We start from the raw sequence: 108,233 nt of genomic DNA on the forward strand, positions 1-108,233 counted from the left end.
AGGAAGGTACTTATCCTTTACCAGAAGCACAGGTGGATAGGTTTATGATGAAAGTTCACATCGACTATCCAAGTAAAGCAGACGAAATGGAAGTCATGAGGAGAATGGCGAATATGCAGTTCAACTCTGAAGTCAATGCCATACTTTCCAAAGAAGATATTTTTGCGATCCGTTCCATGATCAATGAAGTCAAGATAGCAGAGCCTTTGGAGCAATATATCATTGAATTGGTATTTGCAACCAGATTTCCGGAAAAATATGGACTTGCAGAAGAAGCGAAATACATACAATTCGGGGTTTCTCCAAGGGCAAGTATCAACCTTAATTTGGCGGCGCGTGCATCTGCTTTTATGGAGGGCAGGGACTATGTACTTCCCGAGGACATCAAAGCGGTAGCGGAAGATGTGCTCAACCACAGAATTATACTCAATTATGAAGCTGAAGCAGATAATGTTTCTACTCGTGATCTGATCAGGATATTCTTGGACAAAATTCCTATTAACAAATCGGTAACATTGAAATAGGCCTAACCAGTTTATTTTGACATATTGTCTGTTCATAGACAAAGCGGGGTCATTGCAATATTAATTTATTGTGGTGACCCCTCTTCATTTTTTGGCCTCAAATTAACGAATTGATAATTTTTCCTACTCATTCAATTTACACTGTATGATGACTTTTGTGCTGTTCAAAGCTGTACAAAAATTATTATCATGAAAAAGAAATTTTACCTCAGTTTTCTGGCTCTGATGTTTGTGGGATTAGCTCATAGTCAATCAGGGTCTATTAGAGGCGTCGTCTCAGATGCCATAACCGGAGAGACTATTATTGGAGCCAATGTCAGGGTTGAAGGTACCATGCTTGGAGTGGCCACAGGGCTTGATGGAGATTTTGAAATATCGAGAGTAGAGCCTGGCACTTACAATATTGTCGTTTCCTTTATTTCGTACAAGACCTTAAGATTTGAAGATGTGCAGGTAGTAGCCGAAAAAGCTACCGTCATCAATGTGGAATTGGATGAAGATTTGGGGGACCTTGGAGAAGTAGTCGTATTAGCCTCTAGGGAAACGGGAAATAATATCGCTATAGTATCTGAAATCAGAAAATCACTTCAGGTAGTCAGTGGTATTTCTTCTGAACAAATTAGGCTATCCCAGGACGGTAATGCCGCCCAAGTCATGAAAAGAGTTTCGGGTGTCAGCATTGTTGACAACAAATTTGTTCGAGTAAGGGGTGTGGATGACCGCTACAATGTAGTCATGATCAACAACTCGATTGCTCCTACGACTCAGGTAGATAAGAGAACATTTTCTTTTGATTTGATCCCAAGCGAAAACTTGGACAGAATGCTGATTTACAAATCTGCTTCTCCTGAAGTACCTGGTGACTTTGCCGGCGGAATGATAAAGGTATTTACAAAAAATGCTCCAGATGAGGACTTCATCAGTGTCGGAATGGGTATGGGTTTCAGGCAGAATACCACCTTTCAGCCCTATCTTCAGACAGAAGGGTCCAAGACTGATTGGTTGGGATTTGACAGCAACAGGGGCTTGCCTGCAAACTTTCCTACAACTGACGAATTGAACAGTTCAGGCACAGGAAATCCATTAAGAGCTGAAGCTGGAAGAATGCTATCTGACAATTATCGCATGGATGAAATGAGCACACTTCCAAACGGTAGCTTGGGTCTTGCTTTTGGGAAAAACTGGTCAATTTTCGGTAAAAGACTTTCAACACTTACCAGTGCATCCATTGCCCAGGATTACCAATATTTTTTGGCTGAAAGAAACAGGTATTTCTTCCCAGTACCAGGTCAGCCTACGGAAAAAAGAGATGAGTATTTTGACAATACCTACATGAAATTCAATGAGGTAGGCATCATGTCCAACTGGATGCTCAGATTGAATGCAGATAATAAAATTGAATTCAGAAACCTTTTCAACCAAAGTGGTGAAAACGAAACAGTTTTCAGAGAAGGGAGAGATTTTATCCAGCGTCCAAATGGAGCACGCGATTATTCCTTTAGATACGAATCCAGAAGATTATACACCGGTCAGTTGGAAGGAACTCATCTTTTCAACCAAGAAAACACAAAATTAAACTGGGTTCTTGGCTATAATTCACTGGGACATGAAGAGCCTGATTTCAGGCGTTTAAGAACAGTTCGTGCCGATGTAGCAGGAGAAGGACAGTTTGAAATTATCGCACCCCCAAGTTCTAGCCCTCAGGATTTGGGTAGATATTATGGTTACATGAATGAGCAAGGGCTTGTCAACGGCGTAAATTTTGAAAAGAAATTTCAAGGGGTTGAAAAAGACAGGCCAAAGATCCTTCGAGCCGGTTACTTGGCAGATTACAAGTGGAGAGATTTTCAGGCAAGATACATCACCACTTTTTTCCCAGGATTTCATGATCAGGAACGAGGGCAGGAGCTGATAAGGCTTCCAATATCAGAAGCATTTGCTCCTGAAAATTACAGCCAGGGAAATGGTTGGTTGATCCAAGAAGGAACCCGACCAAATGACCAATACGATGCCTCTACTTTGGTAGGAGCAGGATATGTAGGGGGAGTTTATCCAGTGGGTAAGTTTAACCTTTCTGGCGGGGTAAGATCCGAGTACAGCATTCAGGCCCTGAATTCCGCCAATGATGCAGGCCCTGTCACAGTAGAAAATATTGAGCTAGCTGTTCTTCCGTCATTAAACATTGATTACAATTTTTCAGATAGGTCATTGCTAAGATTGGGCTATGGTAAAACTGTGAACAGGCCAGAGTTTAGAGAAATGGCTCCATTCCTTTACTACAGCTTTGAATTTATCGCAGGCTTCTTTGGCAATCCAGACTTGCAAATGGCCAGGATAGACAACATAGACCTGAGGTACGAATTCTACCCAAATGAGGGAGAAACACTAAGTATTGGGGCGTTCTACAAATTTTTTGACGATCCAATTGAAAGAATCCAAAGAAATATTACCGAAACACTTCAATTTTCTTATGCCAATGCAGAAGATGCAACTGTCTATGGGGTAGAAGTGGAGGCCAGAAAGTCCTTAAATTCTGTAACATCAATCAGGTATCTGAGAAACCTGTCTTTCAATGTAAATGCTTCTTTGATTTGGTCTGAGGTATTTTTGGGTGATGATGTTGCTTTTGAAGCCAATAGAAGAGCGCTTCAGGGACAATCCCCTTACGTGGTCAATGCAGCTATGTATTACATAGACCCAGTGACAGATTTTCAGGCAAGTCTGGCCTACAATGTACAAGGGCCAAGGATCTTTGTCGCAGGCAATGTCAATAACCCTTCCATCTATGAGCTGGAAAGGCATGCAGTGGACTTAACAGTCTCAAAAACCTTTAGAGAAAGGACAACAGTAAAATTTGGTATTCAGGACCTTCTGAACTTTCAATATAGATTTTATCAAGATTCCAACTTTGACAAGAAGATTGATACCAGCATTGATGATCCAATGTACCTATGGAGAAAAGGAACTCTTTTTAGCCTGAGCCTAGGCTATAGAATCAAGTAATCTTACAAACTAAACTTTATAATTATTTCAATCAAAATCATGAAAAAAAACAATTACCTCATTAAGCTAAGCTTTATTATGGCTTTTGCTTTGGTTCTCTTCTCCTGTGGTGAAGATGACCCAACCCCTTCTGTGAACTATACATTGTCCACAGTTGCATTACCTAGTCAAGGTGGTAGTGTGTCTCCAGCAACGGGTTCACACGCAGCTTCCGCCAATGTAGAAGTGACTGCAACCGCCAACGAAGGCTGGACATTTGTAAGGTGGGAAGGAGATCTTTCCGGTAGCAGCAACCCTGCTACAATTTCTATGAACGGGGACAAGGCCATAGTAGCCGTTTTTGAAGAAGCAAGCAATATCGAAGAGCTTGAAGGAAACTTGGCCACAAGAACACTAACCAATGACAAACAATACCTTATCAAAGGTCAGGTATTTGTTCCGGAAGGTGTAACAGTGACTATTCAGGAAGGAACAGTCCTGTATGGAGAAAAAAGATCAAGAGGAACTCTTATCGTAGACAGAGGCGGCAAATTGATTGCTAAGGGTACTAGAGAAAATCCAATTGTAATGACATCAGCTCAAGAGCCGGGCGAAAGAGACAGAGGCGACTGGGGCGGATTAGTAATCCTAGGAAGAGCTAGAACCAATCAGGTTGATCCAGCTATCGAGGGAATTGATCCAGTTAGAATTTTTGGTGGTGATGATGACAATGATAGCTCAGGTGAATATGAGTTCTTGAGAGTAGAATATGCAGGTATAGAATTGACTCCTAACAATGAAACTAACTCCATTACAATGGGTGGAGTAGGAAGAGGTACCAAAATGGAAAACCTTGTGGTTTCTTATGGTGGAGATGACGGATTCGAGTGGTTTGGTGGCAACGTAGATGGCAAAAACCTTGTCTCGATCTCTACTTGGGATGATGATTTGGATGTGGATTACGGATACTCTGGAAACGTACAGTTTGCATTGATTGTAAGAAACCCATTCTTCGCTGACCAATCTCAGTCAAATGCTTTTGAGTGTGATAACGGTCCTAATGACAACGACGTACAGCCTTATACAACAGGTACTTTCTCTAACGTGACCGTATATGGTCCTCGAGACAGAGTAGGCAGATCCATCTCCGGAAACAACGTGCATATGATTGACTTGAGAAGAAGAACTGCCGTTTCTATTTTCAACTCAGTATTTACAGGATTCCCAACTGGTCTGAGATTCAACACCGCTTCTGTGACTGAACAATACAAAGCAGATAGAGGTGTATTGGCCAACAACATTATGATTTACCCGAACAATCCGTTTGGTGCAGGCGGTGGTGCTGATGTAGCTGACGTAGAGCAAATCTGGAGAGCTTCTAACGAAACGGTACAGCTTCCAGCTGCAGACCAGGATTGGGAAGGTTTCTACAGAGGATATGGCCTGAGACCTGAGAACTTCTTTGCAAGATATACCCTTCAGACTTATCCAAACAATCCTGATTTCACCTTGCTTCCTGAGGGATCATTGGCAACAGGTGCTGATTTCTCTCATTCAAAATTGGGCGACTTCTTTGATTCAGTTGAGTTTATCGGAGCTTTCAGCGACGAGGATTGGACAGACGGATGGGTAGAATTCAACCCATTGAACATTGATTACAAAAACCGTTAATCGGTAAATGATTTCAAGCTTGCCGAAGCCGGTTGACTTCGGCAAGCTTTTATTTTCACTCTTAAAAATGCAAGGAAATGAGAGTCTTAATTGCCCTGTTCATGTTGATACTATTGGGAGCTTGTACATCTTCCAATAAAAGTTATAGTCCCGAAGCCCAGCTTTCGGAAAGAGAACAAAAAGAAATTCTATATACCACTGTAAGGTATTTGGGGCATTTGCCCAAAAAAGGAACACACGAAAATAAATTTAACGCTGACTTTGATGAGTATTACAGCAAATTAGCTCTGGACTTTACCTTGGAAGCGTACCACAAAAAGAATGGTTATGAATACTTTTTAGTAAGCCGAATTGCACCTTCTTTTAAAGTAAAAAAAGTAGCTACAGGTGTGAAAATGAAAAGAGACGCCAATGGAGAGGTTACTTACTATGAGGAAGTATTCAGAACCTGGAAATTTGAGGTCCCGGAAATGCTTGAAAAAGGCTTGATGCTTTTTGATAAAATGGTTCAGGAACAAGACTTAAGCCCTTATTACAATGCCAATTCAGGGGAGGAAGAGTTTATAGAGTTTCCTGATGGAAAAATACAATACGATACAGTTCAAAGAAGGTGGATCGTAAAAGAACCCTCTGAAGTCCTAACACAAAAATAATTTTTTAACATTCGCCTGCCATGGTTTCCATTATGGACAAACCTTGCAAATGGCTATAGGTGGATACGATGCCGGGAAAGAAAGACTGGCCGATTTTGAGGTAAATGTACAGCAAACGATACCTCGATCAGTCCTTTAATCCCGCATCGTTCTTTTTTTGTAATTTATGTAAATCTTTTGTGGGCTTCTTGATCACTTCAACTTTTATGTAGATTTTTTGTACTCTATTTTTCAGATCCCAATAGTGTCATAATTTTAATAAAGTAAAAGCCGATTGTCAAGAGGTTCAACCCGATTTGGGAAGGACACTACTATCTCTTTGATTCCTTTATAAATGAGTAAAAGGAAAATTGCCCATATTCAGAAAAAACTTTTAGTAACTCTGGCTGATTTGATAAACCCCTCTCCTTTTTCAGTGATATCAAACCTACAATCCACCACTAATACCTCATCCCCACTTTTACTCCTCCATAAAAATTCCTTCCCGGGGCAGGCTGATAAAATCTGTTGGCAAAAGCATTCAAATCGTTACCAAGGCTGTAAGTTTCATCCAACAAGTTGTCCACGCCTCCATATACTTCCAAATCCCACTTGCTTCCAAATGTGTTTCTCCAACCTAACCTTGATCCAACTAGGTTGTATGCTTCTTGGAAAACAGTATTGGCATCGTTGAGCGGAATTTCATCCACATACTGATGGGTAAAGTTCATATAAAGTCCGGTTCTGCTTCTGATGTCAAGCAAATTGATCAAAGTATTGGGAGATACGCCTGTCAGCTGGTTTCCGGAAAAATCATTGCCTCCACTTTCAAAATTCGCAAAAGTGAAATAATGTCCCGTAAAAGCATGGTTCAGCTTTACCTCTTCGATCAGACTTCCCTGACTTCTGAAAGGGGAATAGTCCAAGCTGACTTCCACGCCTCTTTGGTCAGTGGCCCCTGCATTTCTAAATAGCACCACCCCCTGTTCATTGGTAAAGGTGGTAATGGTTTGGTCCAGCTTGAAATAAAAAGCCGTAAAGTCAAGGTTGAATATTCCCAATTGACTTCTGTAGCCCGCTTCATAATTGATCCCTCTTTCCGCTTCCAGGTCCAAATTGATACTTCCCTCATTGGTGCGGACTTCGGCGATGGTCGGCGGAGAGAATCCTGAGCTGATACTTCCATGGATACCGGAGTGCTCGTTTACCTTGTATACCAGAGCAATTCTTGGGATAATTAAGGGGTCAAATCTTCTCTCATTGGAAGCTGGCGTATTTGGTCCTGCATCTATACTCCTATTGATATCATATCGGGAGAAGTTCTCAGAAAAGCCCAAGGTCATCAACAATTTGGAAGTCCATTCTACCTCAAGTTGTTGGAATAAAAATGCCTGAGTAGTCACCAGATCATCACTGAACCTCACCGTATCTGCTTGCCCATTTCTATTGCCAAAGTTTTGGGCAAGGGTATTGCCATATTGGTATTCTCCTCCCAGCAGCAATCTTACCGGAAAACCTCTCCAATTATCCTCCAAAGTAAATTTGGTTCTACCTCCATAGCTGAACGCTGTCTCTCTTTTATAATCCAGGATAAATGGGTTCTCAAATTCTTTAGAACTTAAATAGAGTGCTGTATTGTTTTCCCATTTATTGCCCAACTCTATATGATGGCTTAAGGTACCAAAAAGGGTTTTCTGAGCGATAGAACTGTTTTGTTCCACAGAGCCAGGCCTGGCTTGTCTTCTGTCTTCCTCAAGCTGTGCTGTAGTAAGAGCGCCAGGAATCTGATAGTCCAAATCCGAATAAAGTATTTGGGTTGTCAATGACTGTTTATCTGAAATATCCGTATTTAAAGCAATCTGAAAGACTTTACGGTCTACAGCACTATGTTCTCTGAATCCCTCCGACTGCTGTCTGACATAAGAAGCGCTGAGACTTCCATTTTCAAGTTTTTGGTCTATGCCTACCCTATATCTCAAAAGTCCAAAATCACCGAAACCTAAATCTGAAGAAAGGTAATTTTCACTGATCTGTTTTTTACTTTCAAAACTGATAACCCCACCATTTCCCGCTCCAAAAATACTTCCTGCCGGACCTTTGATGATTTCTGTATTTTGAATATTGGATAAGTCCAGAATATTCAGGTCCGTGGTCCCATCAGGAAAAGTAAAAGGGATATCGTTCCAATAGACCTTGACATTGCGGACACCGAAAGGAGACCTTAGCGAACTTCCCCGTATTGAAATCCTGTAGCTTGCAGGAGCCCTTTGCTCGATTCTGATGCCGGGTTTGGTATTAAAAGCACTTAAAACAGAATTTTCGTTGAACCGATAAAGCTCATTTTCCAACACCTTGGAAATCGCCCCTGCCTGGTGCACAAGAGGTCTTTCTGATTCAAACCCACTGACAATCACTTCACTCAGAGCATTGGTGGAAGGGTTCATGTAGATTTCAACTTCATCCTCTGGAGCAACTTGCATGGATATAGTTTCAAAGGCTACATGGGAAAACACCAGGATGCTTACCTTGTCCAAAGGGAGTTCAAGACTTCCATTTTCATCTGAAACTTTATTTTCCTGTCCTTGGATTTTTACCAATACACCAGGAATACTTTCTCCTGTGGATCTATCCTTGATCAGAATTGAAGTCTGAGCATTTAGCTGTTGTAGATTGAAAATTAAAAAAAACGAAAGGAGTATTTGCTTCATGGTTTGGAATTTGTCGAAAGGTAATGCTATTGCTCAATTGATAAAACCCTCTTTTTGTGATTTGGTTAATATAAGGTTTGGAGAAATGTTTCACCTTACTGGGCCAAGATTTACCAAACAAAGAAATATTTTATGAATTTTCACTAAATCGTTTTACCTTTTTGATCAATTTAAAGAAACTGACTCTTGTTTTTTTAATTCCCCTAATGCAAATCAATTAACACAATACCCATGAATAGAAGAGACGTACTCCGTAACCTTGCCCTGATTACAGGAGGGCTTGTAATGGTGCCTTCCTGCGATTTTTCTCAGGAGGATATTCTCAGTGCCTATGATAAGTTGAAGGTCAGTACTGATATGAAGCAGCTTCTGGGCAAGATTGCAGACACCATTATTCCTCCCGGAAAAATAAAAGGAGCATTGGATCTTGAAATTCAGGACTTTATTTTGGTCATGGTCAATGACTGTCTGGATGAAGATGCACAGCAATCATTTACTAAGGGATTCAAATCATTTGAGAATTATACCATCAATAAAACCGGAAATAAATTTGGACAACTTGAGACTTCCCAGAAAGAAGAAGTTGTTTTGGCTGGCTTACAGGAAGAAGATGAAGATTATAAAGACCTACAAGGCTTTTTGGGCACGACGAAGAGGTTTACAATTCAGGGATTTTTATTGTCAGAATACATGCAAACCGAAGTGAAACCTTATTCCCTAATCCCTGGAGACTATCAGGGCGAAGTTTTGATCTCATCACTTAAATCAGAAAAAATCAATGGCTAATTTCAATATAGACGCAAAGCAAGACAGAACCTATCAGGCTATCGTAATCGGGTCCGGCATCAGTGGAAGCTGGGCCGCTAAGGAACTGTGTGAACATGGTGTGAAAACGCTTGTTCTGGAAAGAGGGAAAGATGTCAAGCATATCAAGGACTACCCCACCACCAACATGCTACCGTATGAGTTTGAGCACAGAGGACAGATTACAGAAGAAGTGAGGAAAGAAAACCCTGTGGTCAGCAGGTGTTATGCTTTTAGGGAAGATGCCCAACATTTTTTTTGTCAAAGATCAGGAGCATCCTTATGTACAGGAAAAACCATTTGATTGGATCAGAGGCTATCAAGTAGGCGGAAAATCTCTACTTTGGGCCAGGCAGGTACAGCGTTGGTCAGATTTTGATTTTGAAGGACCTGCCCGAGATGGTTTTGCGGTGGACTGGCCTATACGCTATAAAGAACTTGCTCCTTGGTACAGCCATGTAGAAAAATTTGCCGGGGTATCAGGAAATATGGATGGCTTACCGCATCTTCCCGATGGGGAGTTTTTACCTGGCTATCCCTTGAATGTGGTGGAAAAGCACTTTCAGGCTCAAATGAAAAAGCATTATGGAGACAGCAGGCACATGATTCTTGCGCGCTGTGCCCATATCAACGGAAACTTTGATTATTATGCCCAACAAGGCAGAGCCAAATGCCAAAGCCGTAACCTTTGCCAGAGAGGCTGTCCTTTTGGAGGGTACTTCTCTGCTAATTCCTCAACCCTTCCCTGGGCAGAAAAAACCGGAAACATGACCCTGAGGCCTGACTCGGTGGTACATTCCATCATCTATGATGAGGAAAAAGGTAAAGCCACAGGTGTAAGGGTGATAGACAGATTGAGCAAGGAAATGGAAGAATTCTACGCTGATGTGATTTTTGTAAATGCCGCTGCACTCAACACGAACCTGGTATTGCTGAATTCAACTTCAAATAGATTTCCCAATGGCCTGGGCAATGACAACGGGCTCTTGGGCAAATATGTCGCTTTCCACAATTATCGAGCTGGTGTTTCGGCCGACTATGAGGGTCACTTGGAATATACAACCCAAGGTGGAAGACCAACTTCAGGGTATTTCCCAAGGTTCAGAAATGTATTTAAGCAAGAAACAGACTTTTTGAGGGGCTATGCTGCTGGCTTTAGCGCCAACAGAGGTCCTTACGCTGATCAAAGCGGTATTGGTATGGAACTGAAGGAAAATATTCTAAACCCGGATAAATGGGGACCATGGAGAATAGGTTCGCACATGATGGGTGAGACTATTCCAAAAGAGTCCGGTTATGTAGCTTTGGACCCCAACCTGAAAGATGAGTGGGGTATTCCACAGTTGAGGGTGAATGTGGACTATGATGACAATGACGAAAAAATGATCAAAGATTATCTGGAACAAATGACAGAGATGTTTGACAAGGCAGGATTTACCAATATCCGAACCAGAGATGACCATCGTGCGCCAGGATTGGATATTCATGAAATGGGTGGTGTCCGAATGGGTAAGGACCCAAATACTTCTCTTTTAAATGCCAATAATCAATTACATGCAGTTCCCAATGTCTATGTAACTGATGGAGCGAGTATGACCTCTACAGCTACCCAAAATCCGTCATTGACCTACATGGCATTCGCAGCCAGAGCGGCGCATCATGCAATGAAGAATATTTAGGCAATTAGGTTCACGCCAAGATTAAGAAAGTGCGGAGGATCGCAGAGGAAGTTTTGGGGCATGAAAGTAGGGAGTAGGAAGCAAGTGATATTTACGAATGAGGATTTACGAATTACGAGGCTTTTTTTGAGATCGGTCAGCTAATCATTTTAAAAGCAAGAAGTGAAAAGCTAAATGATCTTCGAAAATTCAAAAAAACAATAAAATAAGTGTCTATTAATTTCAGGATGTCACAATGGAGGTTTGGAAGTAGGGAAGTATAACTTAAGCTGTGTACTTAGGGTTAAAATGCCGTAGGCATGGCAGAAATAATAACCCGGTAATTGATTGCAGGGATCAAAGATTAATAGCAAATTTTTAAACAAACCAAGATTGGGTACCTACACAATTAATTGCTATTATTATGAACTAAAGAATTTTTGTTCCGTAGGGATATTGTAACCCAAACAAAATATGAAGAAATCTATATTTCCCCTTTTTTCGTTTGTCATTCTCTTTTTTCCATCGGCTTTTTCCCAAAGCGTTATTTCCAACTTTAAATCCTCTCTAGAGAATTACCCGCAGCAGTTGCCTTATGAAAAGGTCTACCTGCATACGGATAAACCCCATTACCTTCTCAACGACACCATCTGGATCAAGGCTTATGGGACAATGGAAAAGGGTGGGGCAACTCCGGAACCAACAGCTTCTGTACCCCTTTATATCAACCTTTACCAAAATATCCGAACAGCACCTATTGTCGAAGAAGTCTTACGGCTGGAAAATGGCCAGGGAGTAGGTGACATTGTGCTTCCAAGAGAGTTGAGTCCCGGTAATTACCTACTTACCGCGCATACAGCCTACAGTGTTGAAAAAGGGCTGGAGTACTTGTTTGCCAAGGATATTTGGATAGGAGATGTCCGTGATGCATTTGTCCCAAGAGTTGCCCTGGAAGGAAACCTGGAGGTGAAATTCTTTCCTGAAGGCGGTGATCTGGTAGAAGGATTATTGTCCACAGTGGGGATAAAAGCCCTGGGAGATAAAGGACTGGGACTTCCTTTTCACGGTTATCTGGTCAATGATGCCAGGGATACTGTAGACAGGTTTGAATCAGATATGATGGGTATGGGCAGACTGAAGTTCAGGCCGGAGAAAGACCAAAAATACCAGGCCTTTGTCAAAACTGCCGAGACGGAGTGGAAAGCATTTCCCATTCCTCCTGCAAAGGAAAGCGGAGCCGTACTCTCTGTACTGCTGGAAGAGGATAAAGAAGAATTTGAAATCAATATTGAAAAACAAGGCATTGATGCGGAACAGTTTTGGCTTTTTGGAGTGTCTGAAGGGAAGCTCATCTATGAAACTGAAGTCCGAACAGAACAAGGTAAAGCACAGCTTGTGCTGGAAAAAGATGAGTTCCCTACCGGAATCATACAATTTTCCCTTTTTGACAATCAACTTCTTCCTCTTGCCGAAAGGCTCGTTTTTTTGCATCCTTTTGCACAGTCGACCGTTGCCTTCAACACCCAAAAAGAATCCTTCAGTCCGAAGGAAACCGTTGAGCTGGAATTATTGATACAGGATGAGTTTGGAGTACCCATCAAAGGTGACTTTTCCATTTCAGTAAGCGATGCAGGACAGGTGATTAACCCGAAACATGCCGAAAATATTTTTTCACATTACAAGTTGAGTTCCGAAATCAAGGGAGCCATAGAAAACCCGTACTACTACTTTGATCCAGAAAATGAAGATGCTTTCAGGGCCTTGGACAACCTGATGCTTACCCAGGGCTGGAGGAGGTTTTCCTGGAAAGAAGTTTTGGAAAACGGGGCCCGGCCAGAAGCAAGGTTTGAGTCTGGACTGAGCATTTCCGGAAATGTCAAGATAATAGGGGGAAAGGAAGTAAAAGAACCAAGAGAAATCACTATGATGATTAACTCCCTTTACTTTATGCCGGAGGTATTGCAGGGAACCACGGATGATGAAGGCTATTTCAAATTTGAAAATCTTGATTATTATGATTCTGTAGCAGTTTTTATGCAAGCATATACTGAAAAAACCCGTAAGGCTACAGAATCAAAAATAAACAAAGCCAATGAAATCAGTCTGGAAAACAAAGTTCAAAAGCCCAGGCCTGAAAAACTGATTACAGGTATTGATGGGCTTAGAAATGGCGAGCTTGATGATACCTATCTGGTCATGGTCGGTGAAGCGCAAAAAATGATGGAGCAGTTTGTTTTGGGACGGGAGGTTGAGTTGGCGGAAGTGGTAATCCAGACAAGAAAGCTCATGGAAAAGCCGGATCAAAGAGCTATTCTCTACGGCAATGTTGCCGAACAAAGTATTACGGTCACTCCAGAACACTATATGTTCCAAAATGTCTATCAGTTGATTAGGGGGCGCTTTTCAGGGGTGAATGTGGTTGGGGATGTAAATGATTACTCAAGACCTCCTTCTGTACAAATAAGAGGGGGTACAGTTACCGGAAATGCCAGTGGAAGGGAACAGATGGGCGGTGCCCAAATCTGGATAGATGGACATCCTGTTGATAGAGTTACAGCCATGTTGCTGAACATGGTGGATATTGAAAGAGTAGATATAATCAAGTCTTTGGCAAGATCGACTATATTGGGAGGACCTACAGTGAACATTCTGACAAGAACCGGAAATCCCAACCCCAGATTGGATGAAGATCCCAGGCTAGGTATGGGAAATGAGCTTTTATTTACCAAGGGCTATATGTTACACCGGGATTTCTATGTCCCTGATGAAAACATTGAAGGTGAAGCCTATTACACTGATTTCCGGCCGACGGTCTATTGGAACCCTTTACTGGAAAGTGGTTTGGATGGAAAAATCAAAGTCAGCTTCCCCCTTTCCGAGGGCAATAAAAGCTTTGAGGTAATTTTGGAAGGCTTAAGTGAAAATAAAGAGCCTGTATTTGGTAGGTATACCATTCAGGTTGATTGAGATTACCATTGACATAAATCGGGGCGGCACGTCACCCTGAGATTTTAAAATTGACATTTACAGATAATCAAATGAAAAGGTTTCACGCAGCGGGCCCAGCGAGGTCGCAGCGATCGCCGCGAGAAATAGCTATTTGTTAATGGTACCAAGAAAGAATGACGGAGGACCAACTGTCATTTCCTTTCTGTAATTACTCCGAATAAATAACTAGAAATTAATTAATTCTTAACCTTAATTCATGCAAAAATTCAAACCCATATATTTTTTTTTACTGCTCGTGTTTTTGTTGCCTGGTACAAAGGTCTTTTCACAATATGTGATTCAAGGAAAAGTGCTTGATGCCGAAACTTTGGAGCCTGTGGAGTTTGCCACCGTTTTTATCAACAACTCCACATTTGGAGATATCTCTGATGAGGATGGTCAGTTTTCTATCAATATCCCAGCTGGAAACCATGAACTCATCGTCAGCTTTATCGGCTATCAGACTTTTAAATATGATTTCAATACTCAAACTCTAAAGACTAACTATGAATTCAGGATTTTGCCTGAACCCATTGAATTGGAAGAAACAGAAGTTGAAGTCAAAAGAGACCGGGAATGGTACCGAAACCTTGATGTGTTTAAGCAGAATTTTTTGGGAACCAGCATCAATGCAGAGCGCTGCAAAATCCTCAATCCTGAGGTTTTGGTATTGGATGCAGAATCAGAAAAAGGCAAGCTCATGGCAAGGGCCCGGGAAACGGTACTTATTGAAAATCCAAACCTGGGCTACACCATTCAATATGTTCTAGTAGGCTTTGAGCTGGATTTGGAAAGTGGAATATCACGGTTTGCCGGATATCCATATTTTATTGAAGAAGATGTGCCGCGCAGAAGGCAGAGGAGTTTGCAAAAAAACCGGGAAAGGGCATTCAACGGAAGTATAGCCCATTTTGTCAGGTCACTGTACTTGGGAAAAGTGGAAGAAGAAGGTTATGAACTTTATGCCATTGAGCGCATTCCAAATCCGAAGCTGACAAGTGAGGAAATGGCCGACATGGCTCAGCAGGAACTGAGAAAAAGCCTCAATCCTTTGGTCAGGGACAGCCTGAAAAATATTATCCGCAGAAAAGATTTGACCCGGGAAATCGAGCAGGTCACAGAAACGAGGCTGTATGGGAAGGATCTTGTAGAAGTTTCCAGAAACGGCCTGACATTTCTTACTTATGACAAGCCTTTTTACTTGATTTACAAAGAGGAGGTGGAAGAAGTGGCCTTCATAAAAAGCTCAATTGACAAAGATGCTCAAATGTTTACCAGTGGGGTGGCAGTGGAAACCGATGTATCCAACAGTGCCCAAAGGTCCTCTATCAGGATGTTGGGAAATGCTGTTCAGCTATTCGAGAACGGAAGCTACTTCCATCCCTATGACCTTATGATCGAAGGGTACATGGCTTGGGAAAAGGTAGGCGACCTGATGCCTTTTAATTATTGAAATAAAGGAGACTGGAAATGAGATGGACTACAAAAAGCTATTGAGGCTTTCTTCAAATTTGAATATAAATTAGGGAAAAATAGTAAGTAGATACATTTCCACTCCATTTCCTGAAATGATTTGGGGAGGAATGATCAGATAAAAGAACCCCCATCTATTCCAGATAGATAGGGGTTGATAAAATGTCCTACTTCGTTTAATTGGTCATTGTCTAATATAAATTAGTATTCAAGTTTACCAAGCAGCAGTTATTAAACATTCTACTGGTACATTTCTATAAATTCATATTAGGAAATCACCTTCTTCTAGCTCGCTTCATAGGGTTGTCACCCATAGAAGCACCTCTTACGCCACCAGCACTCTTGAACAGTTCAAAACGGCTAGGAGTAAAGGCTCTTGGCCAGTAATTATTAGATTCGTCAATATCAGCAGTTTCTCTATATGGATCCAGCACGATGTTTTTCACTTCTTTTTTCTTGGCAAACACTTTGGTCACTTCCCATTCATTTAATCTCCAGATTTGGGCAGGAATTCTCTCTACCTCCGAAGTTCCATCAGTATAGTTAAACTGAATGATCAAAGGCATTACAAGACCACCGATGTTACGGAAGTTGATTTCATAGAAGTTCAAACCTGAATTCAACAGGTCTTTTTCCTTTTGGGAAAGCCTGTCCATAAAATCCTTGTAGGCTTTCTCGTCTTCAGGAGTTACAGAAAAAGGATTATAAGAATTGTAAAAATCCCTTGTTGCAGGATCTGCTTCTACCTCAGTCTGTGGAATATCTTTGATATTACGCTCTTGACCAATATGAGCGGCCTCTCTTTCAGCTATTTTTTGCTCGTCAGCTTTTTTCTGGGCCGGGGTTCTGTTGTCCAGTTTGTACCAATTGACACTTTCAATGGAAATATCTACCGGGTCAGTTCCAAAGAACCAACCTCTCCAGAACCAATCCAAATCCACACCAGACGCATCCTCCATTGTCCTGAAGAAATCTTCCGGAGTTGGGTGTTTGAACATCCACCTTTCAGAATACTCTTTGAAAGCAAAATCAAACAACTCTCTGCCCATAACAGTCTCCCTAAGAATGTTCAATGCCGTGGCCGGTTTGGCATAGGCATTTGGTCCGAATTGAATGATGTTTTCGGAATTGGTCATAATAGGCTCCAGCAAATATCTTTCACTGGCCATGTAAGGAGCAATTTTGTGCGCAGGTCCTCTTCTGGAAGGATAATCTCTGTCCCACTCCTGCTCTGCAAGGTATTGCAGAAAAGTATTTAACCCCTCATCCATCCAAGACCATTGTCTTTCGTCTGAATTGACTATCATCGGGAAAAAGTTGTGTCCTACTTCATGGATAATCACTGAAATCATCCCATACTTGATGGCATCAGAATAGGTACCGTCAGCATCAGGTCTGCCGTAGTTGAAACAGATCATTGGGTATTCCATTCCGTTGGTAGCCTCAACTGAAATGGCTACAGGATACGGGTAATCAAATGTTCGGGCTGCATATGACTTTAAAGTGTGTGCTACCACCCTTGTAGAATACTGCTCCCAAAGGGGGTTGGCTTCTTTGGCATAATAGGACATGGCCATTACGTCATTTCCTCCCTGCTTCACTGCCATCGCATCCCAGATGAATTTTCTGGAAGAAGTCCATGCAAAATCCCTTACGTTTTCCGCATGGAAAACCCAGGTTTTCTTGTCTCTTGCCTTTTGCTTTTCCAACCTTTCGGCCTCTGCTTGAGTACGGATGATAACTGGATTGTCAAAGCTGGTTTGAGCTCTGTTCCATCTCTCAAGTTCGGTTGAACTCAATACTTCCTCAGCATTCTGCAATACACCAGTGGAACCCACCATATGGTCAGCAGGTACAGTGATTTTAACTTTGTAATCTCCAAAAGTCAGGGCAAATTCCCCTCTACCTACAAATTCCTTGTGCTGCCATCCCTCAAAGTCCGAATACACGGCCATTCTAGGAAACCACTCTGCCATGGTGTACAGGTAATTTCCATCCTTCTCAAAATACTCATACCCTGGACGTCCTCCGATGAAACTCATTCTATCGTGGATGTTAAATGTCCAGTCAACCGTAAATTCAGTTTGCTCTCCTGGCTGTAATACCTGAGGAAGGTCTACACGCATCATGGTTTTTACAATAGTGACGGGAATATCATTTCCTGAAAGGTCTTTGACGGAAAGGATCTTGAAGCCCAGATCCTGATCATGCCAAAGAATGTTTTCAAGCTGCCTGAGGTTCATCCTAGGGTTGATGCTGCTTTCAGCAATTTTTGGGGTATTCGAATCTGCTGCTCTTTCGTTTTGGTCCAACTGAATCCAAAGGTATTTCAGCGGGTCGGGAGAATTGTTGTAGTAAGTGACTTTTTGCCATCCTTTGATAGATTGGTTTTCATCGTTAAGCTCTACTTCAATCTCATGATCGGCTTTTTGCTGCCAGTACATGTGCCCGGGAGCTCCGGACGCTGTCCTGTACACGTTTGGAGATCTGAGCATGGTTCCAAGCTGTTCAAACCGCTCTGCATGATTTTGTTCTGTCCACTGTGCCGTAGCAGGAAAGCTGAAAAGCAATCCCATTACAACCGCTGTGAGGGTAAGTAAGTGTTTCATAGATATGTATTCAAAGTTTATCCAATTCCGGTAATTTAACCGAATTTGGGCTCAGTTGATTTTTTTACCAATACTTGGCATCCAACATCATCATAAAGGCCATTCCCAAAACTATAGCGGAAATAACCAAGGTCCAGTCCTTTCTGTTGATTCCCGCAATACCTATTAGAATGCTGGAGGCTGTCATAAATATAGCTACAATTACCAATTGTCCCACTTCCAAGCCCAGATTGAATGCCAAAAGGGGTTGAAATATGGAAGCTTCTTTGCCCAAAAGCGAACGTAAGTAATTGGAAAATCCCAACCCGTGAATCAAGCCAAAGAAAAGCGCGAAGAAATAGTTGATCTGAATACCTCTTCCTGTGCTTGGTTTGGGTTTGAATATATTGCTCAGTGCAGTGATGACTATGGTCAGGGGAATGAGGAACTCAATCAGATCTGAGTTCACCTTCAAGAGCTGGAGTGTCGCCAAAGCCAAGGTAATGGAATGGCCAATTGTAAATGCAGTAACCAGGATGATGATTTTTTTCCAATCTCTCAACACATAGAGGGCGCACAAAGCCACAACGAAAAGAATGTGATCAAACCCTGCAAGGTCCAAAATGTGTTGAATACCTAATTGAAAATACAGTTGAAACTGTCCCATAAAGTGCTAAACCTATTTCCCTGAAGTATTTCAGGAGTGCTGTTAATTTGTCTAATTTGCAAAGAAAATAAAATATAGTGATCCACATGCAATTGAATTACATTTTGATGCTCTTTTTGGGATGGAAGGTCTTTTTCCACCCATTCTATATCAGCCTTACAGAAATAAGATATAACCAGCAATCCGAAAGCCTGGAAATCGCCCAAAAGATTTTCTGGGATGATCTTGAGGTGGCGCTTGGAGATATTCATGGCATAAAAGTAGATTTTTTGAATCCCACAGATAGGGATGCTTTGGAAGAAATGGCAAAAGCCTACCTATTACAGAAAAATGAAATAACGGTCAATGGAAAAAAAGTAACTCCTCAGTATCTGGGCTTTGAGATTGAAGAGGAGGCCGCCTGGTTCTACCTTGAAATAAAAAATGTAGCAAAGCCCCAGCGGGTAAATATCAGGAATGAAGTCTTACTGGATCATTTTGAGGGTCAGCAAAACATCGTGAATTTTTATGTAGACAAAAGGCCAAAAAGTTTGATTTTGTATAAGGGCAAAGAAAGTGGAGTACTGAATTTTTGAATCACGCAAAGTCCTGTTGGAGCAGATATTCGGCGAAATATTCTCACTTTTAAGATTTTTAATGATTACTGGAGGTATTAGTGGTATACATATTTTGAAAAATTGAAGTTTAAGATAGTGCATAATTTTAATGCAGTGCCCAATTGATCACTATTCACTAGCATACCTTTTTGTCCTTGGGATCAATATATTAAACCCCCCAGCCAACTCGGCCTCAATTCTAAAATCGTAAATCTAAAATCTGAAATCAGTTTACCCTTCCTCCATCACTGTCCCACAGTTGCTGCATTTGGTGTGCTCGGGATTGCTCCAAAAACGCTCCATAATCGGTGGGAGCTGATTCACAATGTCGGAGATTTCGTGGTATTCTTCATACAGCTTGTTTCCACAGTTTTCGCAATGCCAAATAAAGCCGTCTTTTTCACCTTCATTTCGGTAGCGCTCCATCACCAAGCCTATGGTGTTGGCAGGTCTTCTTGGGGAGTGAGGCACTCTGGCTGGAAGGAGGAACATTTCCCCTGGGCCGATTTTAATATCTTTGACCTCTCCATCTTCTACAATCTTCAGGGTGATTTCACCTTCTACCTGATAAAAAAACTCTTCCCCCTCATTGTAGTGAAAATCTTTTCTGGAATTGGGGCCACCTACGACCATGACAATAAAATCATCATTTCCTTTATACATGACCTGATTCCCGATAGGGGGCTTGAGCAGGTGTCGGTTTTCTTCAATCCATTTCTGAAAGTTGATCGGTTTTGCCACTGGCATAAGCACTATTGCGTTTTGGTATGTAAGGTAAACTGATATTAGCTTTAAAAGTATTAAAAAATCTTTCAAATTTGAGGGATTAAACCCCAATTCGATGAAACTCCCTATAATTGATACGCACTGTGATTTGCTTTCATACCTGGCCGTAGTGCCTGGGGCTGCTGCTGACAAGTCAAAAGATATTGCTTGTGCCATCCCTTTGCTGCAAGAAGGAAATGTGAAAATGCAGATTTGCGCAATTTACACGGATGTGAGGCCAGGAAGCAGGGCATTGGCTACCAAACAAGCCTATAAATTCAGGGAAGTTTTGATGCATTTTGGAAAAAGTGTACAGGCGGCTGATAGACTCCAAGTGGAGAATATCAAACATCAGGAAAAAATTGCACTGGTAGCAGCGATTGAAAATGCGGCAGGCTTGGCTGAAGAAAACATCCCATTGAATGAGGCTTTTAAGCAATTGGATAATTTGTTGCAGCTTACAGGGATGATAGCTTACATATCTCTCACCCACCACACCGAAAACCGTTTCGGAGGTGGTAATTATACTGAAGGCATAGGCCTAAAAGACGATGGTAAAAAGCTCCTTGATTATATATCGGACAAACAAATTGCTATTGACCTTTCGCACACTTCAGACCTTTTGGCAGAAGGAATCCTAAATCATATAGACTCTCAAAGTTTAAATATCCCGGTCATCGCCAGCCATAGCAATTTCAGGACTGTCTGGAACCATAAGAGAAATCTTACAGATGAATTTGCAAAAGAGATCATCCTAAGAAAAGGAATCATAGGCATCAATTTTCTCAGGGCCTTTTTGGACAATGACAAGCCAGAAAGGGTTTTTGAGCATATCCTTTATGGCTTTGAAAATGGAGCGGAAACACAGATGTGTTTTGGTGCAGATTTTTTCTATACCCAAAATTTTCCTGATAAATCCCGCTTTCCTTTTTACTTTCCTCTGGTTGAAAATGCCTCAAAATATCCAAGTATCCTAGAAAGCCTGGCAGCAAATCTTTCATCAGATCAATTGGAAAAATTGGCCTACAAAAATGCTCAAAGATTTTTTTCCGATTTATGGAAAAAATAATTTTACTTCAAAAATATTGATATGTCCTCCCATCATTTTGTCAAAGAACAGCAGGAACCGGCGCTTTTAATCCTTCAAACTGAAGGCATTGACTTTGAGCAAATCGCCCCACTTTTGGAGTGGGTACCTACTATTATTGTTGTGCAAGAGGAAGTTTTCAAAGTAATCTCTTGGGGGATAAAGGTAGATCTGATCTTGGCGGATATGGCTTTTCAAAAGTCCAACTATAGCCTTTTGGAAGAGCAGTACCCTGTTAAGTTTTTGGGTGTCAAAGATGGACTTTATTTGGAGGAAGCCATACAATATTTGATCGCAACCAAGCATAGTGCTGTTAATCTTATAGGTTTTGACCACAAAAATGTTTTTACTCTACACGAAAAGCTGCCATTTTTGGACATTACGGTAATCGATGGAAAAATGAGGTTTTACCCCGTAAAATCAGGCCGGCTGAAAAAATGGTTTACCGAAAGCTCCATCATGCTGCACGCACCTGAAGGTACTTTTGTAGAAAAGAAAACTGCCGAAGAATCCTCAATCATTGAAGTCAAATATGCTACCATGCTTGATCTCCATGAAGGAACGCTCGAGTTAAGCAGCAATGAAATTTTTTGGATAGGCGAATTCCTAACTGAAAAATAGGACTGACGGTTGTCGAAGTCAGAAAAAAATACTCAAAAAAAAGCTGCCTCAATCAGGCAGCCTTTTAGTGTCAAATGGATGTTAGATTCCTCCCCCACCCGGTATTCCTCTTGGAGGTGTAGGTCTGTTTAGAGGGTTTAATATGGGCTTCTTTGAAGGAAATTATCAAGGCACTAACATTCGGAAAGCAGCAAATTTTCATTCAAGCATCAATGTCGTTTAGATAAAACTACAAGTTGAATTTAAACTTTTCCAAAGTTGGGTCAAAAGTAAAAACAAACATTGTTTACAAATCTGAACTTTGGAAAAGTTACCCTAAACTAAACGACATTGAATCAAGCATATTAAATGACCACCGATCGGGACACCCGCTTTTGCTTTCACTGATTTTCAAAAACTGCAGAAATGATCCGCTCTTTCCCATTCAGGTCATTAATGATAGCAACAGAAGAAAACCCCTTACCTTCCAAAAGTATTTTGGTTTCTTTTCCAAAAACCTCATTGATTTCAAAATAAAGCTTCCCTCCAGGTTTTAGGACTTTTCTGGCTTTTTCAGCTATTATCCTGTAAAAAAGCAGCGGATCCTCGTCGTAGACAAAAAGTGCCAAATGGGGTTCGTGATCCAGCACATTTTGATGCATCCTCATTTTTTCGGAATTGCGCACATAAGGTGGATTGCTGACTATAATATCAAGGTCAGGAACCTGAATGTCTTCCTTCAAAATATCGCATAATAAAAATTGAACTTCAGCCTTCAGTAATTCAGCATTTTGGGAAGCAATTTCCAAAGCAGTTTCGCTGACATCCAATGCGGATACATTAGCCCCCAAAATCTCCAAAGATAAGGTGATGGGTATACAGCCCGATCCAGTTCCTATGTCGAGTATTTTCAAGCCCTCCTTTTGATTTTCCTGAATGATGAGATGAACCAACTCTTCTGTTTCGTTTCTGGGAATCAATACAGCAGAATTTACCAAAAACTCTCTTCCATAAAAAGGCGCTTTTCCGGTAATGTATTGTATGGGTTTTCCCTGGAGCAATGCTTCAATGGCCAGGGAAAGTTTTTCCGGAACTCTTTCTACACTTGTATTATTCAGAAGATCTTGTCGCTTGGCTTGGAGAAAATCCTCAAAAAGCCAAAAAACTAGGCTTTCAGCCTCTTCCTTTGGATAAATCTGCTGTAACTCATTTTTATAGTGATTGAAAAGATCACGGATTTTCATGACTTGGCTTTTTTTGCGAAGGTACATTGATTAAATAATAAAAAAAGATTGCTCCAATAGCATAAGCTAAGATATCCCAATAATCTGAAGTATATAGATTGGAATATTTAGGCAAGAGCCATTCAAACAGAAAAGAAAAATAAAGCACAGCAATGAGCACTTGGGTCCAGGTAAATGTAAAGCGGGACTTTGCAGGGTGAATCCACCGATAGACCTGAAGTGTTATGCCCAATACAACAGGCATAGCCATCAAATCATCCAAATAAGCATGCACAAAAGGTATAAAAACTACAAAGACCTTTTCCAAAAGCTGATTGATCCAAAAAAGGGTGGCAGCTGTAAGAAACCAAGGGTTTTTGAATACCGTCATCAGCCAGGAAGTATGGCAATCAACCAGGCAAGAAAGGTAAGGATGGCCATGTAAATGGTATAAAATAAATTTCCTGTTTTTTTCAGGCCCCTCATAATGGGTCCATCATCTTCTTTGATGTGAAAAATCCATTGTTCTTTGTTGGCTTGAGTATCTCTTTCTCTTATTTCGTGGTATTCCAAATCCCTGCCTCCCAGAGGTTTTCCACAATGCTCGCAAAGGTCATTCATATTGACGGTCCAGGTAGACCATTCCCCGCAGTGGGGGCATTTTTTTTGTCCCATAGGCTAAAAGTATAAAACGATTGTCACTCTATGAACTTTTGATGGAAAGGAAAAGTTGCCCAAACTATTCCTTATCTTTGAGCCATGAAGCTTTTTCCCAATACAGTAAGAGGCGTTGTGTCCGCCATAGACGATATTTTCAACAACAACAGGTATGCCGATAAAGTCATAGAAAAGACATTCAAAGCCAACCTCAAATGGGGCGCCAGAGACAGGGCTTTCGTAGCAGAATCGATTTATGAAATGGTTCGTTGGTGGAGACTGATCAACGAAATCAGCCCTTCCAAAGATCTTTATCAACTTTTTGGTACATATTGGTTGCTACAAGGAAACAAACTTCCTGAGTGGAGGGAGTTCAAAGGACTTCATGCGGATGAGATCAATAATAAATTTCGAAAAATTCAAGAAAGGGCCATACTGCAGTCAATCCCTGATTGGATGGACGAAATGGGAGAAAGCTTATTGAGAGAAAAATGGGACAAAGAGCTCAACACACTCAATCAGACTGCTGCTGTTGTTCTTCGGGTCAACTCACTTAAGGTAACACGAGAGCAGTTGATGAATAAATTTGCAGAAAACGGGATTGAAACCTATGCCCCCAAAGGCTATAAGGACGCTCTTGTTTTGGCAAAAAGGCAGAACATTTTCAGAACCCAGGAATTCAAGGACGGACTGTTTGAAGTACAGGATGCTTCTTCCCAGCTGGTTGCGACAGCTCTTGATGTAGAGCCAGGAATGCGCGTAATTGATGCCTGTGCAGGTGCCGGAGGCAAATCACTGCACATAGCGACCTTGATGGAAGACAAAGGAAGGGTTTTATCCATGGACATTGAAGACTGGAAGCTCAAAAACACCAAGCTTAGAGCCCGAAGAAATGGAATAAGCATCATTGAAACCCGCACCATTGAAGGAAATAAAACCATCAAAAGGTTGAAAGAATCAGCTGATAGGTTGCTGTTGGATGTGCCTTGTTCTGGACTGGGCGTATTGAAAAGAAACCCAGACACCAAATGGAAACTGAGTCCAGAGTCTATTGCCAAGGTTCAGGTCATTCAGCAGGAAATTTTGCAGAACTACAGCTCCATGGTCAAGAAAGGAGGATTGATGGTCTATGCTACCTGCAGCATTCTTCCTACAGAAAATCAGGATCAGGTTGAAAAATTTCTGGCTTCAGAAGCAGGACAGAGCTTTGAACTCCTGGAGGATCAAAAAGTACTTGCTCAAGAAAGTGGTTTTGATGGATTTTATATAGCCAAATTGAAAAGAAAAGAGGGGTAATTTCCAGTTTAGCCAGAAGCTCAGGTTTAAATTATTCCCTGGAATTTGACTAAATTTCAGCATATAAAAACCCCCAGCATATGAATTTGGAAACAGTTTTCAGTATTGTCAGCGCTCTGGCCCTTTTTTCATGGATCGCTCTATTTATTTTTTATCCTTCCCAAATAGTGTATAAGGTGCTATTCTCAGGTACCCTGCTTTTGCTTTCTCTGACCTATCTTTATTTTATCATCCTAGGGATGGGGGCCGAAAGTGAAGGAGGCTTTGGGACTTTGGCAGAGGTGAAGGCATTGTTGAGCTCCGATGAAGCACTGTTGGCAGGTTGGATACATTATCTGGCATTTGATCTTTTTGTGGGAATGTGGATAGCTCATGACTCTTGGAAGCTGGACATCAACCGCTGGGTATTGTTGCCATGTCTTTTGTTGACATTTATGTTGGGTCCGGTCGGCTTACTGACCTATTTCATTTTGAGGGGAATCAAATCCCATAATATAATCCAATCGCCTCATTAGTCATGTTGGCTTTACACAAAATATTCCGAAGCAATAAGCCTCTGGCTTGGTTTGGATTTTTGAACTTTTCCTGCTTTTTCATTTTTCTTATTCTTTCATTGATGGATCATAGAGAACTGCTGGGCTTGAATGTTTGGGTAAAACCCATGAAGTTTGCAATTTCAATCGGTGTTTTTAGTTGGACTATGGCCTGGCTACTGCGTTATTTGCCACAAGTCAAAAAAGCAAAAATTATTTCTTGGGTAATTGTTGTTATGATGTCCCTGGAGCTGTCTATTATCGCCCTACAATCCGGAAGAGGTGTAACCTCTCATTTCAATGTCTATAACTTTTTAGATCTGATGCTTTTCAATACCATGGGTTATGCCATTGTAATGAATACACTGATGGTGGCCTGGGCACTGCTTTTATTTCGCAACGTAAAAACGCTCAAAGCAGGTTACAAGCTGGGGATTCAGTTAGGAATGTTGATTTTTGTTCTTGCCAGTTTACAGGGTTTTGTAATGGTAGGGCAAATGAGTCATACAGTTGGTGCTCCGGATGGCCAGGAGGGGATATTTTTCCTCAATTGGGCGAAAAAGTACGGAGATTTGAGAATTGCCCATTTTCTGGGACTACATGCTTTACAATTGCTTCCTTTGTTTGCTTGGTATTTTTCGGCAGAGAAAAAACTGAATGTATGGATTTTTGCTTTGGGTTATTTCATACTATCGGTGGGAGCTTTGGCGATGGCGTATCTTATTTGAAAGCTGATACCGAATATAATTTTATTTTAAGATGCGTTTTTGATCAAAACTTCAATTTATTTTCCAAATCAATTGATTAGCATTTGAAATTAGTTGTATCTTTGACGGGCAAATAGGGTCACCTAACCAATATTTGCCATGAATAGAAATTCCGATAAATTCCTCTTTGAAGCACTCACTTACGACGATGTGCTTTTAGTACCGGGTTACTCAGAAGTACTGCCCCGAGATACCGACACCTCATCCCAACTTACCAAAAACATCAGGCTGAATATTCCTTTAGTCTCTGCTGCCATGGATACTGTTACCGAAGCAGAATTGGCGATTGCTATGGCTTTGGAAGGCGGGTTGGGTTTTGTCCACAAGAATATGCCTATAGAAAAACAGGCTGCTCAAGTAAGAAAAGTAAAGCGTTCCCAGTCGGGGATGATTCTGGACCCAATTACATTGAACATTAATTCCAAAGTTCGTGATGCTGAAAAAATCATGAGCGAATACCACATTGGAGGTATTCCGGTAGTGGACGAAGACCGCACCTTAATGGGCATCATCACCAACAGAGATCTCCGGTTTATCAAAGACCTCAATAGGGATATCAAAGAAATCATGACCAAGGACAACCTGATCACTGCCAAAGCAGGGATTACCTTGGAGCAAGCTGAGGAGGTTTTGCAGGAATTCAAAATCGAAAAACTTCCCATAGTGGATGAGGACAATAAACTTACAGGCTTAATCACCTACAAGGATATTCTCAAGCGCCGGGATAAGCCTCATGCCTGCAAAGATGAATACGGCAGACTTCGTGTAGGAGCAGCTGTTGGTGTGACAGCAGACTTGGTAGAGCGTGTGGAAGCCTTAATGAATGCTGGTGTGGATGTAGTCTCTATAGATACAGCCCATGGACATTCCAAAGGCGTGATTGAAGCATGCCGAAAAATCAAAAATGCATTTCCTGATTTGGATGTCATTGTTGGAAATATAGCTACTCCTGAAGCAGCCTTGGCTTTGGCAGAAGCTGGAGCAGATGCAGTGAAAGTCGGTGTAGGACCGGGATCTATCTGTACCACTAGGGTCATTGCCGGAGTAGGAGTTCCGCAGCTTTCAGCTGTATTCGAATGTGCAGAGGCACTAAAAGGCAAAGGCGTTCCTGTAATTGCAGATGGAGGTATCAGATATTCAGGTGATCTTGTCAAGGCTATTGCAGCAGGAGCTGGGTCTATCATGATTGGCTCCTTGCTCGCAGGTACCGAAGAAGCTCCGGGAGAAATGATCATTTACGAAGGACGAAAATTCAAAACATATAGAGGAATGGGTTCTTTGGAGGCTATGGAATCCGGTTCCAAAGACCGTTATTTTCAGGATGCAGAGGATAACATCAAAAAATTGGTGCCGGAAGGTATTGTAGGCAGGGTAGCATACAAAGGCCTGGTCTCTGAAGTCTTGTACCAATTGGTCGGTGGTCTGCAGGCTGGTATGGGTTATTGCGGAACCAACACCATTGAGTCCTTGCAGAAAGATGGGAAATTTGTAAAGATCACTGCTGCAGGGGTAAAAGAATCTCACCCACATGATGTTAGCATTACCCGAGAGGCCCCTAATTACTCAGCCAAAATGTAATTAGGCTTTCTAAAAATCCTTATTTCAAAGCGGTAGGAAAACCTATCGCTTTTTTTATATCCCTACCAAGAGGTTCTCCCCTCTGGGATTTTACTCTTCAGACTAGATAAAGATTGTCAAAAAGGCTTATGGATAAAAAAACAACCCCTTACCGTTTTTAGATAAGGGGTTTCAAGAATTTATTGTCTGCTTTTGACTTAAAGCACTCTTTCAAACTGGCTGAAGTAGAAGTTGCCTTCAATCGCAGCATTTTCATCAGAGTCAGATCCGTGAACAGCATTTGCTTCAATAGACTTAGCAAAGATTTTTCTAATGGTACCATCTTCAGCTTTGGAAGGGTCAGTAGCACCAATCAATTTTCTGAAATCTTCCACTGCGTTGTCTTTTTCAAGAATAGCCGCGATGATTGGACCAGAAGACATGTATTTACAAAGGTCTGCGTAGAATGGTCTTTCTTTATGAACCTCATAGAATTTTCCAGCCAGTTCAGCTGTAAGTTGGGTTGCTTTGAGAGCGACGATCTTAAAACCTGCTTCTTCAATCATTTTAAGGATTGCTCCTGAGTTGCCGGCGCCAAAAGCGTCAGGCTTAATCATGGTAAATGTTCTGTTTCCTGCCATTTTAATTAGGGTTTGTCTGTTTTCAATCAGGCTGCAAAATTAGTTTAATTAGTCGAAACTCCGAACAAAGGTCTCAAAATCTGCCTTATCTGATTCAATTTAAGTCCATTACATGAATTGGGATTTTTCAAAAATTATCCTGACCTTTGCGGACTATGTTTCTCTTTAGAGAGCGTATCTAAAGCAATCAAATGCAAGAATTAGAGTCATTTAAAGAAGTAATTTCCTCCCCCAAAAAAATTGTCATTACCACCCATCACAAGCCTGATGCAGATGCCTTAGGTTCTTCTTTGGGTATGGCCAATTATTTATTGAAAAAGGGGCATGAGGTCACTGTAATTACCCCTTCAGATTACCCTTCCTTCCTACATTGGATGAAAGGCAATGATGATGTCATCAATTTTGAAGATAAAAACAGTCAAGAAAAGGCCAAAAAAATCATCCAAAAAGCAGAGGTGATTTTCTGTTTAGACTTTTCCTGCCTAAGCAGACTTCAAGAAATGGCCTCTTCTGTAGAGGGATCCAAGGCATACAAAGTCAATATAGACCATCATCAAGATCCTAAAGATTTTGCAGATTTCAGGTATTGGAGTACGGAGGCGGCAGCGACCTGTGAACTGGTATATGAGCTGATCTGTAAGGTCGGAGACAGATCCTTAATTGACAATGATATTGCCGATTGCCTTTATGCAGGCATTATGACTGATACCGGCGGTTTTAGACATCCCAATACCACCAAAAATGTGCACTTGATTACTGCCGAACTCATTGATTTGGGTGCGGACAACAGTAAAATTTCAAGGCTAATCTATGATACCAACAGTATCAACAGGTTGAAATTTATTGGATTTGCCATAACGAGAAGGTTGGTGATTTTGGAAGATTTGCAGACCGCATATTTTGCGATCAGCAAAAAAGACCTTAGAAAATACCATTCCAAAACCGGAGATACTGAAGGGTTGGTCAATTACGCCTTATCTTTGGATGGAATTAAGATAGCCGCTCTTTTTACAGAAAGAGAAGACGGAGTAAAAATATCATTCAGGTCAACAGAAGAAATAGCTGTAAATAAATTTGCAGCTGCCCATTTTGATGGAGGTGGACACAAAAATGCCTCAGGTGGCAAGTCCAAGCTTTCCCTGAAAGAGACTACAGAACAATTCGAAAAACTTATAAAACAAGATCAAAAAACCTTATTCAATCAATTAGAACTCATCCATGAAAAAAACTAAATCACTTTTGTATTCACTGGCATTTACAGTGATTGCCTTTGGCACCATGTCTTGTAAGAAGACCCAAACCACTTCTGACGGAATTGAATATACGTATATCAAAGAAGGAAAAGAGTCTCCTAAAAATGGGGAATTTGTTCTTTATCACCTAGTGGTAAAAACCGGTTCTGATTCTACTTTCATTTCTACTTATGATCAGGACATGCCTGGATACCTTCAGTTCAACGACTCATTGCCAAAGCAAACAGGTATGGATGAAATATTCCTAGGATTGAAAAAAGGTGACAGCATCGCCTTTGAATCCAAAGCTGATAAAATTTTCGGTGTAGAAAATATTCCGTTTTTCCTCACAGCAGAAGAAAACATCAAAGTAAGAATCGGTGTAATCGATGTCTTGAGCCAAGAAGGCTTAGAAACCTATTTCCAGGCGATGCAAGAGTCTCAAGCCAAAAAACAAGCTGAAAACGCAATCAAACAACTTGAAATCGATACTCAAAAAATCGAAGATTATATTTCTGAAAATAATCTGAATGCTACCAGGACAGAATCAGGTTTGTATTACGTCATTGAGCAAGAAGGTGACGGAGTAGAAATCGAGACCGGAGACCTGGCATTTGTCCACTATGCAGGTTATTTGATGGATGGAACCTTGTTTGATACCAGCATCAAGACACTCGCACAGGAAAAAGGCAACTACAATGAAGCTAGAGATAACCAAGGTGGTTATGGTCCATTGGAAGTAAGAGTAGGAATGGGTCAGGTTATCCAAGGCTGGGACGAAGGGTTGGCTTTGTTGACCAAAGGCTCAAAAGCTAAGTTTTTGATTCCATCTACTTTAGCTTATGGTGACAGAAATGCCGGTGGTCCGATCCAGCCTAACTCTGTATTGATTTTCGACGTAGAAATCACAGATGTTCAAAAATAAGTATATGAAAAATTTCAGTGTTGTAGCAGTCGCTTTAATTCTTGTATTGGCAGGGTGTATTTCCGATGAAGCAAATTTGGAATTGATTCTTGATCGGGATAAACAAGCCATTGAGACATACCTTCAGGAAAATCCTATTCCTTCAGTCAAAGAGTTTATTGATGAACCTACCGGAGTCAGAGTGATCTGGCAAGAATTGTCAGAAAGTGGTATTAAGCCTGAAATTGGAGATACCCTTTTCGTCAATTACACTGGAAAATTGTTGAATAATAATGTTTTTGATACTTCTATAGAATCCGTAGCCAGAGAAAACAACAGGTTTAACCCCAATAGGGACTATGAGCCTATTGCTGTTCTTTTCGGTTATGGCCAGGTAATATTGGGCTTTGAATTTGCTCTTTCCATTATGGAAGAAGGAGACAAGGCTACTACGCTTTTCCCTTCTTTGTATGGATATGGAAGCGATGACGGAAGACCAGACATTCCCCAAAACTCCCCTTTATTATTTGAATTGGAACTGGTAAGGGTAGGGAAAATTACTTCAGAAGAACCTGAGAATATATGATGAGATTGAGTAGAGTAATTTTATTTACGCTTTTTGCTGGGGTATTTGCTTGCCAACAACCGGTAAACCCTTTTGGTCCTACCTATGATGTAGAAGGAAATCTCGAAAGGGAGGCACCGATTATTGAAGAGTTTCTTCAAACTTATGAGGTGGACAGTGTGGCGAGAATACATGACAGAAATGGAGTGGTTATCATTGTGCACGAAGAAGGTGATGGGGCAAGGCCTCAGGAGTTTGCTTTGGTATACTGTAACTATGTCACCAAACTACTGGATGGGACTGTCGTTGACACCAATATGGAAGATGTTGCCTTGGCAAATGACGTTTGGGATGAAAACAGACTTTATAGAATATTCCAGTTTACATTAGGGGGAGGAGATGCCATCCAAGGCTTCAGTATAGGATTTAGAAATATCCGTAGTGGCTCAAAGGCTACTTTTATAGTTCCCTCTGTATGGGCATATAGAGATCAGGAAAGACCCTTTATTCCGGAAGATTCCATTCTTATCTTTGAAGTAGAATTTCTGGGAATGGATTAAATTGATACGATTCCTTAAGGATAAATTATATAAAGGCTGCCTTTCAGGTGGCCTTTATTTTTTTGAACGGAATCAAAGCTGATACAGACTTTTTGTATGCCGTGTATGCTTCCCCATAGATACTGACCAGCTTTTTTTCTTCAAAATAAATCCCAAATGGAAGATAAACCAGTAAGCAGGTCAGGTGTATCAAGGAGCTTAGGAAAGGAGCAAACAGAAAATAGCCCAAAAATATCAAGACCAACCCAGTATAGACCGGGTGTCTCATCCAAGCATGAATGCCGGAAGTCACCAATGGCTCAGTGACCTGCAGGTCATTGTGCGGTCGGATACCTATAAATTTGAAACCTGAAAAATTCCTGAAAGCTTTTACTATGATGATCGTTCCGAAAGTGGCAAACATGTAGCCCATGTAAGTCAGTAATTCCGTGGTGGCAAGGATTTGGCTTTTTGCCAAGGTGGCAGCATAGACCAGAATACCGAAAAAGAAAAACCCAAAAAGCAAGGAATAAAACATCCTGTACCACCTGTAACCTGACTTTAGTAAAGAACTGATTTTTTGTTTGATGCTGAGCCCTGCCAGATAGGAGTGGGTGAAGTAGAAAAGTAACCAAAGTATTACCAATATAATGTATGACATGATCTGAAATGCTTTTGTATTGCAAGTAAATCAAAACTTAGTAAGTTCCATCCCTTAGAGATTTTTAGGTTTCAGTTTTTTGATTGAAAGGGTTTTTCTAATTTGAAGCATCAATTCTTCAGCTACTCAATGAATAATGGTAAAAGCTAAAGGAAAGTTGTAAATGTCCTAAGTGCTTGGTTGATTTTGAAAATATAAAAGCAAATTATGAAAATTGGTCTGATCAAAGAAGGAAAAAACCCACCGGATAAGCGGGTTGCTTTTACACCTCAGCAGGTGATAGCCATTCAAAAAAAATTCCCCGGAGCTTTTGAGTTTTTTGTGCAATCGAGTCCTATCCGCTGCTATGCAGATGAGGAATACAGTAGCATGGGAATCCCTATAGTGGAAGACCTCAGCCACTGTGATTGGTTGCTGGGCATCAAGGAGGTTCCTATTGATCAGTTGATTCCTGATAAAAACTACCTGTTTTTTTCCCATACCATCAAGGAACAGGCCTATAACAGACCGCTTCTTCAGGCGATTTTGAACAAAAATATCAAACTCCTTGACTATGAAGTCCTCAAAAATGAGAAAGGGCAGAGAACCGTTGCTTTTGGACGCTGGGCCGGCATAGTTGGGGCATATAATGGCCTTTGGACCTATGGGAAAAAGTCAGGGCTTTTTGACCTCAAGCGTGCCCATGAATGCTTTGACCGTAAAGAGCTAGATCAGGAACTTGAAAAAGTTCAGCTTCCTCCCATCAAGATCGTAGTGACCGGAACAGGGCGTGTTGGAAAAGGAGTTTTGGAAGTGCTGGAAACAATTGACCTTCGTCAGGTAAGCCCACACGACCTCATTCATAATTATTATGACGAGGCTGTCTTTGCCGTTTTGGACAATGAGGACTATAACAGGCGGAAGACAGATGGGGGCTTTGATCAACAGGAGTTTTATTCTGAAGCCCAGAAGTATGAAAGTCATTTTCTCAAATATGCGGAAGTCTCTGATATTTTGATAGCTGCAGCTTATTGGGACAATAGGGCACCTAGACTTTTTACCAGAAAGGATATTGCTTCGGAAGATTTTAATATTTCCGTAATTGCCGATATTACCTGTGACATTGAAGGGTCAATTCCTACTACCATGAAACCCTCTACCATCGCAGATCCTGTTTATGATGTGGACAGGGAAAGTTTCGAAATGTTGCCTGCCTTTGGCAGACAAAGTAGCATTTCTGTAATGGCCATTGATAATCTGCCCACCGAACTGCCACGGAATGCTTCTGAGGAATTCGGGAGTCAATTGAGTGAACATTTTATCCCGGAATTGTTAAAAGAAGAGTCAAAGATCCTTGACCGGGCTACCATAACGAAGGAGGGAGATTTGACCATAGAGTTTATCTACCTGAAGGATTTTGTAGCAGGAAAATCCACAGATTGACCAAAAAGGAGAGCTCATAATTAGGCACTAATAATTCAACAAATGCCGTGATACTTCTCGGCACCATCGCGCCAAAAAAAGACACAAAATGAAAAACATCCAAAGGTATATAGAACAGACGGTGCTGAAGCCCCAGACCACTGACGCAGACATTGAAAACCTAGTTCAAGAAGCCAAAGAACATGGTTTTATAGGCATTTGTGTGCCTCCTTTTTGGGTCAAAAAAGCCAAACGTGAAATCGGGGGACATGACATCCAATTGGTAACTGTGGTTGGTTTTCCCTTGGGCTACAACATGACTGAAACCAAAGTTTTTGAAACAGAACAGGCTATCAAAAACGGGGCAGATGAAATTGATGTAGTATGGTCCACAACCTCTTTTAAGACAGGAATGAATTGGCCAAAGATAGAATTGGCTAAGCTGGCCACAGTCTGTCATGAACAGGAAAAAATTCTGAAAGTTATCATTGAGACAGCCTATCTCAGTGATGAGGAAATTATCGAAGCCTGTAAAATATGTGCCGATGCTGGTGTGGATTATGTCAAGACCTCCACAGGGTTTGCACCTGAGGGAGCTCAGATTCATCATATCAAGCTGATGCGGGAAAACCTACCTTCCAATGTAGGGATCAAAGCCAGCGGAGGAATCAAAAGTTATGCCCAGGCAGTCACCATGATTGAGGCTGGTGCTGACAGGATAGGAACCAGCTCGGGAGTCCAGATCGTGAAAGATTCAAAGATTTAAAATAAGGAGGTTTTGGCCTTCTATTTTTATTTGAGCTATCCTTCCGTTGTGGAGTGGCGTTTTCCTCAAAAAAGAAAGACATTGAAAAGTAAGTAGAGATCAACCCAGAAAGCTAGGGTTTGGTCACTACCCTTTCAATTTTTGTGCGGTTTTCATTCTGAGCTCCCATATGCCTAATGTCTCCATCTTTATTGAAATAAATGAGAAGAAAAGGAATAATAAAAAATGTCAGGATGATGTAAGCTAAGCCTACAAACCTGGTTCTAACAGATTCTCTTCCCAAATAAGTAGAAAGCTTGACAGGTATATTTCTGATTCCCGGAAATGGGAGGAAAAGCAATGCACCAAAGAAATTAAAAAGAAAGTGAACAATGGCAATACTGATGGCTGCTTCCGTTTTATAAATCGCAGCAATTGCAGCAGTAATGGTGGTACCAATATTGGCTCCTATGATAAAAGGGAAAGCTTTGACCAAAGAAACTTTTCTATTGGCCACCGCAGGTACCATCAATGAAGTAGTCACAGTACTGGATTGCACTGCTGCGGTAAAAAAAATGCCATACAAAAATGCTACAAATGGTTTTTGGAAAATATGCTTGTTGGCTTTGTTGTAGCTCGGAGACATAAAAACCCTGAATACTGATGTAGACAGGAACTTGATGGATGCAAAAACCAAAGCAATGGCCAAAATGAGAGATATTACCGGTTGTTGGAGAATTCCCACCAGCCAAAGTGTGACAGGCCTGGTAAACAGTACATTGTAAGTGTAGTCTTGATCATCCAAGGGCGAGAAATCAAAAAAAGTCTGGCTGAAATACACGGCCATATTACTCAAAAACCCAAAATATACTTCCAAAGGAAAGAGAATCAATACCGTGAGGATATTGAAAATGTCATGGAGTACTCCTGCAGAAAGGGCTTTTTTAAAATCGCTTTTTTTCATAATAAAAGAAAAAGCGACCAAGGTACTTGTAATCGTAGTTCCTATATTAGCACCCATGACCAAAGGAACCGCCTGGCCCAAGCTTAAAGTCCCTGCTGCCACTACAGCTACAATCATGGCTGTCACTGTCGAGCTGCTTTGAATCAGAGCTGTCATCAATAAGCCTATAAAAAGTCCAACAAAAGGATTGTTGGTGGCCTGAAAGAGCTGTTCAGCAAATTTGCTGTTCAATTGAATCATCGATACCGTCAATAAGTCTATTGACAGCATAAAAAGTACAAATGCAAAAAGCATTTTGAATAAAGTAATCACTCTATTGGTACCGGAACTTGATTCGATTACATCGTTCATTTATAGAAAAACCCCTGTCGGGGCCTCGGAAATCCTTAAATTTGACACAAAGTAAAAACAAGGATTACAAATAATGTGGCTTTTGATGTGAAGATTTTGTTAACATTAAAAAGTCATTTTGAAACTTAACCCAAATAATAAGAAATTATAGGCATTTTTGGGCTGGAATATTTCAATGTAAATTCTATATTAAGTTAATAATAACAATTCAGGGGCTAAAAGGACAAAACTTAACCGAAAACAAGGGTCTCTTAACAATTTCTTAACATAGAAGCCAAATAATCTTCTTTAAATTTGCACAGGATAAATCATCCTACATCTCCACCTTATGGCCAAACTTAAAGACCAGAACATTAACCAGGACGCTTTATCAAAAGTAGCCTATTCACTTTTTGATTTTACCAAAAAAGAAAAGTCCTTTCTTGTCATCATCTGTATTCTGGTTTCCATTGCCGGAGTCATTACAGAATATACTTACCTATCCATGTGGTTTGGTTTTGCCTTGGCGGCCTACTCTGCCATTGCCAATGACAGTATACAGACCATAGGAACATTCATAGCCTCCAATCACAATAGAAAATGGTATTGGCTTTGGCTTTTCATGGGTTTGATCTTTGTCGGAACGGTTACCTTCAGTTGGTTTACTTACAACGGTGATGTCAGTTACCAGAGGTTGCAGGTTCCAGGATTGGACAGAGCTCCTGACAATTTTGTCTTTCTTCAACTGGCTGCTCCTATTGTCTTATTGGTAATGACAAGGCTGAGAATGCCTGTATCCACTACTTTTCTTCTACTTAATGTATTCACTTACAAGGCCGGAACCATCGTAGATGTAGTGACCAAGAGTTTATTTGGCTATGTTTTGGCATTTTTCATTGCCATAGTGGTCTGGTTTGCCATGGAGCGTTTTGTCAAAAATTTCCTAAAAGGCACAGCAAATCCCTATTGGTACATTTTGCAATGGATCACCTCAGGAACCTTGTGGGCTGTATGGATCATGCAGGATGCAGCCAATATTGCTGTTTTCCTTCCGCGACAACTTGACGTTTGGGAGTTTGTAGGCTATGCAGGATTTGTTTTCTTCGGCTTGGGATTTTTATTTTATCTCAAAGGAGACAGAATACAAGGTATTGTCAATGAAAAGACCAAAGTAACAGATGTCAGGGCGGCTACCTTGGTAGATTTTGTATATGCCATCATCCTTTTCTACTTCAAAATGCTCAATAATATTCCAATGAGTACTACTTGGGTGTTTATTGGTCTCTTGGGAGGCAGGGAAGTAGCCATTGCCTTGGCTAAGTCCAAAAAGCTTTCCAAAAGAAAAGCTAGGATCTACAGAGCATATACCTTGGCAAGAAAAGACATCACCAAAGCGGGGATAGGGCTTTTAGTATCTCTGATACTTGCCCTGATCATCAACGAGGGCATCAGACAGGAAATCTGGGAACTGATCACCGGAGGAGCTTGATGAGAGCCATTTACGAGCACAGCTTTTGATCAAGGCTGTGTTTTTTAATTTTATGCTGTTTATGTTTGCAATATGGAAATGTATACAGATGCCTATTTTATGAATGAGGCACTCAAGCAGGCAAAAATAGCGTTCAAAGAAAATGAAATTCCGGTCGGAGCTGTGGTGGTCTGTAGAAATAAGGTCATAGCACGAGCTTATAATCAAACAGAAAGACTTACAGATGTGACAGCACATGCAGAAATGCTGGCCATTACTTCAGCAGCGAATGCGCTAGGTGCCAAATACCTTACAGAATGCAAACTCTATGTAACCTTGGAACCATGCAATATGTGCGCCGGGGCATTATTTTGGTCTCAAATAGGGGAAATCCATTTTGGTGCCACAGATCCAAAAAGAGGTTATTCAAATAATCCTGTTAACTTATTGCACCCTAAAACCAAAGTTTTTAAGGGTGTAATGGCTCAGGAAGCAAAAGATTTACTGGATTTATTCTTCAAAAAACTTAGAAATTGAATCCTTTTTGAAGAACTTAGAACCATTTGGAAAAAGAATTGGTTGATTAAACGTAAATTATTAACGCGAATTATTTAATGTTTCATCATAAACCCTTTTAAAAAATGGCTTTTGAACTACCAAAATTACCTTATGATTTTAATGCGCTAGAGCCGCATATTGACGCGAAAACCATGGAAATTCACCATGGAAAACACCACAACGGATACGTTACCAATCTGAATAATGCCATTGCAGGCACAGAATTGGAAGGAAAAAGCATCGAAGAATTAATGAAGTCTGCAGGTTCCAATAATGCAGTAAGAAACAACGGTGGTGGTCATTACAACCATAGCCTTTTCTGGACTATTCTTTCTCCAAATGGTGGAGGTACCCCTTCCGGGGATTTGGCTGCTGCAATTGATGCCAAGTTTGGTTCTTTTGACGCTTTCAAAGAAGAATTTGGAAAAGCTGCTGCCACTAGATTTGGATCAGGCTGGGCCTGGCTTTGTGTAGATGAAAGTAAAGAACTTTGTGTCTGCTCAACTCCAAACCAAGACAATCCATTGATGGACGTTGCCGAGAAAAAAGGAACTCCTATCTTGGGTCTTGATGTGTGGGAACACGCCTATTACCTGAACTATCAAAACAGAAGACCGGATTATGTCTCTGCCTTCTGGAGCCTTGTCAATTGGGATGAGGCAAGCAAGCGTTACGCTGCTGCTAAGTAAGTATTAAATCAATATAGAAAAGGAAACCCTGAAGTTTAGACTTCAGGGTTTTTTTGTGGACTATTGGCTCTAATCGTCTTTATTGTATCCCAAGCGAACGATAAAAGTGTTCATTTTTGAAACAGTCTTGTTTCTAGATAAAAACATAACCAATTGATTTTAAGTGTTTTAAAATATTTTTTACTGAATGGCATTGAAATTTCAATAGGTCTGGCACAATGAAATGAAAACTAAACCAACATCATGAAAACTTCAACCCAGATTTTTGCAGCACTATTTTTCTTCTTTTTAGGCATAAGCAATTTGGCAGCAAAAGAACTTAGCCGGATCAGTGGAGAAATAAAGGATGAAAATGGCTTGGCACTTCCTTTTGCCAATGTGGCCATATTTGAGGCAGAAACAGAAAAACTGCTTACAGGAACCGTTACAGATGATCAAGGTAAATTTTTGATTGAATCTTCCAAGTCAGGAAAAGTTCAGCTTGTTGTCTCTTCTATTGGGTTTGAAACCTACAGATCCGAAGCATTCGAACTTCAGCCTGGAATGAACAAACAATTTGGAAGTATCAGCATCAAGGAAGAGGCTGGTAATTTATCTGAAGTAACAGTCAGGGCAACAAGGCCTGAGATCACCATTGAAGCAGATAAAACGACCGTGAATGTGGAAGGAACTGTAATGGCAGAAGGTAATACTGCTTTGGATGTGATCGCCAGGTCTCCCGGAATATATGTAGACCAAGACAACAATATCAACCTGAATGGCAGACCAGGAGTCACTGTCATGATCAATGACAGACAGACCTATATGAGCTCTAATGACTTGGCCAATTTTCTAAGATCCATGCCTGCTGAGAATATCAAAAGTATTGAGATCATCAACAGTCCGACTTCAAGGTTTGATGCAGAGGGTGGGGCAGGAATCGTGAATATCAAACTCAAGAAAAACAACATTGACGGCGTGTTTGGCAATGTATCGGCAGGAGGAATGTACAATGGGATTTTCAGCCCCAATACCGGAGTAAGCTTAAATGTGAAAAAAGGTAAGTGGACCAATACTGCAAGCTTAAATTATAATCAGTTTAACTTCAAAAATGAACTGGATATCACCAGGAATTTCGAGCTTGAAGAAGGTATTTCCAATTTTGCTCAAAAGAGCCCTATTACAATGTACAATGAAAGTATGTTCTTTCAGGGAGGGTCTGATTATGAAATCAATGACAAGCATAGTGTAGGTATGAGTGTTCAAGCCTCCAGAAGAAATGAAGAACACATCGGGAATTCCCTGACTGAAATTACAAACCCGGCTTCGGATGATCTTTGGTTTATCAGATCAGACAATGAGACATTATCGAACAACAAGAGGGTTTTTGGTAACCTGCACTATGTAGGCTTGTTGGACTCTATGGGTACGAGGCTTTCAGCTGATGTAGATTTCACCAGAATGATTCAGGACAGTGAATCCTTACTGACCAACAGCAATTGGGTAAATGACAATGAGGATCAGGCCACAGGTGATTTTATCAAAACCCTAAACGATATGGATTATAGCATTTTCACGGCAAAAGTGGATTTTGTAAAACCCTTCGGAAAAGGAAGGGTCTTTGAAACAGGCTTAAAAGGAAGTTGGGTAAATTCTGATAATAACCTTGACTTAAGCCGTGCTGCAGCAGAGGGTCCATTTATACCTGACCCAAACAGCAATAGGTTTATCTACGAGGAAAATGTCTTGGCAGCTTATGCTTCCTATAAAAGTAGTATTTCTGAAAAAGTAAGTTTCAACGCAGGATTAAGAGCAGAACACTCTGACATTACTGGCACATCGGTGACCTTGGACCAAGTAAATAAACAAAGATACTTGGATTTCTTCCCTAGCCTTTTTGTACAGCAAAAAGTCAGCAAGGAATACCAAATCAATTACAGCGCAAATAGAAGGATTACCAGGCCAAATTACAGGTTGTTGAACCCATTTGTCTTCTACATTGATCCGCTGACAACTGAACAAGGTAATCCCAACCTGAGACCACAATACGCGCACAACTTTGAAATGAATCATGTCCTAAAAGGAGCGTATCAGTTTTCCATGGGCTATTCTGTGACTACAGATGTGTTCCAACAAATCTTTACCCAAGATGAAGAAAGCAGAACTACGACCACCTTTACGGACAACTTGGACAGGGCACAAAACTGGAACTTCAGAGCAATGGTTCCTGTAGAGATCAGGCCTTGGTGGAATACGAGCAATATGCTTCAGGTCACCCGTTCCCAGTGGAAGTCTTTGATAGGGGATGATCTTTTGGATGTGGCGCAGACCAACGTAACAATGAGAACCCAGCATACCTTCACACTTCCATTTGGAGTTAAGGCGGAGTTGATGGGAATCTATGTAGGGCCGGCGCAGTACGGTCAAGCGACTATCAAAGGATTCGGTTGGGTAGATTTAGGCTTTACCAAACCACTGATGAATGAAAAATTGACTTTAACAGTAAATGGTACTGACCTTTTCAGAACTCAAGTGATCAATGCCAACGTTCAATTTGCCAATATCGATACCCAATTCAGGCAGTATCGAAACACCCAAGGTGTAAGGCTGACACTGCGCTACAAGTTTGCCCAAGGTGAAAGCTTCAGAGTATCCAATAGGAGCGGAAGCACCGAGGAAAGAAGCAGGCTGGATTAATTTCCCAAATCTGGTATTAAATTAGGCCGGCTAAGAATTCAACATCAGAAAAGAAGCTCCGATTGACAGAGCTTCTTTTGTTTTTTTACATCTTCTGTAAATGCTTATGTACTTGGGGATTAATATCGTTTACACCTTAAATTTTAAATAAGAGGATTGTTTTTCATGCGGTACAAAGTTTTGCGTGTACATCCATTAGCAGATTAGAAGCACTTTCCTGTCCTTTTAGCATAAAGTTTCTGAGAAGCACAAGCCTTCGATTTACCACTTCACCTGCTATTGCCAAATACACGCTTTGTGTGCCCATCATGGGCATCTGGTATCGAAGACACCAAATTATTTCAGAGAAGGTGAAATGCCTGTACCATCGAATGACAGAATCACTGGCAGGAAAGTTGGTAAAACCCGAAACCGTTTTAGGTCGGTGCCGCAATGATCAGTTTAAGAAATAAAAAGCCCCTGATTGCTCAGAGGCTTATTTGAGTGTAAATATTTTGCCTTCTTGGCAAAACCCATTATTTAAGAAAATGGATAACTTCCCTTTTCAATCATATAATCCGCAATTTGCCTTCTCAGCTCCTTAGTGTTGACGAGGTCTGATTTGGTCCAACGCTTCAAGCCCATCAACATCACCTTTTGCTCATCACCTTTGGTGAAAGATGCAATTGCTTCTTTGGCAGCAGTCTGGATTTTTTCTATTGCTTCAAACAAGTAAACCTGTGACATGGCAATTTGCTGCTTGCAGGCTTCTTCTCCCTTCAAAGAAACAAGCTTCTCTGTTCTCAAAATAGCTGACTCAGCAGCATAGATCTCAATCATCACATCTGCAAGGCTCATCATCACTTCTTGTTCGCTTTCTATCTTATCCTGTAAAGCCATTGCTGCCTTACCCCCTACCATCAGAAATACTTTCTTCAGCTTTTTGATCACATCTTTTTCTGAAGCAAATAACTCGGAAGTATCAATCGTTTCAAAACTCGGTACTGCAGTGAGTTCATTGCCTACGGCCATGGCTGGTTCAAAAAGGTTGATTTCTCCCTTCATAGCCCGCTTGAGCAACATGCCTACCATCAACATTCTGTTGATTTCATTGGTCCCTTCATAGATTCGGGAAATACGGGCATCTCTGTAGGCCCTTTCCATCGGTGCATCAGCAGAATAGCCCATACCACCATAGACCTGTACCCCTTGATCTACCACATAATCCAAAACTTCAGATCCATGGACCTTGGCTATAGCTGCTTCTATGGCAAACTGCTCCAAAGCCTTCAATTTGGCTTCGGTATCTTCCATGCCTTCTGCAGCAAGTGCGGCCATTCGGTCTTCTATATCCTGTCCGGCCCTGTAGCACAAGGCTTCACAAGCGTAAGTTCTGATGGCCATCTCTGCTAATTTTTGCTTGATCGCCCCAAAAGTATTGATAGATACACCAAACTGCTTTCTTTCTGAAGAATACTTGATGGCATAGGAAGCCACTGTTCGACAGCCCCCCAAAACTCCTGCACCCAATTTAATCCTGCCGATATTGAGAATATTCACGGCAATCTTAAATCCATTTCCTCTTTCTGAAAGCAGGTTCTCAGCCGGTACCTTACAGTCATTGAAGAAGACCTGACGGGTAGATGATCCTTTGATCCCCATCTTTTTTTCCTCTTCATTCATCGTTATCCCTCCGAAATCTTTTTCCACAATGAAGGCAGTAAGATTTTTGTCATCTTCAATTTTGGCGAAAACGATAAAAATATCAGCAAAACCCGCATTGGAAATCCACATTTTCTGCCCATTGATAATATAGTGTTTGCCATCCTCTGTAAGTACAGCTTTGGTTTTACCACTATTGGCATCAGAACCTGCATCTGGCTCTGTCAGGCAATAACAGGCAGCCCATTCTCCTGTGGCCAATTTGGGAAGATACTTGGATTTTTGTGCCTCGTTACCGTAGTATAGAATAGGCAAAGTACCGATCCCTGTATGGGCACCGTAAGTCGTGGAAAAAGAGCCTGCACCTCCGATAATATCTGCTATCAGCATGGAAGTGTTGAAACTCATTCCCATTCCATTGAATTCTTCAGGAACAGAAATGCCCAATAGGCCTAATTCACCTGCTTTTTTGAATATAGAGGGAACAAGATCCGGGTTTTTCATACTGTCGATTTCCTCGATTTTCGGATGAATCTCTGTATCGATAAAATCCTGACAGGCCTGAGCCATCATTTTCTGTTCTTCGGAAAATTCCTCAAAAATGAAGATATCCTGGGCTGCGGTATCCTTGATTAGGAATTCACCCCCGTTGATTGATTGTTTTGTTATTGTATTCATAATTAGAGATTTTAGATTCAAGACGTAAGACATAAGAAAAGCCATAGCCCTACAAACAAGTCATTACATTTTTTCAAATTTTGTTATTAAAGCGTAAAGCATTTTCTGAATTTCAGTTAACTCGGCAGTTACTTCATGGAATAATTCATTTGCAACATATTCAAGGTCAAAAGCTACATACAATTGCGTTTCCAATTCACAAATTGATCCGTGAGCGATCCCTAAGAAATTTGCAAATTCACCATCTGTTCTTCTTCCAGCTCCTTCAGTAATATTTGAAGGAACAGAAACAGCACTTCTCCTTATTTGGGAAATAAGACCAAACCTTTCTTCTGCAGGAAAAAGTCGAGAAATCTTATAAACTTGAACTGTCAATTTGATTGCTCTTTTCCACACATTCAATTCTTTATAGTTGTGCATAGAATAAAACTTTTAGTTCTCTTAAAAGGTAATAGTCTACTTATCAGATCAATTGTAATCTAACATATTGGAAAAACGTAAGCGTTGGAAATAAACCAATCTTACGTCTAACGTCTAATGTCTTAAGTCTATTTTAGTAACTCAAACACTCCCGCTACGCCCTGACCTCCACCTACACAGGCAGTGACCATTCCGTATTTCTTATTTTGTTTGCGGAGTTCATTGAACAGCTGTACAGAGAGTTTGGCTCCGGTACATCCAAGTGGGTGGCCTAAGGCTACTGCTCCTCCATTGACATTGACTTTGTCTATATCCATATCTAAGGACTTGATCACTGACAAGGCCTGCGCCGCAAAGGCCTCATTGAGTTCAATCAGATCAATCTTATCCAGCGTCAATCCCGCTTGCTTCAAGGCTTTTGGTACTGCTTCTTTGGGACCAATACCCATAATACGTGGTTCTACACCTGCTACCGCATAGGACATCATCCGTGCAACAGGTTCGAGGTTAAGCTCCTTCACCAACCTTTCGGACATCACAACTACAAAAGCTGCCCCATCAGAAGTTTGAGAGGAATTCCCTGCTGTAACCTGTCCTCCCTGTCTAAAGGCTGGCCTTAGATTTGACAATGCCTCCATGCTGGTACCAGCGCGGGGACCTTCATCTGTATCTACTGTATATTTTCTGGTTTTTCTTTTTCCTTTTTCATCTAGATATGTTTCTTCTACCTCTACAGGAACAATTTCATCTTTGAACCTACCTTCTTTGATTGCTGCCAAAGCACGGTCATGAGACCTTACTGAAAACTGATCAGCATCTTCTCTGCTGATGTCATAGTCCTTTGCCAACTCTTCGGCAGTTAATCCCATACTCAGGTAATAATCCGGAGTTTGAGAAGCAATCTTCCAGTTGAGGGCTGTTTTGTAACCCATCATAGGGAGCAGAGACATGGATTCTGTCCCACCTGCAATGATGCAATCTGCCATGCCAGCTTTGATTTTGCCCACTGCCAAGGCAATAGCTTCAACGCCAGATCCACAATACCTATTGATGATAAAACCAGGATTGTCTACTCCCAAAGCTAATAGGGAAATCATCCTACCCATCTGCATGCCTTGTTCTGCCTCTGGAATGGCGTTACCTACAATGAGGTCATCTACCATTTTACTTTCCAGTCCAGGAGTATTGGCCAATAGGTGCTTGATCACATCTGCTGCCAAATCATCCGGGCGGTAAAAGCGAAAGCCTCCTTTTTTGGCCTTTCCTACCGCCGATCTATATCCGTTTACTATATATGCTTCCATTTGTGTGTTTTTGATTTGAGTTATTGTTTTATTTTAAAAGATTCATGAGGCAAGACTCAAGAACCGAGATTTTCTACAGGAAAATTCAAGGTTTGGAACTCAATATGGATTATTTTCAACAGTAGAAATGAATCCATTAATCATTCTTTGTACCTCGCTGATATCCGAATCAAGCTGATTGAATTTTTCTTCATCTAGTAATCCTGCTAGTTTGGCAATGATTGCTTGCGTTTCCAGTTCATAACTTTCACCCAAACTGATATCTAGGGGATTGATAAATGATTTTCAAGTACCCTCTGCAATCTTTGAAGGAATAGAAACACTGGCTCTTCTCATCTGAGATTTCATTCCAGATTTCTCTTCGGATGGAAATGACTTAGTTGTTTGATAAACATTTACAGCTAAATCAACAGGTTTTTTCCAAACATTTAAGTTTTTGAAATTATGATTGATTTTCATATCCTTCAAGTAAATTAATCTCTTGATTCTTACTTCTTGTCTATTGATTCTCAATGCTCTACCTTCTAATTCCTCAACGGCTTTCCTTTAAATAGAATACTGTGGATTCTCTCTAAGGTTTTTGGTTCTCCGGTAAGGCTGAGGAAGGCTTCTCTTTCTAGGTCCAAGAGATATTGCTCGCTGACTTCAGTGGCTGAGGAGAGGTCTCCTCCGGACATTACCCAAGCCAGTTTTCTGGCAATCTTTGCATCATGCTCAGATATATATTTTCCATATAGCATCCCTGTGATTCCAGCTTCAAACAAAGCGAGGGAGGTTTTGCCCAAAACTTTGATATTGGTTTGCTCTACAGGTTGCGAATAACCTGCTTCGTAAAGGGACAATACTTTAGCTTTGGCTTCCGCCAATTGTCTTTTTCTATTGAGCGTAATGCTGTCTTTGATTTGAAGGTATCCCAGGCCTCTAGCTTCTTCCGCTGAGGTAGAAACTTTAGCTGTTGCAATATTCATAAAGTACTCCTGCAGTCTATTCAGCTCAACATCTCCTTCTTTGACCTGATTAGAAAATCTCAAAGTCATTTCTTTGGTACCTCCTCCAGCAGGAATCAAACCTACACCGAATTCTACCAATCCCATATACAGTTCTGCATGGGCCTGAACAGCATCTGCATGCAAGGATAGTTCACATCCGCCTCCCAAGGCCATGTTGTGTGGTGCTACCACCACAGGGACAGAAGAGTATCTGGCACGCATCATGGTTTTTTGGAATCCTGCAATCATCAGGTTGATCTCATCAAACTCCTGATCACCTGCAAACATGAAAAGCATTGCCAAATTGGCCCCGGCTGAGAAATTCTGTCCTTCATTTCCTATAACCAGTCCTTTGTAAGACTTCTCAGCCATTGCAATAGCAGTGTTGATCCCTTCTATTACTTCCTGTCCCAGCGAATTCATCTTGGTATGGAATTCCAAACCGATCACATCATCTCCCAGATAGTAAATGGAAGAACCTGCATTGCCCCAAAGCTTTTTATCAGCTGCTTTTAAGGTCTCCAAAATGATAAAATCTTCTGCTCCTGGAATCGGCTTATAGGACTTGGATGGAATATCATAATACAAACGTTGACCAGCTTCTACTTTATAAAAACTTCCACTTCCATTTTTGATCATTTCATGAACCCATGGGGCTACTTTTTCTCCCGCAGCCTCCATTTTTTCCACAGTTTCTTTGACACCTAAAATGTCCCAGTTTTCGAAAGGGCCATATTCCCAACCAAAACCTGCGCAGACTGCTTGGTCTATTCTGTACAGCTCATCCGCTATCTCAGGGATACGGTGTGAACAGTATTTGAACAAATCGTAAAAAGTAGTCCGATAGAATTCTCCTGCCTTATCATCAAAATTGACCAAAAACTTGATTCTTTTTTTCAAATCATCAATCTCCTTGGATGCCTCCAGAGCTTTGAATTTTGGCTTTTCTACATCTTTGTATTCGAAAGTTTCAAAATCAATTTCCTTGAGTTCCTTGCGTCCGTCTTTATGACGGATCATTTTGAAATATCCCTGACCTGTCTTATCTCCCCACCATTTATTTTCATAGAGTTTTTCTACGATTTTTGGCAACTTAAATTTGTCTCTGGATTCATCATGCTCCAGTGTCTTGTAAAGGTTGTTGGCAACATTAACTGTGGTATCCAATCCCACTACATCCATGGTACGGAAAGTTGCTGATTTGGCCCGACCTATAATTGTTCCTGTCAATTTATCTACTTCAGAAACACCCAAGCCCATTTTTTCTATGGCATGCATTCCTGATATAATGGCATATACCCCGATTCTATTGGCAATAAAAGCAGGAGTATCTTTACAAAGCACTGTTTCCTTACCCAAAAACCTGTCTCCATAATCCATCAGAAAATCAATGATTCCAGGATCAGTTTTTGGACCTGGGATGACTTCCAATAATTTTAGATACCTGGGTGGGTTGAAAAAGTGAGTCCCTGCAAAATTGACCTGAAAATCTTCCGATCTTCCCTCACACATCAAATGCATAGGAATACCTGAGGTATTGGAAGTAATCAATGTACCAGGCTTTCTATATTTTTCTACTTTTTCAAAAAGCGATTGCTTGATTTCAAGCTTTTCTACGACCACTTCAATGGTCCAATCAAAATCTTTGATTTTGGGTAAATCATCATCAAAATTTCCGGTAGTAATCCTGCTAATAAAAGCTTTGTCATACAATGATGCCGGCTTTGCTTTCATTGTGCTTTCAAGAGCAGCATTTACAATCCTGTTTCGGACAGCTTTGTCTTCCAGGGAAAGCCCCTTTTTCTGTTCTTCATCATTCAGTTCTCTGGGTACTATATCAAGCAAAAGCACCTCTACACCAATATTGGCAAAGTGGCAGGCTATTCTTGATCCCATAACACCTGAACCTAAAATGGCTACTTTTTTAATGGTTCTTTTCATTTGTATGTAATTTGTTGGTTTTAGAGTTCGTACAATTGTTTATCGTACGCATTCGGGTTTACGGTTTCTGAGTTGATTGAATCTATGACTTGATTGATTTTTCGAAATACTCCAAAAAATGTCTCAAGTTCCTTTTCACTGACAACTTCGCGGACCATCAAATTGAAATCCTTGATGGTTTCTACGGAAATGGCTTTTTTTCTTTTACCCTCTTCAGTTAGAAATATCCTGACAGAGCGTTTATCATGGAGGTCAGGTTTACGGTATATGAGTTCCTTCTCTTCCATATTTTTCAACATCCTGGTCAAGCTCCTAGCCTCCAATCCCATCAGGGGAGCAATTTTTGTAGCTGGTGTGCCTTCCTTTGAATTGATATTGATTAGCACAAATCCTATTGAAGTAGTGAAATCCTCTTGGGCGGCCTTTTGGTTATACATTCTCGAAATGGCATGCCACACACTCTTTATATGATAATCTACAGTCTCTTCACGCTTCATAGTATAATCATTTGAAGGACTAATTTAGAAAAAATATTGTATGCATGCATACTAAATTATAAAAAAGTTATGCATGCATAAGAAATTATTTATACCCTATCTGGTTATAAAAAAAACTATATTCTGTTTTTGACAAGAATATAGTTTCGTTTCATTAGATTAATACCAGAAAACTGAAAAGATCGAAATAAGTTTCTGATTATTAGGAGGTATATAAGGATTCTATTTCTGAAGCATAACGGGAATGGATCACTTTTCTTTTGAGTTTCATCGTAGGAGTAAGCTCTCCACTTTCCACAGTCCACTGATGATGAAGTACTTTAAACTTTTTGATTTGCTCCCATTTGCCAAAATATTTGTTCAGGTTGTCAATTTCTTTTTGAAACTTATCCTGAATCTCTGGCTTCTTGAGCATTTCATCATCAGTTGTATATGGTATATCTCTATATTTGCACCAATCCTGAAGACCGGTGATGCTAGGAACGATTAATGCAGCTGGATAATTTTTGTTTTCTCCCACAACGACAATCTGCTCTATCAAAGGAGACTCTTTGAATTTATTTTCCATAGGCTGAGGAGCAATGTATTTGCCACCTGATGTTTTGAACATCTCCTTTTTCCTATCAGTTATTTTCAAATAAACTCCTTCGTGTAATTCTCCTATATCTCCTGTATGAAACCAAGCTCCTTCTGTGATAACTTCCGCGGTAAGGTCAGGCTGTTTGTAATATCCTTGCATTACGTTTGGACCCTTGACGAGGATTTCACCGTCCTCAGCAATTTTGACTTCCACATCTTTTACAATTTTGCCAACCATCCCAATTCGGATTTCTTCGAGGTTACAAACAGAGGCAGATATTACAGGTGAGGTTTCAGTAAGTCCATATCCCTCACATACAGGAATCTGAGCTGACCAGAATACTCTGGCTAGTCTTGGCTGTAAAGCCGATGCCCCTGAATTTATCTGTATTACATTGCCGCCCAAGGCTTCTCTCCATTTGCTGAAAATGATCTTATTGGCAAGTTTCAACTGAAAATTATACCACCAACCCTGATTTTTGTTGGGCTCATATTTTAAACCCAAATTAAGCGCCCAGAAAAACAATGATTTCTTCAGTCCTGTCAACTCATATCCTTTAGATACGATTTTATCATAAACCTTTTCCAATAACCTTGGAACTGTATTGAAAAGGTGTGGTTGAATCTCTTTAAGATTATCCCCTATGGTTTCCATACTTTCTGCATAATAAATGGAAATACCCATGTACAGAAAACAAAATGAGCCGGTCCTCTCATAAATATGACAAAGCGGAAGAAAACTCAATGCCTTAGAAACTCCTTTAGAAGCGATAATTCTATCTTCTATGGCAAAAAGATTGTGGAGAACATTTCCATGTGTTAGCATCACCCCTTTAGGTCTTCCTGTGGTCCCTGATGTGTATATGATGGTAAAAAGATCATCTGTCTGCACAGCTTCTTTCTTTTCCTCCAACTTAGCCAAATCACCAGACTCTCCCTTGGACATAAATTCTTCCCAATGTACCACACCATCGATAGAATCAAATGAATTGATAATTATGTCAGTTCCTTCTGCTGCAGTTCTGGCTTTTTGGTAAATTTCTTCATCACCAACAAAAACCTGCTTTACTTCTGCATGCTCAAAAATGTACTTGTAATCATCTGCTGAAATTGTAGGGTACATTGGGACCGATATGGCGCCTATTTGTTGTAAAGCAAGATCTATAAAGTTCCATTCGGGCCTGTTATTGGAAATGATTGCTACTTTATCATTTTTGTCTATACCTGTAGCTAAAAAAGCCAAACTTAAATTATCTACAATTTTCTTTAAGTCCCGAGAAGAATAGGTTTTCCACTCTCCATCCATTTTAAAAGCTAAGGCAACTTCTTTATCATAAGTTGCAATCTGATAATTTACAATTTCAAAGAGTCTGGTGATTGTCATATGGTTTTTGGGTTATGAAGTCTTTCAAATTATAAAAAAGGCAACACTTATCCAATTTTCCATTTATTCACATTCTCTTTTAATTTATTAGAATATTCAAATGATTGATTAAAAAAGATTATTGTTGTTATTAAGGTGTGGATTTGTGGGTAAATAAAGAGCTTTTATTCTTCCACAATGTTTATTGTATTTATCTTTAGTTTATCCACCGGTTATCCACTTTTTATTGAGTGCTAAAGGTTAGAATTTCAATAGCTTACAAATTTGTGTCTTTTAAGTGTGCGTAAATATGATTTTACTAATTGTTTAAAATATCCTGTTAGTAGAAATGTTGATAATTGTGGATGATATTATGGTTATCACCATTCTGAAGTATATTCTTTTCTGGATTTTGATGGACTGGTGATAACTCTTTCTTTGTACCCAGGTTATCCTGATTTATCCACAGTGATATTCTTACTTATCTACATTGGTTTGTTGAGGAATTTATCCATCAATTCTTCATAATGTTGATTGATCTGTGCTTCTAATGCCTTTTTTTCTTCTTCGGGAAGTTCTGGCAGTTTATTAAGTCCTATTGGTTTGGTCGGCTGTATGACGACATCTAGCGTCCATCCTCCTCTGATTACAGTATCTTTATTATTGTTGTCATTAGGGTTCATCAGGTAATAAACCCTTTCGGCTTGCCTGTTTTCATACAAATTAGATGTATCCCAACGTCGATTTCTATTGGTATCAACAATTGCTCTTATGAGATATGTTGCTGCTTCTATATCTCTGAACTCTGCTATATTAGTTTCTTCCAAATATTTTTCGGCTACTATTTCGTCTTTTTTTGTGATAAGTTGGACTAATAATGGTCTTTCGTCAGTGTTTACTGTTACATTGATTTCTTCAGCCAAGGTTTCTTTTTTCAATCTTCTATAAGATGCCTCCACCTTGTCTTTGTTAAACTGATTTTCTATATCTATAAAAGTACTGTCACCTGCATAGACTATGTAATTTTGAAAATCCAAGGTATCTGGTACAGTCCATTCCAGAACCAATCTCGTCCTTTTCGTACTGTCTTTTTGAAATACCCATTCTTTTCTTACTGGTATCACTGATGCTGTATCATATTTAATTAATAGTGAATCAAAATTTATCTCATTCACAGGTTTATTGAATTTAAATTCAGCTCTGAGCTTATCGATAAAATTTCTTGGCCCTTCTATAGTGGTTTCAAGCGTTTCTTTTCTCCTTTCACTTTCCTCAAATTTGGCATATAGTGTTGTATCGATTTTGAATCCTACTGAATCTTTGAGATTCAATCTGACTTCTAAGCTGTCATTTATCAACGCTGTGTGGTAAAATTTTAGGGTTCTGTCCGATAGTCGATAAAATAACTTTTCATTGAGTTCAGGTGCTTCTATTTCAATGTCCACAGGTATTTTGCTTAATACAATGTCAAAGTTGCTTCCTATGCTTGATGCCCTGGCAATGCGGAATTCTCCGAGATTTGATTTATCTAGGTAGAATTGAACACCTGAAATATCTCTATCTATTGTAATCGTGTCTCCTAAGAATGAATAATGTTCGGATTTCTCTTCAGCCTTGAGTGAATTGTTATCATCATGCCATGCATAGGCTACATATTGGCCTGCTTTGATATTTGTTAATTTGAAATTTCCTGTCGTATCTGCTGCTCCTATATAGTATGGAGGTGCTGTTAATACATTTGTTGTATCTTCGACTGTATAAAGGCCTACCAGTACATCCTTCATTTTCTTTTCTCTTTGGGGAAAGGTGTAGGCTACATTTCCTGAAAAAGTAAGACTGTCTATTTCGTCTCCTGTTGAAAACACCAGTTTCAAGTTTTCCGGTGCATTACTTTCTGTTATATCTTGAATTGTTTTTTGGAAATTGAATACATAAGTAGTACTGTCTTCCAATTCCTGATTTAATTTGATAGTCACTTTATTTTTTAAAGCAGTGACTTCCATTTCATCTTTTTTAATCCTTGGAGTAATGATTATTCCTTTATTTGGATTTTCTACTTTGATATATTCATCAAATAAAAGTTCAATGACTGTTGGCTTTACATTCAAAGATTCATTTTCAGGACTTATAGAAAGTAGTTTAGGAGGTTCTTCATCCTTTGGACCTCCCATAGGTGTACTTTGTTTTGCACAAGAAAATAATGCAATAAATATAATAACACCTAACAATGATATAATATATCTCATTTCTTCTTTAAAATAAACAATAAGCTTGAATAATTATTATTGTTCTTTTTAGCCCATTTATTTGATTTCCAACCTTTTATTAATCCTTTGATTAAGTGTATTAACGATGATTGACCTGGATTAATATGCTTTTCTGATAAGATTGATACATAATAACTGTCAAAGGGCATGGCTAAGGTATCTATTATATGAAAACCAAATTCTTCAGCAAAATTATAAATTGATTTTTGATTGAAATGGTATAAATGCCTTGGGACATCCCATGCTGCCCAGTTTTCTTGATAATGATTGGAATCCCAAGAATCTAGATTGGGGACTGCGATTAATAGCGTTCCATTATCTTCAAGTAATTTATTTATTGTTTTTCCTGTTTTACGTAATTCATTAATATGCTCTAAGACATGAAACAATGTAATGGCGGTAAATTTCTTACCTTTTTTTATGTCAGATAGACTTTCAAATGCTTTAATATTTTTCTTGGAAAGTTGCTGTCTTGCTTCTTGATTGGGTTCTATTGCAAGCACTTTCCAATCTTGTTTAATCGCTTCAGCCAAAAAGTAACCTGTGCCTGCCCCAATATCCAATACTTTTCTTTTCTGTGATGTATAGTGATTAAGGATCGAGACTTTTTTCTTTATAGTAAAATTCCTTACCAATTTATAGATCACATTGATAAGGTTGTTTGATTTATCCTTATGGGATATATATTCTTCAGAAATGTAATATTTCCCAATATTGGTCTGATCAGGTCTTGGATTAGTGAAGGTTAGCGTACATTTACTGCATTTACATATTAAAAACTCTTCTTTGCTTATTGCATTATCTTTAACCTTAAGATGATTAAGAAAAAGCCCACTTTTGCAAAGTGGGCATTTGTTTAATCTTTCTGTTGTTTTCATTACCTTCCCAAATACACAGTTAAGATAGATAAATCAGCTGGAGATACGCCACTGATTCTTGATGCCTGTCCGAGAGTTTCAGGTCTGATCTTATTTAGTTTTTGTTTACCCTCAGCTGATAATGCAGGAATTTTCAAATAGTCAAAGGTTAGTGGGATTTTAAAGTCTTCCATGTTATTTAATTTCTCTACCATTTGCTGTTCTTTTAAAATATAGCTTTCATATTTTATTTGGATTTCAGCTTGTTCTCTGGATTCTTTATTAAATTTTGATAGGTAATCTTTTAGATCATGATCCAATTCCATTATCTTTTCTAAGCCTAGCTGTGGCCTTTTCAAAAGCTTTTCTACAGTAATTTTTTCTTTGACTGTTGCTGTATCAAATTCTTCTAAGCCTTCATTGATTGTTTCAGGTGATAGTCTTTTTTGTTTGAGATCATTGATTAGCCTGGCTGTATCATTCTTTTTATCCAGCATTTTTTCTAACCTCTTATCATCTGCAAGGCCTATCTGATGGCCCAATTGTGTTAATCTCAAATCTGCATTGTCTTGGCGCAGCAATAACCTGAATTCTGCCCTGGATGTAAACATGCGATATGGCTCTTCTGTCCCTTTATTGATCAGATCATCTATTAATACGCCTATATAGGCGTCTGATCTTTTCAATAAAAATGGACTTTCTTCTTTAACTCTTCTAGCTGCATTGATTCCTGCTATCAAACCTTGTGATGCTGCCTCCTCGTATCCTGTAGTACCGTTTATCTGTCCTGCAAAAAAGAGATTTTCTACTAATTGTGTTTCAAGAGAAAGTTTCAATTGTGTTGGTGGAAAAAAGTCATACTCGATGGCGTATCCTGGTCTGAACATCTTTGCATTTTCAAATCCGGTTATTTTCCTGATCGCTTTGTATTGTACATCTTCAGGAAGTGAAGTAGAAAAACCATTCACATAGATCTCTACTGTATTCCAACCTTCTGGCTCTACAAATATCTGATGTCTTTCTCTTTCTGCAAAGCGGTTGATTTTATCTTCAATAGATGGACAATATCTTGGACCTAAGCCTTGAATTCGCCCATTAAACATCGGAGACCTGTCGAAACCTGTTTCTAAAGCTTCATGAACATCTTTATTGGTATAAGTAATCCAGCAAGGCTTTTGCTCTTTCAATGGCTCAGTATCATCTGAATACGAAAATTTTTCTGGGTTTTCATCTCCATGCTGAATCTCCATTTTGGTATAATCTAGAGACCTTCCATCTACTCTTGGTGGGGTTCCTGTTTTCATTCTCCCTGCTTCGAAGCCCAAACCTACCAATTGTTCGGTGATTCCTTTGGCTGCTGCTTCACCAGTTCTCCCACCTCCAAATTGTTTTTCTCCTATATGGATTATTCCATTTAGAAATGTTCCATTGGTAAGTACAACTGTTTTGGATTTGATTTCTATACCTATTCCCGTTCTTACTCCTATTACGCGCTTATCTTTGACAGTTAATCCACTGACCATTTCTTGCCAAAAATCCACATTTGGGGTTTCTTCCAATGCCAGACGCCATTCTTCAGCAAATCTCATCCGGTCGTTTTGAGACCTAGGAGACCACATTGCAGGACCTTTTGATCTATTGAGCATTCTGAATTGTATCATGGATTTATCAGAAATTATTCCCGACTTCCCTCCTAGCGCATCAATTTCTCTTACAATTTGGCCTTTTGCAACCCCACCCATTGCAGGATTGCAGGACATCTGTGCAATGGTATTCATATTCATTGTACACAGAAGAACCTTTGCGCCCATCTTTGCTGCAGCATGCGCAGCCTCACAGCCTGCATGCCCAGCCCCAACTACAATTACATCGTATTCTGGAAACATTATTGATTTTATTGTGTTCCACGTGAAACACCTATACTTTTTTCATTAAGGTGTTCCACGTGGAACGTTTAATTATTGATTGAATAAGGTAATGGAACTGTTCTCCATTTTTCGCATCAATTCTTTCTCTGATTTTGTTTTGTCTCTATATCCCATTAAATGTAAGAGACCATGACTCATTACTCTTTGGACTTCTACTTCAAATGTGTTATTAAGTTTTATAGCATTTTCTTTTACTCTATCAACGCTGATGAAAACATCCCCTTCTATTTGCTGCTCTTCATCAGAATTGTCGAAAGTGATTATATCAGTATAAGTGTCGTGATTTAAATACTCAAGGTTGATTTGATGTAAGTACTCATCCGAGCAAAATATGTAATTTAAATCCTTGATGTCGTACTCTTCTTTTGCTGCAATTTCTCTCAACCATTTTTTATAACTGTTTTTTGGTTTCAAATTGAATTTGATTCCTTCATTGAAAAAAAGAATTGCCATAATTACATGTAGAAAGTTAATATGGTTTTTCTTCCTTCATCTTCAAATTTGACTTCGTCTGAAAGGTGCTTCATGATATATATTCCTCTGCCACCTGACTTCTCTAGATTTTCGGGAGCAGTTGGGTCCGAAAGGTTAATATAGTCAAATCCAGTTCCTTCATCGGTGATAGTGAACCTAACTTGGTTTTCTTCCAAATCAAGCTCAAGATTAACTTTTTTGGATTTATCCATATTGTTACCGTGAATGATAGCATTTGTTACACATTCAGTTACCGATATCATGATATTTCCGTAAATGTCTTCATTGATAGTATACTTTTCCTTAGCATTATCTATGAAACTCTCTACAACTTTGATGTTCTCGATTAGAGAAGGAATTGAAATTTTAATGGATTTCATGAACAAAATATGGATAAATACTTAATTTATTTTCTTTTACTTATCAATCTCTATCCAGATTGGGCAGTGATCTGAATGGTGAACATCGGCCAATATTCCGGAACTTTTAATGTTATTCTCAAATGGCTTATTGACCATGTGATAATCAATCCGCCACCCGAGATTCTTTGCTCTAGCGCCAGCTCTGTAACTCCACCAAGTGTATTGATGAGGTTCTGGGTTGAATTTTCTAAAGCTGTCTACGAAGCCAGATTCTGTAAACTTGTCCATCCAAGCTCTTTCTTCTGGTAAAAACCCGGAAGAATTCTTATTGGAAACAGGATTATGAATATCTATTGCCTTATGACAAATATTATAATCTCCGCTAAGAATCAAATTAGGGATTTTTTGGGTTAATTCCTGCGTATATCCATAAATATCATCCAAGAACATATATTTGAAATCTTGCCTGATGTCCCCAGTTGTTCCTGATGGAAAATAGGATGAAATAAAAGAAAACTCTTCAAAGTCTGTTCTGATCATCCGACCTTCATCGTCATAAGTTTCAATTCCCATTCCGTATTCTACATGTTTGGGTTGCTTCTTTGTCAATATGGCAACACCACTGTAGCCTTTTTTGACTGCAGGATACCAATATACTTGGTAGCCTAAATCTTCAAACATGGTTTTATCAATCTGGTTTTCCAGTGCTTTGACTTCCTGTAGGCCAATAATATCAGGATTTTCTGCTTTAAGCCAATCAACAAAACCTTTGTTGATGGCAGCTCTGATACCGTTGACATTATAGGATACGATTTTCATTGAGTATAGATGGTTTCTTTAACAAATACTTTACTTGATCTCAATTTGATATTCTTGTTCGAAGTAATCAATTACCTGTAATTTGAGTAATTTTTCCTGCTCCAATATGTCAAAATGGGGGAGCTTTTTGACGAGTTTCCAATGAGGCCATCCTTCCTGATCCACATAATCCAATTCGTAAAAGCCTGCTAAACTCAAAACCTTGCATATCGCAATATGCATCAGGTCTTGTTTTTGCTCCTTGGAGAAATTTTTGTTTCCCTGACCCAACTCTTGCACCCCGATCAAAAAAAGTACGGCATTGAGGTCATTGGGTTTTTTACCTATGACTTCCTCCAATCCTTTGAGAAGTTTTGACCAGCGCTTTTCAAGGTCTAAATCCTTTTTAAACATTTGTTTTATTTTCTTTTTCCAAAAGCTCCCAATATTCAACAGCTCTTCTTAAATGAGGAATTACGATGGAGCCTCCTATCACCGTTGCTATGGAAAATACTTCAAATATTTCTTTTTTATCCAAACCAGCTTCGTAGCATTTACCAAGATGATACTTTATACAGTCATCACATCGTAATACCATAGAACAGGCTAAGCCTATCATTTCCTTACTCTTGACATCTATCGCTCCAGAAGCATAGGTATTGGTATCGAGGTTGAAGAACCTCTTAATTACTTTATTGTCAGAAGCCATGATTTTTTCGTTCATTTCGCTTCTGTAGGTATTGAACTCTTCTATTAAATTCATTAATTTTTAGGAGATTATATACAACCTGCAAATATAGCAGGTATTTTACTGTCCTTCAGTCATTAAAAACCCTTTTTGAAATGAATCTGCCTTTATTTGACGACTTTTTGGCTCTTGTATTTCCCAAAACATGTTGCTTGTGCAAAAGAAGCCTTTTCGAGTTTGAAGATCAGCTTTGTAAGGTTTGTATCTCAAAGCTTCCCGTAGCCAGTTACCACCTACGGCCTCAAAATAATGATCTGGTAACCAAAATTTTGGGATTGACCAAAGCTAACTTGGTAATGGCTTTTTTGAGATTTACCAAAAAAGGCGATAGCCAAAAGCTACTGCATCTGCTCAAATACAGAAACAAACCAGAAGTCGGTATAGAATTGGGTAGAATCTTCGGGCAAATACTTTTAGAGTCAGGTTTTCAGAATAACTGGGATCAGCTCACTCCGGTTCCTTTGCACCCAATAAAAAGAAAAAGAAGAGGCTACAACCAAAGCGAACAGTTTGCTCTGGGGCTTTCTCTTTCTTTGCAAATACCTGTTATCGCATCTTTGTCCAGAATAAAATATACTGAAACACAAACCCAAAAATCCAGGATGGAAAGACTCCAAAATGTCGCTGATGTATTCGACATTTCAAAAGATGAAAATGTCCTCAACAAAAGGATTTTATTGGTGGATGATGTGATGACTACAGGAGCTACTTTGATTTCCTGCGCAAACAAACTAAATGAATATGGTGCTCAAACGGTTGATATGGCTGTTATTGCTGCCGGTAAAACCTAATCAAATATTTGTGGACAAAATATTTGTGTTATAATTATATGCATGGGTTTCCAAGATCTTTAATGGAGGGGATTGTAAACTAAAATGACCCTTCCCAGAAGAAATAGCGAACAGAATGGGGTTTGATTATTTTCAGCAACCAAGCTGATTACTAGCTACCAGCTTCCTCCAGCTCCCCCTCCACCAAACGAACCTCCTCCGAAGCCTCCAAATCCACCTCCGCTTCCAAAACCACCCCCTCCACCAAAGGAGCCTTTTCCTGAAGAAAAGTCACCGAATTTTCCTCTACTTCCCCCTTTGAGCATATTGGCCAGCATGATGGTAGTGAAAAGGTCTACATTTCCCCCTCTTCCTCCCATGTGATTGTTATTGTCTCTCTTATTTTTGATCAAGGGGAGAATGACAAAAACCAATATCAGAAAAATAAAAAACACTACTGCTCCTCCATGATCACCAGATGAGCTTATTTTATCTGCTTGATATTCTCCAGAGGCTAGTTTAAAAATCATGTCAGTGGCTTTATCCAAACCAGCATAATATTCCTCCATTCTGAAATTGGGTACAATTAATTGATTTACAATTCTTTTTGCCAATGCATCAGGGATTACGCCTTCCATTCCATAACCTGTAGCAATAAATACTTTTCTATCATCCATTGCAGCAAGGATCAATACACCGTTGTCCCGGTCCTTTTGACCAATCCCCCACCGATCTCCCAATTGGAAAGTATAATCGCTGATGTCATAAGGTCCAACAGAACGGATCAAAACAACCGTGACCTGTGTGGAGGTGCTGTCATTATAGTTCCGAAGTTTTCTTTCTAACTGTTCAACTTCTGCACTGCTTAGGCTGTTGGAAAAGTCATTTACCAGCCTTGGGGGTTTGGGAACTTCAGGAAAATCTAATTGTGCCTGTACCAGACTACAACAAAAAAGAAGGAGTGTAAATACGTAATGCTTTATTTTCATCATGTGTTATCCAAAGGATATTTCATCGGGCAATTCATTGATATCTCCCTTGTTTTCGAACGGGAAGTGTTCCTGGAGAGCCTTTCCGCTCATTTCTATGGCATTGCTCAGTCCGCTTGTAAATTCTCCTTTTTTAAAATGGAAAAGCATGGTTTCTTTTATTTTTTCCCAAAAATCACTTGGTACAACCGCATTAATCCCTATATCTCCCAAAACTGCAAATTTGTGATCCTCTACAGCAAGATAGAAAAGCACCGCATTCCGTTCTTCGGTTTTGTGCATTTTCAGGGTTTCAAAAACCTCTGCTGCTCTATCCATCACGTCTTCACTGCAATGGTTTTCTATGTGAACTTGGATTTCACCGGAAGTCTTCCTTTCTGCTGCTTTGATGGCAGCAATGATCACTCCTCTGTCTGACTCAGAAAATAATTTTTCAGGCATAATGACTAAAATTGTACACTTGGTGCTGTTTCGGCTCCTGCACTGGCTTCGAAATAACCTTTCCGCTCAAACCCATACCAGCCGGCAAAGATATTATTGGGAAAAGTTCTCAAGTTGGCGTTGTAGGACTGTACAGATTGATTGAAATTTCGTCTTGCAACAGCAATCCTATTTTCGGTTCCCTCCAATTGAGCTTGAAGTTCCAGAAAGTTTTGATTGGCTTTCAGGTCAGGATATCTTTCCACCGCAACAAGTAATCTGCTCAATGAGCCACTGAGCTGATCTTGCGCTTCCTGGAACCTGGCAATATTCTCAGGACTTAAGTCTTCAGCATTGAGATTGATCGATGTGGCCTTGGCTCTTGCTTCCACTACTCCTGTAAGCGTTTCCTGTTCAAAGTCCGCATAACCTCTCACCGTATTCACCAAATTAGGGATCAGATCAGCTCGCCTTTGATATTGAGTTTCAACCTCAGCCCATTGTCCATTGATGGTTTCTTCATTTTGTACAAATATATTGTAAACACCCACGGCCTTGGTATACATGAATAGACCGATAAGCGCAATGACCAGAATAGGAATCCATGCTTTTTTCATTTTTGTAAATTTTAATTAGCTTCGAATTAATACGGGGCAATGATTTGTAATGTTGGAAAATTTAATTCTGAATATCTTTTTTTTCCATCGGTCCAAAGTTAGGAATCTTTAGGTTTCTAAGGAAAATTTTAAATACCGTTCCTCGATTTACTTCACTTTCTATAATGAGATTTCCATCATGTGCCCTGATTTGTTCCCGGACAAGATACAAGCCGAGACCTTTGCCCTCTACATGGGAGTGGAACCTTTGATAAAGACCAAATAGCCTATCACCATATCGCTGAAGGTCTATTCCTATACCATTATCCTTAAATTCCAGTACTGTGTACTCATTTTCTCTCCAGGTTTTGATATGGATGAGGGGATCTCTGTCCGGGTGCTTGTATTTGAGGGAGTTGGTTGTCAGGTTGATGAGGAAATTTTCCAAATGAGAATAGATGTAATCTATCTTACTTGCACCAGAAAAATCCTTTAGAATCACAGCATTGCTTTCTGAAATCTGTTTCGATAGACTTTTTTCAATATTCCTTACGATCTTGGCAAAGCTTATCTTTTCTATTTTGGGCAATTTGTCTTTTTTGATAGACACTACCTCTATCAAATCCTGAAGCGTAGCATTGAGTATTTTGGTAGACTCTCTCAAGTTGTCAATAATCTCTTCATTTTCAATATTGCTGGGATTCTCAGCATCATAGAGATCGAGTAAAGAAGAAATATTGACGATAGGAGCACGTAGATTATGCGAAATGATGTAAGCAAAACGCTGTAGTTCTTCATTTTGGGATTTTAAATCCCGGATCAGCTGTTCCCTTTCTTCTTCTGCCAGCTTGGTTTCGGTTATATTTTGGGTTACCAAGAGGATCCTATCAATTTCGCCATGGTTGTTTGTCAAAGGAACACCGCTTTTCAGGTAGTATTGTTTGTCAATAATCACCTCAAACATTACTGAATCACCTCTAAGAACTTTATCCAACTGCTGGCGCACCTCGTTGGCAATGTAGCTTTCATATTTTGACAAATGGGCTGTTCCAATGAGAGATTTTGGATCGATACCTTTGTTACGGTATTCTTTTCCATCTGTATAAATATAGACCAGGTTTTTGTCCAACACCTCAACTGTGCCCTTTGGAAAATTTTCAGCAATGCTTCTAAACAACTGTTCTGATGTAATCAGTCTTCTTTCATAATCCAAACGGTTGAGCTCAGCCCCTATTCTGTCAGATAAAATGGTCAATAAGCCCGAAAGACTATAGCTGTATGGTCTTGGCTTTTCATCCATAATGACCAATATTCCCAGTCTATTTCCTTCCAAGTCCACTATTGGCACTCCCAGGTAAGTTGAGATATTCATTTCTGCGAGCATTTTATCCTCTTTGAAGATCTGATCGGCATCTTTTTGAATGATCAAAGGCTCGTTACTGTTGAGGCATTCCAAACAAGGAGTATTTAGTAAGGAATAGCTAAAGTTTTCTGCTTTTTCTCCTTTCCTACAGTATGATAAAACGTTTGCCTCATTTTTATCCTTTTGAATCTGTGCTATAAAACAATGGCTTACCCCTAGCTTTTCAGATAAATAATGGGTTAACTCATCAAAAAACTGCTGACCACTGTATTTGGAAGTTTTTTCCGTCAGCATGGAAACAGTATTGTGGACAAATTCCTGTTCACTGATATCTTCAAGAATTGCCTGATAATATTTTCCTTTCTCGATTTCTATGGCGTTGACCCTTATATGGAACAGTTTATTTGAAAAATAACTGATATAAGGCCCTTCATAGAAACCACTTCCTTTGACAATGCTGTCTTTGTATGCCTTCTGAATAGGGTTGTTTCCTAATAGCTCAAACATATTCAGTCCGATTAGTTTCGAAGAATCAGGAAGATCTATTTTTTCAGTAAAGCTTTTATTGGCATCAATGATTGTCCCATTTTGATCATACTGAAGGGTCGGGAGGGGATTTTCTTCAAATAATGTTTTGTACCGGTTGAGGTTCATGGAGGACTCCATCTCTTTTTGCTTAGTATAAGAGAAGTCTATAAAAAAACCGGCCCAGATAGAGTCGTTTTTATATTTTTTAAGTCGGTTTGAGGCTCCATAAATCCATTTCACTTCCCCATTGGGCATGATGATTCTGAAGTAACATTCAAATTTATCGTCTTTGGTATATGCCTCCCTGTCTGCCTGCAATAAGCTTTCCCTATCTTCGGGATGAACAATGCTAAGCATAAAGGACTCATTTTCCATAATCTTTTCCGGGCTGATTCCCAATAGGGTTTTGGACCCTTCACTGACAAAAAGAAACTTATGTGATAAATCAGAAAAAGTTTTGATCAAATAAACCATTCCGGGAACTACGCCTGTAAGCTCATCCAACACGGTTTTATTTTCCAAGAGGTCTTTTTCAATTTCCTTCAGGGCGGTAATATCCTTGATGACTCCCAAGACTATTTCCTTATCTGAATTCTCATTATTGTACTTCCTGTAATCATCTTGTACAAAAAGATAATTACCTTCTTGGTTCAAGACACGATAACTTTGCTTGTTGCCATGTTCATAGTTTACCCTATAGCTATGCCTGTCATTGGGATGTATAAGTTTTTTCCAGTCTTCTCCTGTGAAATTCTTAAAAAAAGACTTGGGATAGCCCAACAAACTTTCAATTGGCCCTGTCCAATTGACGGTATCCTCTTCTGGTGTGTATTCATAGTAAACCAAACCATTGCCTTTTTTTTGTTTTCCTTTTTCATCTGGAAATTCCTGGATAAAGTCCAATATGAATTTTAATTGAATAAGATAGGTACCTTTGGACAGCTCTTTCTTTTTCAAGTAAAGATGATCAGGAAAAATCTCTAAATGTTGGCTTCCTGGCTGAGAAAAAAATTGCTGAATGTCAGACTCCTCTATAAAGGAGAATTTATTTTTCACAAAAGAAACACAATCATCAGTAGTTATGGCTACTTTGTCATTCTGGGTAGCTGTCAATATGCGGGATTGATTTTCTATTACCAACCACGATAACTTCACATTACTTTTCCAGGCTGAAGGCGATATCAATGCATTGATCAGGTAAGAACTGTCTTCTTGAGATATCACATAGCCTTCAATTTCCACAAATTGAAAATATTCCTTGTTGATAACTACAGGGCAGACTACTTTATCTCCTTTACCGAGTTTTTCGAATAGAAAATCAAATAAGTCTGGAGGAAGGGTAGGAAAAAGGGATTTGAAGAATGACTCTTCATAAAATTTGTCTCCTTTTTCCAGAATTTTTTTGATTTCTGATGAGATGTAAAGAAGCTCATATTTTCCCCCTTTGTACCTTTTTAAGGTCAATAGAATATTTTGAAAAAGGGCGGTCGTATTTCCGGACATTTTGACTCCTCAAAGGAGAATTTTAAAATAAACAAATAAGCTGCTTTTCCCTGTCAAATATAAGCATTCAAAAATTATATTATCCATCAGGTAAGCGCTGTGAAGCATATTTCCACAGACGTTTTAGGCTCCCTCAAATTATTAAATTTGTTTGTAAATCACTAATTTTCAATGGATAACTAAACATTAATCAATTTAGAAATCGCTTTAAATTTGCCTTTCCAGGATAAAAGAAACATTGATAAGCTCAAAATCATCGGGGTTATCACTTCTGTACCGTTTCAAGGACATTCTTATCTCCCTATCGGGTTCAGATCTTAAAAGTTTTACAATATCCGGCAACTCCCAGAAATCGGCCGGTATACTGTTGATACTCACTATTTCATCACCTGCACGAACCCCTGCCAAATAAGCTGGAGAGTCTTCCCGAACGCTGTTGGCTACATACCTCAAATCATCTGTGGGCAACCTCCTGGGCATAATTCCACTCATATCGTATTCAAAAGGAACATTGAACTTTTGGCCCTTTTTAAACAAGAGCCTTTCTCTTCTGTAGTCCAGGATAATTTTGGTTTTGCCCCACATTTCTGACCCTATACTACCCTGTCTCCCGCTTTCCTTGATCACGTAGCTGAACTCGGTTTCTTCAGGGAAAGAGGTAATGACATCCTTAAACTTCAAGCCTCCTAAACGTGCTGACCTGACTCTACCAATATAACCAGACAAGTCTCCGCCTAAAGATCTACCCAGATCTGATTTAATGAACTTTGGAGGAAGTTGAATTGCATCACTAGTCTCCATATTTAAAAGTAAGCCGTGGTTGGCCCCCAAATCAATCAAAAGCTTGGCATCTAAATCCTGCCCTGAAATTTGTCTGACAAAACCATTGATATAGGGCTTACCATTTTCAATCCTCATTGGGATTTTTCTATATCCGAAAGGCCTCCATTTTAAAGCTTCTGTTTCATAAAAAGTAATGATGTTTTTATCATAGTCTATTTTGACTGGGTTGTATTTAAAAAACTCATGTCCCAAAACCCCAAAAACAGGGATTCCGATTACGGCTTCCAATTCAAAGAAATCTGAATCCAGCACCAATACTGTTTGAGAAATGCCCTCCAATGGTCCAAGGTCTAGATGATTGGTCGGGGATACATTTGCAGTCAGGACAGTCTGTCCATCTGCACCCATCAGGTTGAGCTTCCGGGTATATTGCATTTCAAGCTCATCTCCTAAAGTCTTACTGAAGAGAATATTTGTTTTGACACCGGTATCAAGCAAAAAGTTTACTGGAGGACCATCATTGATGGATACAGGGAGTATTATCAGATTATTAGACGCCAAAAAAGGAAGCTCAGTTTTCCTTGCTTCTTTTTTAGCATAGAATCCGGGGATTTGTCCAAAAGAGAAATTCAGAAACAGAACATGCAATAAAAAACCGTACAAGATTGATTTTAAAATCATGCAAGTCGGGAGATTTTGGGTTTTGGATGAATATAAGCAATTTTTCAACTACTTATCTATACTAAAAAAATGAAGTTGTTGTTAGGCAGATAAGCGAAAAATTTAAATTTCAGGCTTTTATCTATATAATTGGACTATGGAGGCGGTTATTTTTGATAAAATCTAAAAAATCCTGCATCTTTAATTTTTATAATTTATGAGCATGGCCGAGAAATCAGTTGTAGAAAAAGCAAAAAAGATTTTTGAAAACTTTCTTAACCGTCAGGGAAGCAGAAAGACACCTGAAAGGTTTTCTGTGATTGACGAGTTGTATGGTTTGCCACAGGATGAGCATATTGACGTAGAAGGATTGTTTCTTCTGATGCGAAACAAGGGCTATACTATCAGCCGGGCAACTATTTACAATACCTTGGATTTATTGGTAGAATGTGGGTTGGCTGTGAAGCATCAGTTCAAAGATAAAGTTGCGCTGTACGAGCAGGCACTCACCTACAAGCACCATGATCACCACGTCTGCAATCAATGCAGGAAAATCCGTGAGTTTTCGGATGACAGGCTTTCCTTGATCAAAGAAGCAATGGGCAGGGAATTTCAGTCAGCCATCAGTAGCCACTCTCTAGTGCTCTATGGAGATTGTCAGATTGAAAATTGCGAAAACCTGAGAATCATTTAAGCCTGAAAATTTTCTTATAGATAGGTTTTCTGTATAAAAACTGTAGATACAGTGCCGGATAGAGTAGAGCCGTCATGAGTGCATTGGGGCCTTCATATTCTATTTCATCACGAATTTCTGATCCTTGACCCTTCTTTATAATGCGGTGTTTGTGTTTCCATTTGCCAAGAAAAAATGGTAATTCTATTCCTTCATCAATAAAGTAAAACTCAGAGGCATCTGTAGCATCATCAGTTATTTCACTTGTCCATTTCTGTTTGAAAAAAATAAAGTTTAGCTCAAGACTGACCAAATCTCCTTTGGTAGACCCATCAAATTTCAAAAGCTTTACCGGAGGAAATGGAGGGCTTAGCTTTTTGAAAAGGCTTTCATTAAATCCTTCTTTTACCTGAAGATAATCTTGGGCTACTTTTGTACTGATAGTTATTTCCATGTTGTCTAAAAGATCGGGATATGGAAAATGTTTGAAAAAAGCCCCGCAAATTACGGGGCTTTTTAAATTAGTTTAATCTTTTGAAGTATTTAAAAAACTCCGAATCCGAAGAAAGGATAATGCTGGTATTATCATCCAATGACTTTTCAAAGCTTTCCATAGACCTGACAAATTTGTATAAATCTACAGCTTGTCTGTTTCTGTTATAAGCAGAAGCATAGATATCTGTGGCCTCAGCATCAGCCCGGCCTTTGATTTCTTCAGCTTCACGGAAGGCTTCAGATTGGATCTGAGCAAGATCTCGTTCTTTATCCCCTTCTATCTTTCTGGCCTCTCCCTGTCCTTCAGAGCGGAATTGATCAGCAATTCTGTTTCTTTCACTGATCATTCTATCGAATACTCTGTCCCGAACTTCGTCTACATAGTTCATTCTCTTAAATCTAAAGTCCAGAATTCTTACACCTAGATCGGAGGTTCTTTCATTGGCCTTTTCAAGTACAATTTTTTCAATATTTGCCCTTCCCACAGAGATATCTTCCAGAATTTCTATTTCCTCCATGAAGTCTTCTGTGATTTCAGGATCTCTGTTTCTGGATCTTACCAAGTCCAATAAGTCGTGGCTTGCCACGGCATTTCTGGTCTCTCCATCCAAGATATCATCCAACCTGGATTGTGCAGACCTTTCATCTCTGAGTCGGATAAAAAACTGAAGCGGATTTGTGATCTCCCACCTCGCGTAGGTATCTACGAAGATGAATTTTTTGTCCTTGGTAGGAACCTGATTCTGATCTCCATCCCATTCCAGATATCTTTTGTCAAAAAACTGGACTTTATGAAGAAAGGGGACTTTGAAATTCAGCCCCGGTTCTGTTCTGGGTTCTCCTACAGGTCTACCAAACTGCGTTACAATCGCCTGCTGGGTTTCACTAAGAATATAAATGCTGCTGTAGGCCAATAAGGCCAACAGTCCGGCAAGAATCAGTAATAATGTTCTTGAGGTTTTCATGGCGTATTAGTGGTTTTAGCTTTGTCAATATTTAAAAGCGGCAGCACATTGTTGCCTTTATCGTCTACGATAATCTTGTTTCCAATTTTTGGAAGTACCCTTTCCATGGTCTCCAAATAAAGCCTTTGCTTGGTAACCTCTGGGGCTTTGACATAAGCTTCAAAGAGATTATTGAACCTGGTGGCCTCACCCTGCGCCCGGTTGACCCTGTTCAGTGCATAAGCCTCAGCCAACTGAATAGTTTCCAAGGCTTCTCCTCTTGCTCTTGGAATTACCCTGTTGTATTCCGCTTCAGCTTGGTTGATCAAAGTCTCCCGCTCCTGCTGGGCTTCGTTTACTGCGTTGAAAGAGGGTTTGACTGGTTCAGGTGGATTGACATCCTGCAAGACGACCTGGTCTATACGGATACCATTTTCATATTCGTCACACATTTCCTGGAGCAATATCTCCACACTGGAAGCAATCTCTTGACGGCCTACAGTCAAGACTTCATTGACTGTTCTATCACCCACGATTTTTCGCATTGCTGCCTCGGACATGTCTCTTAGGGTTTTTTCGGCATTTCTTACCCGAAAAAGATACCTATATGAATCTACGATTCTATACTGTACCACCCACTCTACATCCGAAAGGTTGAGGTCTCCTGTAAGCATCATGGATTCATCTCCAAAACTGCTTTTTACATACTCTGACTGCTGCCCCGCACTTCTTGTTCTGAATCCAAACTCCTGCTTGAGCTGCCTTTGAACTGGGATCTTGTACATATTTTCTATCCCGTAAGGAAGAATAAAATTCAACCCTGGAAGAACTGTACGGTTATACTTTCCCAGTTGTACTACAACTCCTTCTTCTTCCGGTCCTACTGTTTTGGTGCTGGTAACCGCAGCCGCCAAAAGTAAAAACCCTACCACTATCCTGAGAGCATATTTTTTTACCCAATCAGGATCAATGTTGATTTCATACCTGTTATCTGACATTTTTAAATTTATTTGTGAATTTCAAAATTGGCCTTTCGACATCAAAAGGTAAGGACAAAAATCATAAAGAGCACCAACCAAATCAAATCCATGAAATACCAGTACTTGGTGAAAAGCTGTATCCTCATCCTTTCAAATGGATTGGTAAGCATGACAATTTCCTGAATTTCATCCTTCTCTTTTTTGGAATATTGCAGGGTCATGATCACGGCAAATATCATTGCTCCGCAAAGATGAAACAAGTGTATCCCACTCAAAACATACAAAAAACTACCACTTGGCAATCCTCTAAAGTCTACACCCATTGCCGTCAGTTCCTGCCAGCCAATGAGCTGTAAAATAGAAAAGGCAACTCCCAGCCAAAATGTTAACATCAGTGCTTTTTTCAATTCCCTGATGGACTCTTTTTTATAAAAACTGATCATCTTGGACACTGTATAGCCTGATACAAGTATTACGAAGGTGCTGAGAATAAAGGATTTTGGCATTCTAAAGCCAACCGCCTCCATATTGTCAGTACCTGAAGCCAAAAAAGCGATTGTCATAAATAAAAATATCAACCCACTTCCAAACATGCCCAAATACATCAGGGTTTGATATGGATGCATGTTCTCAATTCTTTGAAACCAAGTTTCGTCTGTTTTTTCCATTTTTTCTCCTCCGTATACTGTAAACATTCCAAGCCGTACTAGGTTCAGGTTTTTGTACACTATTTGGTAATACAGGGCTAGGGGAATAAACAGAATCATTTTCCTAACTTTACGCCTTCAAAAAAAGAACCTCAAGCATATTTTGGAAAAATCCGCCTTCCTATCTTTATACGAATCTGATCCATTTGTTCAAACGCTCTTGGACAAGATCCAATCTTCTAAATCCAACAACTTCCAATTTAAGGGTATTTCAGGAAGTTTAGACCTCATACTTTTCTCTATCATTTTTAGAAGATTAGGAGGGTTTCATCTGATCATTGCTCATGACAAGGAGGAGGCAGCATACCTCAACAATGACTTGCAGGAGCTCTTGGGTAATCAATCCTCAAATATTTTTCCTTCGAGTTATAAACGACCTTATCAATACGAAGAAATAGAAAATGCAAACGTTTTGATGAGGGCTGAGATTCTGAATAAAATACTAAGCAAAGAAAAGGATTCTGAAATCGTTGTTACTTACGCCGAGGCCTTATATGAAAAGGTAATCAATAAAAGAGCCTTGAAAGAAAATACCCTCAAGGCCAGAGTGGGAGAAAAAGTTGACCTTGAATTTATAGCTGAACTTTTGGCAACCTATGACTTCGAAAAAACAGACTTTGTTTACGAGCCAGGACAATTTTCCATCAGAGGGGGGATTGTTGATATTTTCTCTTATGCCAATGACCTCCCTTTTAGGTTGGAACTATTCGGAAAGGAAATAGAAAGTATCAGGACTTTTGACCCGGAGACCCAGCTATCCATCGAGCCAATCGATCAGATCAGTATTATTCCAAATGTACAGACCAAGTTTCTTCAGGAAGTAAGACAGTCTTTCTTGGACTTTTTGCCGGAATATACCTACATCTGGTACAAAGATTATCAGTTTTCTTTGGACACCTTAGACGAGCATTTCCAAAAAGCAGAGCAATCTTTTCAGCAAATTGTGGAAACCAACTCGAGTGGAAAACTCATGCTGAAGCCCGAAGATCTTTTTGATAATTCGGAATCATTTCTTAAAAGCACAGCAAGTTTTTCCAAAATAGAATTTGGTCATAAATTCTATTTTCAGGATGCTGAGCTCTTTCAGTTTGACTCGCAGCCCCAGCCGTCTTTCAACAAGAACTTTGAGCTCCTTGTCGAAAACCTTGTCAGCAATGAAAGAGAAGGCTGGCTCAATGTTATCTGTTCAGAATCCGATAAGCAGATCAATAGACTGGCCAATATTTTTCAGGAACTTGACCCTACACTTCAGGTTCAATCCCTTCAAATCGGTCTGAGGGAAGGGTTTGTCGATAAAAATTTACAATTGGCATGTTATACAGACCATCAGATATTCGAAAGGTATCATAGGTATAAAACCAAAAACAAGGCCAGCAAATCCAAAGCACTTACCCTTCGAGAACTCAAAACACTCAATCCGGGGGATTTTGTGGTCCATGTAGATTACGGGGTTGGCCGGTTTGCAGGCTTGGAAAAAGTCGATGTCAGTGGAAAGCTTCAGGAAGCAGTCAGGTTGATATTTAGAGATGACGATTTGCTCTATGTCAATATTCACTCTATCCACAAAATATCGAAGTATTCAGGGCAAGAGGGTACTATGCCCACCATGTCCAAGCTGGGATCGCCGGAATGGGAAAACAAAAAGAAAAAGGTAAAAGGCAAAGTCAAGGATATTGCCAAAGAGCTGATTGCCCTTTATGCAAAAAGAAGGAACGCTAATGGTTTCAGGTTTTCGGAAGATTCCGTGCTTCAGGTTGAGCTTGAGAGCTCGTTTGTTTTTGAAGATACTCCGGATCAGGCATTGGCTACCGCTGATGTCAAATCTGATATGGAAAAGCCTTATCCCATGGATAGGCTTGTTTGTGGAGACGTGGGTTTTGGCAAAACCGAAGTGGCTATTCGCGCCGCCTTTAAGGCTGTCAACGACAGAAAACAAGTGGCTATCTTGGTGCCCACTACCATCCTGGCCATGCAGCATTTTCAGACTTTGAAAGAAAGGCTGCAGGACTTCCCGGTAAAAGTGGAGTACATCAACCGATTCAGAACATCCAAAGAAATCAAGGAAATTGCTTCACAGGTAAATACTGGAGAAATAGACATTCTTGTAGGCACCCATAGAATCGTCAACAAAGACATCAAATTCAAAGATCTGGGACTCTTGGTCATTGATGAAGAACAGAAGTTTGGTGTGAAAGTAAAAGATCAGCTGAAGGAAATGAAAGTCAATGTGGATGTATTGACACTTACCGCTACCCCTATTCCTAGGACCCTGCATTTTTCCCTAATGGGTGCCAGGGACTTATCAGTGATTGCGACCCCTCCCCCTAACAGGCAGCCTGTGACTACTGAAATCCATACTTTTCAGGAGGAAGTGATCCGTGATGCCATAGCTTATGAACTGAGGCGTGGAGGTCAGGTCTTTTTTGTTCACAATAGAGTTGGTGAAATTGACTCTATTGCCAACCTGATCATGAAATTGGTCCCTGATGCAAGGGTAGCTGGTGCACATGGACAAATGGATGGCAAAAAGCTGGAAAAAATAATGGTCAGGTTTATAGAAGGTGAGTATGATGTCCTTGTTTCTACCAATATCATTGAGTCCGGATTGGATATTCCCAATGCCAACACCATTATCATCAATAGGGCACACATGTTTGGGCTTAGCGACTTGCATCAGATGAGAGGACGGGTCGGAAGAAGCAACAAAAAGGCATTCTGTTACCTATTGACAACCCCGACCACGGGATTGACTCCGGAAGCAAGAAAAAGGCTTCAGACATTGGAGGAATTTTCGGATTTGGGCGACGGCTTTAAGGTGGCCATGAGGGACTTGGATATCAGAGGGGCCGGAAACTTGCTGGGAGCAGAACAGAGCGGCTTTATCACCGATTTGGGATTTGAGATGTATCACAAGATACTCGATGAGGCTGTTCAGGAGTTGAAGGAAAATGAATTTGCAGCATTATTTGAAGATGACCTCAAAGAGAAAGTGGAAATTCTGGTGCAGGATTGTGTGATAGAAACAGACTTCGAGTTGCTGATACCTGAGACTTACGTATCCAATATTTCAGAAAGACTTAACCTCTACTCCAAACTGGATAATGTCAAGACCGAAGATGGGCTGCAGCCTTTTATCAAATCCATCAAAGACAGGTTTGGTCCAATTCCAGAGGTTGTGGATGATTTATTTGAAACTGTCCGCTTGAGGTGGCTGGCAGAAAGCCTTGGTTTTGAAAAACTTGCTCTGAAAAATGAGCTGATGAAATGCTATTTTGTTCCTTCATCGAAAGAAAGTTATTACAAGTCAGATACTTTTGGCAGAATCATTCGTTTTGTACAAACCCAACCCAGAAGTTGCAAAATGAAAGAATATAAGAATCGTTTGATTCTCAACATATCAGGAGTGAAAAGTATCCAAAAGGCAAAAAAATGGCTGGAAGAGATGAAAAAAGAGTAAAAATTTCAAAAAATTTAATGGCAGGATAATTGCTTTTGAGGGGGAGATATTTGTTATATCCTCCAAAATATGGCCGTTTTCGGCTATTTGTAGCTTTTGGCTACAAAAAAAATTCTTTGGGATAAGATATTAATGATTATATATTAGCGTTCTAATTGTGCACAAAAAACAGTATTGTCAAATGGTTTTTCGAAAAAGTAATTTAGGAATGATAGCAGCAATGTTGCTGATTGTTGGCGGAGCCATCCTTTCTTCCTGTAACAAACAACCCGGCTATGGCCGAAGAACCGCAAATAAGCCTGGAAAGGCCAGCGCCTCCACCGGTGCTGATTTCAGTAAAGACATCAATGACAGCTCCAAATTTTTTGTAGCTAAATTTGCCGAACAAAAAATCGGTCCGAGGTTGAAATTCATTCAAGGCGGTAGGACAGTTTTAGGCTCTCAGGAGCAGGATGTTATGGCATTTAGAGATAATGTAGAGAGAACAGTGACTGTCGCTTCTTTTTACATGGATGAAACTGAAGTTACCAATGTGGATTACCGAGAGTTTTTGTTCTACATGGGTAAAAACGTTAGTGCCGACTCCATCCAAAAGTTGGAGCCTAGGGAGAATGTTTGGGCGGGAGCAATGAACTATAATGACCTTTACGATACTTATTATTTCAGATTTCCTGGGTTCAATTTTTACCCTGTAGCAGGAGTTTCCTGGACTCAGGCCAATACTTATGCCAAGTGGAGAACTGAATTTGTATCCAATATCATCAGAGAACAAAATAATGTAGATTCTACCCTCAACAAAAGACAGTTGATTGAGAGAGGAGTGGCTATTGCAGAATACCGATTGCCAAACGAAGGTGAGTGGGAATATGCTGCGAAAGCGATGATAGGTACACAGTATATGGATGAGAACCAGGAAAACGGAAGAATTTATCCTTGGGATGGAAGAGGCGTGAGAAATCCATACAACATCAAAAGAAAAGGCAGACAAGGTGATTTCCTTGCCAACTTCAAAAGAGGTAGAGGTGATTATGCCGGTATCGCAGGTAGCAAAGTAAATGATGGAGAAATCCTTCCTACAAACGTATATGACATGCCACCAAATGACTTCGGTCTGTACCATATGGCAGGAAATGTCAATGAGTGGGTTGGTGACGTTTACCGACCACTTTCTTTCCAGGATTTTGATGATCTCAACCCATTGAGAAAAGATGGTATCTACGATGAAGAAGAGAATTATACTACCATGTTGATTACCGATGAGTTTAGGGTTTACAAAGGAGGTTCTTGGAGAGATATGGCTTACTGGTTGACTCCAGGAGCAAGGAGATTTGCTCATCAGGATTCTGCAACCAACCATATCGGATTCAGATGTGCGATGATCTCTATCGGAGCAAAAGGAAAATAATTGATACAGAAATTGTAATTAAAAGGAAGCTCAAAAGGCTTCCTTTTTTTGTTTTATATTCAAAGATTTTATGCTCTAGTTGGCGTTTTTCAACACGCCCTAAATGGTGGTATAAACCTATGATTTCAAGCCAATATCTATTAGTATCGGATTGATCTAGGCCCTTATTTAAGTTGGTTAGTGATCTAATTGCGGATACACATATTAGATTATATAAGGATATCAAGTTTTATTCAAGCCAAAAAAATTTTTAAACCAAAAAGATAAAAAAGGCTTTAAACTAAATAACATCTTGTATTTTCAAACTTGTAATAAAAATTAAAACCCATGAATAATATCTTTAGAACAGGCTCTTATATAGCCCTTTTTTGGTTTTTGGTGATTGGCGAAGCATTCGCTCAAGAGCCATTAAGCTATCAAAAACCTCCTCAGGAAATTGCTGAGCTGGTTGATGCTCCTCTGACCCCTTTGGTTAACTTCAGCCGGTCTGGCGAATTTATGCTTTTATTAGAAAGGCCGGGAAACCCTTCAATTGAGGAATTAGCACAGCCTGAAATGAGACTGGCAGGTATCCGTATCAATCCTGCTACAAATGGTCCAAGCAGGTCTTACACCATCAATAATGTGAAGATCAAAAATACAAGAACAGGTGAAGAAACAGCCATAAAAGGTTTACCCGAAAACGCCAGATTGGGAAGCTTTTCACTGTCCAAGGACGAGAACTATGTGGCCATGACCCACACCAGCAATACAGGAATTAGCCTATGGGTAGTGAATCTGCAAAGTGCGGAAGCCAAAAAGCTTACAGATGAAATCGTGAATGGGGTTTATGGAAGTGATATTTCTTGGACTGCTGACAATCAGATTATTTTTAAAGGAATCAACCCGGAAAGAGGAGTCATGCCTGAAGCTCCTTTAGCACCTGTAGGTCCAACGGTCCAGGAAACCTCTGGAAACGCGGCTCCTTCAAGAACCTACCAGGACCTTTTGACCAACCCTCATGATGAAGCGCTTTTTGCTTTCTTCATGGATTCTCAAGTCATGCGGACTGATTTAAATGGTCAGCTGACAGCACTGGGTAATAGCGGACTGATCAAGTCTATCAGCGCATCTCCAGATGACCAATATATCATGGTAGACCTTTTGCAGAAACCTTTCTCTTACCTTGTGCCTGCTTCCCGTTTTCCATACCATGTTGAAGTATGGGATAAAGCAGGAAATATGGTTAAAACCATTGCAGAAATTCCTTTGGATGAAGTAAGGCCAACGGGCTTTGATGCTACAGTGACTGGTCCAAGATCCATCAGCTGGAGGGCAGACAAACCTTCAACCTTATACTGGGTAGAAGCCCAAGATGGAGGTGATCCAAAAGTGGAAATGGAAGAAAGAGAAATTGTCTACATGCAGGATGCTCCTTTCGAAGGTCAACCAACCAAACTTGCAAGCTTGGGCTACAGGTACCGAGGTATTTATTGGTCTGATGATAATTTTGCTTTATTAAATGAAGGTTGGTTTGCCAGCCGTCAGCAAAAAGTTTCCCGAATCAACCCTTCCAAACCAGGAGAAGCAGGTAAAGTAATCATCGAAAGGTCCTCTGATGATATTTACAATGATCCCGGATCACCGGTTTTTACAAGCAACCAATATGGAAGAAATGTGATTTTGAGGAAGGGAGATGAGGTTTTTATGACCTCTGAAGGCGGTTCCCCTGAAGGAAGCATGCCATACCTTTCAGCTTTCAACACCAAATCCAATTCAGAAAGAATCCTGTGGAGGTCCCAGGCCCCTTATTATGAAAGAGTGGCCAAAGTGCTGAATGCAGATGCCACGGAGTTTGTAACTCTAAAGGAGAGTACAGACATGCAACCCAATTATTGGCTGGTCAATACCAGAAGAAGAATTGCCCCAATGCAAGTTACGGATTTTGAAAACCCTTATGAGTCCATTAAGGGTGTAAAAAAGGAATTGGTCAAGTACAAAAGAAATGATGGACTCGACCTTTCAGCTACTGTCTACACCCCTGAAGGATATAATCCTGAGACAGATGGTCCTTTGCCTGTTTTGATGTGGGCTTATCCAAGAGAGTATAAGTCAGCAGCTGTAGCTGCTCAGGTAAGAGGATCAAAATATACTTTTACCAGATTGAGTTGGGGCTCTCCTATCTTTTGGGTGACTCAAGGCTATGCAATTATGGATCAGACTGAGATGCCAATCGTGGGAGAAGGCGAGGAAGAGCCCAATGATTTCTTCGTAGAACAATTAGTAGCCAACGCGGAAGCAGCCATTGATTTTATCGTGGATTCCAAGATAGGTGACAGGAACAAAATTGCTGTTGGTGGACATTCCTATGGTGCTTTTATGACAGCTAATCTACTTTCACACTCTGACCTGTTTGCTGCGGGTATCGCTAGAAGCGGAGCCTATAACAGAACTTTGACACCTTTTGGCTTCCAATATGAGCAAAGAACCTATTGGGAAGCTCCTGATGTGTACAATACCATGTCTCCCTTTATGAACGCCAATAAAGTAAAAACACCAATCTTACTGATTCATGGGGAAGCAGATAATAATTCAGGTACATTCCCAATTCAGTCCGAGCGTTATTACAATGCCCTTAAAGGTCACGGAGCCACCACACGTTTGGTGTTTTTACCACACGAGAGTCATGGCTATTCTGCCAAGGAATCTATACTTCATACTTTATATGAGCAACATGAATGGTTGGAGAAGTATGTCAAGAACAGGGAATAGTATCAAAAAAGCAAAAATTCATACAAAGGGCATGGAGGTTTCCATGCTTTTTGTTTTTCCAGTATTTTAGAAATCACCTTAAGAAAAGCTGCTTTTTTCCTGTTTCGTAGATCATTCGAATAATTCAAAAGCAAGATGTCAAAAAAAATTTTTTAACAATAAATATCAGATTTCCAATAGAATAACCTTTCCATTCTTCAGGCGCCAATATTAAGTTTTTTGGAAAAGACAACTTTTAAATTAAAACCATAGTAACATAGAGTATGAAAGCATTAAAATGTCGTCCTTCTGAACTTAGTGAAGAATTTCTATTACAAAGTCTTCAAATTTTCTAGGTTACCATTGACAGATGTGGAGGGGTCGTCACCCTGAGTGATGCGAAGGATCTCTTGATAAAAAAGTTAGGAGATTCTTCGTTCGGACCATTGACATACATTGGGGGCGGCACGTCACCCTGAGTGATGCGAAGGATCTCTTGATAAAAAAGTTAGGAGATTCTTCGTTCGGACCATTGACATACATTGGGGGCGGCACGTCACCCTGAGTGAAACGAAGGGTCTCTTTGACTTGAGTGCAGGAGATTCTTCGTTCGTTCCTCACTCAGAATGACGGGTTTGCAGATGTCATTCCCTTTCTGTAAATGCAAAATTTTAAAATCTCGGGATGACACTTGGGAATTTCTGTAAATACTAAATGATCTATCTATGAAAAAGCTCCTATTGATACTTCCGGCCCTCTTACTCTTGGCTTCTTGCGCCACAGTAAATATCAATTCTCATCAGTTGACCAACAGCCCCAAAAAGTATGATTCGCTTTTGGTGGTCATGACAACCGCAGAAGACCTCTTCTATGAATGGAATGAAGAGAATTATCAATATGTGTTTTTTGGGAAGTTCAATGACCTGGACAATGATGCCATTAGAAAAAGCATGTCAAACAGCCTTAGAAGGCAATTTCACCCGAACAAACTCCTCTTTGTCAATGATTTTTTTCCAATTCACAAGCCGATTCCTTTTGAGGAGTTTAACAGCACTCTCCAAAAGCTAAATTTTGATGCTATCCTATTGGTTCATACCAGAGCCCAATGGTTGCAGGAAGATATTTCGGATGGGGATATGATTTATAGACCGAATACTGACAAACATGTTTTTTTGATCGATGGACAGTCATTTGATACTGTATGGATGGGTAAAGTGAGGGGATATGGTTCTCCGCTCAATGATTTTCAGGATTTATACAATAGATTTTCTAAAAATCTCGCCATGGACTTACACCAAAAGGGCTTTATCGAAAAAGCCTTCCCCATGTTTTAATCTTAGGAAAAAAGATCTGTACACCCTACCTATCTATTCGGTGGATTTAAAGGTTGCGTTCAGTTTGAAGGCAACCTTACCACCAAAACCCAATCCAATGACAGTAGTGGATGAAAATTAAATGTGATTCTACGCTACTTTGCCAGTAACATCAAATTTTATTTTTTTAAATTAGATTAGGACAAAATGAAAACTTTGTTCGTAGGGGTTTTATGAAACAGTTTTTATTGACCACTAAATTTTACCATTATGAAAAAATTGATTGTTAATTTTTGGCTTATCCCTGTCTTCTTAATCGCGCTTGTATTTTCAGCCTGCGACCCTAGAGCAGATGAATCTCCGACTGATTTTCGGATTACTTCTCCTGAATTTGAAAACGGTTTTTTAGTCATTCAAAGGGCTGCAGAAGGGCCAACGGTGTTTCAGATTGAAACAAATCATCCAGTAGAGTTTTCAAACAGATATAATGAGGATAATTTCCAAGTGGATCCATCAGGAGAAATTACCCTCACACCGCCTCAAACCACCAATGATATTTTTTGGGTGGAGGTTGTTATATCTGATAGTGAAAAGAAAATATTACCTGTAGTATTTGCCAATAGACCTGAGCAATATAAAAATGTGATCAATTCCTTGGTAAATTTTCAAAATCATAATGATGAGCTCGTTTTGTTCTTCAGGCACATGATTGCTGATGTTGGAGCGGACATGGAAGATTCGGAAGTGGAAGACTGGTGGAAGTCCTGTGAGTCCAGCGATGCAAGGCAATTGAGTGAAAGTGGAAAGAATCAGGCAAAATTGATTGGCAATACTTTCAAAAAATTGAATATCCCTGTTGGAGAGGCCATCAGCAGCGAAATGTGCCGGGCATTTCAGTCTCTAGAATACATGGAATTGGGCATGCCTATCCAAAAATATGGGCTTATCAACCATGCTTCTTGCAACAACTTGGAGAATATTTTTCCCGAAGTCATGGACTTGGTACCTGATTATATGAATCCTGAAGAGATTTTGTTGGTGGCGGGCCACTCCAACTTGCTGATGGGTAACCCTTTTGAGGGTCAGTTTTCATTCTTTCGAATGGGTGATGGGTTTTTATTGAAGAAAGGTAATCAAGGAGAACTGGAATTGTTGGGAGGTGTTCCGTTCGACATTTGGCGCTCAATACTGTATTCTGATTTCCTTTAATAGAAAACCTGGCACAGCTTCCCAGTTTGTATTTGGGTAAATCAAATGCAGTTCTCTTAATTATGGAGTATATACTAAAAAGGCACAAAGATGATTGGATCTTTGTGCCTTTTCTTTATCACTTTAAATCCATCTTCAGCACGTAACTGTCCGCTGTCAAAAAGAAGGTCTTTTCGTCTGTAGAAAAAGCACAATTGGAGGTGGCTTCTCCAGTATGAATTCTGGCTAAGGCCTCTCCTTCTGGGCTGAAAACCCAGACTCCTCCGGGACCTGTGGCAAAGATCACACCCGAGGTATGTACTTTCATACCATCAGGCAAGCCCTTGTATCCATCCCGACCTACTTTGTCAGTGGCATCAAAAAACAGATTTCTACTGCTGAGGTTTCCATCCATATCCACCTCATACACATACCACACGGCCAGATCAGGGTCGGAATTTGCCACATACAGCAAGCTCTGATCCGGACTGAAGGCCAGTCCATTGGGTCTTGTAAGCCGGTCAAGAAGTTGCAGTTCACCCGAATTTCTCAGTACATACAAACCCTGAAAATCCAGCTCCTTGGCAGGATCGTCCATGTTTTTTTCCAACCCATAAGGCGGGTCACTGAAATACATTCTTCCCATGGCGTCATATACCACATCATTGGGGCTATTGAGCCGTTTTCCCTCATACCGGTCTGCCAATGTCACAAATGAAGCTTTGGGCTCATCCAAGGGACTGTCCATATAGGCCATCCTACGGTCCCCATGTTGGCACATGACCAAGCGTCCCTCGGGTGAGAATACCAACCCATTGGCACCCACTTCACCTCCCCGATCGGTATCCCCGGTATATCCGGATGGTTTGAGATAAAGGCTTTTGTTTCCTAGCATGTCCACTTTGAAAATGGAGTTTTGGGGAATGTCTGTGTATAGCAATGCTTGTTCCGCTTCCCACCACAGGGGCCCTTCAGTCCAGTCATGCCCATCAGCCAGAATGACCAAAGGCGTTTCAGGATCAATCAGGTCCAAGGCCCGGTCATCAAAGATTTCTATAAAGGCATTTTCTTTGGTAGGAGTAGAAGTACAAGACATAAGAAAGGTCAAAGTGATGGTGATACAAAATGAAAATTTATGCATACCTAAATGGATAAGGTTAAAGTATCAACTAAATTAAATATTATTGTGTGGAATGCCTGCATTTTAATGCTGTTTTGGTTCAAAAAAGCAGGCAGGCTTGATCTGATCAAATATTTTGACGGAGCTGGACTAAATAATATACCGCCTCAATTTACAAAATGTAAATTACATTTTGTAAATTACATTTTGTAAATTAAACTCACTTTCTCCATGCAGCCTATCAGTCCATTTCCTACCACTGGCTATTTTGGCCCTGAATATTTCTGTGACCGGGAAGAGGAAACACGGAGTGTTCTCTCCATGCTAAAAGGTGGGGAATCTTGCCTGCTTTTGGGAATTCGAAGACTGGGAAAAACAGCTCTGGTCCATCATATTTTGGGAAAATTGCCCGGGGGTTGGCAAGGTATATATCTGGATATATTGCACACAGAAAACGAAAAGGATTTTTTGAACGCCCTTGCCTCAGGACTGTTACAATCCATACCCGAGAAAAGTGCATTGGGAAAGAAGGTATGGGATTTCATCAAATCTCTTCGACCTACCTTGAGTTTCGACCCCCTATCCGGAATACCCCAAGTAGGGCTTGAGGTCAAAGATTCCCCGAGACAAGTAAGAAACATTGTGGAGTTTTTGGGACAACAAAACACCACCCTTGTTATCGCCATAGATGAGTTCCAACAAATCGGGAATTATCCGGAACAGAATACAGATGCATGGCTGAGAGGATTGGTACAGTCTCTGCCCAACCTTCGGTTTATTTTTGCCGGAAGTCAACAGCATATTCTCAGCGGCATGTTTTCCGACCCGGGAAGACCATTTTTCAAAAGTGCAAGCCCTCTGAAAATCGGGAAAATCGACCAACAGCAGTATGCGGATTTTATTCAGGACAAATTTACCGAAGCAGGCAAAAACCTTAGTCCCTCCATTGTCGGCCAAATGCTGGAATGGACCATGTGCCATACCTATTATGTACAGTTACTTTGCAATAGGGTGTTCTTAAGTGGTGAAAAAAACATAGAAGAATCACTTTGGCGTAGGGAGGCATCCAAAATCCTTCAAGAGCAGGAACCCTTTTTTTTCCATTACAGAAGTCTATTGACCCATCAACAATGGAAACTACTCAAAGCTATAGCCAAAGACAAAGAAGTATTGGAACCCACCTCCAAAGCATTTGTTTCACACCATGAACTAGGCAGTCCGGCTACAGTTTTAAGATCTTTAGAAGCTCTTCAAGTCAAAGAATTGATCTTTAAAGAATACAGACAGGATGGAAAAGAGTTTTATGGCGTCTATGATGTGCTTTTCCAAAGGTGGATGGACAGGCAGCTTTAACCCAACAAATTTCAAATCCGCTTAAATTCCTTTACTCAAACAACGCCAACATACTCTCCTTATCCAAGGCCCCTAGGAAGCTGTCACCCTCAGAAATGACTTCTTTGGCCAATTTACTTTTGGCTTGCTGCAGCTGCATGATTTTTTCCTCCACAGTATCTTTACAGATCATCCTGTAGGCGATGACATGTTTTTCCTGCCCCATACGGTAGCAGCGGTCTATTGCCTGATTTTCCACAGCAGGATTCCACCAAGGATCCAATACATACACATAATCCGCAGCAGTAAGATTTAGACCGGTTCCCCCGGCTTTGAGGCTGATCAAAAACACCCTTTTCTTCTCATCCTGCTGAAATTGCTGCACCACATTTTCACGTTCTTTCAGGGAAGTCTTCCCGTCGAGATAGGCATATTCTATCAGGTTGTCCTCCAGTTTTTCCTGCACCAATCCCAGCATTTTTACAAATTGACTGAATACCAAAATCTTGTGTTTCCCGGTTTTCTCCAGGATATGTTCCAGCAGCATTTCAATTTTCACCGATTCATTGGCAGCTTCAGTATGCTGTACCAAGTTGGTAGCATCACAGGCAAGCCGGAGCTTGGTCAGGCCTTCCAGCACATACATTTTGGAGTTTTCGGCTCCCTCCTCCTCAAATTTCTTTAGGAGGTAGTCCCGGTATTCATTTCTATATGCATCATAAATCTTCCTTTGGGCAGGCTTCATCACACAATACAGGTATTCCTCTGTTTTGTCCGGGAGCTCGGTCAGTACCTCTTCCTTCGTCCTTCTCAGCACGAAAGGCTTGATTTTGTGCTGCAATTCACTGAGAATTTCCCTATCACCGTTTTTGAGCGGCTTGAGGTAATTGTCCTTGAAACTTTTGAAAGACAGGAAAAATCCGGGATTGACAAAGTTCATCTGTGCGAAAAGCTCAGCCAGGCTGTTTTCTATAGGTGTTCCTGTCATAGCCATCTTTACCTTTCCTTTTAACTTGGTAATGGATTTGTACCGCTGTGATTGGGTGTTTTTGATCGCTTGGGATTCATCCGCAATGATGGCTTCAAAATGTATCTGCTGCAAGAGTGGCAGGTCATTGATGACCAGGCCATAGCTTGTCAGGATCACCTGATGTCGGCTGAGCTCTTCCAAAGAGTCTGACCTATTGCCATGATGGACAAAATAACCCAGGTGGGGGGCAAATTTTTCCAGTTCATTTCTCCAGTTGAACAAAAGTGTGGTCGGGGCGACTACCAGTACCTGTGCTTTTTTATTCTGCTCAATGAGCTTACAGATCAGGGCAATCATCTGAAGGGTCTTGCCCAATCCCATATCATCTGCGAGGATTCCTCCCCATTGATATTCCTGTAGGAAATTGAGCCAGTTTAGGCCTGTATGCTGGTAATTTCTAAGCTCGGCTTTCAGCTTTTTAGGTATTTTGGCGGTTTTGATTTGGGTAAATTCCGCCAGCTTGGCCTTTTTTTCCTCCAATTCACGGATGACTTCGGGGAAGCTTTGGGCCTCTTCAAATTCGTCCAACACATGGAAAAGGGTCTTGGGGACTTTCAGCCCTTCTTTCTCGGCTTCTCCGGATCGGAACAGCTTGCTGAATTTTTTGACCCATTCCTGTGGCAATACCCCGATACTTCCATCTGCCAATTCTACAAATTCCTGATCTCTGTCCAGGGCCTTTTTGATATCCTTCAACTTGACTTTCTGATCCCCAAAAGCCACTTTGGCACTGACTTCAAACCAGTCCTGCGTGGAGCCAAACTCCATGGATATGGCAGGAGGGAAGGGGTTGTACTTTTTGATTTTGATTTTTTCCAGTCCAAAGACCCGCACCTGTTCCGATTTGAGTTTTTCAAAAGCTTTGAAAAACCAAAGGTCCTTCATAAAACTGTCCTGATTCAGGTAAAAAAGTCCCTGACTTCCGGCATTTTTGAAATTGGGGTGGAGCTTCCTTAAAAAGTCTACGTATTCATCTTCGTAATCTTCATCCCGCAGGTATATGGCTTTGTTGTCTGCATCGATGATGGTACTTTGTTCCAATGGGTTGGAAAAAGCAGATTCGGCATACTTCACCTGCGGGCGCAGCAGGATAAGGCCATTCAGTTCAGAAATGTACAATTGCCTTTGAAGCGGTCCCGGGTTTTCGGATTCTTTGAGGGTCCCGGTTTTATCCGTGATTTCTATAAAAGAGGCCATAGGCAGTAGAATATGTTTGAAGTATTGCTCAAATTCCTTATCCAACACTTGGATAAAGCTGCTCTTCATTTGAAAGGCAAGTAATTTTAATAGGCGCTCGCTATCAAAAAGCAACAAAGCCTGATTTTTGTACACGGCAAAAGCCTGGGTAAAAATGATCTGATCTTGCATTTCAGCCAAATCATATTTTTTATCCCCAAATTCAATGATGGTCCTGATATTGTATATGATACCTTCTTTATCTATCAACAATTGGGCATTGGCTTTGAATGCCTCCAAGGGCTTATCAAAGTGAGCCTTGCGGATTTTCTGTGTTTCATACTGAAAGCCCTTAAACACAAAAAGGGGATATTCTTTGGCTGCCGTATAAAATTCCCTGAACTGATCAAAAGGATTCATGCTGGATTTGTTGAGCAATGACTTTTGGAACCTGTCCCTAAGAAATAAAATGCGCTCAAGATCCTGATTTCTTTTTAAGCGGATGTCATGAGGATCATCCAGCCGCTCAAACTTGACGGAGAAAGCCTCCGGATCCTTTTTGGAACCTTTGGCCATAAAAGGTATGATTTCAGTAAAGCTACCCCATTGGTTATAGCAAAAGGCAAAAGCAACATTGTAAGTCCCTATGTCCACTTCCTTGGTGTCTTGTAAGGATCCCATGCCAAGGCTTTTTATCTTCGCTTGGTTTAGGTAATGTGTAAAATTACTTTTGTATTGGTCCAGGTTGACCAAGCCATTCAACTCGCCCGAAGTGATCATAATAATCCTTTGGTCATGCAGGACAAAATCCATGGCACTGAGCGGGTCTTTCAGCTGCTCTTTCAGGCCCATATCCTCCAATTCTATCAAAATCAGATTTACCCTTTGTTCTTTGGTAAGCAGGCCCAATTCCCTTTTGTCCTTTCCTTCAAATCTTGTTTTAAGCCACTTGAGGCCAGCCCTTACCAGGTGGGGTCTTTTAATGCTGCCATTGATGGTGACCTGTCCCTCATCGTAGGTGACAGACAGCTCATCCATGAATGAATAGCCTGAGACATAATAGATGATGCCGTTTTCCAGGAATTTGACGCTCTTCAATTCTGCATCGTAATAGTTGATATTAGGATCATCGGGGATAAGCTCATGAAACTTATCCAAGTCCTCCAAAGAACAAGGAATGCTTATGGGGAAAGCAGTGATTTTAAGGCTTTTTTGATCTTTGGGCTCATCAGAAAGGATTTTTTTGAAATCACTTTTCTTGTTGTGCAGGATAAAATACAGTGCAGCTGCTACATGCTTGCATTCAAGTTCCTGTTCGAAGTAAATGCATCCGCAGCGATAATCCTCTTCCTCATCATAATCGCTAAAAAAATCAGGCTCGGGTGAAAGGCTGAGGTCGATCTGCACTTGATAATCCTCTTCGATATTTCCTTTTACCTGAAAATGCAGATTTTGAGTTTCCGGATCAAAGTACCTGTATCTGACCCCTCCGGACTGGTAAAGCATATAGCCTTTTTGCTTTACTGTCTTTTTTATGTAATACAAAAAAGTCTCTGCGTTGTTGAGTTCTGATTTGGATAAAGGCATAATTGAGGTTTTTCAAAAATAGGAAGTGTTATGAAGAAAGTAAAAGGTGGAAGTGATGTATTTTTCTTAAAATTGTCTAGTTGAAAAAATTCATGTTCGATAAAACCCTTTCACTTATCAAAACCCTCATAGTCTACTTGTTGCGAAGGCCTATACTCTATTTTGCCAAAAAGGTATCCTCTGCCCCAAGAAAGGAAGAGGTCTTTGCCAAGCTGAGTGAAATGTATAAGGACATCATCAGTAATCCTGACTCCAAATATGGAGCGCTCTACAAGAAAGATTTTCAGGACAATAATTTCATCATCTTCAGTGATCATCACAAGGGAAACAGAGGGAGCAGGGATGAATTTAGGACTGCTGAAAAAAATTACCTCGCCGCACTGGATTTCTACGATCAGTTAAAAGCCAATTATATCAACCTGGGTGACTCTGAGGAGTTCTGGAAATTCAATATTTTTTCTCTCCTCCATCACAACAAAAAGACATTTAAATCCGAAAGCCGGTTTGCCAAGCGGAAGTCCTTTTATAAAATCTACGGCAACCATGACCTCTTTTGGAAATTGGATCCCTTTGCTCCTTTATATCTCAAGCAGGCATTTGGGCAGTCTGTCAATATATATGGTGGGATTGTCGTTCGTGTGGCTTATGGAGATGGGCAGCACCTAGATCTCTTCTGCACCCATGGACATCAGGGCGACCGGAGAAGTGACGGTAATTGGTTTTCTGCCTGGTTTGTAGCCTATATCTGGGGGCCTTTGCAGGGTTTTTTGGGTATCAATATCAATACTCCGGCTTTGGTCAATGCCGAAAAAACGCTCCACAACCGCCTCATGTACGAATGGAGTCAGCAACAGGAAAATGTGGTCTTGATCACCGGGCATACCCACCAACCTATTTTTCATACTTACAGTCATATTCAGTATCTCAGAGCTCAATTGCTGGAAGCGGAAGAAATTGCAGACTTCAAAGCCGTCGAGGACCTGAAAGAGAGAATAGCCCGACACCCCAGTCAGTGTGATGAAGTGCACCCTTCCCTTCCCAAGTACAAACCCACCTACTTCAATGCAGGTTGCTGCTGCTACAATGATGGAAGTATTACAGGAATAGAAATCAAAAACGGTTATATCCGTTTGATCAAATGGGCTGAAAAAGACCAAGGTCCGGAAAGGGAAATTTTAGAAGAACTGGCCTTGGAGGAGTTGAAACAAATGTTTTTTGGTTAGAGCCCTAAGCTAACCTCAATGACACTTCCCTTTGTTTCCCACTACTTCAAAGCGAATTTTGCTCAAAAATAAAGAAGTGTATCCGGATCCTTGGAGGTTAAATCTCAACACCAAACATGCCACCAAACCGCTTACCACAAATTAGGCGACTTTTTGAACCAATTGATATAGATTAATAGAAGTGTACTATAAGTCTTACCAAAATCAACAATCTATGAGATACGCTACAAAACATTTTTCTTGGCTCATGACCTTAATACTTTGTGGGCTAAGCACTTTGTTGTTTGCCCAGAGAAGAGAAAGCACTGCCCCTGCTGCTGTAGATGAACTGTTTTCCGAGACAACTTTTCGCGGACTGAAGCTCCGTGGCATCGGGCCGGCCTTCATGTCAGGGAGAATAGCAGATGTGGCTATTGATCCAACCAACGAAAGCACTTGGTATGTCGCCGTCGGCTCCGGAGGCGTTTGGAAAACCACCAATGCAGGGGTGACTTTTACCCCGATCTTTGATGAACAGGGCTCATACTCAATTGGCTGTGTAACCATTGATCCGTCGGATCCAATGGTCATTTGGGTAGGTACGGGAGAAGAAGGTGGAGGACGTCACTTTGGATTTGGTGACGGCATTTATCGCTCAGAAGATGGCGGCACCACATGGGAAAAACGTGGCTTACCAGATTCCGAGCACATTGGGAAAATCATCGTCCATCCGGACAACAGCGATGTGATATTTGTGGCGGCTCAAGGTCCCTTGTGGAGTGCAGGTGGCGAAAGAGGCTTTTACAAAAGTACCGATGCTGGCAAAAACTGGAAAAGAACCCTAGGTGACGATCAGTTTACAGGTGTAGGGGATATCGCCATAGACCCAAGAAATCCGGACAGAATCTACGCGGTCACCTGGCAGCGGCAGCGGACAGTTGCGGCCATGATGGACGGAGGAGTCAAAAACGGTATTTTCAGAAGTGAAGATGGTGGAGAAACATGGACACAATTGACCAATGGTCTTCCCTCCGGTAAAATGGGAAAAATAGGGCTGACCATCTCTCCGCAGCAACCGGATGTGGTCTACGCTGCTATAGAACTTGACCGAAGGACGGGTGGCACCTGGCGGTCTGCTGATCGGGGCATGAATTGGGAGAAAACATCGGATGTGGTGGCCAGTGCCACAGGTCCACATTACTACATGGAGCTGTTTGCCTCTCCTCATCAATTTGACCTGATCTATATGATGGATGCCAGCATGAAATACTCTTCAGATGGAGGGAAAAACTGGCATATTGTCAACAGAGAGCATATCCACGGCGATTTCCATGGCATGGCTTTCAAGAAAAGCGACCCCAACTATGTGATGGTGGCGACCGACGGCGGTCTTTATGAAAGCTTTGACCTCACCAAAAATTGGCGCTATATGCCCAATTTACCCGTCACGCAGTACTACAAAGTTTCTCTTGATGATGCCGAGCCATTTTACAATATCTACGCCGGGACTCAGGATAATGGAACACACGGAGGCCCTTCCCGCACGGACAATGTGCAGGGAATCCAAAATTATGACTGGAAACTTGTGCTCAACTGGGACGGTCATGCTACCGCCACTGAGCCGGGCAATCCCGATATAGTCTATGCCGAACGCCAACAGGGCACACTCAGCAGATTGGACATGTCTACCGGGGAAGTAGTGGATATTCAGCCGCAGGCCGGTGAAGATGATCCCCATGAGCGGTACAACTGGGATGCCCCCATTCACGTGAGTCCGCATTCTCCCAGCCGCTTGTATTTTGCATCCTACCGTGTTTGGAAATCCAACAACCGTGGCGATAGCTGGGAGGCAATCAGTGATGACCTTACCCGGGGTGAAGATCGCCTGAGTCTACCGATTATGGGGGCCACACAAAGCTGGGACTCCCCATGGGATGTTTTTGCCATGTCCAATTACGGAACCATTACAAGTTTGTCCGAGTCGCCTTTGGTAGAAGGACTTATCTACGCAGGTACAGACGATGGGCTGCTTCAGGTCACAGAAGATGACGGCAAAAGCTGGCGTGCTGTAGAAGTGAGCAGTATGGGAGTTCCTGAAAGGGCCTTTATCAATGACATTAAAGCAGATTTACATGATCCCAATACAGTATATGTTTCTTTGGACAATCACAAATACGGCGACTACCGTCCTTTCGTAGTAAAAAGTACAGACCGTGGACGTACCTGGAAAATGATCAAAGGAAACCTACCGGACAAGCTGATGGTTTGGCGATTGGTACAGGATCATGTAAAACCTGAACTGCTCTTTATCGCTACTGAGTATGGCCTGTATTTTAGCATCAATGGTGGCGGACAGTGGACCAAGCTTGAAGGAGGCGTTCCTACGATCTCTTTCCGTGATTTGGCAATCCAAAAGAGAGAAAATGATCTGGTGGGCGCATCCTTTGGCCGGGGATTTTTCATATTCGATGATTACAGTGTCCTAAGAGAAGTCAGCACTGCTTCCCTTCAAAAAGAAGGCTCACTTTATTCTACCCGTAAAGCCTGGTGGTATATTCCCCGCTCACATTTGAATTTCGACAGCCAAAAAGGCTCGCAGGGTTCTTCCTATTATGTAGCACCAAACCCTGACTTTGGTGCGGTTTTTACCTACCACCTGAAAGATGGTCTGCAAACCAAAGCAGAAATAAGACAAGCTGCAGAAAAACCCCTTACAGCAGCAGAGCGTGATGTGCCGATGCCAAGTTGGGAGGAAAGAGCGGCAGAAGAGATTCAGGAAAAGCCCGGAATTTTCATCCTGGTGCAAGATGCTTCAGGAAATGTAATCAGGCGTGTAGAGGGCCCATCGAAAAAGGGCTTTCACCGGATATCATGGGACTTGCGGTATCCCGCACCACAGGCTTTGACCATCAGTGGAGGGCAATCCTTTGACAAGGGACTGATGGTCGCCCCCGGAACTTACACAGCTACCCTCTACAAAAGTGAAGATGGCGTCACCACAGCTTTGGATGATCCGATCACCTTTGAAGTTGAGCGAATGTATAAGGGAGCACTGGAAGGAGCTCCGGAAAATGAGGTGGCGGCTTTTTGGCGTTCGTATGAAGCAGCAGCAAAAGATGCCTCAGCCCTTGACATCAATATAGACCGAAGTATAAAAACAGTGGATGCCATGCGCAAGGCCTTGCAGCATTCTTCGGCCAAGCCAGGCACTTTAGATGCGAAACTCCATGACTTGCGAACCGAACTCTACAACTTACACATGGAGGTCTATGGCAATCCGGCCAAACTACAGGTCGGTGAAAAAACCCCGCCTACCATTGGCGAGCGGCTTTTCGCAGTCAACCGTGGTATTTCTACTTCTCTCTACGGGCCTACCGAGACTTCCAAGCAAACCCTGCAAATTGCCAATAAGCAAATCCAAAGAGCAACAGAAGAGCTGAAAAAGCTCAATCAGTCGCTGGCAGATATGGCATCAGAAATGAAAAATGCAGGTGCCCCTTATATCGAAGGTATGAAGTGGCCTAATGAATAATTTTATTTGGCTGATAAGGAAAAATGGCCTCTCAGGTATGAGGGGCTATTTTTTTCTTAAATTCACTTTCATCAAATCCATGCCCAAAAAGTCTAAGCCCTCTATAGCAAAACCCTATTCTGAACCGAAAATCAAGGTGCCCAGATTTTCGGAGGATGCAGGGTTTTATACTACCAAGAAGCGCTCTTTCAACATGTCCAGGATCAAGGGCAAAGACACCAAACCCGAAAAACTCCTTAAAAAAGCCCTTTGGCATGCGGGCATACGCTACAAGAGCAACAAGCAAAAGCTCCCCGGGAAACCGGACATCAGCCTGATCAAATACAGGCTGGTGATTTTCGTGGACGGTTCCTTCTGGCACGGTCACGATTGGGAAAACAGAAAGGAAACCATCAAATCCAACCGCGACTTCTGGATTCCCAAGATCGAACGCAATATGCAACGAGACCGTGAGATAAATCGCTATTACCAGTCCAAAGGCTGGACCGTGCTGAGGTTCTGGGATTTTGAGGTCAAGAAGGAATTGGGGATGTGTGTGAAGAGGGTGGTGGATCATTTAAATTGATCTTTTCGTATTCTCGGGACAGTTTCCCTGAGGCTATTAATACCTCATCCCAAAAATTTTCTTGAAGCCTCAAATGCTCATTACCTCGTATTTCTACCATATATCCACTATATTTCTGTTCTTCCTCCTTTTTTCTCCCGCAGATTTCGCTGATCCCGCAGATAAAGCTTCGCTTTTTGGATGGAAACAGATGTTTCATTGCTTTCGGCATGACAAAGCGAAGCCTCCCGCTGTTCGGGATTTGTAATCCCGAACCCAGATGAAGAGGATTTGAAACCCTGAAAAATCCAATACACTATAAATCAAAAGGATTTCTCATATTTTCACCCTGAGAATTTGGCATTTACAGAAAGCGTATGACTATTAAATAAAACCCCGAAGGGGTTAAACTATAAATAGCCCCGGGTAGCAACCCGGGGAATTCATGAAATAGAGTTAAGACCCAACCCTAAAGGGGTTGAACTAAACCTGAAGTAGATTTATATCAATGGTAGGCACGAGGGATCTCAGGAAATCCTATTTATGATAATTCTATCATTTATAGACCCCTTGGAGATGCTTCATTCAGACCAATGACAGATATGGAGGGGTCGTCCCTCTGAGTGAAACGAAGGGTCTCTTTGACTTGAGTGCAGGAGATTCTTCGTTCGTTTCTCACTACCATTGATAGATTAAAGGGACCGTCATTCTGAACGCAGTGAAGAATCTCCCACTCTTAAAGGAAGGAGATCCTTCATCTCCGCAAGCTCCGATTCAGGATGACGTACACCAACTGTAATTGCCTTTCTATAAATGACAAATTTTAAAATCTCAGAATGACGGTTGACACTATATATGTCAATGGAATCTGGAAAGCTTTAATACCCTCTTCACATCTGAGGCTCCGTAGAAATTATGATTTCATTACCTGTCTCTAAGACAATCAGCGTACCTTCATAGTGAACGAATTTTCCTCCTCTTTTCTTGACATCCTTCAAATGTTTGATCAGGGATTTGATTTTTGTTTTTTTCATGGTTTTTAGAAGTTTAAATTATTGAATAATTGAAGTGATCCTATTTCATAGATATCGGTGCCTTCCCTTTTGCAGACATTAAAACAATCTTTCATTAGTTTATTTCTGAACTCGGCTTCTTCTATGGAATAAGAAGGAAGCTTGGTTTCCATATGGATGTAATTCCTGAAATCGTCATCTGGATGAAAATTTAGACTTTCATTTTCAAGCAAATGCTTAAAAAATGCCTCTACATCTTGAATTGATTTTACTTTTGAAATCATAGTATTGTCCTTAAGTTTTCTAACTTTACTTCGGGTGTGACGAAAAGCATTCCTGTATGCACAGATCCCAAGGCGTCCTTTATGGTTAGCTTCACATTAGTTTCGACTCCCTTCCCATTTTTCACATGTAATTCGGGAACAATTTTATCTTGGTAAAGCTGATACACTTTACCTGAAACCTTAGATTGGTCTTCCTTAAGAATCATAACTGGATAACCCAAAAGATCCTTGAGGTCAAATTCCACTACTTCCAATTCTTCAAGTCTTACACGGTTGATCGGAACAAAAGAGAAATCCGAGAATATCGGTTTAATTTCTGCTGGTGGGGTTGGAAAGCGCCCACTGTCATCAAAATCCAGCAAATGATAAATCATATTCGGGTCTTCATCAGGATAAGGAGTATGAAATCTGACCACTTGTCCTGCTTTAGTAGGTCTCATAATTGTGGTGCAGAATTTATAGCGTTGCCCCCGCTGGTTTGATATAATGCTGATTTTTTGTCTATTTGATTAACAAAACCGACTATCTTAATATAATAAAAAATTCTAAATGTTTACAATAGTGAACACAAATATTTTATGGACATCAAAGAAAAGTTTGGCATCAGACTTAGGACCCTTAGAAAAGAAAAAGGCCTGTCCCAAGAGGAGCTGGCCGATAGGTCCGGTCTCAACCGTCCTTATATCTCAGGAATAGAGCAAGGCAAAAGGAATGTGTCTTTGGAGGTGATGGAGAAGTTGGCCGGGTCGTTGGGGGTAGAGATTGGGGAGTTAGTAAGATTTTAAAAGTGTTCACGCTGGCCTAAGTAAAGACTAATAATTCTCTAGAAAAAGATCTAATTCAGCCTCTGTATTAAAGCTTACACTCTTATCTTTTCCTGATTGAAAAAATTCAAGTACGCTGTGCAAGGTATCAAAAAATCTAAAGTGGGTTCCTTCATAATTGTAAACAAATACACACCGTCTTCTTCTAGAATTCTCCAATGCCATGATTTCTAAAGTTCTTGATGGTGTGATGTATTCAGTGTTGATTACAGTGATCTTATTCATCTTAGCTTTTTCTTTAATAGCTATAAAGGTATTTCTAACTTAAGTCAGAAGCAAATTATTGACATAAGTTGTCACATTCATTTGGTGTATCCGAATTAGATTTGGACGTTGAGACAAGAGAAAATATTTCTGAGACAATTAGCGTCATTTATCTAGTTTTTGAAATTTTTACGGTCAAAAATTCTATCAGTTTATAACTTTTGGAAAACTTATTACTTTATATTTGTAACCATTGTGTAAGGTTTGATAATTTGGTTATGTAATTGACGGAATAACAAAACCTTACCTTTTGCTTTACTTACTTGAAACCAACTAAGGCTACTTAAAATCTTCTAAATACCATGAAAGAATATTTGTCACTTGCAGAAACAGCAGACTTAGTAGGAAAAAGCAAAGAAACCTTAAGACGATGGGATAAAGAAGGTATTCTAAATGCTGTCAGAGAGCCTGTTTCTAACTATAGAGTTTACAGAAAATCCGATGTGCAATTACTTATGGGTAGCCTCTTTGATGAGGTAATAGATGACGAGGTCTCTAATTATGCCGAACCGAAACATGAATACTCAGTCCTAGAACTTTTTGCAGGAGCAGGTGGACTTGGAATAGGTCTTGAAAAAGCAGGACTTAAATGTGTCGGATTGAATGAAATTGACAAGTGGGCATGTGAAACTTTGAGAAGAAATAGACCACATTGGAATGTGTTGGAAGGAGATATCAAAGAGTTTGATTTTTCAGAATACAGAAACAAAGTGGATGTGGTCACAGGTGGCTTTCCTTGTCAAGCTTTTAGCTATGCAGGAAAGAAACTTGGACTTAATGATGCCAGAGGAACATTGTTTTATGAATTCGCTAGGGTGGTGCAAGAAGTGAATCCAGCCATCTGTATAGGTGAAAACGTGAGAGGATTATTGAGCCACGAAAAAGGTAAAACCTTGCAAGGTATGATTTCCATTTTGGATGAAATTGGCTACAGAGTAGTTCCTGTTCAAGTTTTAAAGGCTATCCATTACAGGGTTCCTCAAAAAAGAGAGCGATTGATTTTGGTTGGGATCAGAAAAGACATCTATATTGATTTTCACTACCCAAAACCACATAAAAGAATCTATAATTTAGAAGATGCCTTGAAAAAAGGCCCTCTGTTTGATAAAGATGTGCCAAAATCACCTGGTGCAAAATATCCTGCTTACAAGAAAAAAGTACTTGACATGATCCCACAAAAAGGATATTGGCGAGACCTTCCAGAAGACGTCCAAAAAGAATATATGGGAGGAAGTTTTTACTTAGGGGGAGGCAAAACGGGCATGGCAAGAAGGATTGGCTGGGATGAACCCTCATTGACTTTGACGTGTAGCCCTGCCCAAAAGCAAACAGAGCGATGCCATCCAGAAGAAACAAGACCTTTTACAGTCCGTGAATATGCCCGTATCCAAACTTTTCCAGATAGCTGGGAATTTGCTGGTTCCTTAGCTCAGCAGTACAAGCAAATCGGAAATGCTGTACCCGTCAACTTAGGCCAAGAAGTGGGTTATGCCATAGTGAAGTTTTTGAATGAGTACTATTCTAGCAATTCTAATAATTCAAAAAAGACTTATAATTTGGCAAAACAATAGAGTTTCTTTAGTTTGTGGAATAATATACAAACGACATGGGATTACTCTCTTGGATTTCAGATGATCATCTTTTCAGTACTGTAGAAAAACTCATATCTGTTGCTGAAAAATCGCTCAAAAAATCCGAAACCCAGTTCAACAAAAATGTTCTCGATCCATTTTCAGCAATGTTCCAAATCGCAGGGTTTAACATCTCTCATGAAGAATGGTTGGTGGCAGAGAAAACGCGCCAAGCACAGAAATCTCTACAAAATCATATCGGTGATTTCCATCAAATCATTCTTGGTGGAGTAGAAGGCTGGGATAATTTGGAAACTGGTAAAATCATGGATCTTGTGAATCATGAAAAGAAAATCATTGCAGAAATAAAAAATAAATACAACACGGTTAAAGGCTCTGATTTGTCAGGCCTCTATCAGGCAATGGAAAATTTAGTGGGAAATAAATATAGTACCTACAAAGGATATACGGCATATTATGTAACCATAATCCCAAAAAAACCAACAAGAATAAATATCCATTTCACTCCATCAGACAAAGAAAAGGGCGCAAGGTATTCGGAGAACGAAGCAATAAGACTGATTGATGGAGCAAGTTTTTATGAAATTGTTACTGGAGATCAAGATGCCTTACTTGATCTATATCATATACTTCCTATTGTTATACAAAATATCACAGGAAAAGAAATCAATTCTGACACCAAGGATATAATGACCAAGTATTTTGAACTTGCTTATGGAAGTTCTGACTCTGAGGTATAGACACTCAAAATTCATTTTATAGTGAAAAAAGGACAAAAACTATGGACTAGAGATGAATTGATTTTAGCCATTAACCTTTATTGGAAATTGGAGTTTGGCAAAATCCATCAAGGAAATCCGGACGTAATAAAGCTGGCAAAATTACTGGGAAGGACTCCGTCATCTATTGTCTTCAAGCTTGGAAATTTTGGCAGTTTTGACCCTAGTTTACAGGAACGAGGAGTAGGTGGGCTAAAAAATACAAGTAAACTTGATGAGCAAATTTGGAATGAATTTTACGGTAATTTTGAGGATGTTGCTTATGAAAGTGAAAAATTGAGAGCAACTCTTGAACAAAAACCTGTTGAAGAATTAAATGAGATAGATATTTCTGAACTTCCTAAAGAAGGTCTTGTTAGGGAACAGGTTGTTAAGACACGAGTGAATCAAAATTTCTTCAGAAAAACCATACTAGCATCATACAAAAACACTTGTTGCATTACGGGAATCAATATACCGGGTCTTTTGGTTGCAGGTCATATTGTTCCATGGAGTGTTGATGAAAAAAATAGAATGAACCCAAGAAATGGTTTATGTCTAAATTATTTACATGACAAGGCATATGAACTTGGTCTAATAACAATAGATACGAACTACAATATTCTAATTTCAAGCAAAATCATGGAGGATGAAAAAAATGAATCAAATCTTAAATTCTTTAATCAACATCAAAACAAAAAAATCTTATTACCCGGTAGATATTTGCCTGATAAAAGTTTTTTAAATCATCATTATGAAACAAGGTTTATTAAGTAGAATCAAACAACCCTCTCAGGAAAAATTTCACCAATGCCAACTAAATTCAAATCCATAATCATGATTTCCATTCCCTCAATCATAAAATCATTCCAAATGTAATACTTGAGAAAATCTTTCATCTCAGATGTTATTTGCTCTAAGCAAATTCCAAATTTTAATAAGTCTTTATCATTGATAATCACATTGTCTAAATCGGCAAAAGCAAACTGACCTAACCAGTCTATAGAAGCATTAAATTTTAACAAAACTGATCGATAAGTATCCAGATAATCAGACCTTCCAATCTGAAAGTAGAGTTGGCTTGAATAACCCCAGTGAAAGGAGTTTTTCCCTTCTTTCAAAACCAAGCCTTCCTTTTTAATCATTTCATAGGATGATATGTCCGTAGCATGATAAAGTGGAATTCTTTTACCATACTGCAACTCCAGGGCTTTAAAAAAACCATCAATCTCAAATGAGTTAAACATTAAGTCTTTTATTTTATCTTTCTTTTCCATAATATTAAATCACACCACCCTCACCACAATCCCACCAAAATGGGCTTCTTCGGCATAGCAGGGGACGCCGTCAATATAGCAGATATTGCTGTCATAGGGTTCTTGGGTATCACAGTATTCCCCGGCACAGCCATGACCGGTAAAGGAGGTATTGAAAAAGTCTACCTTCCGGCCCTCCTTATCCGTGGCCCTGGGTGTACAGTCCAAGCAGACATACCTAGGGTAGCGGGATGAAAAGGAGACCTCATTTTTGCAGATAGGACAGGTTTGATTTGCTTCCATAAACAGTATTTAAACCTCAAGATACCATGCTTTGTAGCCAATTACCATTTAAAAAGTAAATACAAAGAGAATCAGTGGCCAACTGAAAGTAAGGAGCCCTTTTTCTATGCCCTCTCATGCCTCATCTAGTGCGGTGCATTCTTGTTGCCAAAAATGGTAAATTCTTATTTACCGAAAATGATGTAGTTCTATTTGCTGATTACATTCGGTTTAGTGGTGGAGACCGAAGTTATAACACGTGGTTTAACCTCTTAACTAGTTAACTTTGTATTGGAATACTCACATACCCACCTACTACCTCCCTACCGGCGCCTTAATCTTAAATAACTTATCCAGCAGTGGGGTTTTTTGGACAGTGGCGATCCTCTTGATGATGGCACCTTCCTTTTCGAGCGCTACCAAACCAAAATAATTCATAAACCGATCAAAGGTTCTAATCGAATAACAACTTGCACCATAATCCTCCACAGTAGTATATCCGGGATTTAGTCCTTCGAGCAAAGCGGGAAAAGCTTTCAAATATTTTTCCGCATAGAAAAAATCAGAACGTGGCTGTTCTCCATACTTGGACAATAGAATCAAAGTAAATCCAAACCCCAAAGGACCAATCGGCCTTTCATCATATCCATCAAAATAACCCCAATTGAACTTATTCCTAAAAGTATCAAACAGAAGTTTGAATAACTCAAAGTCGTCTTTCAATACCTTCTGACCATTTTTTGTAAGCGATAATTTTCCCAAACGCTTCTTGGCAATCCCTGTCAGCTCTATCAATATCCTCGTCAAGTGAATGGAATTAGAGTCTGTTTCCTTGTAGAGTTTATAATGGGCATCATCAATAAAATCATCTTTGATAAACTCTTGCGCATAAAGCTCAGCCACAATTTTTGTTGGCAAAAATCCCTTAGCTGTGAGTTTTAGGGAACCTGACTTGTCAATGATGTTACACAAGTATTTGACCTGCTGAAGCATCGGAATCTGATCATAATCCTCAGAGCTCAGCTTTTGTAATTGAATAGGACTATTTATGCCAAATGTATCATGCAAGATATTATTCATCTCATAAGGAGAATACCCCTCAAATTCAGGAACAGCGCGCCTGTTTTGTTCTTCCATTAATTTTGCTATCTGCCGATTCAGTTCTTCTAAGTCCATCACACTTTTGTTTTATCTGAAAATAAATATACAACCAACTAACAAGAAACAACAAGATACTAGTCCTCTATAAATAGCAGTGTAACCCAAACCTGAATTCTAAAACCTAAAATCGACTGTGTTTATCCCTGGTAAAAATAGAATCCGGCCAATTAAGCCACTTTCAACATACAAAAATTCTCGCGCCAGAGTGAAGATATGGCTGCAGTTAATAAAACCTGGAACCCTCTTATCGCTAATGTTAAATGAATAAACATTTAAAAATTGCTTGTTCCTTGAGACAGTACTTCGGCTGGCAGCTCTTGCTATTTAGGGCGTGCTGAAAAACGCCAACTAGAGAATACTATAATGAAAGAATTAAGTCTGCCAAGTGGCGTAAATTGGGATTTTTTTTATATTCAAATAATTTTTGATCACAAAAAATTTGTTTCATGTACATAGAGAAAAATCTTACCTGCAAGGAAAATATACTGGAACTACTCTCAATTTACCTTTCAACAGAATATCAAATTGATAATGAAACAGCTCAAAGCTGTCTCAAGAAACAATTAACCCCCCTTTTGGACCAACTTATTGAAAACATTGTTTTGTTAATTGAATACCCCTACACCGATAAGGTTTTTAGAGACAGTTTTTATAATTATTTTTCCTCCAAGCTTTATCCTTATTATAGAGATTGTATTAGGGTTTCATTGTTTTCGTATAAGGTTTCTGAAGAAGACTTTAGGGATAGTGAGCAAATTGAAAAGGTAAAGTCAAACTTCCTTGGATTTTTCGTTATCAGACCTATTACTCCTCAGCTTTTAGGAAGATCAGCCATTTCACCAAAAGCATATAAAAACAATAATCTATTAATCTGTAAAGCCCCTATCCCCTGTGCTATAAATGGCATAAAAATGACCGTTGAAGCATTTCCATATTCTTCACAAGATGCCGAAACCATTTCTTGTGCTGAAACAACCTTATGGGCAGTAATGGAATACTTTGGAATCAAATACCCGGAATACAAACCGACATTACCCTCCAAAATTCATGATACCCTGAAAAAGGTTTCTTTTGAAAGACAGATGCCATCTAATGGGTTAGATATACTTCAATTGTCATTCGCGTTAAAGGAATTTGGGTTTGGGACCAGAATATATTCTAAAGATCAATTTGAAGATCAATTTTTAAATCTTCTGGCTATTTATATGGAGAGTGGTATTCCGATTATCCTTAGTGTCTCTTCTGAAAAAATCGGACATGCCGTGGTTTGTATAGGCAGAGAAGCAAATGATGTTGACAATTTAAAATTTGACCTTTCAGGAATCATCCAAATACAGGGAACCCCTATAATATTCAACAGCAATCTAGAAAGAAAATATGTATTTATCGATGACAATCACCCTCCTTACCAACTTGCTGAATTAAAAAAACCATTTAATCATTACAAAAAGCCAGATTGGGAGGATTGCCAGATTTCTCACTTCATAGTTCCATTATACTCGAAAGTTTACCTTGAAGCCTATGAAGCCAAGAACTTTATCATAAAATTTCTGAACTTCTTTTATGAAAATGAAATCAAAGAAATCGGTGACGCCGTATATATCCGCATTTTCCTGACTTCTAGTCGTTCCTTTAAAAATGAAATTGCGATAAACAAAACATGGAACAAAGATATCAAGTAAATAGTCTTGGAAAGCTTAATGCCCAAATTTATATGGGTTGCTGAATTTTCCACCCAAGAAAAAATCAAAAAGCACATGGCTGAAGGCTTGATAATCCTGGATGCCACTGAAGCAAATATTTATAACAACAAACCCCTGATATTATCAGTATATCAAAAAAAGATGTTACTTTGGGACGAAAACAATAACGAATTGGTGAATTTCCCAATGGAATTGAATGATTTTTGCATATACAAAAACAACCTGGACGGATTTTAACAATTATGGTAAATCGAAACAACAGCAAGACTCAAGAAATCCTCAAAAAAATGAGAGATGATCAGAAAGTGCAAGTTGTCAACACGACTATGGGAATGGCAACAATAAATGCCATGAATTTAGAACTTGAAGAAATGATGCGGGAATTCCAGATAAAAGAGTCAAAATCAGGAATATCTGCCAAATCAATTATCCTAACTTAATCCAAAGGAGCTTTATGCTCCTTTTTTTATTTTACCAATTCTAAATCATATTTGGATTCTTTTTCATCGTAGATCAACTTATAATACGAAAAATTCAAATTGATGATTTCTGAATACTTCATGACAAGTATATGTCCTGGAATTTGATAATATTTTGATTTAGACTCCCATTTGTTTTCTTCCTTGAAGTCATCTTTCATAAACCTCCTTTGCACTTCTTTAAAGCTGATATATTCCAAACCTCCATCATTAGAAAGCTCATAATCAACCAGTATCCCATCATAAATCACAGTCCCTTCTTGAGTCTTGACCAAAGCGTCAACAAAAATTAACTCTATATCTTCTACATTATCCAATTCAAGATCATAAGATGATCTTGGAAAATCAAAAAATTCGCCTTTCAAAACATAGTGCCACGAATTTTGAAATCGTAAATCCTTAAATCTTCTGTCCCACTTATTTAGCCTCACTCCTTGTTTTATATAGTGGCCTGCAAAAGAGGCCGCAATCATGATACTGAAATGATAAAAAATAATTTGGGCAGAACTTTCAGAAACATTTTGAAATGAAGATGGTAATGGATTTACAGCCAAAAGATTCCCGATTACTTCAAGATCAACTGGAAACCCAAGGAGTTTAGATAAATAGAACCAAATCGATTGAAAAATCAGGCTGGGTACAAAAGCTGAAAACAGAATCTCAAAAAAAGACTCTTTGACATACTCCTTAGAAAATTCTTCGGCATAATAATATCTCCTAAAAAAAATCCCAGGGAGTAAAAAAATCAAAATCAGGAAAGTCGAAAAAGCAATATTCATTTCAATTGTCTAAGAACCCTTTTTTTTCAATAAATCAGCTGTAGCTTCGCTGACTTTAAATGGTTTACTTTTATTTTTCCGATGAGCCCTTACCGCGGCAGCAAGTTTGGCCGAATCCTCAGGATCACTCAAAATAACTTTTACCCGCTTACTGGTAAGGGGGGAGTCAGAATGTCTAAGTGTAATATTTCGTTTTGACCAGCTCATAGTTTTTTATACGTATTTAATCCTAAAAAAGTGAAAAATATTAATAAATCCTAAATATTCTAAATAAGAACTTGACAGTTTCCTGATCAATCCCGTGAATATTCACAAAAAACTGATCGAAATACTGTTCGGGATTTACAAGAGTTTTCCATGTTCTTAGGATGGTCCCATTTTCAAATTCAGCAACTCCGACCTGACAGATACTGCTGTAATCCGCATTTGCCGTTTCCACATCAATCGCAAAATAGTGGTTGTCCATGGCTTAAATGTTTGAAAAACAAGTCTAAACAATTTATCCAGGTGGAAAAATACCCTGTACAGGGTATTTTTTAGTAATGATTAACTCCTTAAATTGAGAATTGTAAATGAAACATTTTTCTTTGCAGGCAGAATAATTAATTATGGCAAGGGCAGATTTATTGGTTAAGTTGATCAAAGCAGGGGTATCAGGAGATTTAGGACTTTTTACAAGAGTCTCTGAATCAATTATTGCAGAAGAAAAAAGTAAACAACACCATGTTCTGGCCAATCAATTGGAAGCTATCCTCCGATCACCTGAGGTCAATCAAAATAAATCGATGAACCCCAAATTGCTTGGGCAAAAATTCGAAAACCTACTTTTCCAAATAAATCCTGTAAGGAAGTTAAATGATCTTATCCTCACCGATGAAAACCATGGAAAAGTAAATGAATTGATTCAGGAGCAATTCAGGGCGGATATCTTAAGGTCTTACAACCTTGAACCTAGAAACCGTATCCTTCTTACCGGTGCACCTGGAAATGGAAAAACTTCTTTGGCAGAGGCAATCGCCCATGCATTGATGATTCCATTTTATGTGATTAGATACGATGGAATCATAGGTAGCTATTTGGGTGAAACAGCTTCTCGACTGAAGCAAATGTTTGACTTTGTGAAGACGCAGGAATGTGTCCTGTTTTTTGATGAATTTGATGCCATTGGCAAAGAAAGAGGGGACCAGCATGAAACAGGTGAAATCAAAAGAGTAGTCAGTTCCTTACTGATGCAAATAGATCGACTACCCTCTTATGTGGTTGTCGTCGCTGCTACAAACCACCCGGAACTTTTAGATCGGGCAGTGTGGAGACGATTTCAAGTCAAACTTGAATTGAACAAGCCTACTAGGCCATTAATAGAAAAATGGCTCTCTAATTTTGAAAATCAGGCCAAATATTCTTTACAATACCCTTTACCTACAATAGCGTCCAAGCTGGAAGGATTAAGTTTTTCTGAGGTGGAAGATTTCGTGTTGGACATTCAAAGGAAGTATATCCTAGCACTTCCTGAAGTTAATATCAAAAAAATTGTAGATGAGTGTTTGACGTATCATTCACATCACTACAATGACAATGGTAAAAGGTAAAAATGCTTTGGGTAGGTTACTGATGAAACTCAGAGAGGAATATATTTCCAACCAAAAACCCATTGAATGCGTACCCCCTCCGCCTATTGTAGGTTTTATCCTATATGGCTCTGCTGTTGAGACTGTCTGTGATCCTGCACTTGAATTTGAAAAGGAGGATTATTATTAAAAATTTGTTTTATGTCCTTTGGATCAAGGATGATGGCCATATATCTTTTTTATAAGATGATATAGCGGGTAAAACATGATCTTCCAAAGTAGCAGGGTATCCTTAACCTGAAATTGGAACAAATCGAACCGTATTGTATAATCTAAGTTGATTCAATGTGTCAATCGCTAAGTCTGATAAATTTCTATCAAAAATTACTTCAAAGTCGTTAAATTTTCAACTAAGTTAAACTTTGGATTCGTGGTATCCTTGAATAGTTCAACCTCATTTACTTATTCCAAATAATGCTAGACATAAATTTCTCAACCAAGGAACTTGAACAACTGAAGCAGTCAATTCAAGATCAAGAAACTTCAGAGGAATCCACCCTAGCGGCTAGCTCTTACAAATTGGGATCAAATTTGGAGGATGAATTAACTGTTGTCTATAGGCAAAACCTTCAAATTGTTGGTTATTCCTTAATACATTTCAATTCATCTTTTACTGAGATCGTTCTTTTTGAAATTCTGGTCCCATTTAGGAAAAAAGGGATGGGCAAAGTTTTTTTAACCCAACTTGAAGATTTTGTTAAATCTAAAGGAACCAAAAAAATTATTCTTGATCCTGTTCTGAACTCTAACAGTTGGTGGAAGTCTAATGGTTACTGTGATATTGGTTATCATTGGCAAAAATCAATCTAAAATTGTAAATTCGTCAGTCAAACAAATTACAGTACCAAACCCATTTTTAGAGGGGTCAACATCCGGAATATCCAGGAGGCGGTGAATCTCGTAATTAACCATAAATTTGTTCAAATATACATTCATAAAATGCTAGTTTTGGTGGACTAGCAAAATAGTCCAAAATCCCTAAGTGGCATGCCCCTTAGGGATTATCGGTGGTGCATTCTTGTTGCCAAATATGGAAAATTCTTATTAACCGAAACTAGTTTAGCCCTAATTACCGATTACAGTTATTCACCCTGCTTTCCAATGTGATTCCAATTTCCAATTGAAGAAGCCAAATTTTGATCGAAGGTGTGATACTAGCTTCCAATAGTTATCAAAATCCAGTTCAGTCCATTTAACATCTTTATAAAAACTGTCTTTTGTTTCTTTGTAAATTGTCTTTAATAAGATGCTGTCAATTGGGGGGTGGATCAGTTCGCAGACTTGACCTTCTCCTTTTAATGGTATAATGACAGAGGTCTTAAGATAAATTGAAATAATCTTGGCCACTCTGCCATAGGTTACTTTCTTATCGGTCAGTTCTTTTAGTTCGGAAATTAACTTTAATGCAGTTGCTCTATGAAAAAGGTCAAAATTTGATTGAGTAAGACTTTTTGGGAAACCGTTGACAAAATCTCTTAGTTCCGTCTTTTCAATAGCCACCTTTATATTCACCAACGTAGTGAAATTCCTTTGGCTTGCCCTAGCCGCTGTCCAAACTGCGAAATTATGTAAGTGATCATCGAATAAATACATGGTGATTTTTATTTGGTTTAAGCTGGTACTAAACCTATAAAAAACATTATAGAAAAGCATTCCGCTACAGGGTAATTTCACCAATATAAATCAAAAAAGCCCCGGATTCCGGAGCTATTTACAAATAATGTCTAAGACTTCGAGGGTAAGAGTCCATGACTAAGCCTTGAACCAGTGGGGTTCCTAAATACAACCAAAGTCTAAAACAACCCATTAATTATTTCTTCATCAAAAAGTCGGTCTTTAGGAATTTCAATAATGATATCAATATAAGGTTTTGCTCTTATCCCTGGAATTGAAGTGCTTCCAAAATGCTCTATTCTGATAATAGTCTCAGAACCAAGTTTTTCAATGATTTTCCGCTCTTCCTTTTCATAAATATTCTTCCACATAGGGTTATGAGAAACTAACTCAACAGGGAACAATGTGTCCCACTCTTGTTTTGTTAGATTTTCTAATTTCTTCTCCATTTCATTTTTTGGTTTAATCAGCTTGCCACTAACGATTTCCTTCACGCCATTATGGCGTGGAGCATTCCAACTCGGATTGATAGATGCCATAGTGGCGTCTATTTCTGAATTACCAAACCTACCCATTTCCTCTCTCCCAAAAAATACCCTGTACAGGGTAATTTCACCTTTAAAAACCTACAATAGCCCCGAATCACGGAGCTTTTGGCAATCAAAGTCTAAGACTTTAAAGGAATAAGCAGTCCAAGACTGCTAGTGTAAACGGTCCAAGACTAAGTCTTGAACCAAAGGGGGGCCTTAGTATCGATAAGCATCTGTAAAAACCCACCACTGAAGCAAGACATCAATCAAGTGCGGAATTGCAAATTCCAAGGATAAGAAGGTATAGTTAAAGGCTTACACCTAGAGGGGTGCTTACAAAATGGATTATTTTTTCTTCTTCGTGTCTTTTAACACTTTCTTTTCATCCCCTTTCAATTTCCGCTGTAGCTTCTTTACATCTTCGGCAGCAGGTAAATTCTCAGGAACAATACCCCTTTTGGTCAGCATATCTCTTACAGCCAAGTTGTTGTCAATATGTTCTTTTTCAATTTTGCTTTGTCCTTTAAGGTCTTTGCTTTGCACATTTAAACCTGTCATTTCAGCAGCCAAATCTTTGGCTTTAATGCTAATGGTAGGTAAGAAATCAGCAACTGGTCGGCTATCAGGCACTCCCATTTTTCTTTTCAGCATTTGAGTATTTAAGCGGAAAAGAGCCTGATCACCTTTACTGCGGATAATGGCAAACCCTTGATTATCCACTCCTCTTTCATATAAAATACCCGAAAGTTGTTTTTCTGTTTGGCTTAGTTTCTCTCTTGCCTTTATGCGTTCAAATTCTAAAAGCCTTTCCTCCACCAATTCAGCCCTGCGGGTTTGTATAGCAAAGTAGTTTTGGGCAAATGCAATTTCCTGCTTTCGGCTATCGCCATTTTGGGCAATCAGATAGCAGGCATAGCGGGTTAATAGAATGTCATCTATTTCTTTTTCAGCTCCTGAGCCAATTTTGACCATCTTCCTGACGTCAGGAAAATGGTATTCGATTTCCTCTCCTGCATTTCTGCAGGCATCCTTGGCTTTTTGGATGACTTTTTCAAAATTTTCCCATTTGCTGTAACCCAGCAAATCTTGCAATTCTCGGGCACTCCAACATTCCACACCTTCCAGTTCAGATGCCGCTGATTCAAATTGCGTAAAAAGTGCTTTTATCTCTTCTGATTTCATAAATCAATATTTTAAAACACCACAGATATTTAATTTTTGATGAAGCCAATTAGCAAACAGGCTGTCTACAATTCCAAATCAAATCCTCCTCAGCCAAATATTCATTTTAGATCGACTTAAATTCCAGATAATTTCCCCTCAAAATCTTCTCCTTCTGATTCACATCTTAAAATGACAAAATTCTGATTACTAAAATATTAATCTAATTCTAAAAATAAAATACCCTGTACAGGGTAATTTCACCTTTAAAAACCTACAATAGCCCCGGAATCCGGAGCTTTTGGCAATCAAAGTCTAAGACTTTAAAGGAATAAGCAGTCCAAGACTGCAAGGGTAAGGGTCCAAGACTAAGTCTTGAACCAAAGGGGGCTAAATATTAACGGTAGTGCCTTTATTCCAAATACTCAATTATTTCAATATTTTCCGGTTTCACATCAATAAATTGATAACCATCTTGATTTGCTTTTGGATTAATTTTACAATGATATTTTGAAACTGCAATTCTGCCCCAAGGTAGCTCATAAAAAGTCTCTATTTTGTTTGGGTCAAGTTTACATTTTAGTATTAAAGGTTTGCCTAAACTTTTTATTTTGGCACCAATCCCTTTTAATTCCTGAATTGGCATATAAATCTGTTCTCCTCCAAAATTTGAAAGCAAAGGTTCAGCACCTAATTCTTTCAATGCAATTGTAGTGAAATTGAAAAATAAGCGACTGTCTCTCGATTTTTTCTGTTGAGCGTCAAAATGATTAAACCAAGTTTTTTTTATTTCAGCTAATTCTTCCTGTGTAAAGTTGTGTCCAAAATTGGTTAAAAAAGAATTCCTAATATCGTCTCCCTTCCTACAAGTTAATCCTTTCATCTGTATTTCATTAGGAATCGCTCTGGTATAGTGATATCCAAAAATTTGATTTTTTAAACAATAATTATTGATCTCCTCAATCAGATTGGAAATATCGGAATTGCTGAAAAGGTTTTCTAAGAATCTATTATTTTGAAATTCAGAGTCAAAGTTTTGCAGTCTCTCAAGAAATTCGGATGGAATCCCATTTAAGCTGTCAAGGTCAATAACTGTCATATAATTGAGGGTTCTGTGGTATTACTGCTAACTTTTTTGTATGAAAAGTGGATGGGTTTTCGAAGGTGCATCTTGTCTCATCTGCATTTGCGAAATTAAGAAAACCAAACTAAAAATTTACACAGCGCTCCAACCATGTTTTACTCATTTGGTGCTGTTTTTTTACTCCTCTTTATCTACTCTCCACGAGTCATTCTCATAAATACATTCAAAGGCTCCTATCAAATTGTCCTTGAAGTCCCGAACATAGAGTCGTCTAAATGTCCCTATTGTAACCTTGATTTCTTTTATATCCAGAGAATCTTTAATCTTTTCGGTCAATAGATCCCTGTTATCTAAGTAAATATTTTTCCAGTCAAGTTTAGATAGAGAATCTTCATTTGTGTCATAGTGCAAGATTCCTTTAATCTCAAATGTGGGCAAGACACCAATCATATGATTCTCATTGTACAAGTTACAGTACCCGGCAGAGAACTTGATGTCGGTAATTGGGATTCTGATTATTTTAATTAGCTTGATTTGTTCTTGTTCCAAATTCATCTGTTTCTTTTCTTTAAAAGGTTATCATACTTTGTCCGCAGTATTCTCAATTCTTCCTATTATAAATCCGGTAATGAATCAATAATATTTTAATGTACTATTTTTTTGAGTTTGCAAGTTCTTGTTCTAACATTCGTAAATGTGCTTCCACTTTCTGAAATGCTTCAATCTTTCCATTTAAAATCAAGTTTAAACTTGCATCTTTGGTTCTATTTATTTCAGAATATGAATATCCGCCTACATA

96 protein-coding genes and 2 pseudogenes (1 of these 98 cut by a window edge) are annotated in these 108,233 nt (G+C 39.9%); 46 read left to right on the top strand and 52 right to left on the bottom strand.

Features of this window, described 5'->3' with window-relative positions:
• From A33Q_RS12040 to A33Q_RS12055, 4 genes are all read left to right on the top strand, one after another.
• Positions 1-524, top strand: the 3' portion of a protein-coding gene (locus A33Q_RS12040; RefSeq protein WP_009034994.1) for an AAA family ATPase. It extends 448 nt beyond the left edge of the window; 524 of the gene's 972 nt are visible here — the last part of the coding sequence; its start codon lies beyond the left edge, outside the window; it ends in the stop codon at positions 522-524.
• A gap of 189 nt (positions 525-713) precedes the next feature.
• Positions 714-3,527 (top strand): TonB-dependent receptor, encoded by a 2,814-nt coding sequence (locus tag A33Q_RS12045; RefSeq protein ID WP_009034993.1) that lies wholly within the window; start codon positions 714-716, stop codon positions 3,525-3,527.
• Between the two features lie 39 nt (positions 3,528-3,566).
• On the top strand, positions 3,567-5,177 hold the full coding sequence (locus A33Q_RS12050) for an InlB B-repeat-containing protein (RefSeq protein WP_009034992.1): 1,611 nt from the start codon (positions 3,567-3,569) through the stop codon (positions 5,175-5,177).
• A 77-nt stretch (positions 5,178-5,254) separates the two neighbouring features.
• A complete protein-coding gene (locus tag A33Q_RS12055; protein WP_009034991.1) occupies positions 5,255-5,830 on the top strand; it encodes a hypothetical protein in 576 nt (191 codons plus the stop codon).
• A gap of 440 nt (positions 5,831-6,270) precedes the next feature.
• On the opposite strand, the gene A33Q_RS12060 is transcribed toward A33Q_RS12055, so the two are convergent.
• Positions 6,271-8,517: a TonB-dependent receptor domain-containing protein gene (locus A33Q_RS12060; RefSeq protein ID WP_016255182.1), complete on the bottom strand. Its 2,247-nt coding sequence runs from the start codon at positions 8,515-8,517 to the stop codon at positions 6,271-6,273.
• 231 nt (positions 8,518-8,748) lie between these two features.
• On the opposite strand from A33Q_RS12060, the gene A33Q_RS12065 reads away from it, so the two are divergent.
• From A33Q_RS12065 to A33Q_RS12080, 4 genes and pseudogenes are all read left to right on the top strand, one after another.
• Positions 8,749-9,303 carry a gluconate 2-dehydrogenase subunit 3 family protein gene (locus A33Q_RS12065; RefSeq protein ID WP_009034989.1) on the top strand — a complete coding sequence of 185 codons (555 nt, stop codon included), beginning with the start codon at positions 8,749-8,751 and terminating at the stop codon, positions 9,301-9,303.
• Positions 9,296-11,000: pseudogene (locus tag A33Q_RS12070) on the top strand (GMC oxidoreductase). Before A33Q_RS12065 ends, A33Q_RS12070 begins: the two are co-directional and overlap by 8 nt.
• Before the next feature lie 453 nt (positions 11,001-11,453).
• A complete protein-coding gene (locus tag A33Q_RS12075) occupies positions 11,454-13,946 on the top strand; it encodes a Plug domain-containing protein (RefSeq protein ID WP_009034988.1) in 2,493 nt (830 codons plus the stop codon).
• A 238-nt stretch (positions 13,947-14,184) separates the two neighbouring features.
• Positions 14,185-15,420 carry a carboxypeptidase-like regulatory domain-containing protein gene (locus A33Q_RS12080; RefSeq protein WP_009034987.1) on the top strand — a complete coding sequence of 412 codons (1,236 nt, stop codon included), beginning with the start codon at positions 14,185-14,187 and terminating at the stop codon, positions 15,418-15,420.
• A gap of 295 nt (positions 15,421-15,715) precedes the next feature.
• Here the strand turns inward: A33Q_RS12080 and A33Q_RS12085 are convergent, their stop codons facing one another.
• Together A33Q_RS12085 and A33Q_RS12090 are read right to left on the bottom strand one after the other, a co-directional pair.
• Complete coding sequence (locus A33Q_RS12085; RefSeq protein WP_009034986.1) at positions 15,716-18,049, bottom strand: M1 family metallopeptidase; 2,334 nt, start codon at positions 18,047-18,049, stop codon at positions 15,716-15,718.
• Between the two features lie 64 nt (positions 18,050-18,113).
• On the bottom strand, positions 18,114-18,695 hold the full coding sequence (locus A33Q_RS12090; RefSeq protein ID WP_009034985.1) for a HupE/UreJ family protein: 582 nt from the start codon (positions 18,693-18,695) through the stop codon (positions 18,114-18,116).
• A gap of 86 nt (positions 18,696-18,781) precedes the next feature.
• On the opposite strand from A33Q_RS12090, the gene A33Q_RS12095 reads away from it, so the two are divergent.
• On the top strand, positions 18,782-19,270 hold the full coding sequence (locus tag A33Q_RS12095; protein WP_009034984.1) for a DUF6702 family protein: 489 nt from the start codon (positions 18,782-18,784) through the stop codon (positions 19,268-19,270).
• 252 nt (positions 19,271-19,522) lie between these two features.
• Here A33Q_RS12095 and A33Q_RS12100 read toward each other — a convergent pair whose 3' ends face one another.
• Complete coding sequence (locus tag A33Q_RS12100) at positions 19,523-20,038, bottom strand: 3-hydroxyanthranilate 3,4-dioxygenase (protein ID WP_009034983.1); 516 nt, start codon at positions 20,036-20,038, stop codon at positions 19,523-19,525.
• A 94-nt stretch (positions 20,039-20,132) separates the two neighbouring features.
• Between A33Q_RS12100 and A33Q_RS12105 the strand changes: the two genes are divergently transcribed.
• Positions 20,133-21,125: a dipeptidase gene (locus A33Q_RS12105; protein ID WP_009034982.1), complete on the top strand. Its 993-nt coding sequence runs from the start codon at positions 20,133-20,135 to the stop codon at positions 21,123-21,125.
• 21 nt (positions 21,126-21,146) lie between these two features.
• Positions 21,147-21,764, top strand: a complete 618-nt coding sequence (locus A33Q_RS12110; RefSeq protein WP_009034981.1) for a hypothetical protein — start codon at positions 21,147-21,149, stop codon at positions 21,762-21,764.
• 380 nt (positions 21,765-22,144) lie between these two features.
• On the opposite strand, the gene prmC is transcribed toward A33Q_RS12110, so the two are convergent.
• From prmC to A33Q_RS12125, 3 genes are read right to left on the bottom strand one after another with little or no spacing between them, the layout of a single operon-like run.
• Entirely contained in the window at positions 22,145-22,987 is an 843-nt protein-coding gene (gene prmC / locus A33Q_RS12115; RefSeq protein WP_009034980.1) for a peptide chain release factor N(5)-glutamine methyltransferase, read from the bottom strand.
• Positions 22,974-23,357 (bottom strand): hypothetical protein, encoded by a 384-nt coding sequence (locus A33Q_RS12120; protein ID WP_009034979.1) that lies wholly within the window; start codon positions 23,355-23,357, stop codon positions 22,974-22,976. Before A33Q_RS12120 ends, prmC begins: the two co-directional genes overlap by 14 nt.
• Positions 23,357-23,641 (bottom strand): hypothetical protein, encoded by a 285-nt coding sequence (locus A33Q_RS12125; protein ID WP_009034978.1) that lies wholly within the window; start codon positions 23,639-23,641, stop codon positions 23,357-23,359. The genes A33Q_RS12120 and A33Q_RS12125 overlap by 1 nt, the downstream gene beginning before the upstream one ends.
• An 84-nt stretch (positions 23,642-23,725) precedes the next feature.
• Between A33Q_RS12125 and A33Q_RS12130 the strand changes: the two genes are divergently transcribed.
• The 4 genes from A33Q_RS12130 (at position 23,726) to guaB (ending at position 27,797) form a co-directional block, all read left to right on the top strand.
• Positions 23,726-24,919 carry an RsmB/NOP family class I SAM-dependent RNA methyltransferase gene (locus A33Q_RS12130; RefSeq protein WP_009034977.1) on the top strand — a complete coding sequence of 398 codons (1,194 nt, stop codon included), beginning with the start codon at positions 23,726-23,728 and terminating at the stop codon, positions 24,917-24,919.
• A gap of 80 nt (positions 24,920-24,999) precedes the next feature.
• Positions 25,000-25,434, top strand: a complete 435-nt coding sequence (locus A33Q_RS12135) for an ABA4-like family protein (protein WP_009034976.1) — start codon at positions 25,000-25,002, stop codon at positions 25,432-25,434.
• Between the two features lie 101 nt (positions 25,435-25,535).
• Positions 25,536-26,180 carry a hypothetical protein gene (locus tag A33Q_RS12140; RefSeq protein WP_235062799.1) on the top strand — a complete coding sequence of 215 codons (645 nt, stop codon included), beginning with the start codon at positions 25,536-25,538 and terminating at the stop codon, positions 26,178-26,180.
• 138 nt (positions 26,181-26,318) lie between these two features.
• The gene (gene guaB, locus A33Q_RS12145; protein ID WP_009034974.1) at positions 26,319-27,797 is read left to right on the top strand and encodes an IMP dehydrogenase; all 1,479 of its coding nucleotides are present in this window, start codon (positions 26,319-26,321) and stop codon (positions 27,795-27,797) included.
• Between the two features lie 197 nt (positions 27,798-27,994).
• On the opposite strand, the gene A33Q_RS12150 is transcribed toward guaB, so the two are convergent.
• On the bottom strand, positions 27,995-28,417 hold the full coding sequence (locus A33Q_RS12150) for a nucleoside-diphosphate kinase (RefSeq protein WP_009034973.1): 423 nt from the start codon (positions 28,415-28,417) through the stop codon (positions 27,995-27,997).
• A gap of 191 nt (positions 28,418-28,608) precedes the next feature.
• Here A33Q_RS12150 and A33Q_RS12155 point away from each other — a divergent pair, with 191 nt between their 5' ends.
• From A33Q_RS12155 to A33Q_RS12170, 4 genes are read left to right on the top strand one after another with little or no spacing between them, the layout of a single operon-like run.
• A complete protein-coding gene (locus tag A33Q_RS12155; RefSeq protein WP_009034972.1) occupies positions 28,609-29,649 on the top strand; it encodes a DHH family phosphoesterase in 1,041 nt (346 codons plus the stop codon).
• Complete coding sequence (locus tag A33Q_RS12160) at positions 29,636-30,574, top strand: FKBP-type peptidyl-prolyl cis-trans isomerase (RefSeq protein ID WP_009034971.1); 939 nt, start codon at positions 29,636-29,638, stop codon at positions 30,572-30,574. Before A33Q_RS12155 ends, A33Q_RS12160 begins: the two co-directional genes overlap by 14 nt.
• Before the next feature lie 4 nt (positions 30,575-30,578).
• Positions 30,579-31,139, top strand: a complete 561-nt coding sequence (locus A33Q_RS12165) for an FKBP-type peptidyl-prolyl cis-trans isomerase (protein ID WP_040490440.1) — start codon at positions 30,579-30,581, stop codon at positions 31,137-31,139.
• On the top strand, positions 31,136-31,678 hold the full coding sequence (locus A33Q_RS12170) for an FKBP-type peptidyl-prolyl cis-trans isomerase (protein ID WP_009034969.1): 543 nt from the start codon (positions 31,136-31,138) through the stop codon (positions 31,676-31,678). Before A33Q_RS12165 ends, A33Q_RS12170 begins: the two co-directional genes overlap by 4 nt.
• 43 nt (positions 31,679-31,721) lie before the next feature.
• Here A33Q_RS12170 and A33Q_RS12175 read toward each other — a convergent pair whose 3' ends face one another.
• A complete protein-coding gene (locus tag A33Q_RS12175) occupies positions 31,722-32,318 on the bottom strand; it encodes a methyltransferase family protein (protein WP_009034968.1) in 597 nt (198 codons plus the stop codon).
• 207 nt (positions 32,319-32,525) lie between these two features.
• Here A33Q_RS12175 and A33Q_RS12180 point away from each other — a divergent pair, with 207 nt between their 5' ends.
• Together A33Q_RS12180 and deoC are read left to right on the top strand one after the other, a co-directional pair.
• The gene (locus A33Q_RS12180) at positions 32,526-33,740 is read left to right on the top strand and encodes an NAD(P)-dependent oxidoreductase (RefSeq protein ID WP_009034967.1); all 1,215 of its coding nucleotides are present in this window, start codon (positions 32,526-32,528) and stop codon (positions 33,738-33,740) included.
• Between the two features lie 88 nt (positions 33,741-33,828).
• Positions 33,829-34,485 carry a deoxyribose-phosphate aldolase gene (gene deoC / locus A33Q_RS12185; protein WP_009034966.1) on the top strand — a complete coding sequence of 219 codons (657 nt, stop codon included), beginning with the start codon at positions 33,829-33,831 and terminating at the stop codon, positions 34,483-34,485.
• Between the two features lie 112 nt (positions 34,486-34,597).
• Here the strand turns inward: deoC and A33Q_RS12190 are convergent, their stop codons facing one another.
• The gene (locus A33Q_RS12190; RefSeq protein WP_009034965.1) at positions 34,598-35,779 is read right to left on the bottom strand and encodes a Na/Pi symporter; all 1,182 of its coding nucleotides are present in this window, start codon (positions 35,777-35,779) and stop codon (positions 34,598-34,600) included.
• A gap of 328 nt (positions 35,780-36,107) precedes the next feature.
• On the opposite strand from A33Q_RS12190, the gene A33Q_RS12195 reads away from it, so the two are divergent.
• The 4 genes from A33Q_RS12195 to A33Q_RS12210 all read left to right on the top strand — a co-directional run bounded on the left by A33Q_RS12195 (position 36,108) and on the right by A33Q_RS12210 (position 41,149).
• Positions 36,108-37,247 carry a hypothetical protein gene (locus A33Q_RS12195; RefSeq protein WP_009034964.1) on the top strand — a complete coding sequence of 380 codons (1,140 nt, stop codon included), beginning with the start codon at positions 36,108-36,110 and terminating at the stop codon, positions 37,245-37,247.
• A gap of 72 nt (positions 37,248-37,319) precedes the next feature.
• Entirely contained in the window at positions 37,320-37,763 is a 444-nt protein-coding gene (locus A33Q_RS12200; RefSeq protein WP_040490420.1) for a nucleoside deaminase, read from the top strand.
• Positions 37,764-37,867: 104 nt separating this feature from the next.
• On the top strand, positions 37,868-38,473 hold the full coding sequence (locus tag A33Q_RS12205) for a superoxide dismutase (RefSeq protein WP_009034962.1): 606 nt from the start codon (positions 37,868-37,870) through the stop codon (positions 38,471-38,473).
• Between the two features lie 243 nt (positions 38,474-38,716).
• Positions 38,717-41,149, top strand: a complete 2,433-nt coding sequence (locus A33Q_RS12210; protein WP_009034961.1) for a TonB-dependent receptor domain-containing protein — start codon at positions 38,717-38,719, stop codon at positions 41,147-41,149.
• A 163-nt stretch (positions 41,150-41,312) separates the two neighbouring features.
• Here the strand turns inward: A33Q_RS12210 and A33Q_RS21980 are convergent, their stop codons facing one another.
• The 16 genes and pseudogenes from A33Q_RS21980 to A33Q_RS12285 form a co-directional block, all read right to left on the bottom strand.
• Positions 41,313-41,582, bottom strand: a complete 270-nt coding sequence (locus tag A33Q_RS21980) for a hypothetical protein (protein ID WP_152527407.1) — start codon at positions 41,580-41,582, stop codon at positions 41,313-41,315.
• Positions 41,583-41,668: 86 nt separating this feature from the next.
• Positions 41,669-43,468: an acyl-CoA dehydrogenase family protein gene (locus tag A33Q_RS12215; RefSeq protein ID WP_009034960.1), complete on the bottom strand. Its 1,800-nt coding sequence runs from the start codon at positions 43,466-43,468 to the stop codon at positions 41,669-41,671.
• 63 nt (positions 43,469-43,531) lie between these two features.
• Entirely contained in the window at positions 43,532-43,843 is a 312-nt protein-coding gene (locus A33Q_RS12220) for a four helix bundle protein (protein WP_407635784.1), read from the bottom strand.
• A 173-nt stretch (positions 43,844-44,016) separates the two neighbouring features.
• A complete protein-coding gene (locus tag A33Q_RS12225) occupies positions 44,017-45,192 on the bottom strand; it encodes a thiolase family protein (RefSeq protein ID WP_016255193.1) in 1,176 nt (391 codons plus the stop codon).
• 99 nt (positions 45,193-45,291) lie between these two features.
• A pseudogene (locus A33Q_RS12230) lies at positions 45,292-45,651 on the bottom strand (four helix bundle protein).
• A 65-nt stretch (positions 45,652-45,716) separates the two neighbouring features.
• On the bottom strand, positions 45,717-48,122 hold the full coding sequence (locus tag A33Q_RS12235) for a 3-hydroxyacyl-CoA dehydrogenase/enoyl-CoA hydratase family protein (protein WP_009034955.1): 2,406 nt from the start codon (positions 48,120-48,122) through the stop codon (positions 45,717-45,719).
• 20 nt (positions 48,123-48,142) lie between these two features.
• Positions 48,143-48,619: a MarR family winged helix-turn-helix transcriptional regulator gene (locus A33Q_RS12240; protein WP_009034954.1), complete on the bottom strand. Its 477-nt coding sequence runs from the start codon at positions 48,617-48,619 to the stop codon at positions 48,143-48,145.
• 202 nt (positions 48,620-48,821) lie between these two features.
• Positions 48,822-50,582, bottom strand: a complete 1,761-nt coding sequence (locus tag A33Q_RS12245) for an AMP-dependent synthetase/ligase (protein WP_009034953.1) — start codon at positions 50,580-50,582, stop codon at positions 48,822-48,824.
• A 464-nt stretch (positions 50,583-51,046) separates the two neighbouring features.
• Positions 51,047-52,732, bottom strand: coding sequence for an Ig-like domain-containing domain (locus A33Q_RS12250; RefSeq protein ID WP_009034952.1), 1,686 nt, complete (start codon positions 52,730-52,732; stop codon positions 51,047-51,049).
• Between the two features lie 71 nt (positions 52,733-52,803).
• Entirely contained in the window at positions 52,804-53,706 is a 903-nt protein-coding gene (locus tag A33Q_RS12255; protein WP_009034951.1) for a class I SAM-dependent methyltransferase, read from the bottom strand.
• A complete protein-coding gene (gene mnmG, locus A33Q_RS12260; RefSeq protein ID WP_016255196.1) occupies positions 53,706-55,571 on the bottom strand; it encodes a tRNA uridine-5-carboxymethylaminomethyl(34) synthesis enzyme MnmG in 1,866 nt (621 codons plus the stop codon). The genes A33Q_RS12255 and mnmG overlap by 1 nt, the downstream gene beginning before the upstream one ends.
• A gap of 72 nt (positions 55,572-55,643) precedes the next feature.
• Positions 55,644-56,066 (bottom strand): rRNA maturation RNase YbeY, encoded by a 423-nt coding sequence (gene ybeY / locus A33Q_RS12265; RefSeq protein WP_009036142.1) that lies wholly within the window; start codon positions 56,064-56,066, stop codon positions 55,644-55,646.
• Positions 56,067-56,068: 2 nt separating this feature from the next.
• Complete coding sequence (locus A33Q_RS12270; protein ID WP_009036141.1) at positions 56,069-56,467, bottom strand: ATP-binding protein; 399 nt, start codon at positions 56,465-56,467, stop codon at positions 56,069-56,071.
• 36 nt (positions 56,468-56,503) lie between these two features.
• A complete protein-coding gene (locus A33Q_RS12275; RefSeq protein ID WP_009036140.1) occupies positions 56,504-57,268 on the bottom strand; it encodes an exodeoxyribonuclease III in 765 nt (254 codons plus the stop codon).
• Between the two features lie 30 nt (positions 57,269-57,298).
• Positions 57,299-57,661 carry a hypothetical protein gene (locus A33Q_RS12280; protein ID WP_009036139.1) on the bottom strand — a complete coding sequence of 121 codons (363 nt, stop codon included), beginning with the start codon at positions 57,659-57,661 and terminating at the stop codon, positions 57,299-57,301.
• A complete protein-coding gene (locus tag A33Q_RS12285; RefSeq protein ID WP_009036138.1) occupies positions 57,654-58,010 on the bottom strand; it encodes a carboxymuconolactone decarboxylase family protein in 357 nt (118 codons plus the stop codon). Before A33Q_RS12285 ends, A33Q_RS12280 begins: the two co-directional genes overlap by 8 nt.
• Before the next feature lie 80 nt (positions 58,011-58,090).
• On the opposite strand from A33Q_RS12285, the gene A33Q_RS12290 reads away from it, so the two are divergent.
• Positions 58,091-58,786: a ComF family protein gene (locus tag A33Q_RS12290; protein WP_009036137.1), complete on the top strand. Its 696-nt coding sequence runs from the start codon at positions 58,091-58,093 to the stop codon at positions 58,784-58,786.
• Between the two features lie 155 nt (positions 58,787-58,941).
• On the opposite strand, the gene A33Q_RS12295 is transcribed toward A33Q_RS12290, so the two are convergent.
• From A33Q_RS12295 to A33Q_RS12315, 5 genes are all read right to left on the bottom strand, one after another.
• On the bottom strand, positions 58,942-59,757 hold the full coding sequence (locus tag A33Q_RS12295) for a TPM domain-containing protein (RefSeq protein ID WP_016255199.1): 816 nt from the start codon (positions 59,755-59,757) through the stop codon (positions 58,942-58,944).
• 3 nt (positions 59,758-59,760) lie between these two features.
• On the bottom strand, positions 59,761-60,195 hold the full coding sequence (locus A33Q_RS12300; RefSeq protein ID WP_009036135.1) for a TPM domain-containing protein: 435 nt from the start codon (positions 60,193-60,195) through the stop codon (positions 59,761-59,763).
• Positions 60,196-60,200: 5 nt separating this feature from the next.
• Entirely contained in the window at positions 60,201-60,791 is a 591-nt protein-coding gene (locus A33Q_RS12305) for a LemA family protein (protein WP_009036134.1), read from the bottom strand.
• Positions 60,792-60,852: 61 nt separating this feature from the next.
• Positions 60,853-64,125 (bottom strand): PAS domain-containing protein, encoded by a 3,273-nt coding sequence (locus A33Q_RS12310; RefSeq protein ID WP_235062800.1) that lies wholly within the window; start codon positions 64,123-64,125, stop codon positions 60,853-60,855.
• Positions 64,126-64,371: 246 nt separating this feature from the next.
• The gene (locus A33Q_RS12315; protein WP_009036132.1) at positions 64,372-65,628 is read right to left on the bottom strand and encodes an aspartyl protease family protein; all 1,257 of its coding nucleotides are present in this window, start codon (positions 65,626-65,628) and stop codon (positions 64,372-64,374) included.
• A 202-nt stretch (positions 65,629-65,830) separates the two neighbouring features.
• Between A33Q_RS12315 and A33Q_RS12320 the strand changes: the two genes are divergently transcribed.
• A complete protein-coding gene (locus tag A33Q_RS12320) occupies positions 65,831-66,301 on the top strand; it encodes a Fur family transcriptional regulator (RefSeq protein WP_040490422.1) in 471 nt (156 codons plus the stop codon).
• On the opposite strand, the gene A33Q_RS12325 is transcribed toward A33Q_RS12320, so the two are convergent.
• The 4 genes from A33Q_RS12325 to A33Q_RS12340 all read right to left on the bottom strand — a co-directional run bounded on the left by A33Q_RS12325 (position 66,294) and on the right by A33Q_RS12340 (position 69,367).
• Complete coding sequence (locus A33Q_RS12325) at positions 66,294-66,734, bottom strand: SRPBCC family protein (RefSeq protein ID WP_009036130.1); 441 nt, start codon at positions 66,732-66,734, stop codon at positions 66,294-66,296. The two genes, A33Q_RS12320 and A33Q_RS12325, sit on opposite strands and share 8 nt — an antisense overlap.
• Before the next feature lie 67 nt (positions 66,735-66,801).
• Positions 66,802-67,740, bottom strand: coding sequence for a protease modulator HflC (hflC, locus tag A33Q_RS12330; RefSeq protein WP_009036129.1), 939 nt, complete (start codon positions 67,738-67,740; stop codon positions 66,802-66,804).
• Positions 67,737-68,717, bottom strand: a complete 981-nt coding sequence (gene hflK / locus A33Q_RS12335) for an FtsH protease activity modulator HflK (RefSeq protein ID WP_009036128.1) — start codon at positions 68,715-68,717, stop codon at positions 67,737-67,739. Before hflK ends, hflC begins: the two co-directional genes overlap by 4 nt.
• A gap of 41 nt (positions 68,718-68,758) precedes the next feature.
• A complete protein-coding gene (locus A33Q_RS12340; protein WP_040490442.1) occupies positions 68,759-69,367 on the bottom strand; it encodes a cytochrome c oxidase subunit 3 in 609 nt (202 codons plus the stop codon).
• Positions 69,368-69,509: 142 nt separating this feature from the next.
• Here A33Q_RS12340 and mfd point away from each other — a divergent pair, with 142 nt between their 5' ends.
• The 5 genes from mfd to A33Q_RS12365 all read left to right on the top strand — a co-directional run bounded on the left by mfd (position 69,510) and on the right by A33Q_RS12365 (position 79,520).
• A complete protein-coding gene (gene mfd / locus A33Q_RS12345) occupies positions 69,510-72,863 on the top strand; it encodes a transcription-repair coupling factor (RefSeq protein WP_009036126.1) in 3,354 nt (1,117 codons plus the stop codon).
• Between the two features lie 181 nt (positions 72,864-73,044).
• On the top strand, positions 73,045-74,268 hold the full coding sequence (gene gldJ, locus A33Q_RS12350; protein ID WP_009036125.1) for a gliding motility lipoprotein GldJ: 1,224 nt from the start codon (positions 73,045-73,047) through the stop codon (positions 74,266-74,268).
• Between the two features lie 327 nt (positions 74,269-74,595).
• Positions 74,596-77,019, top strand: a complete 2,424-nt coding sequence (locus A33Q_RS12355) for an alpha/beta hydrolase family protein (protein WP_009036124.1) — start codon at positions 74,596-74,598, stop codon at positions 77,017-77,019.
• A 704-nt stretch (positions 77,020-77,723) separates the two neighbouring features.
• The gene (locus A33Q_RS12360) at positions 77,724-78,332 is read left to right on the top strand and encodes a hypothetical protein (protein ID WP_009036123.1); all 609 of its coding nucleotides are present in this window, start codon (positions 77,724-77,726) and stop codon (positions 78,330-78,332) included.
• A 249-nt stretch (positions 78,333-78,581) separates the two neighbouring features.
• Positions 78,582-79,520 (top strand): histidine phosphatase family protein, encoded by a 939-nt coding sequence (locus A33Q_RS12365; protein ID WP_009036122.1) that lies wholly within the window; start codon positions 78,582-78,584, stop codon positions 79,518-79,520.
• A gap of 118 nt (positions 79,521-79,638) precedes the next feature.
• Here the strand turns inward: A33Q_RS12365 and A33Q_RS12370 are convergent, their stop codons facing one another.
• Positions 79,639-80,640: an SMP-30/gluconolactonase/LRE family protein gene (locus tag A33Q_RS12370; protein WP_009036121.1), complete on the bottom strand. Its 1,002-nt coding sequence runs from the start codon at positions 80,638-80,640 to the stop codon at positions 79,639-79,641.
• 210 nt (positions 80,641-80,850) lie between these two features.
• Between A33Q_RS12370 and A33Q_RS12380 the strand changes: the two genes are divergently transcribed.
• Complete coding sequence (locus A33Q_RS12380; protein ID WP_009036119.1) at positions 80,851-81,972, top strand: AAA family ATPase; 1,122 nt, start codon at positions 80,851-80,853, stop codon at positions 81,970-81,972.
• 31 nt (positions 81,973-82,003) lie between these two features.
• Here A33Q_RS12380 and A33Q_RS12385 read toward each other — a convergent pair whose 3' ends face one another.
• Positions 82,004-85,744, bottom strand: a complete 3,741-nt coding sequence (locus tag A33Q_RS12385) for a DEAD/DEAH box helicase (RefSeq protein ID WP_009036118.1) — start codon at positions 85,742-85,744, stop codon at positions 82,004-82,006.
• 92 nt (positions 85,745-85,836) lie between these two features.
• Here A33Q_RS12385 and A33Q_RS12390 point away from each other — a divergent pair, with 92 nt between their 5' ends.
• The 3 genes from A33Q_RS12390 (at position 85,837) to A33Q_RS12400 (ending at position 91,043) form a co-directional block, all read left to right on the top strand.
• On the top strand, positions 85,837-86,967 hold the full coding sequence (locus A33Q_RS12390) for a metallophosphoesterase (protein WP_009036117.1): 1,131 nt from the start codon (positions 85,837-85,839) through the stop codon (positions 86,965-86,967).
• A gap of 214 nt (positions 86,968-87,181) precedes the next feature.
• Entirely contained in the window at positions 87,182-90,478 is a 3,297-nt protein-coding gene (locus tag A33Q_RS12395; protein WP_040490424.1) for a VPS10 domain-containing protein, read from the top strand.
• Between the two features lie 79 nt (positions 90,479-90,557).
• The gene (locus A33Q_RS12400; RefSeq protein ID WP_051394852.1) at positions 90,558-91,043 is read left to right on the top strand and encodes a very short patch repair endonuclease; all 486 of its coding nucleotides are present in this window, start codon (positions 90,558-90,560) and stop codon (positions 91,041-91,043) included.
• Positions 91,044-91,912: 869 nt separating this feature from the next.
• Here A33Q_RS12400 and A33Q_RS22195 read toward each other — a convergent pair.
• The 3 genes from A33Q_RS22195 to A33Q_RS12415 are packed head-to-tail and all read right to left on the bottom strand — an operon-like array spanning position 91,913 to position 92,759.
• Complete coding sequence (locus A33Q_RS22195) at positions 91,913-92,056, bottom strand: hypothetical protein (protein ID WP_009036113.1); 144 nt, start codon at positions 92,054-92,056, stop codon at positions 91,913-91,915.
• Between the two features lie 5 nt (positions 92,057-92,061).
• Entirely contained in the window at positions 92,062-92,319 is a 258-nt protein-coding gene (locus A33Q_RS12410; RefSeq protein ID WP_009036112.1) for a hypothetical protein, read from the bottom strand.
• Positions 92,316-92,759: a hypothetical protein gene (locus A33Q_RS12415; protein WP_016255204.1), complete on the bottom strand. Its 444-nt coding sequence runs from the start codon at positions 92,757-92,759 to the stop codon at positions 92,316-92,318. The genes A33Q_RS12410 and A33Q_RS12415 overlap by 4 nt, the downstream gene beginning before the upstream one ends.
• A gap of 138 nt (positions 92,760-92,897) precedes the next feature.
• Between A33Q_RS12415 and A33Q_RS12420 the strand changes: the two genes are divergently transcribed.
• Positions 92,898-93,104: a helix-turn-helix domain-containing protein gene (locus tag A33Q_RS12420; protein WP_009036449.1), complete on the top strand. Its 207-nt coding sequence runs from the start codon at positions 92,898-92,900 to the stop codon at positions 93,102-93,104.
• Positions 93,105-93,131: 27 nt separating this feature from the next.
• Here the strand turns inward: A33Q_RS12420 and A33Q_RS12425 are convergent, their stop codons facing one another.
• Complete coding sequence (locus tag A33Q_RS12425) at positions 93,132-93,368, bottom strand: hypothetical protein (protein ID WP_009036448.1); 237 nt, start codon at positions 93,366-93,368, stop codon at positions 93,132-93,134.
• A gap of 341 nt (positions 93,369-93,709) precedes the next feature.
• Here A33Q_RS12425 and dcm point away from each other — a divergent pair, with 341 nt between their 5' ends.
• The 3 genes from dcm to A33Q_RS12440 are packed head-to-tail and all read left to right on the top strand — an operon-like array spanning position 93,710 to position 96,534.
• Entirely contained in the window at positions 93,710-94,978 is a 1,269-nt protein-coding gene (gene dcm, locus A33Q_RS12430; RefSeq protein ID WP_009036447.1) for a DNA (cytosine-5-)-methyltransferase, read from the top strand.
• A gap of 35 nt (positions 94,979-95,013) precedes the next feature.
• Complete coding sequence (locus tag A33Q_RS12435) at positions 95,014-95,739, top strand: Eco47II family restriction endonuclease (RefSeq protein WP_009036446.1); 726 nt, start codon at positions 95,014-95,016, stop codon at positions 95,737-95,739.
• A gap of 21 nt (positions 95,740-95,760) precedes the next feature.
• The gene (locus A33Q_RS12440) at positions 95,761-96,534 is read left to right on the top strand and encodes an HNH endonuclease (RefSeq protein ID WP_009036445.1); all 774 of its coding nucleotides are present in this window, start codon (positions 95,761-95,763) and stop codon (positions 96,532-96,534) included.
• A gap of 2 nt (positions 96,535-96,536) precedes the next feature.
• Here the strand turns inward: A33Q_RS12440 and A33Q_RS12445 are convergent, their stop codons facing one another.
• The 3 genes from A33Q_RS12445 to A33Q_RS12455 form a co-directional block, all read right to left on the bottom strand.
• Complete coding sequence (locus tag A33Q_RS12445; protein ID WP_040490425.1) at positions 96,537-97,034, bottom strand: hypothetical protein; 498 nt, start codon at positions 97,032-97,034, stop codon at positions 96,537-96,539.
• A 9-nt stretch (positions 97,035-97,043) separates the two neighbouring features.
• Positions 97,044-97,316 (bottom strand): hypothetical protein, encoded by a 273-nt coding sequence (locus A33Q_RS12450; RefSeq protein ID WP_009036443.1) that lies wholly within the window; start codon positions 97,314-97,316, stop codon positions 97,044-97,046.
• Positions 97,317-97,610: 294 nt separating this feature from the next.
• Positions 97,611-98,471, bottom strand: a complete 861-nt coding sequence (locus A33Q_RS12455) for a hypothetical protein (protein WP_009036442.1) — start codon at positions 98,469-98,471, stop codon at positions 97,611-97,613.
• 431 nt (positions 98,472-98,902) lie between these two features.
• On the opposite strand from A33Q_RS12455, the gene A33Q_RS12460 reads away from it, so the two are divergent.
• Genes A33Q_RS12460 through A33Q_RS12470 form a run of 3 tightly spaced genes read left to right on the top strand, consistent with a single transcriptional unit; the run spans position 98,903 to position 100,599 of the window.
• Positions 98,903-100,138: a cysteine peptidase family C39 domain-containing protein gene (locus A33Q_RS12460; protein ID WP_009036441.1), complete on the top strand. Its 1,236-nt coding sequence runs from the start codon at positions 98,903-98,905 to the stop codon at positions 100,136-100,138.
• 18 nt (positions 100,139-100,156) lie between these two features.
• Positions 100,157-100,396, top strand: coding sequence for a hypothetical protein (locus tag A33Q_RS12465; RefSeq protein WP_009036440.1), 240 nt, complete (start codon positions 100,157-100,159; stop codon positions 100,394-100,396).
• 5 nt (positions 100,397-100,401) lie between these two features.
• Positions 100,402-100,599 (top strand): hypothetical protein, encoded by a 198-nt coding sequence (locus tag A33Q_RS12470; protein ID WP_009036439.1) that lies wholly within the window; start codon positions 100,402-100,404, stop codon positions 100,597-100,599.
• A 26-nt stretch (positions 100,600-100,625) separates the two neighbouring features.
• On the opposite strand, the gene A33Q_RS12475 is transcribed toward A33Q_RS12470, so the two are convergent.
• From A33Q_RS12475 to A33Q_RS12485, 3 genes are read right to left on the bottom strand one after another with little or no spacing between them, the layout of a single operon-like run.
• Positions 100,626-101,417 carry a hypothetical protein gene (locus A33Q_RS12475; RefSeq protein WP_009036438.1) on the bottom strand — a complete coding sequence of 264 codons (792 nt, stop codon included), beginning with the start codon at positions 101,415-101,417 and terminating at the stop codon, positions 100,626-100,628.
• 9 nt (positions 101,418-101,426) lie between these two features.
• On the bottom strand, positions 101,427-101,624 hold the full coding sequence (locus A33Q_RS12480) for a hypothetical protein (RefSeq protein WP_009036437.1): 198 nt from the start codon (positions 101,622-101,624) through the stop codon (positions 101,427-101,429).
• Positions 101,625-101,664: 40 nt separating this feature from the next.
• The gene (locus A33Q_RS12485) at positions 101,665-101,883 is read right to left on the bottom strand and encodes an exonuclease domain-containing protein (RefSeq protein WP_009036436.1); all 219 of its coding nucleotides are present in this window, start codon (positions 101,881-101,883) and stop codon (positions 101,665-101,667) included.
• A 142-nt stretch (positions 101,884-102,025) separates the two neighbouring features.
• On the opposite strand from A33Q_RS12485, the gene A33Q_RS12490 reads away from it, so the two are divergent.
• The 3 genes from A33Q_RS12490 (at position 102,026) to A33Q_RS22600 (ending at position 103,855) form a co-directional block, all read left to right on the top strand.
• Positions 102,026-103,006, top strand: a complete 981-nt coding sequence (locus tag A33Q_RS12490; protein ID WP_009036435.1) for an AAA family ATPase — start codon at positions 102,026-102,028, stop codon at positions 103,004-103,006.
• The gene (locus A33Q_RS12495) at positions 102,987-103,175 is read left to right on the top strand and encodes a hypothetical protein (RefSeq protein WP_152527408.1); all 189 of its coding nucleotides are present in this window, start codon (positions 102,987-102,989) and stop codon (positions 103,173-103,175) included. The genes A33Q_RS12490 and A33Q_RS12495 overlap by 20 nt, the downstream gene beginning before the upstream one ends.
• A gap of 284 nt (positions 103,176-103,459) precedes the next feature.
• Positions 103,460-103,855, top strand: coding sequence for a GNAT family N-acetyltransferase (locus tag A33Q_RS22600; RefSeq protein ID WP_009036433.1), 396 nt, complete (start codon positions 103,460-103,462; stop codon positions 103,853-103,855).
• Positions 103,856-104,131: 276 nt separating this feature from the next.
• On the opposite strand, the gene A33Q_RS12505 is transcribed toward A33Q_RS22600, so the two are convergent.
• From A33Q_RS12505 to A33Q_RS12525, 5 genes are all read right to left on the bottom strand, one after another.
• Positions 104,132-104,638, bottom strand: a complete 507-nt coding sequence (locus tag A33Q_RS12505; protein ID WP_009036432.1) for a hypothetical protein — start codon at positions 104,636-104,638, stop codon at positions 104,132-104,134.
• 200 nt (positions 104,639-104,838) lie between these two features.
• Positions 104,839-105,198: a GrpB family protein gene (locus tag A33Q_RS21575; RefSeq protein WP_009036431.1), complete on the bottom strand. Its 360-nt coding sequence runs from the start codon at positions 105,196-105,198 to the stop codon at positions 104,839-104,841.
• Positions 105,199-105,534: 336 nt separating this feature from the next.
• Positions 105,535-106,371, bottom strand: coding sequence for a DNA damage-inducible protein D (gene dinD / locus A33Q_RS12515; RefSeq protein WP_009036430.1), 837 nt, complete (start codon positions 106,369-106,371; stop codon positions 105,535-105,537).
• Between the two features lie 391 nt (positions 106,372-106,762).
• Complete coding sequence (locus tag A33Q_RS12520; protein ID WP_009036429.1) at positions 106,763-107,449, bottom strand: hypothetical protein; 687 nt, start codon at positions 107,447-107,449, stop codon at positions 106,763-106,765.
• 162 nt (positions 107,450-107,611) lie between these two features.
• The gene (locus A33Q_RS12525) at positions 107,612-107,989 is read right to left on the bottom strand and encodes a hypothetical protein (protein ID WP_009036428.1); all 378 of its coding nucleotides are present in this window, start codon (positions 107,987-107,989) and stop codon (positions 107,612-107,614) included.
• Between the last annotated feature and the right edge of the window lie 244 nt (positions 107,990-108,233).

Source organism: Indibacter alkaliphilus LW1, from assembly GCF_000295935.2.
GTDB lineage: Bacteria > Bacteroidota > Bacteroidia > Cytophagales > Cyclobacteriaceae > Indibacter > Indibacter alkaliphilus.

What these genes read in the sequence shown, in the direction of transcription:
- A33Q_RS12075 (WP_009034988.1), top strand. Translation starts at nt 11,454, where the DNA reads ATGAAGAAATCTATATTTCCCCTTTTTTCGTTTGTCATTCTCTTTTTT.
- A33Q_RS12155 (WP_009034972.1), top strand. Translation starts at nt 28,609, where the DNA reads ATGCAAGAATTAGAGTCATTTAAAGAAGTAATTTCCTCCCCCAAAAAA.
- A33Q_RS12370 (WP_009036121.1), bottom strand. Translation starts at nt 80,640, where the DNA reads ATGCATAAATTTTCATTTTGTATCACCATCACTTTGACCTTTCTTATG.
- A33Q_RS12240 (WP_009034954.1), bottom strand. Translation starts at nt 48,619, where the DNA reads ATGAAGCGTGAAGAGACTGTAGATTATCATATAAAGAGTGTGTGGCAT.
- A33Q_RS12175 (WP_009034968.1), bottom strand. Translation starts at nt 32,318, where the DNA reads ATGTCATACATTATATTGGTAATACTTTGGTTACTTTTCTACTTCACC.
- A33Q_RS12410 (WP_009036112.1), bottom strand. Translation starts at nt 92,319, where the DNA reads ATGATTTCAAAAGTAAAATCAATTCAAGATGTAGAGGCATTTTTTAAG.
- A33Q_RS12425 (WP_009036448.1), bottom strand. Translation starts at nt 93,368, where the DNA reads ATGAATAAGATCACTGTAATCAACACTGAATACATCACACCATCAAGA.
- A33Q_RS12395 (WP_040490424.1), top strand. Translation starts at nt 87,182, where the DNA reads ATGAGATACGCTACAAAACATTTTTCTTGGCTCATGACCTTAATACTT.
- A33Q_RS12420 (WP_009036449.1), top strand. Translation starts at nt 92,898, where the DNA reads ATGGACATCAAAGAAAAGTTTGGCATCAGACTTAGGACCCTTAGAAAA.
- A33Q_RS12495 (WP_152527408.1), top strand. Translation starts at nt 102,987, where the DNA reads ATGACAATGGTAAAAGGTAAAAATGCTTTGGGTAGGTTACTGATGAAA.
- mnmG (WP_016255196.1), bottom strand. Translation starts at nt 55,571, where the DNA reads ATGTTTCCAGAATACGATGTAATTGTAGTTGGGGCTGGGCATGCAGGC.
- A33Q_RS12315 (WP_009036132.1), bottom strand. Translation starts at nt 65,628, where the DNA reads ATGATTTTAAAATCAATCTTGTACGGTTTTTTATTGCATGTTCTGTTT.
- A33Q_RS12390 (WP_009036117.1), top strand. Translation starts at nt 85,837, where the DNA reads ATGTTCGATAAAACCCTTTCACTTATCAAAACCCTCATAGTCTACTTG.
- A33Q_RS21575 (WP_009036431.1), bottom strand. Translation starts at nt 105,198, where the DNA reads ATGGCATCTATCAATCCGAGTTGGAATGCTCCACGCCATAATGGCGTG.
- A33Q_RS12305 (WP_009036134.1), bottom strand. Translation starts at nt 60,791, where the DNA reads ATGAAAAAAGCATGGATTCCTATTCTGGTCATTGCGCTTATCGGTCTA.
- A33Q_RS12415 (WP_016255204.1), bottom strand. Translation starts at nt 92,759, where the DNA reads ATGAGACCTACTAAAGCAGGACAAGTGGTCAGATTTCATACTCCTTAT.
- A33Q_RS12475 (WP_009036438.1), bottom strand. Translation starts at nt 101,417, where the DNA reads ATGAATATTGCTTTTTCGACTTTCCTGATTTTGATTTTTTTACTCCCT.
- A33Q_RS12325 (WP_009036130.1), bottom strand. Translation starts at nt 66,734, where the DNA reads ATGGAAATAACTATCAGTACAAAAGTAGCCCAAGATTATCTTCAGGTA.
- A33Q_RS12485 (WP_009036436.1), bottom strand. Translation starts at nt 101,883, where the DNA reads ATGGACAACCACTATTTTGCGATTGATGTGGAAACGGCAAATGCGGAT.
- A33Q_RS12180 (WP_009034967.1), top strand. Translation starts at nt 32,526, where the DNA reads ATGAAAATTGGTCTGATCAAAGAAGGAAAAAACCCACCGGATAAGCGG.
- A33Q_RS12140 (WP_235062799.1), top strand. Translation starts at nt 25,536, where the DNA reads ATGGATCATAGAGAACTGCTGGGCTTGAATGTTTGGGTAAAACCCATG.
- A33Q_RS12100 (WP_009034983.1), bottom strand. Translation starts at nt 20,038, where the DNA reads ATGCCAGTGGCAAAACCGATCAACTTTCAGAAATGGATTGAAGAAAAC.
- A33Q_RS12435 (WP_009036446.1), top strand. Translation starts at nt 95,014, where the DNA reads ATGGGATTACTCTCTTGGATTTCAGATGATCATCTTTTCAGTACTGTA.
- A33Q_RS12045 (WP_009034993.1), top strand. Translation starts at nt 714, where the DNA reads ATGAAAAAGAAATTTTACCTCAGTTTTCTGGCTCTGATGTTTGTGGGA.
- A33Q_RS12365 (WP_009036122.1), top strand. Translation starts at nt 78,582, where the DNA reads ATGAAAAAATTGATTGTTAATTTTTGGCTTATCCCTGTCTTCTTAATC.
- A33Q_RS12285 (WP_009036138.1), bottom strand. Translation starts at nt 58,010, where the DNA reads ATGAATTTAATAGAAGAGTTCAATACCTACAGAAGCGAAATGAACGAA.
- A33Q_RS12275 (WP_009036140.1), bottom strand. Translation starts at nt 57,268, where the DNA reads ATGAAAATCGTATCCTATAATGTCAACGGTATCAGAGCTGCCATCAAC.
- A33Q_RS12080 (WP_009034987.1), top strand. Translation starts at nt 14,185, where the DNA reads ATGCAAAAATTCAAACCCATATATTTTTTTTTACTGCTCGTGTTTTTG.
- A33Q_RS22600 (WP_009036433.1), top strand. Translation starts at nt 103,460, where the DNA reads ATGCTAGACATAAATTTCTCAACCAAGGAACTTGAACAACTGAAGCAG.
- A33Q_RS12255 (WP_009034951.1), bottom strand. Translation starts at nt 53,706, where the DNA reads ATGAAAACAACAGAAAGATTAAACAAATGCCCACTTTGCAAAAGTGGG.
- A33Q_RS12525 (WP_009036428.1), bottom strand. Translation starts at nt 107,989, where the DNA reads ATGAATTTGGAACAAGAACAAATCAAGCTAATTAAAATAATCAGAATC.
- A33Q_RS12505 (WP_009036432.1), bottom strand. Translation starts at nt 104,638, where the DNA reads ATGTATTTATTCGATGATCACTTACATAATTTCGCAGTTTGGACAGCG.
- A33Q_RS12160 (WP_009034971.1), top strand. Translation starts at nt 29,636, where the DNA reads ATGAAAAAAACTAAATCACTTTTGTATTCACTGGCATTTACAGTGATT.
- A33Q_RS12445 (WP_040490425.1), bottom strand. Translation starts at nt 97,034, where the DNA reads ATGGAAAAGAAAGATAAAATAAAAGACTTAATGTTTAACTCATTTGAG.
- A33Q_RS12165 (WP_040490440.1), top strand. Translation starts at nt 30,579, where the DNA reads ATGAAAAATTTCAGTGTTGTAGCAGTCGCTTTAATTCTTGTATTGGCA.
- A33Q_RS12400 (WP_051394852.1), top strand. Translation starts at nt 90,558, where the DNA reads ATGCCCAAAAAGTCTAAGCCCTCTATAGCAAAACCCTATTCTGAACCG.
- gldJ (WP_009036125.1), top strand. Translation starts at nt 73,045, where the DNA reads ATGGTTTTTCGAAAAAGTAATTTAGGAATGATAGCAGCAATGTTGCTG.
- hflK (WP_009036128.1), bottom strand. Translation starts at nt 68,717, where the DNA reads ATGTCAGATAACAGGTATGAAATCAACATTGATCCTGATTGGGTAAAA.
- A33Q_RS12295 (WP_016255199.1), bottom strand. Translation starts at nt 59,757, where the DNA reads ATGATGAAAATAAAGCATTACGTATTTACACTCCTTCTTTTTTGTTGT.
- A33Q_RS12290 (WP_009036137.1), top strand. Translation starts at nt 58,091, where the DNA reads ATGAATCTGCCTTTATTTGACGACTTTTTGGCTCTTGTATTTCCCAAA.
- A33Q_RS22195 (WP_009036113.1), bottom strand. Translation starts at nt 92,056, where the DNA reads ATGAAAAAAACAAAAATCAAATCCCTGATCAAACATTTGAAGGATGTC.
- A33Q_RS12090 (WP_009034985.1), bottom strand. Translation starts at nt 18,695, where the DNA reads ATGGGACAGTTTCAACTGTATTTTCAATTAGGTATTCAACACATTTTG.
- A33Q_RS12215 (WP_009034960.1), bottom strand. Translation starts at nt 43,468, where the DNA reads ATGAATACAATAACAAAACAATCAATCAACGGGGGTGAATTCCTAATC.
- A33Q_RS12150 (WP_009034973.1), bottom strand. Translation starts at nt 28,417, where the DNA reads ATGGCAGGAAACAGAACATTTACCATGATTAAGCCTGACGCTTTTGGC.
- A33Q_RS12470 (WP_009036439.1), top strand. Translation starts at nt 100,402, where the DNA reads ATGGTAAATCGAAACAACAGCAAGACTCAAGAAATCCTCAAAAAAATG.
- guaB (WP_009034974.1), top strand. Translation starts at nt 26,319, where the DNA reads ATGAATAGAAATTCCGATAAATTCCTCTTTGAAGCACTCACTTACGAC.
- A33Q_RS12210 (WP_009034961.1), top strand. Translation starts at nt 38,717, where the DNA reads ATGAAAACTTCAACCCAGATTTTTGCAGCACTATTTTTCTTCTTTTTA.
- A33Q_RS12055 (WP_009034991.1), top strand. Translation starts at nt 5,255, where the DNA reads ATGAGAGTCTTAATTGCCCTGTTCATGTTGATACTATTGGGAGCTTGT.
- A33Q_RS12200 (WP_040490420.1), top strand. Translation starts at nt 37,320, where the DNA reads ATGGAAATGTATACAGATGCCTATTTTATGAATGAGGCACTCAAGCAG.
- A33Q_RS12455 (WP_009036442.1), bottom strand. Translation starts at nt 98,471, where the DNA reads ATGGACTTAGAAGAACTGAATCGGCAGATAGCAAAATTAATGGAAGAA.
- A33Q_RS12095 (WP_009034984.1), top strand. Translation starts at nt 18,782, where the DNA reads ATGCAATTGAATTACATTTTGATGCTCTTTTTGGGATGGAAGGTCTTT.
- A33Q_RS12225 (WP_016255193.1), bottom strand. Translation starts at nt 45,192, where the DNA reads ATGGAAGCATATATAGTAAACGGATATAGATCGGCGGTAGGAAAGGCC.
- A33Q_RS12065 (WP_009034989.1), top strand. Translation starts at nt 8,749, where the DNA reads ATGAATAGAAGAGACGTACTCCGTAACCTTGCCCTGATTACAGGAGGG.
- dcm (WP_009036447.1), top strand. Translation starts at nt 93,710, where the DNA reads ATGAAAGAATATTTGTCACTTGCAGAAACAGCAGACTTAGTAGGAAAA.
- A33Q_RS12280 (WP_009036139.1), bottom strand. Translation starts at nt 57,661, where the DNA reads ATGTTTAAAAAGGATTTAGACCTTGAAAAGCGCTGGTCAAAACTTCTC.
- A33Q_RS12520 (WP_009036429.1), bottom strand. Translation starts at nt 107,449, where the DNA reads ATGACAGTTATTGACCTTGACAGCTTAAATGGGATTCCATCCGAATTT.
- A33Q_RS12480 (WP_009036437.1), bottom strand. Translation starts at nt 101,624, where the DNA reads ATGAGCTGGTCAAAACGAAATATTACACTTAGACATTCTGACTCCCCC.
- A33Q_RS12195 (WP_009034964.1), top strand. Translation starts at nt 36,108, where the DNA reads ATGGCCAAACTTAAAGACCAGAACATTAACCAGGACGCTTTATCAAAA.
- A33Q_RS12110 (WP_009034981.1), top strand. Translation starts at nt 21,147, where the DNA reads ATGTCCTCCCATCATTTTGTCAAAGAACAGCAGGAACCGGCGCTTTTA.
- A33Q_RS12205 (WP_009034962.1), top strand. Translation starts at nt 37,868, where the DNA reads ATGGCTTTTGAACTACCAAAATTACCTTATGATTTTAATGCGCTAGAG.
- A33Q_RS12105 (WP_009034982.1), top strand. Translation starts at nt 20,133, where the DNA reads ATGAAACTCCCTATAATTGATACGCACTGTGATTTGCTTTCATACCTG.
- prmC (WP_009034980.1), bottom strand. Translation starts at nt 22,987, where the DNA reads ATGAAAATCCGTGATCTTTTCAATCACTATAAAAATGAGTTACAGCAG.
- A33Q_RS12120 (WP_009034979.1), bottom strand. Translation starts at nt 23,357, where the DNA reads ATGACGGTATTCAAAAACCCTTGGTTTCTTACAGCTGCCACCCTTTTT.
- A33Q_RS12355 (WP_009036124.1), top strand. Translation starts at nt 74,596, where the DNA reads ATGAATAATATCTTTAGAACAGGCTCTTATATAGCCCTTTTTTGGTTT.
- A33Q_RS12085 (WP_009034986.1), bottom strand. Translation starts at nt 18,049, where the DNA reads ATGAAACACTTACTTACCCTCACAGCGGTTGTAATGGGATTGCTTTTC.
- A33Q_RS12460 (WP_009036441.1), top strand. Translation starts at nt 98,903, where the DNA reads ATGTACATAGAGAAAAATCTTACCTGCAAGGAAAATATACTGGAACTA.
- A33Q_RS12125 (WP_009034978.1), bottom strand. Translation starts at nt 23,641, where the DNA reads ATGGGACAAAAAAAATGCCCCCACTGCGGGGAATGGTCTACCTGGACC.
- A33Q_RS12170 (WP_009034969.1), top strand. Translation starts at nt 31,136, where the DNA reads ATGATGAGATTGAGTAGAGTAATTTTATTTACGCTTTTTGCTGGGGTA.
- A33Q_RS12385 (WP_009036118.1), bottom strand. Translation starts at nt 85,744, where the DNA reads ATGCCTTTATCCAAATCAGAACTCAACAACGCAGAGACTTTTTTGTAT.
- ybeY (WP_009036142.1), bottom strand. Translation starts at nt 56,066, where the DNA reads ATGGCAATTCTTTTTTTCAATGAAGGAATCAAATTCAATTTGAAACCA.
- A33Q_RS12235 (WP_009034955.1), bottom strand. Translation starts at nt 48,122, where the DNA reads ATGAAAAGAACCATTAAAAAAGTAGCCATTTTAGGTTCAGGTGTTATG.
- A33Q_RS12250 (WP_009034952.1), bottom strand. Translation starts at nt 52,732, where the DNA reads ATGGGAGGTCCAAAGGATGAAGAACCTCCTAAACTACTTTCTATAAGT.
- deoC (WP_009034966.1), top strand. Translation starts at nt 33,829, where the DNA reads ATGAAAAACATCCAAAGGTATATAGAACAGACGGTGCTGAAGCCCCAG.
- A33Q_RS12380 (WP_009036119.1), top strand. Translation starts at nt 80,851, where the DNA reads ATGCAGCCTATCAGTCCATTTCCTACCACTGGCTATTTTGGCCCTGAA.
- hflC (WP_009036129.1), bottom strand. Translation starts at nt 67,740, where the DNA reads ATGAAAACCTCAAGAACATTATTACTGATTCTTGCCGGACTGTTGGCC.
- A33Q_RS12050 (WP_009034992.1), top strand. Translation starts at nt 3,567, where the DNA reads ATGAAAAAAAACAATTACCTCATTAAGCTAAGCTTTATTATGGCTTTT.
- A33Q_RS12130 (WP_009034977.1), top strand. Translation starts at nt 23,726, where the DNA reads ATGAAGCTTTTTCCCAATACAGTAAGAGGCGTTGTGTCCGCCATAGAC.
- A33Q_RS12300 (WP_009036135.1), bottom strand. Translation starts at nt 60,195, where the DNA reads ATGCCTGAAAAATTATTTTCTGAGTCAGACAGAGGAGTGATCATTGCT.
- A33Q_RS12190 (WP_009034965.1), bottom strand. Translation starts at nt 35,779, where the DNA reads ATGAACGATGTAATCGAATCAAGTTCCGGTACCAATAGAGTGATTACT.
- A33Q_RS12465 (WP_009036440.1), top strand. Translation starts at nt 100,157, where the DNA reads ATGCCCAAATTTATATGGGTTGCTGAATTTTCCACCCAAGAAAAAATC.
- A33Q_RS12340 (WP_040490442.1), bottom strand. Translation starts at nt 69,367, where the DNA reads ATGGAAAAAACAGACGAAACTTGGTTTCAAAGAATTGAGAACATGCAT.
- A33Q_RS12135 (WP_009034976.1), top strand. Translation starts at nt 25,000, where the DNA reads ATGAATTTGGAAACAGTTTTCAGTATTGTCAGCGCTCTGGCCCTTTTT.
- A33Q_RS12270 (WP_009036141.1), bottom strand. Translation starts at nt 56,467, where the DNA reads ATGAAATCCATTAAAATTTCAATTCCTTCTCTAATCGAGAACATCAAA.
- A33Q_RS12450 (WP_009036443.1), bottom strand. Translation starts at nt 97,316, where the DNA reads ATGGAAGCAAATCAAACCTGTCCTATCTGCAAAAATGAGGTCTCCTTT.
- A33Q_RS12490 (WP_009036435.1), top strand. Translation starts at nt 102,026, where the DNA reads ATGGCAAGGGCAGATTTATTGGTTAAGTTGATCAAAGCAGGGGTATCA.
- A33Q_RS12060 (WP_016255182.1), bottom strand. Translation starts at nt 8,517, where the DNA reads ATGAAGCAAATACTCCTTTCGTTTTTTTTAATTTTCAATCTACAACAG.
- dinD (WP_009036430.1), bottom strand. Translation starts at nt 106,371, where the DNA reads ATGAAATCAGAAGAGATAAAAGCACTTTTTACGCAATTTGAATCAGCG.
- A33Q_RS12320 (WP_040490422.1), top strand. Translation starts at nt 65,831, where the DNA reads ATGGCCGAGAAATCAGTTGTAGAAAAAGCAAAAAAGATTTTTGAAAAC.
- A33Q_RS12360 (WP_009036123.1), top strand. Translation starts at nt 77,724, where the DNA reads ATGAAAAAGCTCCTATTGATACTTCCGGCCCTCTTACTCTTGGCTTCT.
- A33Q_RS12245 (WP_009034953.1), bottom strand. Translation starts at nt 50,582, where the DNA reads ATGACAATCACCAGACTCTTTGAAATTGTAAATTATCAGATTGCAACT.